We start from the raw sequence: 107482 nt of genomic DNA on the forward strand, positions 1-107482 counted from the left end.
GCGTCACGCTTCTCCTGCATGTTCATGATGAGCCTTCAGGGCTTTCAGATTAGCGGCGCTCGTCGGGGATCTGACACTCCGTGCCATCGTGCCTGGCATTTAGTTTCCTCAAACATCCGGTCGACACACACGAGCGGCGCTAGATTTCGTGTGAGGGTTCCTTGGCGATTCCTTGGCCATGTTGTCGACAGCGCGGAACGGGCGGAGCGGTGGTGCCGATGTCGAGTCCCGCACCGATCCGCTGGGACCGCCAGATCCAGCGGCGGCTCGCCCGTGGCGAGGAGTCCGCGCTGGGCGAGCTCTACGACCAGTTCGCCCCGCTCGTCCACGGCCTCGCCAGCCGCGTCCTCGCCGACCAGGCTGCCGCCGAGGAGATCACCCAGGCCGTCTTCGCCCACGTCTGGGAGCACCCCGAGAGCTTCGACCCGGCGCAGGGCTCGATGCGCTCCTGGATCGGCACGCTGACCCACCGCCGTGCCGTCGAGCGCCTGCGCCGCGAGGCGGCCGGAGCGGGCCCGGACGGGGACGAGCAGGGCGGGCCGCTGGAGCCACCCAGCGTGGAGGAGGAGGTGCTGGCCGCGGCGACCGCCGCCCGCGTCCAGTACGTCGTCTCCTCGTTGCCGCAGGCGCTGCGCGAGACGCTGCTGCTCACCTACTTCGGCGGCCGCACCTACCGGCAGGCCGCGAAGGAGCTCGGGATCGCCCCCGACACCGCGAAGCACCGGATGCGGCTCGGCCTGCAGTTGCTGGCCGGCGCGCTGTCGACGGAGCCGGCCCGGTGAGCGCGGGGACGCCTCCGGCGCCTGAAGGCGGACCGGGCGGGCTGGACGGCGCCGTCCACGAGGAGCTCCGCTCGATGCTCGGCGCCTGGGCGCTGGACGCCTGCGGCGCGGACGAGGCCGTGCGCCTGGAGGCCCACCTCGCCTCCTGCGCCGCCTGCCGCGAGGAGGCGCACCAGCTGCGCGACGCGGCGGGCTGGCTCTCCGCGGACGAGCCGCTCGACCCCGAGCCCAGCCTGCGCCGCCAGGTTCTCGACGGCTGCCTCGGCGTGCGCGAGCCGGCGTTCCGCGTGCCCGCGTACGCGGAACCGTACGTCGCGGAGAGCGCCCGGCTGGACGCGCTGCTGCGGGATCTCGGCGAGCTCGACTGGCTGGAACAGGCGACGCTGCGCTGGCACGGCGGGGCGGTTCAGCGGCGGCCGGCCGAGGTCCTCACCCACCTCACGGCGGTGGACGGGGTGCTGGCCCGCGCGCTGGGTCTGCCCGACCCCTCCGAGGGCGACGACCTGCTCGAACGCGACGCCCGCCTCCGCTCCGCGCAGACCGGGCGTCCGCCCACGACGGTCCGCGCGCTGTGGCGCGCCCAGACGCGCTCCATCGTGGAGACCGCGGCGCTGGCCGCCGAGGATGTGGCGGAACGATTCGTCGACTACGGGGCGTTCCGCATCCCGGTCGCGGACTCCTTCCTCGACCGCGCCTTCGAGTGCTGGATCCACGCGGAGGACATCGCGGAGGCGGTGGGCTACCCCTACAACCCGCCGCGCGGCGCCCACATCCGAGCCCTGATCGGGCTCGCGGTGCGGCTGCTGCCGGTTGTCTTCGGCGGGGAGCCGGGGGCGGGCCGGATGGTGAAGCTGATCATCGAGGGCCGCGGCGAGAGCGAGTGGCTCATCCCCCTGGACGACCCGGCGACACCCTGCGACACGGAGCCGTCGGCGACGGTGGCGATCGACGGCGTCGAGTTCTGCCACCTGTGCGCAGGGCACCGCGACCCCCACCGCATGCCCGTCGGCATCAAGGGCGACCGCGAGCTCGCTCGCGCGCTGCTGGCCGCGGCCCGGCTGCTGTCACGGCCCTGACGCCTTCGCTCCCGCAGGTCGTTGCACCTTCAGGGGCGCGAGGCTCCGCTCGATGAACTGCGCGCGCGAGGAAGTCACCGCAAGGCGGATGGCCCTGCTCGCCCGGGATCCGACCGCACAGGCTGGCTTGTCGCGCCCCGCGGCGGAGCCGCATATCGGCAGAGTCCCGAGCCCCTGAGGCGGCTACGCCGCCTCAGGCGAAGACGACGGTGCGGGAGCCGTTGAGGAGGACGCGGTGTTCCGCGTGCCACTTCACCGCGCGGGCGAGCGCCTGGCACTCGGCGTCGCGGCCCAGGGCCACGAGGCGTTCCGGCGTCACGTCGTGGCGGACGCGGACGACCTCCTGCTCGATGATCGGGCCCTCGTCCAGCGCCGCGGTCACGTAGTGGGCCGTCGCACCGATCAGCTTTACCCCGCGGGCGTGGGCCTGGTGGTAGGGCTTGGCGCCCTTGAAGCTCGGCAGGAAGCTGTGGTGGATGTTGATCGCCCGCCCGGCCAGGGCCTTGCAGAGGTCGTCGGAGAGGACCTGCATGTAGCGGGCGAGGACCACCAGGTCCACGGCCTCCTCCTCGACGATGCGCAGCAGCGCCGCCTCCGCCTCCGGCTTGGTGTCCGCCGTCACCGGGATGTGGTGGAACGGGACGCCGTACGAGCCGACCAGTTCCTCGAAGTCGCGGTGGTTCGAGACGACGCCCGCGATCTCCACCGGCAGCGCGCCGCTGCGGGCGCGGAACAGGAGGTCGTTGAGGCAGTGGCCGAACTTGCTGACCAGCAGCAGGACCCGCATCCGGGCGTCGCCGGAGTCGATCCGCCAGTCCATGCGGAACGCGTCGCCGGTCGCGGAGAAGCTGGCGCGCAGCTTCTCCAGGGTGACCGGGGGCTCCGCCGAGAAGTGGACGCGCATGAAGAAGAGGCCGCTGTCCGGATCGCCGAACTGCTGGCTGTCGACGATGTTGCATCCGGTGATGAACAGGTAACTGGAGACCGCGTGGACGATCCCCTGCTTGTCGGGACAGCTCAGGGTCAGGATGTACTGCTCGGCCATGCGGCAACTCTGCCACAGAGGGCCGTCGGCACGTCCCGCCGTCTCACGCTCCGGCGGTGCGGGTGAGAATGCCGAGCATGGCGAGCGAACGGGGGGCCGCGTCCGGGTCCTCGCCGTCGGCGAGGGAGAGGCGGGCGTGGGCGTCGCGGCAGGCGCGGACCGCCTCGGGCCAGGCGTGGTGCTGGAAGTACGCCGAGGCGGGCGCGTCGGGGCCGACCTGGTGCATGATCCGCAGGACCCGGAGCACGGCGGTGTCGACCGCCGTGGCCTCGGCGGAGTCGCGGAAGATCGAGCCCACGTACTTCTCCGCGGACCAGCGGTCGAGCCAGGTGTCCTCGACCAGGCGGTAGACGGCGTCGGTGACGTCGCCGTAGCCCTCGCGACCGGGCGCCCAGCACTCCTGCTGGAATCGCGGGTCGCCGAGCATGTGCAGCGCGGAACGGACCCGGGCCCGCCAGCGCCACCAGGGAAGGTCAGTGAGCGGCATGGCGCCCATCCTCCTGGAGCGGGTGCCCGTTCGAGAAGTCCTTGACGTATCGTGCGCGGCCTGCATGAGACCCGATCCTACGTTCTACGCGCGTCCTTACCTCCTGTTCACCTTGTTGTGACCCTGCGTTCCCCCTGAGTCCCCTGCCGCGTCCGGACGCGCGGCAAGGGTGAGCAACCGTACGCATTCCGTTGTGCGGGGAGGGCACGGTACTGATGAGGTCCAAGGGAGCTGATACCGCCAGGCGGTTGCGCCGCACCGGAGCGGCGCTCGCCGCGACGGCGCTGCTCGGCGGGGGGCTGAGCGGCTGCGGGGGCGACGCCAGTGCCGATCCCTCGTCACCGGTCACGGTGATGACGTGGGCGCCGATGAACGGCCAGCCGGGATCCGAGCCGGGCATGCCGGCGCTCGCCCAGGCCGTCGCGCAGTCCTTCAACGACAACGGTGGCGTCGCCGGCCACCCGCTCAAGGTGATCACCTGCAACGAGCAGAACACCGCCAACGGCGCGATCGCCTGCGCCAACCAGGCCGTCGCCGCCAAGGCCGTGGCCGTGGTCGGCTCCGCGAGCGCCTACGGCGACCAGTTCATGCCGCTGCTGGAGTCGGCGGGCATCTCCTACATCGGCGGCTCCGGGGCCTCGAACTCCGAGTTCTCCTCGCCCTACTCGTACCCGGTCAACGGCGGCTTCCAGACGCTGCTCGTCGGCAACGGCGAGCAACTGGCCGAGTCGGGCTGCCGCCGGGTCGCGATCGTGCGCCCGGACACGGCCGTCGGCGACTCGATGTACACGTTCCTCAACAACGGCCTCGCCAAGTACAACATCGTCGCGAAGGACGTCCCTGCCGCGCCCGGCCGCACCAACTACGACCAGCAGGTCGCCAAGGCGATCGGCACCGACCGGACGCACGACTGCGTGACCACCGCGCTGGACGCCGCCTCGACGCAGACCTTCATCGACGGCTGGCGTCAGGCCGCGCCCGCGCACACGCGTCTCGCGGCGCTGATGGGGAGCTTCCAGCAGTCGCTGGTCGACAGCACCGGCGGCGCCGACGGCCCGCTGGAGGGCGCGCTCGCCACCGGCTGGTACCCGCCGGACAGCAGCCCGGTCTGGAACCAGATGCACGCGGTGATCAAGAAGTACGCGTTCACGAACAACAGCATCAACCCCACCGACCCCGGGGTGGAGACCACCTGGATCGCCTACGAGGTCTTCAAGAAGGTCGTCGACGGCATCAAGGGCAGCCCCGTCACCGCTCAGACCGTCCACGCCGCCTTCGACGCGACCGGCCCGGTCAGCACCGGCGGCGTGACGCCCCCGCTGGCCTGGCAGGCCGGGAACCTGATCAGCCTCGCGGCGACCCCCCGCACGGTCAACACCGACGTCACCTTCCTGGTGGTCCAGAACGGCGAGCTCACCGAGAGCCACGCCGGCCTGGTCGACGTCTCGGGGCCGCTCACCGCCGGCAACTGAGACAGGCACCCGCCCCGCGGCGGGTGCCTGTTCCACGGCGGGGCTCAGAGCTGGGTGTAGGCCTTCGGGGAAAGGTTGTTCGCCGCGGCGATCCGGTTCCACAGTTCCGCGGCCTCGCGCTTCGCCTGCGTCGCCTCGCTGCTCGCGCCGACCGCGGAGGCGTACTCGCCGTCCTGCTTGGCGTGGTGCTTCTTCTGGCAGCCCGGGGCCGCCTGCGCGGCCCACGCCGCGTAGTGCAGGTCGGCCTGCTGGGACGCGTTCCATCCGGCGGTGAGCTTGGTGACCAGGTCCTGACCGGACGGCAGCGCGTCCACCTGGAGCTGCCCGAGCTGGGTGACCAGGTTGGCGCGGTCCTGCGCCGCCGTGGTGAGGGTCTGCTGGTCCTGCTGCAGTCCCTGGCAGTGATTGATGGCGTCGACCGCGGCGATGACCGCCTGACGGTTGCTCGCCGCCTGGTCCAGCAGCCCGCTCAGCTTCGTCGCCTGCGCGAGCTGCGCCGCCTTGTCGCCGGTGTGGTCCGCGCCGGCCGTCGCCCCGTGCTTCGCCGGGCCCTTGCCCGCCTGCGCGCCGGACCCCGAGGAGCCGCCGCTCAGCAGCGCGCCCAGACCGATGCCGACCACCGCGCAGACAGCGACCACGGCGATGCCGAGGGTCCGCATGGACGGGCGGTTGCGGTGCGGGTCCTCGTCGTAGGAGCCGTGGTCGCCGTACTGGTCGTAGCCACCCTGGTCGTAGCCGCCGCCCTGGTCGTAACGGGGCTGGTCGTAACCGGGCTGGTCGTAGCCGCCCTGCTGGTAGCCGCCGTACTGCTGGGTCTGCGGCTGGGGCTGCTGCGGGAACCCGCCCTGGGCCGGGTACGACTGCTGCATCGGCTGGGTCGCCTGCGGGTACGGCTGTGCCTGGGGCGCGGGCGGCATCGGCGGCAGGTACTGCGTCGCGGCCGCCTGGCCCTCCGACGGCTGGAGCGGGGCGCCGTACGCTGCCGTGGGCCCACCGTCCGGACGGAAGAGATCGTCCGGGGTGATCTCGTCGGGGTTGGGACGACGATGGTTCACGCGCTCTTCCTTCGGTGGGCGGCGCTCAGGACGCGGGACACGCTACCCGTTCACACCAACGGGTGACCATCCTGGGGGACCGCTCCCACCGGTCCCCCGCGTCCACGCCACCCGGCCGTCGGCCCCGGCTCAGGCGGCGGCCTCCGCCATGGCACGTGCCTGGAACTCCTGTACGGACCGCTGGTTGCGGTACGGCTCCAGCATCCGCCGGAAGTCGTCGAGGTACTCCGCGCCGCGCGCCGAACGCAGCCCGGACATCAGCTCCATCGCCCGCGCGCCGGTGTCGCAGGCCTCGTCCACCTCGCGCAGTTGGAGCTGCGCGATGGCCAGCAGGACCAGGTCGACGGCCCGACGGCGCACCCGCGACTCCGGGTGGCCGCGCAGCGCCTCCCTGGCCTGCCGGGCACTCTGCCGCGGCTGCACCAGATCGCGGTGGCAGTGCGCGAGTTCGTCGGCGAGGTAGGCGTGGTCGAAGTGGCCGATCCAGTCCGGGTCCTCCTCGGGGCGGCTGTGCTCCAACTGCTCCAGCGCCTGGCCGGCCACCGCCTCGCAGCTGCGGCTGTCGCCGAGCAGGGCGTGTCCGCGCGCCTCGGCGGCGTAGAACATCGCCATGGCCGTCGGGGTGGCCTGGCCGCGGGCGCCCTCCTGCGCGGCGCGCGCCAACTGCGCGATCTCGCGCGGGTTGCCGAGCGCGGCGGCGAGGTGGCTCATCGAGGAGGCCAGCACGTAACCGCCGTAGGCGCGGTCATCTGCGGCCTGGGACAGCCGCAGTGCCTGGATGTAGTACCGCTGGGCCAGCCCGGGCTGGCCGGTGTCGATCGCCATGTAGCCGGCCAGCTCCGTCAGCCGGGCCACCGCGCCGAAGAGCTTGCGGCCCGTCTCCTCCTTGTACGCGCCCGCGAGCAGGCCGGAGACCACGGAGTTGAGGTAGTGCACCACCACGGGCCGGACGTGGCCGCTGCCGAACCGGTGGTCGAGGTCCACCAGCATCTGCGTGGTGGCCTGCACCGCCTCGACGTCCGCGAGGCCCACACGCGGTCCGCCGGTGCGGGCGACGGAGAGGTCGGGGCCGGTGATCAGCCAGTCGCGGCTGGGCTCGACGAGCGCGGCTGCGGCGACTGACGCACCGCTGAGGAAGTCCCGGCGGCCGACGTCACTGCGCCACAGCTCGGCGACGTGCTCGACCGCGTCGGCGAGGTGCGGCGCGAACTGCAGGCCCACGCCGGAGGCGTGGCTCTTGCCGTCCGACATGCCGATCTCGTCGACGGTGACGGCGCGGCCCAGCTTGCGCCCGATGGCCTCGGCGATGACGGCCGGGGCCTGTCCGCGCGGTTGCTGGCCGCGCAGCCAGCGGGCGACCGAGGTCTTGTCGTACCGCAGGTCCAGTGCGTGCTCGGCCCCACAGAGGTTGACCCGGCGGGCCAGCCCGGCGTTGGAGCAGCCGGCCTCCTGGATCAGTGCCTGGAGCCGTTCGTTGGGCTGTCGTGCGACGAGCGGTCTGGCGGCCATGGACGTCACTGCCTCCCCTGGAGAGTCGGAGGTCGCAGGACAGGAGCATTCCCCTGATGCGTTCCGGTGATGCGTCACGAGGTGTCAAGAGCGGTCAATGGCTGGGAAAGAGCGACATTGGGCCGACTGCCGACCAGCGTAGCGAAGCATCCGGGGCACACCTACCCGCTCACCCCGGGTGCACCCCCCGTGCGCCCCCTGGCGTGCAACCGCGCGCCCCACCCCGAGCGTCCTGGACGGCGACTTTTACGGATCACCCGTAACCCCAGCTCCGCCGCCGAGTTGTGCAGCACGTGGAAGACACCCTGGGAGCCACCGAGCAGGAAGGCCGCGTCGACGCCGGAAGGGGCGCGCGGGATCTGCTGCTGCAGGCGGCGGTCACGTATGCGGAGGAGCGGCACTGGGAGGTCTCCCCCGGTGCCTGGCTGCTGGAGGGCGACGGCCCGCCGCGCTGCTCCTGCGGCGACCTCGCCTGCCCGATGCCGGGCGCACACCCCGCGACCCGCGACTGGACGCGCCGCGCGAGCTCCGGCCCCGGCGTGGTGCGGCGCTGGTGGACGGAGAATCCCCAGGCCTCGATCCTGCTGCCGACGGGCCGCTCGTTCGACGCGATCGACGTGCCGGAGGTGGCGGGCTGCCTGGCGCTGGCGCGCATGGAGCGGATGGGCCTGCAGCTCGGCCCCGTCCTCGCGACGCCGGGTGGCCCCGGGCGCGGGCGTCGGCTGGTCTTCCTGGTCCTGCCGGGCGCACTGCCCAAGCTGCCGGACATGCTCCGCCGCCTCGGCTGGGGCCCCGGCCGGCTGGACCTCGTCGGTCACGGCGAGGGCGGCTGGGTCGTCGCCCCGCCCACCCGTATCGGCCTGCTCGGCTACGCGCAGTGGGCCCGGGAGCCCACCACGCTGAACCGCTGGCTGCCGGAGGCGGCCGAGGTCATCAACCCCATCGCTTACGCCTGCGGCCGAGAGGCGCCGCTGCCCGCTCACGCGGGGCAGTAGCAGAGCCCGGCAATCCCCTGTGCCCCCGAGTCCCGCGGTGTCGCTTCCGCGGTCGACCGGGGGCACAGTCATGTCCGTGACGGTTGAGGCTACCCGCTCGAAAGTGTGGAAAAGCCCCACTTTCGAGTGACCGGGCTCAAGGATTGCGGCGTTCTGCCGAGGAAATGAATTCCTGCGTAAGCGCCGAACCCGCACGAGAGGAGCACAGGGCGCACACCAGGGGGCGCCCGGAGGGGAAGCCGGGCACGGTTCGGGGGTTCGGGGCGGGGAAGGAATATGGGGGCAGGCGAGGGGTCTCGGCGCTCGGGGAAAAGAGCCGAGACCCCTCGCCCCCTTTTTTTGCACTGCCGCCGGTTGCACCGCCAGGGGCGCGGGGAACTGCGCGAAAATCCCCCAGCCTTCGGCCGGGGGGACCCCCTCCCAGGGCGGTCAGATCCCGTGTGAGCAGGACCATCCGCCTCGGGTGGGTTGCTCGCGCCCACGCAGGGGGCACCTCCCGGCCGAAGGCTGGGGGAGGAGCCGCACGTCGGCAGAGCCCCGCGCCCCTGATGGCGCTACGCGCCTCAGGCCTTGGCGACGAAGACGTGGGCGGCGATGTCCTTGCCGAGTTCCGCGGCCTCGCCGCCGCTGCCGACGAGGACGCCGCCGGTGGACTGCGTCACGTTGACCACCGCGCCGGGCTGCACGCCCGCCCGGCGGAGGGTGTACATCAGCTGGGCGTCCGTCTGGATCGGCTCGCCGATCCTGCGGACCACGACGCTGCGGCTCTCGCCGCCGCCCACCAGCTCGTCGAGGGTGACCAGGACCTCGCCCGCGTCCGCCGGGGCCTCGCCGAGCTCCTCCAGGCCCGGGATCGGGTTGCCGTACGGCGACTGCGTGGGGTGGCGCAGCAGCTCCAGCACGCGGCGCTCCACCGCCTCGCTCATGACGTGCTCCCAACGGCACGCCTCCGCGTGCACCTGCTCCCACTCCAGGCCGATCACGTCGACCAGCAGGCACTCCGCGATGCGGTGCTTGCGCATGACGCGGACAGCCAGCTTGCGGCCCTCCGCCGTCAGCTCCAGGTGGCGGTCGCCGGCGACCGTGAGCAGGCCGTCGCGTTCCATGCGGGCGACGGTCTGGCTGACCGTGGGCCCGCTCTGCTCCAGGCGCTCCGCGATCCGCGCGCGCATGGGGACGACGCCCTCCTCCTCAAGCTCGAAGATCGTCCGCAAGTACATCTCAGTGGTATCGATCAGACCAGACATCGGACCGCGGGCTCCGTTCCTCAAATGTGCTCCGGTCGCGCTTCCGGACGCCCTCAATTCTTACGCATCGGACGGACAACCCGGGCGGGCCGTTCATCAGGCGGCCTGTGATGTTGACAGCGGGACCGCGGACCCACCACCGTGCACACACAGATCCGATCCAGTCTGCTACTCAGGGGAGCCGAAACCCGATGAGCGATCTCGCCGGTCAGTACCTCGACGCCGCCATCGCCCACCTCCAGCGGATCAAGGACGAGGAGTCCGCCGGTATCGAGGCGGCCGCCGAGGCGCTGGCCCGGACCGTCCGGGAGGGCGGCCGGATCTTCACCTTCGGCGCGGGGCACTCGTCCCTCCCGGCCCAGGACGTCGTCTACCGGGCCGGAGGCCTGGTGCTGATGAACCTGCTCGCCGTGCCGGGCGTGATCGGCGTGGACGTCGTGCCGGCGCACCTGGGCAGCGCGCTGGAGCGCGTGCCGGGGCTGGCGACGGCGACGCTGGACGCGGGTCCGGCCCGGGCCGGGGACCTGCTGTTCGTGATCTCGCTCTCCGGCCGCCAGGTGATGCCGGTCGAGCTGGCCCGGCACGCCCGCTCGCGCGGCCTGACGGTGGTCGGTGTGACCTCCCTGGCCTACCCGGCCCAGGTCACCTCGCAGCACCCGGACGGCCTCTACCTCAAGGACGTCTGCGACCTCGTGCTGGACAGCAAGATCGCCGTCGGCGACGGCGAGCTCACCGCGCCGGGCGCGCAGACCACCTTCGGCCCGGTGTCCACGCTGACGACGGTGGCGCTGATGCAGGCGGTCGTCGCGGTCGCGGTCGGCAAGCTCGCCGAGGCGGGCCTCACGCCGCCGCTGTTCCGCTCCGGCAACGTCGACGGCGGCACGGACTGGAACGCCAAGCTGATGGCAGAGCACAAGGACCGTATTTTCTACGCCTTCTGACGCAGCATCACCGCCTTACGCGGACCGCCGCGCTCCGCTCGTCGATTCAGCGCATACGTGTGCTGTGCACGGACGCTGGGCAGGTTGACACTGATTCAGGACCGGATCCGGTTCAGTCAGTTGTGGTCAGTTGCGGCGTGCGAGCGCGAGGGGGCGTCGGCCATGGTTCAGATCTCTGCCCGGGAATTCCGCGAGGACGGTCTCATCCCCGAGCCGTACTCCACCATCGACCGGGTGGCGGTGAGCGAACAGCAACGCGCCACCCGCTGGTACGGCGGCCAGATCCTCGCGCTGTTCGCGGCGTCGGCGCTGGGGATCGCGGACTGGCACGCCGACGGCCTGGACATCTCCCCGGCCCTGTCCGTCGCCGCCTTTCTCGCCGCCTTCTACTACTGGAGCCGGCTGCGGGCCAAACACCCGCAGACGCTCTGGTTCGAGAGCCGTGCCGCCGCCGAGGCGATCAAGGGGCTGGCCTGGCGCTACACGATCCGCTCGCGCCCCTTCGACGGCCCGGCCTTCTCGCCCGACGCCGACGAGCAGTTCCTCGACGAGCTGAGCGAGGTCTTCGAGATCTACCGGGGCCTCGGCGTCATCGACGCCAAGGCCAAGCCCGCGATCAGCGCCGAGATGTCCCGGCTGCGCAGCCAGGGCCTCGCCGTGCGCCGCGAGGTCTACCTGCGCGAACGGGTCCGCTCCCAGCGCGTCTGGTACGTCGGCAAGGCCGACGCCTACGACAACAAGAGCACCGTCTGGTCGATGGCCACCCTCGCCGCCATCTGCTTCGGCTTCGCCCTGGCGCTGCTCCAGATGTTCGGCGCCCTGCACTTCCACGCCCTCGGCACCTTCGCCACCCTCGGTGCCGCGATCACCGCGTGGACCCAGCTCAAGCAGTTCCGCCCGCTGGCCGCCGCGTACCGCGTCGCCGCCAAGGAGCTGGAGCAGATCGAGAACCGCCTGACCAGGCTCAATCCGGCCGAACCGGGCGCGGAGGAGCTCTGGTCCCGCCTCGCCCGCGAGGCGGAGTCGACGCTCGCCAAGGAGCAGGCCGTCTGGCGTGCCCGCAGCGACCGCAGGATCTGAGACGACATGTAGACGCGTAGAGGAGCAAGGTGACGTCCATCGAGGTCAAGGCACGGGACGGCCGGACACTCATGGCGGCGACCTGGGGCGACCCCAGGGGCGCGCCGGTCTTCCTGCTCCACGGCATGCCCGGGAGCAGGCTCGGGCAGCTGCCGCTCGAACGGATGCTGATCCGGCTGGGCGTCCGCGTCGTGACCTACGACCGCCCCGGCTACGGCCAGTCCGAGCGGCGCCCCGGACGGCTGGTGCGCGACGCCGTGGAGGACGTGGCGGCGATCGCCGACCGGCTGGAGGTGGAGCGTTTCGGCGTGGTGGGCCGCTCCGGCGGAGCGCCGCACGCGCTCGCGTGCGCGGCCCTGTTGTCGGCCCGGGTGGTCCGCACGGCCGCGCTGGTGGGCCTCGCCCCCCGGGACGCCGAGGGGCTCGACTGGTACCAGGGCATGACGCCCTCGAACATCGCCGCGTTCCGCGCGGGCGAGCAGGGCCTGCACCGCGTCGGCCCGCTGCTCGCGGCCCGCCTGGTGGACATGCGCGACCAGCCGCAGCGGATGCTGGAGGCGCTGCGCCACGAACTGCCGCCCGCGGACCTCTCCGTGATCGCCGACGCGGGCCTGCGCTCAACGCTGTCGCGCAACTACGCGGAGGCGCTGCGCGCCGGGGTCGGCGGCTGGGTCGACGACCTGCTGGCCTTCCTCCAGCCGTGGGGGTTCGACGTGGCGGACATCCGCGGGCCGGTGGACATCTGGCACGGCGAGGACGACGTCTTCTCCCCGGTGGACCACTCGATCTGGCTGGCGCGGCACATTCCGCACGCCAATCTGGTGCTGGAGAGCCGGGCCGCGCACTTCGAGGCGTGGCGCCTGCTGGCCGACATCCTGTGCCGCATCGCCCTCAAGCAGCCCATCCGCCCAGGCCTCGCCGACCCGGCCTGAGTCAGTTGCACTACCCAGGGGCGCGGGGAACTGCGCGAGCAACCACCCGGGGCGGATGGCCCTGTTCGATGAGGACCATCCGCACGCCGGTGGCTCGTCGCGCAGTTCCCCGCGCCCCTGGTGGTGCAACCACAGGTGGGAGCGGAAGCCTCAGGCGGGGACGAGTTCGAGGTCGCGGCCCATGCGGCGCCAGGCGCGGGCGTGGTAGACGGTCGGGTGGGTGTCGCCGAGCTGGGCGACCAGCTGCTCGATCGCGCGGGAGCGCAGGTCCACCGCCTCCGTCTCGCGGCCGCGGTCCCGCAGGGTGATGGCCAGGTTGCTCTGGCAGACCAGCGCGTCCGGGTGCTTCTCCCCGTAGCGGGTCGCCAGACCCTCCAGCGCCTGCCGGCCCAGCTCCTCGGCCTTCGCCAACTCGCCTGACTCCCCGTAGGAGTTGGCGAGGTTGAGCATCGCGCACAGGGTGAACGGGTGCTCCGCGCCCAGCTGCGCGGTCAGCAGGTCCAGGGTGTTGGTGCCCAGGGCCACCGCCTCCCGCAGCTGCTGCGGCTGGCCCAGGTCGCGCAGGTAGATGGTGAGGTTGTTGGCGCAGATCAGGGTGAACGGGTGCTCCCGGCCGACGCTCTGCCGGTAGGACCGCAGCACCTCCTCCGCCATGTCTCGGGCCAGCTCCTTGTCGCCGGCCGCCGAGTGCTCCGCGGCGAGGTTCAGCGCGCAGGAGAGCGCGTCCGGCACCTCGGCGCCGTAGCGCTCCAGGTAGCGGTTGTAGGTGTCCATGGTGAGCCGCCGCGCCTCGCTCTGCTCCCCGGCCCGGCGTAGCGACACCGCGAGGCTCATCGTGTACCGCAGCGAGGCCAGGTCGGGCACCGGGACGGAGTACTCGTCACGGAACTCGTTCAGCAGGGTGATGGAGCGCCCGAAGTTGCCCAGCGCGCGCTCGTCCTCGGCCATCGACGCCTTCGAGACCAGGGTGTACGGGTGGGTGACGCCCAGTGCGTCCCGGCGCAGGCGGTGGGCCTCCTCGTCGAGGATGCGGGCCGCCTCGTAGTCGCCGTTGAACCGGTAGTCGATGGCCAGGTTGTGGGCGACGTTGAGGGTGCGCCGGTCCTCCTCGCCCAGCTCCTCCTTCATCTTCAGGTACGTCTGCTGGTCACGCCGGAGCGCCTCGGGGTACCGGCCGAGCATCCGCAGGTCGGCGGCGAGGGAGCCGGCGGTCATCAGGGTGAGCGGGTGGTCGGCCCGCATCACCCGCGCCTGCCGGTCGAAGGTGTCCTGGTCCATCGCCAGGCACTCCTGGAACAGGCCCTTGCTGCGCAGCACGCTGGCGAGCTGGAAGCGCAGTTGCAGGGTCTGCCGGTCGTCCTCGCCCAGCTTCTCGGTCCAGGTGCTGTCCAGGCGTCGGCCCAGGCTCTCGGCGCGGTCCAGGTCACCGCGCTTCCACAGGTAGCGGACGCGGTCGATGAGCAGCTGCCGGGTGTCGGCCTCGTCGCAGTTCTCCGCGTTCGAGGGTCCCAGGTGCGGCCAGATCAGCTCGAAGGCGGGCCAGTTCTCCGGGTCGTCGGTGTCGCCGATGTTGGGGCGGGCGCCGACCAGCACGCGGTGGACCTCGTGGACCAGGTCCTCGTTCTCCTCGGGGCTCAGCTGGGCCCTGATCACCGCCTGGACCATCCGGTGCACCTGGAAGGTGCGGTTGCTGTTGTCGACCTTGGCCAGCCCGTACCGGCCGACCGCCCGGATCACCTGGCCCATCATGTTCTTGTCGCGCAGCTCCTCGTCGAAGGGGAGCAGTGCCTTCATCATCTGGTCGGTGTAGAAGACGCTGAGGGCGATCGAGTCCGGCGCGAGGAAGGCGCACATCTGGAGCAGTCTGACCGCAGCGGGCATCTGCTCGCGCAGCCGGGAGATGGAGACGTTCCAGGTCGCCCCGAAGGTGCTCGGGTAGTCGTCGGGGCGGGTGACCGCGAGCGCGTCGACGGCCGCCTCCCGCAGCTGGTCCACATAGGTGGCGACGGGGACGCCGGTGGTCTCCAGCCAGGCGGAGGCGATCTCCACGGCCAGCGGCAGGTCACCGACGGCCTCGGCGACCATGGCGGCCTCCTGCGCGGACAGCGCGGGGGCGCGGCGGCACAGGTGCTCGATGCTCTCCTCCCGCCGGAAGACGTCGACCTCCAACGCCTCCGCGTGGTTGTTCCAGGACTGGTTGCGTGAGGTGACCAGGACGTCGCCGGAGCCGCCGGGGAAGAACTGCACGATCTGCGACGGGTCGTCGGCGTTGTCGAAGATCAGCAGCCAGCGCCTGGCCTTCGGGTGGGTGCCCACCCGCAGCGTCTCCTTGACCAGTTCGGCGTTCTCGTTCGCGTTCTCGCCGACGCGCAGCTCCAGGCGGCGGCCCAACTCGGTGAGGGAGACGGCGACCTGCTCGGGCTGTTCCGCCTCGATCCACCAGACCAGGTCGTAGTCGGCCATGAAGCGGTGCGCGTACTCCAGCGCGACCTGGGTCTTGCCGACGCCGCCGAGGCCGTAGAGGGTCTGCGGGGTCGGCAGCACCACGGTGGAGCGGCGGTCGCGGTGCCGGCCGCGCAACTGGTCGCGGAGCCGGTCCAGCACGGCGGCGCGGCCGGTGAAGGAGGGATTGCGCAGGCGCAGGTTCCAGATGGCCGGCCGCCGGCCGGGAAAACGCGGGCCCTCGCCGGGGACGATGTCGCTGAGGCCCGGGTCGGGCAGACCGACGGTCCGCAGCAGTACCGAGCGGGCCGAGTCCTCCTCCAGCCGGAACAGCTCGACGGAGTTGCCGCCCAGGGAGGTGACCGAACGGGTGTCGCTGACCCGGACGGTGATCACGTCGGGCTGCTCCTGCGTGCGCTCGCCGACCAGCAGGTCCCGGGCCAGCCGGGACTGGACAGCGCGGGCGTAGGCCTGGCTCCAGACCGCCACGGTGCGGGTGACCGACTCGCGGATGCGGTCCTCGCCGCGCGGCAGCGAACCGAGCTCCCGCGGCATGACCCGCAGTCCGGCGCGGGTGAGCACCCACTCGATCCACTCCGCCCACATCCGGTCCTCGGAGGCGTAGGAGAGGATCACGTCCTCGCGCGCGGTGGGCCGGGGCCTGGTGAACAGCTCGGTGTAGTGGAGCCGGACGTCCTCGTCCATCGGCGGCAGCGCGCTGACCCGGTTGAAGGTGACCGAGGTGACCAGGCGTTCGCAGGCGGAGAGCATCGAGGTCGGCGAGCCGGGCTTGTCACCGAAGGGCGCGAGGATCTCCTCGTAGGCGTAGTAGGGCTGGTAGGGGATCTCCACCGAGTCCCAGTGGTGGTCCCTGGCACTCTCGGTGAGCCCCTGCGGCAGCCCGGTGAACCGGCGCCGGGCCAGCGCCCGGCCCGCGTCGGCCTTGCTCTTCTCGCCGTCGTCGATGCGCATCGGCACCGGCAGGATACGGATGCCGCGGTTGTAGTGCCGCTCGGTGATCTTGCGGGCGATCTCGGCGGCGCCCTCGATGTTCTGGTTGCTCAGGGTGAAGCAGACGACCAGGTCGTCGGGGAGTTCGACGGTGCAGATCTCCTGGATGTCGGAGAGACCGGTCCGGCTGTCGATCAGGATGTAGTCGTACTGACGCCGCATGTCGGCGCGCAGGGCCTTGAAGAACTCCGCTCCGTGGCGGCGGCGGTAGAAGTCGTCCCAGTTGATGTTGGCGACCATGGCGCCGTAGTCGCTGTGGGCCTGGCCGGCCGGGAGGAAGTCCAGGCAGCCCTCGCCGGGGAAGCCGGACCAGTTCAGCGACAGGATGTGCGGCATCACCCGCGCCCAGTCGCCCACCGCCTCGGGGTCGAACTCCTCGCCCTCCATGGGGGCGTCGCAGTAGTCGTAGATGAGGTCGATGACGCCGGTGGACGCGTCGAGTGCGGCCTGCTCCAGGAACGGGGCGAAGAACCGGTGCAGGCCCGGTGCCTCCAGGTCCCAGTCCACGGTCAGCACCCGGTAGCCGTTGGCGGCCAGGATCCAGGCACTGTTGGCCAGCGCCATGGTGCGGCCGGTGCCCCCCTTGTAGGAGTAGAAGGTCACGACCCGACCGTCGCGTTGCCCGCGCCCGGGCAGACCCGGCTCGGTGTCGAACTCGGGCTGTGTCGCGGTCATGGAGTCCCTCCCCCACGGACGGGTGACGATTGCTCGTCCGGCTCGGTGGCAGGCGCGGAACCGTTGACCGGTTCGGGCCCTCGCTTGATGTGCTCGTCGCGCAGGTTGGGCCGGGCCGGGGGCGATCCGCCCGGCTCCGGTCCCACCGGCCGGCCCCCGTCGGGGCCGCCGTCCAGGTCCTCGAAGCCGTGCATCGCGCTCAGCGCCACGTGCGGCAGTATCCGTTCGAACTCGTCCAGGCTGGCCGTCACGTCGACGCCGCGCAGCCGCGCCCGTTGCAGGCGCTGGGCGCGCAGGTTCACGAGGGTCTGTTCGGCCAGCAGGCGCAGCTCCTCGCGGCGTGTGACGCACTCCGGGTCCTGTGGGTCCCAGGGTTCCATCAGGCCGACCCAGGCGGGGTTGTGGGCGTCGAGTCTGCGGAGCGTCTCGCGTTGCCCCGGGTCCAGCAGCGTCCAGCGGTCGAGCAGCAGCAGGAACGGGGCCTCGGGTTGCCGGCCGGCCAGCAGCTTGGCGGCCTCGTCCGCGAACGGCTCGATGGTGGTGTGGAACTCCCACTCGCGGGCCACCGCCGCGGCCCGGCGCGCGATCGGGTCGGCGGTCTGCTCCCGGAACGGCCGCCACTCGTCGGGGCCGGTGCCGTAGGCGCCCTGGGCCCGCCCCTCGGGCAGGTGCCCCAGATCGCAGGCGGCCACCGAGATGCGCAGCGTCCGGCGCCGCCCGGGTGGGGGAAAGGCCGAGTCGTACTCCTGGAAGTCCCGGCAGGCGCCGATGCGCACCCGCATCTCCTCGGACACGTCCACGATCCGCTGGGCGAGCCGGTAGACGGCCAGCTGGTAGTCGGACTGGAAGGTGCTGACCTTCAGCAGGGGCTGCATGCCCTCGGTGCGGTAGCCGTCGCCGAATGCCTGGTGGTCGAACTGGAGTGCCTTGGCGACCGGAGGCAACCGGTCCTCGGGCACCCGGACCCACTGCACCGGCACGATGGCCGTGGAGGCCGCGCCCGGTGCCACCGAGATCACCTCGCGGGAGGCGAAGGCCGCCCACTCCTGACCGCAGGCCTGGCTCTTGAAGTAGTGCACGGAGTAGAGCGGCACGAAGACGCGGCAGTGCGCGAGCATCTCGCTGATCCGCTCCGACCAGCCGTCCCCGACGTTGAGGCCGGAGTCCATGAAGCCCGGGGGCTCGGTCGCGTCCCAGCCCGACAGGTCGGTCACGGCCTCGCAGAGGTCACGGAAGAGCCGGGTCTCCCACAGGTTGGAGACACTGCGTGGGCGTCCCGCCCCGCGCGGGGAGTGCGCGTAACTCAGAAAGAAGATCGGGCGAGGGATGCCCTCGTCCCAGCCCTCCTGGTCGGTCACACTCGCACCCCCGAACGATGTTGCCGTCGTGGTAACGATGGAACCGCTCCTATTGATGCTCCGTCAACACCGTGTCGAAGAAGGTCTAGTGGACCCAGGGGCGGCTCGTCACGACGCCCTCCTCGAGCAAACGGACCGCGGCGTCGACCGCCGGCACGATCGGGACCAGCACCGCCTCGGCGTCCCCGACCCACCAGCGCCGCAACCGGGGGGCGAGCTCGCGCTCGACATGCTCGCCCAAGGCCGCGAAGTGGCCCTCGAACAGGTCGAGGTCCTCGAAGGCGATCCACCGGCCCCGCGGCGCGCCGTCGGAGACGACCTTGGCGTGGTAGGTCTTGCGCGGCAACGTCGGCACCAGGTAGTCGGCCAGATGGAAGGGCGTGAACCTGAGCCACGGCACGCCGATCAACAGCCCGTAGCCGCCCCGGCGGTAGAGCTCGCCCAGCGGGGAGTCCGGGCCGAGGTGCTGCTCGACCGGATGCCGGCGGGTGATCTCCTCGGCGTCCTCGCCGAGCGCGGCGAAGGAGGTCTGCGGATGGCTGCTGCGGCACGCCCGCGGATCGCGGCGCAGCAGTTCGGACAGGATGCCGACGCCGGGCGAGGCGGGGGTGCGGACGGGGTCGAACGGCGGCAGCGCCGCGTCGTAGGCCGCCCGCTCGTCGTCGCCCATGCCGGTGGTGGCCCCGACGTAGGCGGGCGAGGTGCGGGAGTTCTCCGGCGTCGCGGTGTAGCCGACCAGGGTGCCGAACCCGTCCAGCCGCTCCACGAGCGCGTCGAGCAGCGCGCCGGGGCCGGGCCCGCCCAGGGCGCCGCGGCGGACCCGCGAGTAGGACGCCTGCACCAGCACGGTGGCGTCCCTGGGCAGGCCGAGGTTCTTCAGATCCGCGCGGAACCCGGCCCGGAGCCGGTCGGCCTCCCGGCCCTCGCCGTCGCGGGCCGCACCGCCGTGGCTCCTGCCATCGTGCTGACGCATGGTCAGTCCCCTACCAGAACAGGCGTCTCCGCCCTCGCCCCCGCCTCCGTCAGTTCGTCGAACCAAGGGGACACGGTAGCGCGCATGGCCCCGACAAAGCGCTCCCCCTGCGGGGTCAGGCTGCCGGAATCGGCCAGGGTCACCACCGCGGCATGGGTGTGCCGCAGCCAGTGCTCGTACTCGGACCTGGCGTGGGCGACGGCCTCCGGAGCCGCTCCCGCCTCGGTCAGCTCCCGCTCGCGCACCCGCCAGTACTCGACCACGGCGATGTGGGCGTAGGTGCCCTGGAACAGCCCCTCGAACGGCCGGGGGTCGGGCCGCCACGGGGCACGGTAGGTGCGGACGTCGTGCCGGTCGAACAGGTCGTCCACGTCGAAGATCGCACCGAGCTTGACGTGCTGGAACTCGTGCACCAGCAGCAGGGCCAGGTACTCGGGCGTCTCCGGCAGGGCGACCCCGACGTTGCCGAAGGCGTCCCGGGCGGCGCCGCTGACGGCGCTTCCGGCCTCTCCCGGTCGCAGCGGGGTGACCGTGCCGAGCCCCACGCGCAGACCGTCCGCGTACGCGGGCATCCGGTGCCGGATCCAGGACCAGGCACCCTCCAGCCGCTCGCGCCAGAGCTCGGCGTCCTTGGCCGGGAGCCGCTCCGCCGCCTCCCAGTTGTGCTGGAGCCGACGCGGGTCGAGGTCCTCGACGTTGATCCGCCAGGCCTCGCCGGGCGAGGCCTCGTGCAGGGTCCAGCCGCGCAGCGGCTGCCAGGCGGGCTGCCGCTCGGGGGCTCGCAGCTCCACCCGCAGGGGCGCGAGGCCTGCGCCGGCCTCGACCGTGAAGCCCGCCGCGTCGCCGCGCAGCGTCACCGCCGCCGCCCCGGCGAGGCTCTCGGGGAGGCCGAGCACCCCCAGCGTCGGCAACAGCAGCCGGCCGGCGCGCACCGGGACGGCGAGCTCCACTGCCACTGCGGCCAGCACCGCCGCGGCGGCGGCGAGTTCGGCCACCCCGCCCAGCAGCTCGTCCGCGCCCGCCGTCGCGTCGGCCCTCAGGCAGGCAAGCGCCCACGGGCGCAGGTAGGGGTGGCTCAGCACCTTGTCCAGCTCGGCGGGGGCCTCGGCGTCCAGCCGGGCGAGCACGGCCCACAGCACCTGGGCGTCGGCGCGTCCCGGCTCCAGCTGTTCGATACGGGCGGCCAGTTCGTCCAGCAGGGCGCGCCCGAGCGAGACCTGGGCGGCCCGCAGCGCGCCGACCGCCTCGGCGCCGCCGCGGCCGGTGGCGAGCTGGTCGAAAAGGGGCTGCGGCAGCAGGGCCTGCGCCGCCTCGTGCTCGTCGGCCACGCCGAAGTGCTCCTTGGTACGGACGATGAAGTGCTTCAAGTCGTCGCAGTAGACGCTGGGATGGTCGAAGGCGTCGGCCGGGTCGGGCTCCGCGCGGTAGCGGTGGGCGTAGAGGCCGCCGCCGCAGGAGGTGACCACGGGGCAGGCCCGGCACTGCGCGGACAGACCGGCCAGGCCGAGCTGGCGGCTCAGCAGGGCGGGGTGCTCGGCGGCCTTGTCGAAGGGGTCGTGCAGCACGTCGAACTCGGTGGCCGGGGCTCCGTCGTAGGCGGTCTTCAGGGAGTCGGCCTGCTCCAGGCTGCCGTCGGTCTCGACGACGAGCAGATCGGCCTTGGCGAGGCCGAGCGACTCCGTCAGGCTGTCCCCGCGGAACAGGGTGCTGAGCACGGAGTCGAAGAAGCGCACGGGCACCGGACGCCCCTGGGCGTCCCAACGCGTCATCACGGCCAGCAGCCAGTCCGCGTACGGCGTCGGCCCGGCACCCTCGGGGCGCAGCGGCGGCTCCTCCCAGGTGGCGTGCGGGAGGAGGAAGTCGATGCGGGGCGGATCCAGCGCGCGGAGCGCGTCGTAGACGGCCACCGGGTCGTTGCGCACGTCGATGGTGCAGAGCAGGCCCGCGAAGAGCGGACGCCAGCGAGGCGTCTTCAGCAGCTCGACGGCCCGGACCACCTTGGCGAAGCTGCTGCGGCCGTTGCGGTAGCGGCGGTGCAGGTCGTTCGCGGCCTGGTCGCCGTCCAGGGAGATACCGACCTTGATGTCATAGGCCCGGAAGAGCTCCAGGTGGCGTTCGTTCAACGTCACGCCGTTGGTGTGGATCCGCAGATCCAGGGCGCAGACGCCCTCCAGGGCGGCGGTCAGCTCCTTGGCCGCCAAGGCGAGCCGATCGACCCCCGCGAGCAGGGGCTCTCCCCCGTGAAGCACCACGTGGACGGCCGGTAGCCGGTGGGTTCGCGCGTGATCGGCGATCCGCTCCGCCGTGGCACGAACGATCTCGTCGGACGGCGTCATGGGTCGCCGCACCCAACTGGTGTCCGCGTGCTCGTAGACGTAGCAATGATCACAAGCGAGGTCGCACCTGCTGTGCATCTTGATCACGAACTGTGAGAAGGATGCACCGGTGTCCACGATGTCCATGTGCCCGAGAGCCCGAGCCTCCGTCAGATGGATGAGCAGAAGGCTGCGACATCCAGCTTGGCGATGCCGTTGTCAGGCAGGGCCCGGCTGATCAGATGCGCCGGGGCGACGGCATCACGACGGGACAGCTGGAGCGGACGGGCCGCGCTGTCGGAGGATTCGGGCGCGGCGGCCTCGGACGGCTCGGGCGCGAGGTGAGTGTTCACAGGGACCCCTCGGGGTGTGAGTGGAGGACCTCGCCCAATGCGGCTCGGGCGCGCTGACCTGCGTGAACCGCCATTTCAGCCGCTCAAACCTTCTTCAGGCGATTATTGTGCTCAAGCTACAGCACCAGGCGACCCTCTGCGCGTTGATCGGCGACATCAGAAAATGCCGTCGCGAAGGAATAGCCAGCTCACGCGGCCGAGGCCGGAAAATCGTTACAGAGGCGAAACATCCGAACGGGCTACGGCTCGCACGCGTGTCACCAGGACCTCCAGCACCGTTGACACTGCGTGCTCCTGACGCCCCGCCAGGACGGACCCCGCACCTTCACTCTAACGGCCGAACAGACTTGCGGCACGTCTAAGGACAAAGTCGCTCGACCCGCCAGCCGGTGGGCGCGGTGGGGTCGGCGTCGTACCGCAGACGGTCGTGCAGACGATTCTCGCGACCCTGCCAGAATTCGACGGATTCCGGGGCGACACGGAAGCCTCCCCAGAATGGCGGAACGGGAACACCCTCCCCTTCCGGATAGCGCGTGGCGAGATCCGCGTAACGCTGCTCCAGCTCCACGCGGGAGGCCACCGGGCGGGACTGCTCACTGGCCCAGGCACCGAGCTGCGAGCCGTGCGGACGGGAGCGGAAGTACCCGGCGGTCTCGTCGCGGCCGACGCGGACCGCGGTGCCGGTGACGATCACCTGGCGGGCGATCGGGTGCCACGGGAAGAGCAGCGCGATGTGCGGGTTGCCGGCGAGGTCGCGGCCCTTGCGGGAGTCGTAGTTGGTGTAGAAGACGAAGCCGCGCTCGTCGTAGCCCTTCAGCAGCACCGTGCGCAGGCTCGGCCGGCCGGACTCGTCCACCGTGGAGACGACCATGGCGTTCGGCTCGTCGAGCCCGGCGTGCTGCGCGTCGACGAACCAGCGGGTGAACTGCTGGACCGGGTCCGCCGCGAGCTCCGCCTCCAGCAGGCCCGCCGCCCGGTACTGGCGGCGCATGTCCGCCGGGTCGACGTGGCCGAGCGGCGCGAGGGGGCCGTGGTCCGGCGCGAGGGGGGCATCCGATGCATGCACCCCGCCATCATCCCAGGCGGGGCCGGACGGCTTGGCTGAACAGACCGGGAAGATCGCTCGACGGCATGGATTCTCTCGACATCGAGAGAGTATCGTTGCCGAGCTCCGTCGACGAAGCCGGAGGCAGCAGGTGAATACGACGCGTGTGCAGGGCATCACCGTCGTGGGATCTGGCGCGATGCACCCAGTGCCTGACACTCTGACACTGCGTGCCACGCCCACCCGCACCGCACCTGCCGCGCGACCGCGCGGCCACAAAACCAGAGACGACTTGGCCACACCACCAAGCCTTCCGTCGATCCGACCGGTCACGACAGACCGGTCCGAGCAGATCAGAGGAGCCGCCTGATGTCCGACTTCGTACCCGGGCTCGAAGGAGTCGTTGCGTTCGAGACGGAGATCGCCGAACCCGACAAGGAGGGCGGCTCCCTCCGCTACCGCGGTGTCGACATCGAGGAGCTGGTCGGCCACATCTCCTTCGGCAACACCTGGGGCCTGCTGGTCGACGGCAAGTTCAACCCCGGCCTGCCGCCGGCCGAGCCGTTCCCGATCCCGGTCCACTCCGGCGACATCCGCGTCGACGTCCAGTCCGCCCTGGCGATGCTCGCGCCGGTGTGGGGCCTGCGTCCGCTCCTCGACATCAGCGCCGAGCAGGCCCGCGACGACCTCGCCCGCGCCGCGGTGATGGCCCTCTCCTACGTGGCGCAGTCGGCCCGTGGCCAGGGCCTGCCGATGGTCCCGCAGAGCGAGATCGACAAGGCCGAGACCATCGTCGAGCGCTTCATGATCCGCTGGCGCGGCGAGCCGGACCCGAAGCACGTCAAGGCCGTCGACGCGTACTGGACCTCCGCGGCCGAGCACGGCATGAACGCCTCCACGTTCACCGCCCGCGTCATCGCCTCCACCGGCGCGGACGTGGCCGCGGCGCTCTCCGGCGCCGTCGGCGCCATGTCCGGCCCGCTGCACGGCGGCGCGCCCTCCCGCGTGCTCGGCATGATCGAGGACATCGAGCGGACCGGCGACGCGGTCGCCTACGTCAAGAACGCCCTCGACAAGGGCGAGCGCCTGATGGGCTTCGGCCACCGCGTCTACCGCGCCGAGGACCCGCGCGCCCGCGTGCTGCGCCGCACGGCGCAGGAGCTGGACGCTCCGCGCTTCGAGGTCGCCGCGGCGCTGGAGAAGGCCGCCCTGGAGGAGCTGCACGCGCGTCGCCCCGACCGCGTCCTGGCCACCAACGTGGAGTTCTGGGCCGCCATCGTCCTGGACTTCGCCGAGGTCCCGGCGCACATGTTCACCTCGATGTTCACCTGCGCCCGCACGGCCGGCTGGTCCGCGCACATCCTGGAGCAGAAGCGCACGGGCCGCCTGGTCCGCCCCTCCGCCCGCTACATCGGCCCGGGCACCCGCAGCGTCCGCGACATCGAGGGCTACGCGTCCATCGGGCACTGACCCCTTCAGGGGCGCGAGGCCCTGCTCGATGAACCGCGTGTGCGACAAGTCACCCCGTGTGGTGAGTCGCCGCACGCGCAGGGCCATCCGCACGCCGGTGGTTGCTCGCGCACAGCCCCGCGCCCCCGAGGTGCCGCCACTTCAGGCGGCAACCACCGCGACCGCCCGCGCCCACGCGCCGAAGGCGCGAATCGGCACAGCCCCGCGCCCCCGAGGTGCTGCAAGTGATCCATCTCAGCCAACGGACCCGTGGATTCACGCAAGGTCGCAGCCGATAGGCTTCCGCCGTGGCTGATATCCAGATCCCCGCTGACATCCGGCCCGCTGACGGCCGTTTCGGCGCAGGTCCGTCCAAGGTCCGGCCGGAGGCGCTCAGCGCCCTTGCCGCGACCGGTAGCTCCCTGCTCGGTACCTCCCACCGCCAGGCCCCGGTCAAGAACCTGGTCAAGCGCGTGCGCGAGGGCATCGGCAGCCTCTTCTCGCTGCCGGAGGGCTACGAGGTCGTCCTCGGCAACGGCGGCTCCACCGCGTTCTGGGACATCGCCGCCTTCGGGCTGGTCGAGAACAAGTCCCAGCACCTCAACTTCGGCGAGTTCTCCTCCAAGTTCGCGGGAAGCGTCAAGGCCGCCCCGTGGCTGGCCGAGCCCACCGTGATCAAGTCCGAGCCGGGCACGCACCCGCTGCCGCAGGCCGAGGCCGGGGTCGACGTCTACGCGCTGACCCACAACGAGACCTCGACCGGTGTCGCCATGCCGATCCGCCGGGTCGCGGGCGCCGACGAGGGCGCGCTCGTGCTGGTGGACGCCACCTCCGGCGCCGGCGGTCTGCCGGTGGACATCACCGAGTCGGACGTCTACTACTTCGCGCCGCAGAAGAGCTTCGCCTCCGAGGGCGGCCTGTGGATCGCGGTCTTCTCCCCCGCCGCGCTGGAGCGCGCCGCGCGCATCGCCGCGTCCGGCCGTTACATCCCGCCGTTCTTCGACCTGCCGACGGCCATCGACAACTCGTCGAAGGACCAGACGTACAACACCCCGTCCATCTCCACGCTGTTCCTGCTCGCGGACCAGCTGGACTGGATGAACGACAACGGCGGTCTGGCCTTCACCACCGGCCGCACCGCGGACTCCTCCTCGCGCCTGTACACCTGGGCCGAGAAGTCGTCCTACGCGAACCCGTTCGTCGCCAACCCGGCCGAGCGCTCGCAGGTCATCGGCACGATCGACTTCGACGACTCGATCGACGCCGCCGCGATCGCCAAGGCGCTGCGCGCCAACGGCATCGTGGACACCGAGCCCTACCGCAAGCTGGGCCGCAACCAGCTGCGCGTCGCGATGTTCCCGGCGATCGACCCGGCCGACGTCGAGGCGCTGACGGCCTGCATCGACCACGTGATCGAGAAGCTGTAGCCACCACGCGCACACGGAAGGGGCGGGCCACAAGGCCCGCCCCTTCACGCGTTCAGCGCGTCACGTGTGGGCGACCGGCAGCGGCAGGCTGAGGCCCAGACCGGCGACGGTCTGGGTGACCACGGCCAGCAGGTCGGTGACGACGGCCGTCAGTGCCGCGGTGACCTTGCCGGGATCGGGCGGAACCGTCGTCAGCGCTGCCACCAGGGCCGTGAGGTCCCCCTGGAGCTTCGTCAGCGCGTCGCCCAGCGGGTTCGGGACCGGCAGCGGCGGCAGCCCGTGCGGGGCGGGCTTGCCGGTGACGGGCAGCGGCGGAGCGGGCAGGGAGGACTTCAGGTCGGTGATGGCACTGGTGAGCTGGGTCAGCAGACCCTGGACCGCCGAGGTGTCCGGCGGAGTCTTCCCAGCGGCCGCGGTGAGCTGGCCGATGAGGTCCTGGACGACCCCCAGCTTGCCGAGCACGGACAGGGCGGTGGTGGGGTCGGCAGCGGGGATCAGCCCGTGATGGCCCACGCTCTGGTGGGCCTGCGTACCGACGGGCTGCGGTGCGGCCTCCGCGGTCGCCACCAGGCCACTGCCCGCCAGGACGGCGGCCAGGGTGGCACCTGCGATCACGGAGTGGACGCGCTTGAGACGCATGAGCGTGACTTCCCTCGTTCAAATCGGGATTGGTCGGACTCGCTCAAGTTCACCCCGACCGTCACTCTCGGCAACGCGGGAGATCCAAACGGTTATCACCCACATGCCTACCGCAAGGCGGCACCGATCACGACAGCGATCAGGAGCAGCACCAATGCGGCGGTGACGACGCGGGTTCGGGTCTTGGGATCCACGCGTTCAGCCTATCCCCCGGTCGAACCCGCTCAGCGTCCGGTGGACCGGCGGACGACCAGCCGCGTCGGCAGCGGCGCCGGGTCCGCGACGGCCTCGCCCGCGCCCAGCGCGGCGAGCAGGCGCACCCCCGCCGCGCCCAGACGCTCGCCGGGCAGGTCGACGGTGGTGAGCGCGGGCGCGAACAGCGGCGCGGCCACGATGTTGTCGATGCCGACGACGGAGAGGTCCTCGGGGATGCGCAGGCCCAGCTCGGCGGCCACGTGGTAGACCCCGGCGGCGACCACGTCGTCGTCGCAGACGACGGCGCGGGGGCGGCCCTCGGCGGCGGCGAGGAGGGACCGTGCCGCCTCCCTGGCGGCCTCCAGGCCGCCGTTGACGGAGACGCCGACCTCCACGACCTCCGCGCCCGCCGCGGCCGCCTCGAAGCCCGCCTGGCGGGCCCGGAAGGTGTGCGCGGACTCGATCGACCGCAGGTGGCCGAGCCGCCGGTGCCCGAGCTCGCGCAGGTGCGTGACGGCGGCGGCCATCCCGGCGCCGACGTCGAGCTGCTGGGTGCGGCGGCGGGCGTGTCCCGCGCCGAGCGCCGGGTCGGCGTCGAGGAAGACGACGGGCACGTCGTCGGGCAGGTCGCCGCCGAGCTGGCTGTCGTCGGGCGAGCAGATCAGCAGGCCGTCGTACTGGCCGCCGCGCGCGGCGCGGGCCAGCACGGCGTGGTCCCACGCGGAGGAGACGACGACGGAGAGACCGCCGCCCTCGGCCTCCGCCTGCGCGCCGGCCAGGACGCGGGCGAAGAACGGGCCGAGGATGTTCGGCACCGCCAGCAGCAGCATGCCGGTCCGGCCCAGCCGCAGCTGGCGGCCGGCCGCCTGCGGCGCGTAGCCGAGCTCGGTGGCGGCGGCGAGGACGCGTTCCCTGGTGGCCTCGGAGACGCGGTGCAGCGTGGAGCCGGAGCCGGAGAAGACCAGCGAGACGGTGGCCTGGGACACCCCGGCGCGCTCGGCGACGTCACGCCCGGTGGGACGGCGGTTCACCCGCGGGGTTCCGGGGTTACTTCTGGGCGCGGGCCGCGTCGTCCAGCGCGTCCTCGGCGGCGTTCTGCGCGGCGATGCGGCCGCTCATGCTCTGCTTGTCCGCCCTGCGGCGGGCGATCCCGCCGGTGATCTGCTCGGACACGGCGTCACGCTGCTTGCTCAGGATCACGAAGCTGATCGGCGCGGAGACGAGCGCGGCGATCATCAGCAGCAGGAAGACGCCGGAGGCGCCGGCCGTCACCGGGATCACCTTGACGTGGGCGAGCACCAGGGCGATCAGGAAGCAGGCCAGGAAGATGCTGGCGCGCATCGCGCTGTAGCGGAGGGTGGCGTGCGACTTGGTGCTCACGACGCGGATTCTCTTTCCCTACGGGGTTCCCTACGGGGAGGGCAATACCCCACAAGTGAAGCACGCGCCCCGGCGCGATCTTCACAGGGCTGTGGACAACGCGAGAAGGACCGCGTCAGCGCAGGTCGAGCCACATGAGGATGTCGTCGCGGTCGTCGCCGGGGCCGACCCGGATCGCGCCCGGCAGCCGGCCGACCTCCTTGTAGCCGCAGCGGGCGTAGAAGTGCTCCAGGCCGATGCCGCCCCGGCAGTCCAGCGACAGGGCGGAAAGGCCCCAGCCGCGGGCCAGCCGCTCCGCCTCCGCGAGCAGGGCGAGACCGTCGCCCCGGCCCTGGAAGTCGGGGTGCAGCATGACCCGGGCCAGGCCCCGCCAGTGGGCCTTGAGGCCGAAGCGGTTGTCGACGACGAAGAGCGCACCGGCCAGGCGGCCGCTCTCCACGTCGTGCGCGACGAGCAGGCGGTCGGCGCCGTCGCCCAGACCCGCGAAGGCGGCGAGCGCGGTCGGCCGGACGTCGTCCCGGCTCACCGGCGGCACGAATCCGATCGCGCCGCCGGCGTTGCTGGCGTCCGTCCAGACGCCGACGATCTCCTCGACGAGGCCGGGCGTGACCTCCGGATCGAGCGTGAAGCGCAGTGCCATGGAGCGGGCCGTCCTTAGAACCGCATCGGCTGCGGCGCCTCGCGGCGGGCGGCGTCCGGCCCCGGGTACTCGTTGATGATCTCGTAGCGGGTGTTCCGCTCGACCGGGCGGAAGCCCGCGTCGCGGATCAGGTCGAGCAGGTCGTCGCGGGTCAGCTTGTTCGGCGTGCCGAAGCCGTCCGCGTCGTGGGTGATCTTGTACTCGACGACCGAGCCGTCCATGTCGTCCGCGCCGTGGTTGAGCATCAGCTGGGCACCGGCCAGGCCGTGCATCACCCAGAAGACCTTGACGTGCGGCACGTTGTCGAAGAGCAGCCGGGAGACGGCGAAGGTCTTGATCATGTCCGCGCCGGTCGCCATGGTGGTGCGCGCCTGGAGCGTGTTGCGGATCTTGCCGTCTCGCGAGTCGTGGAAGTCGTGCTGGTAGCGCAGCGGGATGAAGACCTGGAAGCCGCCGGTCTCGTCCTGCAGCTCGCGCAGCCGCAGCACGTGGTCCACGCGGTGACGCGGCTCCTCGATGTGGCCGTAGAGCATCGTCGCCGGCGTCTTGAGGCCCTTGCTGTGCGCCAGGCGGTGGATGCGCGACCAGTCCTCCCAGTGGGTGTCGTGGTCGACGATGTGCTGCCGCACCTCCCAGTCGAAGATCTCGGCGCCACCGCCGGTCAGCGACTCCAGGCCGGCGTCGATCAGCTCGTCGAGGATCTCGTCGGCGGACAGGCCCGAGATCTTCTCGAAGTGGTGGATCTCGGTGGCGGTGAAGGCCTTCAGCCCGACGGTCGGCAGCGCCTCCTTCAGCGCCCGCAGCGAACGCGGGTAGTAGCGCCAGGGAAGGGTGGGGTGCAGGCCGTTGACGATGTGCAGCTCGGTGAGCTGGTCGGTCTCCATCGCCTTGGCGAGCTTGACCGCCTCCTCGATGCGCATCGTGTAGGCGTCCTTCTCGCCCGGCTTGCGCTGGAACGAGCAGTACGCGCAGGAGGCGGTGCAGACGTTGGTCATGTTCAGGTGGCGGTTGACGTTGAAGTGGACGACGTCGCCGTTCTTCTGCGTCCGAACGTGGTGGGCCAGCCCACCGAGCCACGCGAGGTCGTCGGTCTCGTAGAGCGCGATCCCGTCCTCACGGGTGAGCCGCTCCCCGGCGTAGACCTTCGCCTCCAGCTCGCGCTTCAGCCCTGCGTCCATCCGAGTTCCGCCTCCATCAGCGACCTGACAAATCCGTACGAGCCTACGCCCTGGGCAGATGCGGACCATCGTCAGGGGCGCGGGGAACCGCGCATGAAGCCACCCACCCACGTAGCGCGCCGAACGGGCGGGCCATCCGCACGCCGGTGGTTCTCGCGCGGTTCCCCGCGCCCCTGAGAGGCGGCTACGCCGCCAGCAGCTTTCCGAGGAGCGCAGGCTCCAGGTTGCCGCCGCTGAGGACCGCCGCGAAGCGCGAGCCCGGCAGGGCGTCGGCGTGGAAGAGGTAGGCAGCCGTCGTCACCGCGCCCGAGGGCTCCGCCACCAGGCGGCCCCTGCGGGCCAGGACGGCGACCGCCTCGGCGATCTCCTCCTCGGAGACGGTGATGATGTCGTCCACGTAGGCCTGCACGTGCTCCCACGGCAGCACGCCGAGCGAGGTCGTACGCAGGCCGTCCGCGATCGTGCGGTAGGTGTCCGAGTGGGGCCAGACGCGCCGTTCGCCGGCGCGGAAGCTGTCCGCCGCGTCGCCCGCCAGGGCGGGTTCGACGCCGATGACCCGCACGCCCGGCATCGTCAGCTTGAGCGCCGTCGCCACGCCGCTGATCAGCCCGCCGCCGCTGACCGGCACCAGGACGGTCTGGAGGTCCAGGTCCAGCATCGCGGCGTCGTCGGCGATCTCCAGGCCCGTCGTGCCCTGGCCCGCGATGATGTAGGGGTCGTCGTAGGGCGGCACCCAGACGTAGCCGTGGCGCTCTACCAGCTCCGCGGGGAGGTCGTCCCGCTGCGTCATGTCGACGAGGATCACCTCGGCGCCGAAGGAGCGGGTGTTCTCGACCTTCACCTCGGGTGAGGTGTCGGGCATGACGATGACGGCCTTGATGCCGAGCCGGCGCGCCGCGTAGGCCACCGCCTGGGCGTGGTTGCCGCTGGACTGCGCCACCACGCCGCGCGCCCGCTCCTCGTCCGTCAGCGCCGCCAGCCGGTTGTAGGCGCCGCGGATCTTGAACGCGCCGGTGGGTTGCAGGTTCTCCGGCTTCAGGTGCAGCGAACGCCCGGGGCGGTCGGCCCAGGGGCAGGGCAGCAGCGGGGTGCGCACCGCGACCCCGGCGATCCGTCGCTGCGCCTCGCGCAGCTCGTCCAGTGTCACCAGGGCCATGCGCGCATCACGCCTTTCGCGTCGCGTCCGTGAACTCGGTGTCGGGCAGTTCCACCGCGCGGTTCTCCCACTTGGTGGAGAGGACCACGGTGGTGCGGGTCCGGGCGACGCCCTTGGTGCCGGAAAGCCGCTTCACGATGGATTCGAGGCCGTCCACGTCGGGGACGCGGACCTTGAGCATGTAGGAGTCGTCGCCCGCGATGAACCAGCAGTCCTCGACGTCGGGCAGGTCGCGCAGCCGGGAGGCGACGTCGTCGTGGTCGGCGGCGTCGGTCAGCTGGAGGCCGATCAGGGCGGTGACGCCGAGGCCGAGCGAGGCGGGGTTGACCGTGGCGCGGTAGCCGGTGATGACGCCCGCCTGTTCGAGGCGGTTGATCCGGTCGGTCACGCTGGGGCCGGACAAGCCGACGAGCCGTCCCAGCTCGGCGTACGAGGCGCGACCGTTTTCACGCAGCGCCTGGATGAGCTGCCTGTCCACCGCATCCATGAGGAAAAACCTGGCCTTCCAATCGTTGGGGAACCTGCCGACAGTATCCGGATTCCAAAACTCCAGGCCGACGCGGCCCCCTGTTCGCAAAGAAGATACTCCGACGAGGTGACCCGCATCACGTCGAGCTCACGTCGAGGGGGCTCCTCCGCCCAGTTCACCCGCCCAGCGGTGGTAGAGCCGGTGCTCGACCTTGACGGAGTCGAGCACACGCCCGGCCACGAAATCCACGAGCTGCTGGACGCTGGCCGAGCCGGCGTAGAACCCCGGGGAGGCGGGGATCACCACGGCGCCCTGGCCGTCCAGGTCCGCGAGTTGACGCAGAGTCACCCCACTGAGCGGGGTCTCCCGCACGCAGAGCGCGAGCGGACGCCGCTCCTTGAGCGTGACGCTCGCCGCCCGCTGGAGCAGGTCCTTGCTGAGGCCGATCGCGATGCCCGCGACGGCTGCCGCACTGCACGGCACCACGATCATCCCTCTGGCGGGATACGACCCGCTCGACGGCCCGGCGGCGAAGTCCCCGGCCGTCCAGTACCGCACGTCCTCCAGCTCGAACGGCTCGGGCTTCCCCCGGTCCAGCGGCCGCTCCAGCCACTCCCGCAGGTCCTCGCGCCAGTACGCGTCCCGGAACGGGATGCCGGTCTCGTCGATCAACGTCAGCCGCGCCGCCCGGCTCACCACGACGTCGACGGCCTCGCCTGCCCCCAGCAACCCGCGTATCACCGCCGCCGCGTACGGCGTCCCCGACGCTCCCGACACCCCCACGACCCACGGCTCACGCTTCACGTCTTCGACCCTAACGGGCCCGGCCTGTCAGTCGTGCACGAGGCGGAAGCCGGTGCGGCGGCCGAGGGTGGCGAAGGACGGGGCGAGCAGGAACAGGGCCGCGTCGAGAAGGTCCGGGCGGTTCGGGCCGGCGAAGGTCGGGACCAGGCCGACCGCGCTGATCAGGGCCTCGACGGCGGGGGCGTCCGCAGCGTCGTCGACGGTGTAGAAGAGGTTGCCGGGGACGCCGTCCCAGCGGGGGTTGGCGAAGGTCTCCCATGCCTGGTTGTTGAAGGCGCGGGCGTAGCGGGCCGTCGGGGCCAGGCGGGCGACGAGGTCGGCGCTGTGCAGGACCGGGCCGGGGAAGCGGTTGGTGGCGTCGATCAGGAGCTTGCCCGCGAGGGCGGCCGCGTGGTCGGTCAGGAACGTCTCGACGTCGCCTGCCGGGATGGCGAGCAGGACGGTGTCCGCCGCCACGACAGCCTCGGCGACCGTGGTGACCTTGGCGTCGGTGTCGCCCGAGGCGCCGGACGTGGCCGGGTGACGGGAGCCGAAGACGACGGCGTGGCCCGCCTTGGCGAAGGCACGGCCCAGCGTGCCGCCGATGTTGCCGGTGCCGATCACCGCAATGGTCCCGCTCATGACGAAGCCCTCCTGTTGAAGATCAACCTTGGGCAGATCAGCAGCGGGAGGGCCGTCGGAAATTCCTAGAGGGTCAGACCCCGCAGCAGCAGGTCCAGCAGGGCGAAGCAGAACAGCGAGATCCCGACGAACCCGTTCACCTGGAAGAAGGCCCGGTTGAGCCGGGACAGGTCGCCCGGTTTCACGATCGAGTGCTCGTAGACGAAGGCCACCGCGACGACCGCGAGGCCCATCCAGAACGCCCAGCCTGCCGCCGTCAGCCAGGCGTACCAGCCGAGCAGCAGCATGGTGGCCCCGTGCGCCGCGCGGGCACCGTAGAGGGCCTTGTCGACGCCGAAGCGGGCCGGGACCGAGCGGACGCCGTCCGCGCGGTCGGCCATCACGTCCTGGCAGGCGAAGATCAGGTCGAAGCCGCCGATCCAGACGCCGACGGCCAGGCCCAGCACGCAGGCCTCCCAGGACCAGGTGCCGGTGACCGCGATCCACGCCCCGATCGGGCCCATGGACTGCGCCAGGCCCAGGATCGCGTGCGGGAAGTCGGTGAACCGCTTGCCGTAGGGGTAGACGACCATCGGGATCACCGCGATGGGCGCCAGCGCCAGGCAGAGCGGGTTGAGCAGCGCGGCCGCGGCGAGGAAGACGACCAGCGCGAGCGCCGAGCCGGTGTAGGCCGTGCGCAGCGAGACCGCGCCGGTCACCAGCTCGCGCCCGGCCGTGCGCGGGTTCCGCGCGTCGATCTCGCGGTCGATGATGCGGTTCGCGGCCATGGCGAAGGTCCGCAGGCCGACCATGCAGAGGGTGACCAGCAGCAGCTGGGTCCAGTGCACGCGCCCGTCGTGCAGGAACATCGCGGTCAGTGCGGCGATGTAGGCGAAGGGCAACGCGAAGACCGAGTGCTCGATCATCACCAGGCGCAGGAACGCCTTCGTCCTGCCGATCTCGGCAGTGGCGACAGCCGTCGTCATGAGAGCCCGTACTCCTTCCAGCGCGTGTCCACGAGCGCGGCCGTGGCCGGGTCCGACAGGACCATCTCGGGCCAGCCGCCGTCGCGGGTGTAGCCCTCCTCCGGCAGCTTGCGGGTCGCGTCGATGCCCGCCTTGCCGCCCCAGAACTGCTGGTAGGAGGCGTGGTCGAGGTGGTCGACCGGCCCTTCCACGACCGACAGGTCCCGGCTGTAGTCCACGTTGCCCAGCGCCCGCCAGGCGACCTCGTGGTAGTCGTGCACGTCGCAGTCGGAGTCCACCACGATGATCAGCTTGGTCAGCGACATCATGTGGGCGCCCCAGATCGCGTGCATGACCTTCTGCGCGTGCTTGGGGTACTTCTTGTCGATCGAGACGATCACGCAGTTGTGGAAGCCGCCGGCCTCGGGCAGGTCGTAGTCGACGATGTCCGGGACGATCACCTTGAGCAGCGGCAGGAAGAACCGCTCGGTGAACTTGCCCAGCGGCCCGTCCTCCGTCGGCGGGCGGCCCACCACGATGGACTGCAGGATCGGGCGGCGGCGCATCGTCACGCAGTCGATGGTCAGCGCCGGGAACGGCTCCTGCGGGGTGTAGAAGCCGGTGTGGTCGCCGAACGGGCCCTCGGGCAGCATCACGTCCGGGTCCAGCCAGCCCTCCAGCACCACCTCGGCGTCGGCCGGCACCTGGAGCGGGACGGTCTTGCAGTCCACCATCGGGACCCGCGCGCCGCCGACGAAGCCCGCGAACAGGTACTCGTCGATGTCGCCCGGCAGCGGCGCGGTCGCCGCGTAGGTGACGGCCGGCGGGCAGCCGAAGGCGATCGCGACGGGCAGCTTCTCGCCCCGCTTGGCAGCGACCGCGGCGTGGTTGCGGCTGTCCTTGTGGATCTGCCAGTGCATGCCGATGGTGCGCTTGTCGTGACGCTGCAAGCGGTAGAGGCCGAGGTTGCGGATGCCGGTGTCCGGGTCCTTGGTGTGGGTCAGGCCCAGGTTGAAGAAGGACCCGCCGTCCTGCGGCCAGGTGAACAGCGCCGGCAGCTGCATCAGGTCGACGTCGTCGCCGGTGAGCACGACCTCCTGGACCTTGGCCTCGCCCGGCTTCACCTTCTTCGGCGGGACGTGCGTCATCCCGGCCAGTTTGCCGAAGGCCTCGCGCACGCCGGTGAAGCCGTGCGGCAGCTCCGGCTTCAGCAGCCCGGCGATCTTCTCGCCGATTTCGTCGGCGGACTTGAGCCCCAGCGACTTGGCCAGCCGGCGCTCGGTGCCGAAGACGTTCATGGCCAGCGGCATCGCCGAGCCACGCACGTTCTCGAAGAGCAGCGCCGGGCCCTTGGCCTTCTGCACCCGGTCGACGATCTCCCCGACCTCCAGGTACGGGTCCACCTCCGCCGTGATCCGCTTGAGGTCGCCCTCGCGCTCCAGCGCTCGGAGGAAGGACCGTAGATCGTCGTAAGCCATAGCGCTCAGTATCCGTCACCGCTGTGCGATCACTGATTGCGGGGGCGGGCGTAAACCCTTTGTTTCGTGCATTTACAGGGGTCGGCGCGGCCTCGACACTGCCGGGCATGACCACCACGCAGGGCGCCGGACCCGGTGCCGTCACGGAAGCCATCACCGCCTACGGGGACCACGTCCTCGCCGTCGAACCCACCGGCGCCGAGCCCGTTCCCGCCTCCGCACGCCACGGCCGTCCGCTGGGCCTGCTGTGGACCTGGACCTCCCCCAACATGGAGTTCGCCACCGTCTTCGTCGGCGTGCTCGGCGTCGGCGTCTTCGGCCTCGGCTTCTGGTCGGCCGCCCTGGCCATCCTGCTCGGCACCGGGCTCGGCTCGGTCGCGCACGGCTTCCTGGGCCTGTCCGGTCCCCGGTTCGGCGTGCCGCAGATGGTCGCCGGACGCACCGCCTTCGGCTTCCGCGGCAACGCGCTCCCGGCCGGGCTGAACGCGCTGACCGCCGGAATCGGCTGGTTCGCCGTGAACAGCGTCAGCGCCGCGTACGCGCTCGGCACGCTGACGGGCTGGCCGGTGCTGCTCTGCCTGTTCCTGGTGGCCGTGCTGCAGGTGGCCATCGCCTTCCTCGGCCACAACTTCATCCACACGGCGGAGAAGTACACCTTCCCCGCGTTGACGGTGGTCTTCGTGGTCGCCGCGGCGGTCCTGCTGGGCAAGGCGCACCTCGGCGCGGCGAACGGCGCGCACGCGTTCCCCGGCGCCTTCCTGCTGACGGCGGGCGCGGCCTTCGGCTACGCCGCCGGCTGGACGCCCTACGGCTCCGACTACACCCGCTACCTGCCCGCCTCGACGCCGAAGTGGCAGGTCGCGCTCTGGCCCGCCGTCGGCGTCTTCTGGTCCTGCGTCTTCCTGGAGATCGTCGGCGCGGCCTCGGTGACCATCGCCGTGCCGTCCGGGCTGTCCCCCACCGCCGCCTTCGTCCACCCGCTGCCCGGCTGGCTCGGCGACCTGACGCTGCTGGCGATCGCGGTGGGCGGCGTGGCCGCGAACGCGCTGAACATCTACTCGGGCGCGCTGTCCTTCGTCGCGATGGGCATCCGGCTCCCGGCCGCGGTGCGGCGGGCGACGGTCGCGCTCGTCTTCGGCGTCGCCGGGACGGCGGTCGCCTGGTCGGGCCTGCACGACTCGGGCGCGAAGTACACCGACTTCCTGCTGGTCATCACCTACTGGATCGGCCCGTGGCTGGCCGTGGTCTTCCTGGACCGCTGGTTCCGGCGCGGGCAGAGCGACGCCGAGGTCGCGGCGGACCTCTCGGACGAACGCTTCGCCCGGTGGTCCGGGCCGATCGCGATGGCCGTCGGGACGGGGCTGGGGGTCTGGCTCTTCTCGAACCAGACCGAGTACACCGGACTGATCGCCCGGCAGGTCCCGCAGATCGGCGACATCGCCTTCCTGGCCGGGTTCCTGATCGCGGGTCTGGTCTACGCGGCACTCCGGGCGGTTCCGGGCCTGCGGACGGTTGGCACGGAGGGCGCCGAGGCATCGTAAGCACATGGTTTCCCCGGACTACCCCTACCTGCTCTCCGTCGCCCTCGGCGAGGCCCGGCGCGGCCTCGCCGAGGGCGGCATCCCCATCGGCGCGGCCCTGTTCGGTCCCGACGGCGAGCTGCTCGGCTCCGGCCACAACCGCCGGGTCCAGGACGGCGACCCCTCCATGCACGCCGAGACCGCCGCGTTCCGCGCGGCGGGCCGGCTGCGCGGCTACGGCCGCACCACCATGGTGACGACGCTCTCCCCCTGCTGGTACTGCTCGGGCCTGGTCCGGCAGTTCGGCATCGGCCGGGTCGTCGTCGGCGAGGCGGCCACCTTCCACGGCGGCCACGACTGGCTCGCCGAGCACGGCGTGGAGATCGTCCTGCTCGACGACCCCGAGTGCGTGCGGATGATGACGGACTTCATCCGCGAGCACCCCGACCTGTGGAACGAGGACATCGGCGCATGATCCCCACGATCGATCTGGACCCCTGGCTGACCGGGACCCCCGCGCAGCAGGCCACGACGGCGGCGGCGGTGGACGCGGCCCTGCGCGAGGCGGGCTTCCTGCTGGTCACCGGACACGGCGTCAGCTCCGCCGAGCGGCGCACGGTCCGGGAGGCGGCCCGGGAGTTCTTCGCCCTGCCGGCACCGGTGAAGCAGCGGTACTGCGTCAGCGTCGGCGGCCGCGGCTGGCTGGCCCAGGGCGCCGAGGCCAACGCCTACGCGGAGGGCACGCCCTCCCCGCCCGACCTGAAGGAGTCCTGGACGGTGGGCGCGGACGCCCCGGTCGGCGACGCCGCGATCGACGCGTTCTGGTTCCAGCCGAACCGGTGGCCCTCGGCGGAGGCACCGGCGCTCCAGTCGGTCGTCGAGCCGTACCTGGCCCGGATGCGGGCCCTGTCGGACGAGATCCTGCGCCTGCTCGGCGCGGCGCTCGGGCAGGGCCCGTCGTTCTTCACCGACCATACCCGGCACCCGACCTACACGCTGAACATCAACTGGTACCCCGGCGTCTCGGTGGTCGGCGCGCCGGAACCGGGCCAGTTCCGCATCGGCCCGCACACGGATTTCGGCACCGTCACGCTGCTGGACCGCGAGCCCGGCCTCGGCGGTCTCCAGATCGACATCCCGGGCGAGGGCTGGGTCGACGCCCCGTTCGTCCCGGACGCGCTGACGGTCAACATCGGCGACCTGATGGCGCGCTGGACCGGCGACCGGTGGCGCAGCGGCCGCCACCGGGTCCTCCCACCGCCGGCGGACGCGCCGGAGGAGGACCTGATGTCGCTGGTGTTCTTCTACGAGTGCGATCCCCACACCCGCGTGTCACCGGTGGCGGGGCCGGTCGCGTACGAGGCCGTGGATTCGTCCGAGTATCTACGGTCGAAACTGGAAGCGATCAGCATGTAGCTGCACTACCCAGGGACGCGGGGAACTGCGCGAGAACCGCCTGCGTGCGGATGGCCCTGCGCATGGGGGACCATCTGCCATCAGTGGCTTGTCGCGCAGTTCCCCGCGCCCCTGGAGTGCAACCCAAGGTCAGCTGTGGCCGAGCTCCTCGGCCGGGGTGCTCTCCTCGACGGAGCCGCCGGAGCGGTCCGGGTGGAGCGGGAGGGGCTCCAGGGAGAACTCGTCCAGGACCGGCTCCGCCGGAGCCGTCGGGGCGGGCATGACCGCCGCCTCGGAGTGGGCGCCGCATCCGTAGGCGAGAGAGATGATGCGGCCGTCCGCCGGGCTGAACTCGTTGCTGCAGACGCCGAAGGCCTGACTGAGCGAACCGCCCAGCGGGACCATGAAGCCGCACGAGACGCACGCCGCCGGCGCCGCCTGCGCCATCGGCGAGTGCGCGCCGAACTCCTTCTCCCAGCGGTCCGCGGCGATGTTGAGGCCGAGTCGGCTCAGCACCCGGGCGCGGCCCATGCCCAGCTCGTCCGCCACGGACGCGATCTGCGCGCGCTCGTTGTCCGGTGCGAACGCGACGGCCGCGCCGGACGGCTCGATCGCGACGTCCTCGCCGGCGATGCCGGACAGGCGGTCCTCCGCCAGCGCCGAGTTCGGCGCCGGCTCGTCCTCGCCGGAGTAGCCGGGCTCCAGGCGCAGGTCGTCGGCCTCGGTGGGGAGCAGGTCGCCGGGGCCGAGGTCGCCGGGGCGCAGGCGCTCGCTCCACGGCACCCACTCCGGCGCGATCAGCGCGTCCTGCCCGGGCAGCAGCACCGTTTCGTCCAGGGTGACCTGCTTGGCACGGGCCGCGCGGGTCACCGTGACCGCCCAGCGCCAGCCGCGGTAGGCCTTCTCGGTGGTGGCGAAGTAGTGGGTGACCACGCGGTCGCCCTCGACGTCCAGACCGAGGTGCTCACCGACGGCGGCCACACCGACGGCCTCGACCGCCGCGTGCCGGGCGAACTCCACGGCCTCAGCGCACACGCGGTCAGGGGTACGGCTTCGCGTCGTCGTCGCAGCACTCATCACGGACTGATTCTCTCCCAACCTCGTCGCGGCCCCAACCACGCCCTCGGAGCACCCGCCCGTCGTGCGCGCTGCGCACGGTAGCGGTGCGACTTCCTATTCTTGCCGAACGCCTGCTCCGCTGTCCCGCGTGGACGCGGAACCCGCCGCCGAAACTACCGCTCCTCGCGTTCCTTGTCGGGCACCATGGGAGATATGGCCGAGCCTGAAGCGGGAATGGCCCGGCGTGCGGCGTCCGCTGTGCACCGGTTCTCCTCGTCTGCCGCGCTGCGCACCGGCAACGCCGCGAACGCGACGGGGCGGCGGATCAGGAAGGCGACCTCCGCGGAGGGCGCGGGCGAGTCCGGCCTGGCCAAGCTGATCGAACTGCACGCGGTGAACTCCGCCGGCGACATGATGATCACCGTCGCGCTGGCGTCCACGATCTTCTTCTCCGTACCGACGCACGAGGCACGCGGGCGTGTCGCCCTCTACCTGCTGATCACGATGGCGCCGTTCGTCCTGCTGGCCCCGGTGATCGGGCCGCTGCTGGACCGGATCCCGAGCGGGCGGCGGGCCGCCATGGCGGGCAGCATGCTGGTCCGGGCCGCGCTGGCCTGGATGATGGCCGGCTCGATCGCCGGGGGCGGGCTGCAGATCTACCCGGAGGCGCTGGGCGTGCTGGTCGCGTCCAAGGCCTACGGGGTGATCCGCAGCGTCGTCGTGCCACGGCTGCGACCACCGCAGCTGCCGCTGGTGAAGGCGAACTCGCGGGTGTCGCTGGCCGGACTGCTCTCCACGGGTGTGGCGGCGGGGGTGGGCGGTCTGCTGCACCTGATCGGGCCGGACTGGCCGCTGCGCGGCGCGTTCCTGATCTACGTGGTCGGCGCGGGACTCTCGTTCGCGCTGCCGCACAAGGTGGACGTGGCCAGGGGGGAGGAACGGGCACTCCTCCACGCCGAGGACCCCCGGCAGGCCCGGCCCCATGCGGACGTCCCGGCGTATGCCCCGATGGACGGGGACGTCCCGACGGAGGCCGGACAGGTGGGAGCCGCACAGGACGCGGCCGGACAGGATGGGGCCGGACAGGATGGGGCCGGACCGGACGCGGCCAAGGTCGGGCTGCGGACCGTCGGGCCCGGGGTGGTCCTCGCGCTGGGCGCGGAGGGCGCGCTGCGCGTCCTGTTCGGGTTCCTCACCTTCTTCCTCGCGTTCCTGGTCCGCGAGCACCCGCTCGCCGGGCTGCCCGCGACGGCCTCGCTGGGCCTGATCGCCGCCGCGCTCGGCATCGGGAACACCCTCGGCACCGTGGTCGGCGCATGGCTGCGCACCCGCGGCCCTGAGACGCTCGTCACGTTGATGCTCGCGCTGGCGTTCGGCTCCGCGCTGGCCGCCGCGATCGCCTACAGCGCGCTCACCGTCGTCATCCTCGCCTTCGTCTCGGGCTTCGCCCAGTGCATGGGCAAGGTCGCCCTGGACGCGCTGATCCAGCGCGACGTGCCGGAGGCCGTCCGGACCTCGGCGTTCGCCCGTTCGGAGACGGTGGTCCAGTTGACCTGGGTGCTCGGCGGCGGCCTCGGGATCGTGCTGCCGCTGGTCGGCGAGGTCGGTATGGCCACGGCCTCCGCGCTGATGGCGGTCGCGCTGCTGTGGGCCGTCCGGGCGCGTACGACACTCCACGTGCAGCACGCGACGGCCGCCCCCGACGTGGCGTGATCGTCGCGGGACGGTAGCCTCAGCACCATGAGTCTCAACCGCGGTGTCGCCGCCCTCGGAGCCGTCGCCGTCGTTGGCGCCGCGACGCTCGCCGTCACCCTTCCGATCGCGAACCACTACGCGCCGTCGAAGCCGATGGTGCAGGTGACCTCCGGTTCGAACTGGGTGCAGTTCGCGCCGCTGTGCTGGAACAAGGGCGACGCGCTCACCACGAAGCAGATCGCCACCTGCGTCAGCGACCTGACCAAGGCCGGGCAGAAGCCGACCAAGGACACCCCCACGGTCGAGGTCGCCGCGAACGGCACCTTCATGATCAACACCAACGAGGACATCGCCAAGCACGGCTGGTCCGCGCAGGTGCCCGGTCAGCAGGGCGCTGTCGGCCTGGTCTCCCGGACCACCGACCAGCAGGCCGGCAACATCCCGATCGCGCAGGCGCTGCAGGCCTCGCAGACCGGCAGCACCCAGGTCACGGTCATCGAGGGCTCCACCGACGGCAAGACCGTCTACGGCGTCTGGGCGTTCCAGGTGAAGCAGAAGGGCGTCTGATCCTTCCCCGCCTCCTCGTCGTCACCGCCGTCGCTGCCGAAGCGGCGGCGGTGCTGCGTGGCGCCTCCGGATCCCCGGCCCTGCCGCACGCCTTCGTCGCCGAGCCGAGGACGCTGCCCGGCGGCTACGAGCTGACCGCCGTGGGCCCGCTCGACGTGGTGGTCGCCGGCGTCGGCCCGGCCGCGGCGGCCGCCGCCACGGCGACGGCCCTGGCCCTGGCCCTCGCCCCAGCGCCCTACGACCTCGTCGTCTCCTCCGGCATCGCGGGCGGCTTCGCCCCCGTCGCACCGGTGGGCTGCGCCGTCATCGCCGAGGCCATCGTCGCGGCGGATCTCGGGGCGCAGACACCCGACGGCTTCGCGGACGTCACCGCACTGGGCTTCGGCCGGGTCCGGCACGCCTGCACCGGCACCGACACGGTGGCCCGCACCCTGCGCGGCGCGGGCATCCCGGCCGCGGTCGGCCCGGTCCTGACGGTCTCCACCGTCACCGGCAGCGCGGAGCGCGCGGCGGAGCTGCTGGGGCGTCACCCCGGCGCCGTCGCGGAGGCCATGGAGGGCTTCGGTGTCGCCGAGGCAGCGGCCGGACACGCCCTGCCGGTGCTGGAGCTGCGCACCGTCTCCAACCCCGTCGGCCCGCGCGACCGCGCCGCCTGGCGCATCGGCGACGCGCTGGGCGCCCTGGCGGCCGTCTACGAGAAACTGCCGTACGCGACACTGGTCGGGTGACTTCTTCCTCCGCCGCCTCCCCGGCCCTGACGATCGCCTACTCGCCCTGCCCGAACGACACCTTCGTCTTCCACGCCTGGGCCCACGGCCTGGTCGCGGGGGCGGTGCCGCCCGAGGTCACCTTCGCCGACATCGACATCACCAACGGCCTGGCCGAGCGCGGTGAGCTGGACGTCCTGAAGATCTCCTACGGGCAGCTGCCGTGGGTCCTCGACGAGTACGCCCTGCTGCCCTGCGGCGGCGCGCTGGGCCGCGGCTGCGGCCCCCTCGTGCTCACCGGTCCGGACGCCTCCCCCGACGCCGCCGCGCTGCGCGGCGGCACCGTGGCCGTCCCGAGCGAGCGCTCGACCGCCTACCTGCTGTTCCGCATCTGGGCGGCGCAGGCCGTCCCCGGCGGCCTCGGCGAGATCGTGGTGATGCCCTTCCACGAGATCATGCCCGCGGTGCGCGACGGCAAGGTCGACGCGGGCCTGGTCATCCACGAGGCGCGCTTCACGTACCAGAACTACGGCCTGCGCTGCCTGGCCGACATGGGCGAGGCGTGGGAGTCCACGACGGGCCTCCCGATCCCGCTCGGCGCGATCGTCGCCCGCCGCGCCCTCGGCGCGGAGCGCCTGGCGTCCCTGGCGGACGCGATCCGCGCGAGCGTCCGCCGGGCGTGGGCGGAGCCCACGCTCTCGCGCGACTACGTGATGGCCCACGCCCAGGAGATGGACCCCTCGGTGGCGGACCAGCACATCGGCCTGTACGTGAACGAGTTCACCGAGGACCTCGGCGACGCCGGCTACGCCGCGGTTCGGGGCCTCCTCCAGCGCGCAGCGGCCGAGGGGCTGACCCCGGCGGTCCCGGACGAGCTGCTCACCTTCCCCGGCCGAGTCGCACGACCCGGGGGCGCGGGGCTCCGCTGACTCGCGGCTCCGTGGGCGCGACAACCCCCAGCCTTCGGCCGGGAGATGCCCCCGCTGACGTGCGGATGGTCCCGGGCGCGCAGGGCCATCCGCGCAGGGGGTTTCTCGCGCCCATGCAGGGGCCACCTCCCGGCCGAAGGCTGGGGGAGGAGCCGCATATCGGCAGGGCCCCGCGCCCCTCAGGTGAGTGCGACTACACGTCCAGCTGGTCGGCGACGTGGTGCAGCAGCGTGGCGATGCGCTTGCCGACCGGCTTGTCCGGGTAGCGGCCCTTCTGGAGGCCCGGGATGATCTGTTCCAGGACCGTCGTCAGGTCCTGCACCATCGCGGCCAGCTCGTCCGGCTTCTTGCGGGCCGCCGCCGCCAGTGAGGGGGCCTCGTCGAGGAGGGTCACCGTCAACGCCTGGTCTCCCCGGTGGCCCGCGACCACGCCGAACTCGACCCGCTGGCCCGGCTTCAACGACTCCACGCCCACAGGCAGGGCCTTGGAGTGCACGAACACGTCGCCGCCGTCGTCGCGCGAGAGGAAGCCGAAGCCCTTCTCAGAGTTGAACCACTTCACTTTGCCCGTAGGCATGGGGAGACCTCGTCGGTAGTCGTTTCGGAGTGTGTCGTACGGGGCGCGGCATCCCCCGGCGACCGGTGGTGACCGCTGGGCGCCGCAGGTGAACTAGCGCCGCGCCATTGTTCCAGGTCGGCGCCGAAATGATCGACCCGATTGCTCCGCCGGAGGAACCGGCGCCGGTCGCCGTCGACGTGTTGTCGGCGTGGGGGACATGGCGCACCTCCTCCTCGGTCGGGTCGCATCGCAGCGATGCCGCTGCGCGCACGCACGGTCCCCGTGCGTGACGTGCATACCCGGCCGGAGTGCCCGGCTAACCCCGGGCGGGAGGCGCACCTGCGCGGACCCGTTAGCGTGGAGGGCGTGAACGCTGACTCCACCCTCCGTCCCGGCACCGTCCGTCCCGGCACCCCGACCGCGCCGGGCGACGGGCTGGTCCGCATCGGGGCGATCCTGTTCGCCCTCGGCGCGGTCGCGACCATCGCCACCGTGCTGCCGCTCTTCCTCGGGCTGCACCGGCTGCCGAGCGCGGCCTACTTCGTCTGCATGGTGATGCCTCTGGGCTTCGCCGTCGCCCTGGCCGGGCTGTTCCGCTCGGCCCGTGCGCAGCGACGCCAGGCCCCCGCCGAGTAACGCGGAGGGCTCAGCCCTCGCGCAGGTAGCTGTCGAGCCAGGCCGGGAACGCGGTCAGGTCGGTGAGGACCACGCCCGCGCCCGCCGCACGCAGGCCCGCCTCGTCGTAGGGGCCGGTGGTGACGGCCACCGGAAAGGCGTCCGCCGCCCGCGCGCCCTCGACGTCGCCGAGGTGGTCGCCGACGTAGACCCGCACACCCTCGGCGCGCATCGCCTCCGCCTTGCCGGCGCCGAAGACGTCCCCGTGCAGCGCGTCCACCCGCATGTCCAGCGCGGCCAGGTTGAGCTTGGCGTTGGGCGTGTACTTGCCCGTCACCACCACCGTCCGGCCGCCCGCCGCGCGGACGGCGGCCAGCGCCGCCATCGCGCCGGGCAGCGCCGTGACCCCGGCGACGCCGTGCTCGGCGTAGATCGCCCGGTAGCGGTTCGCCATGACCGGCACCTCGTCGGCCGGGAACCAGTTCGCCATCTCGATCTCCACCGGCGGTCCGAGCCGGGAGACCACCAGGTCACTGTCGATCGGCGTGCCCGTCTCCGCCGCGAGCAGGTCGTAGGCACGGGCGATCCCCGCGCGGGAGTCGATCAGGGTCATGTCGAGGTCGAACCCGACGGCCAGCGGAGGGAGCGGCGTCAACGGTGTCATGGTGTTCACCCTATTCGGCGAGGCCGTAGGCGATACTGCGAGATCAGACAGATGATCTGATACCGGGACAAGAGCCACGGGAGGCCGGATGCCGCGCCCCTACTCGCGCAGAGCCCTGCTGGGCGCGCTCGGCGCCCTGGGAGCCGGGGCCGTGCTGGGCGGCTGCAAGGGCGACAACGGTGTCCCGCCGAACTCCGGATCGGCCACCAGCGCCGGCGCGGGCGCCGCCGGCACAGTCGGCTCCGGGAGCGCCGAGGCGGTGGCCGCCGCCTCGGGGACAGCATCGGGCTCCGGGACCGCGGGGTCGTCGGGGTCGCCTGGGTCATCGGGGACACCCAGCGCCACCCCCTCGCCGACCAGGACCGTCCAGGCGGCGACCGGCAAGGTCCAGGTACCGGCCTCGCCGAGCCGGGTCGTCGTGCTGGGGACGGCCGAGCTGGACTCCGCGCTCACCCTCGGCGTCACCCCTGTCGGCGCGGCCCGCGCCGCCCTCGACAGCGGCCTGTCGGACTACTTCCCCGCCGCGTGGCTCACCCCGGTCGCGCAGGTCGGCGTCGTCGGCGCGCCCGACCTCGCGGCGATCGAGCGACTGGAACCGGATCTGATCCTCTCCAGCCGTAGCACGGACGGCTCCCGGTACGCGCAGTTGTCGGCGATCGCGCCGACCGTCCTCACCGAGACGACCGGGGCCTCCTGGAAGGAGGACTTCCAGTTGCACGCGCAGGCGCTGAACACCCAGTCCGTGGCGGACGCGATCACCGCCTCCTACCAGGACCACGTCCGCGAGGTCACCGCCGCACTGGGCGGCTCCGGCACCACCCGCAAGCAGCAGATCAGCCTGGTCCGCTTCGTCCAGGGCGAGGACCCCCGGGTGATCGCCGCGAAGAGCTTCCTCGGCGTGCTGCTGGCCGACGTCCAGCTGGGCCGCCCGTCGGCGCAGAACGGGAACACGGCGGAGGTGGTGATCCCGGCGGAGTCGAAGCTCGGCGAGGCGGACGGCAGCACGATCTTCTACGCCACCTACGGCGACCCGGCCAAGGCCCACACGAACGAGGTGCTGACCAGTCCCGAGTGGAAGGACCTCGGGGCGGTCAAGGCCCGTCACGCCTACGCCGTCGACGACCAGCTCTGGTTCCAGGGCGTCGGCTACTTCGGGGCCGACCTGATCCTCGGTCAACTGAGGCGCTACTTGGGCGGGTAGCGACCGATACGCGGCAAGAGTCTTGTGATGGACGTCACTCGGTAACACCATGGCTCCATGCCGACGACGAGAACGCAGCAGCAGCGGGACCACCAGGAACACGGGTCGCCACGCGAGCGGGAGCGCGCGGCGGCGCGGAAGACGTTCATCGCGGAGGGCTTCGACCTGGTCGCCGAGACCTACGGGACCGCCGACGAAGCCGACGCCGCGTTCTTCCGTTCCAACGGCGTCCGTCTGGTGCAGCACGCAGGCGTGCGGCCCGGTGACCGCGTCCTCGATCTCGGCTGCGGCCGCGGCGCGGTCCTCTTCGCCGCCGCGGAGGCCGTCGGCCCCGACGGCTACGTCGCCGGACTCGACCTCTCCCCCGGCATGGCCCACGCCACCGCCGCGGACATCGCCCGCCAGGGCCTGCGCAACGTCACCGCCCGCGTCGGCGACGCCGAGGACCCCGGCTTCCCCGCCGGCTCCTTCGAGGCCGTGCTGGCCGGGCTGATGATGTTCATCACCCCCGATCCGGCGGCGGTGCTGCACGCGGCCCACCACATCCTCGTCCCCGGCGGCCGGTTCGCGATGTCCAGCTGGGGGCCCGTCTCCGACCCGCGCTGGACGCGCCCCCTGGACGCGGCCCTCGCCTACCTCGAGGAGCCGCTCCCCGCGTCCTCCCCGCGCCAGGGCGCGCGCGGCGGGCACCCGGCGTTCGACACCCCCGAGTCCATTGCGGAGCTGCTCCGCGCGTGCGGGTTCGGGCAGGTGCGGACGGTGGCGGAGACCTCCGTGCACGTGATCGAGAGCGGGGACGCCTGGTGGCGCTCCCAGTGGTCGACGGGACGCCGCGCCTGGCTGGAGAAGATCCCCCACGCACGCCGGGACGCCGCGAAGTCCGCGGCCCTGACCGCACTGGACGAACTCCGCGACCCGGACGGCGTCCTCCGCTCCGAGACCCACCTGCGGTTCACCGTGGCATGCCGGGAAGCTGCAACCCCGTAGGAGCGCGAGGCTCGGCTGATGTGCGGCTCCTCCCCCGGTCTTCGGCCGGGAGGTGCCCCTGAGGTGCCCCCTGCGTGGGCGCGAGCACCCACCGGCGTGCGGACGGCCCTGCGCGCCCCGGACCATCCGTCGTGGGAGGGGTCCCCCCGGCCGGAGGCTGGGGGATTGTCGCGCACGCAGTTCACCGGGCAAGCCCCGCGCCCCTGGACCGTGCAACGTGCCCCCAGCGGCTAACGCCGCGTGATGCGCCAGGCCAGGAACGCCGCCGAAAGGCCCGCGGAGGCGCGGAGCCAGAAAGCGAAGGCGTTGTGGGTCGCGGCAGCGAACTGCGCGTTGGTCAGGGCCGGGTGACCGGACGTGTGGCCCCGGCTGTAGAGCCAGAAACCGCAGGCCGCGCCCAGCAGGCCGGGGATCCAGAGCGAGGCGAACCTGCCGACGCCCCGGCCGAGCCTGCGGCTGCCGTAGGCGAAGAGCCAGCCCAGGACCGCCAGGTACCAGAGCCCGGTGACCGCGCCGGCGGCCAGCACCAGCGTGGCCAGCGACTCGACGAACGGCATCGGCGCGCGCGGCGCCTGCGCGACCGGCACGGGCGCCGCGGCCCCCGCCCCGGGGGCCGCCGGCTGCGCGCCGAGCAGGCGCCGGAGCAGGCCGGGGCTGGGCTGCGGGATCGCCTCCGGCGGCGACCCGGGCTGCTGCCCGGGGGTCTCCCCGGGCAGGCCACCGGGCAAGCCGACCGGGCGGCCGGTCAGCGGGTGGATCACCGAGCCGTCGTAGGTCGGCGACTCGCGGTCGAAGGCGCCGGACCAGCCGGGGGGTTGGACCATGCGCACACCACCCGCGCCCGGGTGGACGACACCCTCCACCTCGCCGGTCCACCACGGGACGCCGGTCGTGAGGGTCTGGTTCGCCTCCGGGTTGATGTACTCCACCCGGCCCTCGACCCCCGGGGGTTGTCCCTGCGCCGGGATCGAGGGCGTCGCGTCGGCATACGGCCGGGACGGCACCGACTGCACCGACGGCGCGACGGGCCCGGACGACGCCCCCTGCCGGGGCACGGACGGGCCGGACGTGGCCCAGCGCCCGCCACCGGAGGCGCGGCCGACCACCTCGTCCGGCGTACCTAGCCCGGCGAGGATCTTGCGGACGGAGTTGACCTCCGCGCGGGTCGAGGACGGTGAGGACGCAGCGCGCTGGGAGTCGATGCTCTGGCGCAGCTCGTTGACCAGACGGGCGCGCTGCGCAGCCGTCAGCCCGCCCGACTGGCCGGCGAGGTCGCCCACGCGGCTCAGGTAGTCGTAGACCAGTTGCTCGCTCTCGATCCCCATGGTGCTCCCGCCCTCCCCACCGACCCACCCGCCGGCGTCAGCGTAGTGCCGTGGGTACGTCGTGCGGGTCTCCCGGGCCTACCCGGAACGGCCGTCCGCTACTCCCGTGCCCGCCGCGTGCGCATCGCGTGCCCGCCCGTGTCCGTCCCGTCCCGCGGCAGGAGCCGTCGCGCGGCGCAACAAGTAACCTGAGTCGGATGAGCACCGGGAGAACCGAGGATGTCAGCGGCGTCCGCACGCTGCCCCGCACCCTCGCCGAGGACCTGCGCGGGCGGGACGACGCCGCGCTGGCCGCGCTGCTGCGCGCGCGGCCCGATCTCGTGCATCCCGTGCCGGCCGACCTGAGCCAGCTGGCGACCCGCAGTTCCACCCGGGCCAGCGTGATCCGCGCGCTGGAGCGGCTGGACCGGTTCACCCTCCAGGTCGCGGAGGCGCTCTCCGTCGCCGCCGACCCGTGCGGGCCAAAGGAGCTGCGCGCGCTGCTCGGTGCGGACCAGGACCCCGAGGTGGACGCCGCGTTCGCCCCCGCCGTGGCGGCGCTGCGCGACGCCGCGCTGGTCTGGGGCGACCAGGAACGGCTGCGTCTGGTGCGCACCGCCCGGGACGTGCTGGCGCCGGCGGGCGGGCAGCCCGGGCCGACCGGCCTCGGCCCCCTCTACGCCGACGCGGGCGCGGGACTGTCTCCGGCCCGCCTGCAGGAGATCCTGGCGGACGCGGGCCTGCGCAGCACCCACGACCAGGTGAGCGCGCTGGCGGCGCTCAGTGCCCTCTTCGCCGACCGCGAGCGGGCGGACGCCCTGCTCGCGCGGGCGCCCGAAGGAGCGCGCGGCATCCTGGCCAAGCTGACCTGGGGGCCGCCGTTCGGCGCCACACCGCCGCGCGCGGTCCGGGCGGAGGACGCGCGCACTCCGGTCGACTGGCTCCAGGCCTGCGGCCTGCTGCTCCCGGCGGGCCGCGACGCGGTGGTGCTCCCGCGCGAGGTGGCGCTGTACCTGCGCGGGGGGCTGGCGCACCGTCAGGTCGAGCCGGTCGCACCTCAGGTGACTGCGGCGCGGACCGTCGAGCCCGAGCAGGCCGACCGGGCCGCCGCCGCGCAGGCCTTCACTGCCGTGCGGACGGTGGAGGAGGCCATGGACCTGTGGAGTACCGAGGCACCCACCGTGCTGCGTGCCGGTGGCCTCGGCGTCCGCGATCTGCGCCGCGCGGCGCAAGCCCTCGACCTGCCCGAGCCCGCCACCGCATTCTGGCTCGAACTCGCCTACGGGGCAGGGTTGGTGGCCCCGGACGGCGAGGTCGACGAGCACTGGGCGCCCACCCCCGCCTACGACGAGTGGCTGCGCCGACCCGTCACGGAGCGCTGGCTGCTGCTGGCCCGCACCTGGGTCGCCGCGACCCGCGTCGCCGCCCTCGTGGGCACCAAGGACACCAAGGACAAAGTGCTGCCGGCACTCGGCGGCGGGCTGGACCGGGCCCTCGCCCCGGAGCTGCGCCGCGACGTGCTGCGCCTGCTCGCCGAGCTGCCGTCCGGCGGCGCCGGTGACGTCGGCTCGCTGACCGCCCGGATCGCCTGGCAGCTCCCGCTGCGCGGCGGCGACCTGCGCGACCAGCTGGTCGCCTGGACGGTGGCGGAAGCGGAGGACCTCGGCCTCACCGGCCGTGGCGTGCTCGCCCGGTTCACCGTGCCGCTGCTCGACAATGACGACGCGTCGGCGATCGCCCGGCTCGCCCCGCTGCTGCCGGAGCCGCTGGACCAGGTGATCCTCCAGCCCGACCTCACCGCGATCGCCCCGGGCCCCCTGCGCACCCCGCTCGCGCAGACCCTCGCCGTGGCGGCGGACGTGGAGTCCAAGGGCGGCGCGACCGTCTACCGCTTCACCCCCGACTCGGTGCGCCGCGCGCTCGACGCCGGCCGCAGTGCGGCCGAGCTGCACGCCTTCCTCGCCGAGCACTCCAGCACTCCGGTGCCGCAGCCGCTGACCTACCTCGTCGACGACGTGGCCCGCCGCCACGGCCGGCTGCGGGTCGGCGCCGCCTCGGCGTACCTGCGGTGCGACGACGACGCCCTGCTGGACGAGCTGCTCGCCGACCGCCGCGCGGCGCAGCTGCGCCTGCGACGGCTCGCCCCGACCGTCCTGGCGGCGCAGGCCGATCCGGCGACGGTGCTCACCCAGCTGCGGACCATGGGGTACGCCCCGGCGGCGGAGACCGCCGAGGGCGACGTCCTGATCACCCGCCCGGATGCCCGCCGCACACCCCCGCGCACGCCCCCGGCCCCCGTCCCGGACGGCCCACCACCGGTGACGCCGGGGCTGCTCACCGCCGCCGTCAAGGCGATCCGCGCGGGCGACCGCGCCGCCACCGTCACCCACCGCGCCCCCACCCCGGGCCCGCTCCCCCGCACCCCCGCGGCGGAGACCCTGGCCACCCTCCAGACGGCCGTCCTCACCGGCGACGCGGTCTGGATCGGCTACGTCAACGCGGACGGCGCGGCCAGCCAGCGCGTCATCGAACCGGTCCGGGTGGAGGGCGGTTTCGTCACCGCGTTCGACCAGGTCCACGAGGAGGTCCGCACCTTCTCGCTCCATCGCATCACCGGCGTCGCGGAGCTCGCCGACGACGAGGCGTAGAGCGGCCGCGACCTGGAAGAACGGTTCCCTCTCGCCTTCCCGATCGACATCGACCTCACCGCCCTCGATCAGCTCTGACCCACCCCGGCGGCGAACAGCGCCCGCGCCGCCGCGGCGATCTCCTCGGGAGCGTCCTCCGGGAGGAGATGGCCGCCCGGGAGGATACGGACGGTGAGCGAGTCGGCGTGGTACTCCAGACCCCGCAGCAGGTGTGGGGGGACCACCGGATCCGAGGCGCCGCCCAGGAGCAGAGTGGGGACGGTGAAGCGGGGGCCCGGGTCACGGCGCAGGCGGCGCAGGCGGGGAATGTCGTGGAGAACGAACTGCCAGTAGTGCTGCTGTCCCGCGCGGGCATGTGCGGGCTCGCGGGTCACGTCGACGAAGGCGGCAAGGTCCGCGTCCGTCCACGGGGTGGTGGACCAATGGCGCAACAAGTACCGGGTGACGCCCGGGAGTCTGCGCAGCACGAGCGGGCCGAGCAGCGGGTACTCCCACAGCGCCGTGTGCCAGAAGCGCCAGGCATTGCGCGGCAGCGAGGCCGAACCCGGCCACGGCGGGGTCATGTTGAGGGCGACGAAGGCGCTGACGCGCTCCGGATGGTCGGCGCAGAGCCGGAAACCGACGCCCGCCCCGAAGCCGTGCGCGATCAGCCGGACGCGCGGCAGACCGAGCGCGTCGAGCACCGCGAGCAGGTCGGACACGAGTGTGCTCGTGTCGTAGCCGGAGACCGGCGCCGCGGAACGACCAGTGCCGCGCGGGTCGAACGCGATCACGTGGTAGCCCTCCGCGAGCAGCGGGATGATCGCACGCCAGGTGTGGGCATGGAGCGGGAACGCGGCGAGCAGCAGCACCGGCTCCCCGGAGCCCGCCTCCGTGAGGTGGAAGGTCGTGCCGTTGGCGTCGATCTCGCGGTGACGGAGGGAGGAGGTGACGGTGTCGGACATGGCTGTCTCCACAGGGTGTCAGGGACGGAACTGAGCGGCGAAACGCTCGACCGCGCCGTGGTGCAGAAACGGGTGGAACACGCGGTCGACCAGACGGACACCGGGAATCCGCAGGCCGCCGAAGAAGCCGAACCGGGTGACATCGTGCCCCTCGGCGGTGGCGGCCAGGCCGCCGACCAGGAAGCGGCTCTGCATCACGCAGGACTGCTCGCGGTGCACGATGTCGAAGCGGGCGCGCAGGCCGAAGGGGCTGCGGGCCAGGGCCTCGACCGGTCGGCCGGTGACGTCCGAGGAGGTGACAGTGAAGCTGCGGATGTCGTTGATCAGCAGCGGCATCTGCCGCTCCAGGTCGGTGGCGACGGTCCACACCTCGTCGACCGAGGCGTCGATGACGAGCTCGCCGTACGTCGTGCCGGGCGTCGCTGCGGCCAGGACGCGGAGGCGGCGTACCGGATCCAGCTCGGCGACCGGCCAGGCGGCCCCGCCGGTGTGGTCGTTCATGCTTCCCACTCCTTCCGAAAGCGGCGCCGGGCCCGGAAGAGGCGCGTGCGCACGGTCGGTTCCGGCACTCCCAACAGGGCGCTGACGGCGTGTTCGTCGAGGCCCTCCAGGTCGCGCAGGACCAGGACGGCACGGTGGTGCGGCGACAGGCGGGCCAGGACGTCCTGGACGTCCGCAGCCAGCTGCGGATCGCCGGACGCCGGCACGTCGGCCAGCTCCGCCGGCAGATCGCGGGCGGCGGCGCGGGCCACCCGCACGGCCTCCCGCACGGCGATGGCCCGTACCCAACCGAAGAGGGCCGCCGGCTCCTTCAGCTGACGCAGGTTCCGGAAGACGGCGATCAGCGCCTCCTGGGTGGCGTCCGGACCGTCGGCCAGGGCGATGGGACCGCAGAGCCGGGCGACGTAGGGCGTGAGCCGGTCCAGCAGCTGGTCGGTCGCCAGCCGGTCTCCACGCTGCGCCGAGCGGACGAGCGGACCGAGGTCGTCACGCCGCGCGGTGGTCGTCGGCGGAGGCGCGGGGGACGTCGGGGTCACCGTGGTCACCGTTCGTCGAGCCGGGCGAGGAAGGGCGTGAGCGTGGTCAGCACCGTACTGCGGGCCGGTGCCGCCCAGAGCGTGTCGAGGTGGGTCATCGCGTCGTTCTGCGCGAAGGTGGCGGCCGGGATACGGGAGTTGGCCACGACCCAACGGGCGGCGGTGTTCACCGTGCCACGGGTGAGCCCGGACGCGAACGAGTACAGCGGCACGTCGATCTGGCGCGCGTGCCACAGCCGCAGCCCGAGCAGGGCCGTGACCGGCGTCGGGCGGAACGGGTCGGCCGCCTCCAGGTCGAGGGAGAGCCGGTTGGGCCAGTACCACTCCAGCGGGCCGGGGACGGGCCCGGCCAGCGCGCGGGCAGCGGAGGCCGTGGGGGTGTAGGCCGGATTGATGCTCATGTCGGGGACGAGCGGATGGCTTGCCAGCAGCCAGGTGACCAGCCCCGCGTTGGTGACCGGACCGGTCGGGCGCAGCAGCGCGGGCAGCCGCGGCGCGAGCGTCGAGGGCGCGTCGGGGGCGGCCACGGCATAGGCGCCCGCGAGCTGCCGCAGGATCGGCAGCGTCTCGGTACGGCCGGCGACGGCGGCCAGCGACTCGTCGAAGACGGCCCCGCCGGCGATCTGCCGCTGCCAGGCCGTGGCCTGGTCGACGGTGAGCCGGTACCGGTCGTCCTCCCCCGCGAAGGCGTCGTGCACGCCGCCGTCCAGGTCCACCAGACCGGCGAGGTCGCGATAGCCGGGCCTGCCGTCGAAATCCCAGGCGGCGTAGGCCAGGGCCGTCGTGGCCCCCCAGGAGTGACCGCCCAGCACGACCTGGCGGCGCCCGTGGTTCCGTGCGGCCAGCACGACCTGCCGCAGGTCGTCCAGCTCCACGGCCAGCCCCCACTGCCCGACGTAGGCGGCCGTCTGCGGGGTCTGCGCACGGTAGCGCCCGCCGAGGTAGTACTCCGCCGCGGCGGCGGGCCCGGAGCGGAAACCGCCGAGGTCGGCGAGATCCTGCTCGCGTCGGTCGACCGCCCACACCTGCGTGTCCGGCAGCCGGGCCACCAGCTCCTCCGCCAGCGCCCGGAAGTCGTTGGCAGCGCCGAACTGCCCCGGCACCAGCACCACGACCTGCCGCGCCTGCGGGCGACCCACCTCCAGCACGTGCACCCGCTGGACGGCCGCAGGCCCGGCGGCGCGGGCGCCCGCCATCGAGACGTACGCCTCGTGCACGGCCCCTCGGTCTGGTGCGGCAGCCGCCGCATCCGTGGCAGCGGCTGGGCCGACGCCCGGCAGAACCAGCGCGCCGGCCAGCGCGGCGGCCGGGACGGCCACCCGCAGCGTCGACGTCAGCCCCCTCGAAGCCAGCCTTTTCAGAGCATGCATCGCTCCCCCTCAGCCCTTGATCAGCTCTTGATCAGCTCGTGATCCGCTCTTGAGATCAGCCCTTGTCGGGTCTCTCGTGGAAAAGGAGGAGCCGTATCAGCCCGGCGTTCCCAGTGACCCGCATCACACCCCTCTTCCGGCCGCGCTTTCCGGTCCGGCGCGCGATGCGGGACACTTGGGGTTTGGCCATCGCCCGGTACCGGAGGAGACACGACGTGCACGACGGGCCGCTGATCGTTCAGTCCGACAAGACCCTGCTCCTGGAGACCGGGCACACCGCCGCGGACGAGTGCCGCCGTGCCATCGCGCCGTTCGCCGAGCTGGAGCGCGCGCCGGAGCACGTGCACACCTACCGGGTGACCCCGCTGGGCCTGTGGAACGCGCGTGCCGCCGGGCACGACGCCGAGCAGGTGGTGGACGCGCTGGTGCGGTTCTCGCGCTATCCCGTGCCCAACGCGCTGCTGGTCGACATCGCCGGCACCATGGACCGCTACGGCCGCCTGAAGCTGGCCAAGGACCCGGTCCACGGGCTGGTGCTGACCGCGACCGACCGCCCCGTCCTCGAGGAGGTGCTGCGGTCGAAGAAGATCATCCCGCTGGTGGGCCAGCGCCTCGACCCGGACACCGTGCTGGTGCACCCCTCCGAGCGCGGCCAGATCAAGCAGGTGCTGCTGAAGCTCGGCTGGCCGGCCGAGGACACCGCCGGCTACGTGGACGGCGAGGCGCACCCGATCGACCTCGCGCAGGACGGCTGGCAGCTGCGCCCGTACCAGGAGCAGGCCGCCGAGGGCTTCTGGCACGGCGGCTCCGGCGTCGTGGTGCTGCCCTGCGGCGCGGGCAAGACCCTGGTCGGCGCGGCCGCGATGGCCAAGGCCAAGGCGACCACGCTGATCCTGGTCACCAACACCGTCTCCGCCCGCCAGTGGAAGCACGAGCTGGTCAAGCGCACCTCGCTGACCGAGGACGAGATCGGCGAGTACAGCGGCGCCCGCAAGGAGATCCGCCCGGTCACCATCGCCACCTACCAGGTGATGACGACCAAGCGGAAGGGCGTCTACCCGCACCTGGAGCTGTTCGACTCCCGCGACTGGGGCCTGATCGTCTACGACGAGGTGCACCTGCTGCCCGCGCCGGTCTTCAAGTTCACCGCCGACCTGCAGGCCCGCCGCCGCCTCGGCCTCACCGCGACGCTGGTGCGCGAGGACGGGCGCGAGGGCGACGTGTTCTCCCTCATCGGCCCCAAGCGCTTCGACGCCCCCTGGAAGGAGATCGAGGCGCAGGGCTACATCGCCCCCGCGGACTGCTGCGAGGTGCGGGTCACCCTGACCGACCACGAGCGGCTCGCCTACGCGACGGCGGAGCCGGAGGAGCGGTACCGGTTCTGCGCCACGACGGCGACCAAGCGCCGCGTCACGCAGGCGCTGGTGGAGAAGCACCGGGGCACGCCCACCCTGGTCATCGGCCAGTACATCGACCAGCTCGACGAGCTGGGCGAGGCGCTGGACGCACCGGTGATCAAGGGCGAGACGACCAACGCGCAGCGCGAGAAGCTCTTCGACGCGTTCCGTGAGGGCGAGATCAGCGTGCTGGTGGTCTCCAAGGTCGCCAACTTCTCCATCGACCTGCCCGAGGCGACGGTGGCGATCCAGGTCTCCGGGACCTTCGGGTCGCGCCAGGAGGAGGCCCAGCGGCTGGGCCGGGTGCTGCGTCCCAAGGCGGACGGGCACATGGCGCACTTCTACTCGGTCGTGGCCCGGGACACCATCGACCAGGACTTCGCCGCGCACCGGCAGCGGTTCCTGGCCGAGCAGGGCTACTCCTACCGGATCGTCGACGCGGACGACATCCTCTGAAGTCCTCGGTGAATCCGCCTTGGGGGCGCTGAATCGTCGCTGCTACGATCAGCCGCCCCCGAGCGGGGGCATCGCAGACAGGGGGACCACAACTCCATGCGTCGTATCCGAAGAGCCCTCGCCGCCGCGGCCGCCCTCACGCCGCTCCTCCTCGCCGGTGTGAGCACCCCGGCCTCGGCCGCGAGCAGCTCGCTCACCGTCAACACCCTGGGCCGCAGCGGCGCGAAGGTCGCCACGTCGGGCCAGGTGACGAACCTGACGACCGGCCAGTTCTACCAGTTCACCAGCGGCCAGGCGCTGACGCTGCCCGCCGGCCGGTACGGCGTCGTCGTCGACATCTGGAACTCCAAGGACCAGACGGACACCCTGGGCTCGCAGCTCGTCACCGTCTCGGGCCGCACCACGACCACGATCGACGCCCGCAAGGGCCGCCCGCTCTCCGTCCGGCTCGACCACGCCCCGGCGAACGCCCAGGAGAGCTACTACGCCCAGCTGTGCATCGGGTCCAACCCGATGGGCGCCCAGGCGTGGGGCTGGCCGGGCGAGTTCTACGTCATCCCGAACAGCTCCTCCCAGGTGCACCTCGGTTACATGGCCTCGTGGGACCAGCCGATGACGGCCGCGGACGTCTACTCCGTCAGCGGGCAGACCAACGGCGTCCCGAGCACCCCCACGGTGACCTTCAAGACCGCGTCGCTCGCGAGCGTGCGGGTCCAGGCGAAGCGCGGGCCCGAGGGCAGCTCGGACGTCGACTTCTCCCTCCAGCCGCTGAGCACGAAGAACCCGTGCCAGAACCGGCTGTTCCACGAGTTCTACCGCGGCACCCCGCCGTTCACGATGACCGCGCACGTCTCCGCCGGCACCTGGGCGGTCCGCTCGGACGAGACGGACGACGCCACCAACGCCGACTTCGGCGGCATGGAGGCGGACCGGCAGTTCGCGGCCGGCGGCCACTACGCGCAGGGCCTGTACGCCAACACCTGGGGCCCGGTGGGGTCGCAGCCGTCCACCTGGTACGGGCGGCTGGACTTCCAGCCGAGCATGTTCACGGACCCGACCGTGGCCTACAGCAACGAGGCGGCGGCGAAGTACACCGGCACGCTGGTCGAGGGCGGCAAGGTCGTCTCCTCGCACAGCTGGACGGACATGGGCCCGGTGCCCGGCAGCTGGGAGCCGCACGTCAGCTCCAGGGGCTGGTACACGGTGAACATCGCGGCCCAGCGCTACTACCCCGGGATCCACTACCCGGCCGGCATGCTGTCGACGGCGTCGACGGTCAGCGTGCGCTACTACATCAACCCCGCGGTCAACGCCTACGCGCCGGCCTACCTGACGAGCTTCGACCCGCAGGGGCTCGGCATGGACGACCAGGCCGCTCCGAAGAGCAGCACGCGGGTGGGGCTCTGGCTGGACCACCAGGGCGGTGACCAGTCGATCGCCGACCACCGGGGTACGGTCAGCTCGGTCAAGGTGTGGGCGTCGTTCAACGGCGGCGTCACCTGGCAGCCGGTCGCCGTCACGCACACGGGTGGCACGTGGGCGGCGCTGGTGCCCAACGCGGCCTCCGGAGCGGTCTCGCTCCGCTCGACGGTCAACGACACCGACGGCAGCAGCGCGACCACCACGGTCTACCGCGCCTACGCCATCGGCTGAGGCTAGGGCTGAGGCTAGGGCTCTCGTCGAGCCCGGTCAGTCGGCCTTCCGGACGAGATCGTCCGGAAGGCCGTCGTGGCCGAGGACGACGACGGAGAAGGCCGTGGTGGCCAGGATGCCGACGCCGCGCGCACAGGCCGCGATCGGATTGCGGGACTTGCGCGCCGCCTTGGTGGCACCACGGGCGACGACGGGACGGTGAGTGGTTCGGGGACGGGGGTCGATGTGTGCGGTAGCCATGTCTCAAAGCTAGATTTCGGGCGCCCGTGAATCGTCAGCCCAACGGCCGAATCCGCAGGGCCCACGGTGTCATCCCCCAGAGGGACACGGTCTCGTCCACACGTCAGGGTTACCCCTGATATCCACGCAGTAAATAAACGGTTCGCCCGCCGGTCGTTCGTGGGTATATGGTGTCCGGTCTGCCGCCTCCCCGGCACGCACGTGGGGAGGCTCCGCCCGGACGGAAACCGGGTGGTTCTCAAATTCCATCGCAGACTTTTGAGACCGCTGCGCGCCGGACCCCCGGCGCCCCGCAGCCGGGAAGGCTCCTTCGTGCTTGCGCACAGCACAGCTTCCGACACCCCGTCCAACCCGCTCGACCGCGAGCGCGCCCACCTGACCTCCTCCCGCGGCGCGCTGCGCGCCATGCGCGAGGACGTCGAGGCGCTGGACATCCGCAACGTCACCGGCAACTGGGTGAACGCCGCGATCCTGGCCCGCGAGATCGACGACCGGATCAAGGCCTTGGCCGACCTCGCGGACACCCCCCTCTTCTTCGGCCGCCTCGACTTCCTGCACGCACCCGGCGCGGACGTCGCCGAGGGCGGCGAGGGCGAGCGGTTCTACATCGGCCGCCGCCACGTCCACGACGCCGACGGCGACCCGATGGTCATCGACTGGCGTGCGCCCGTCTCGCAGACCTTCTACCGGGCCAGCAAGAAGGACCCGATGGACATCGGGCTGCGCCGCCGCTTCGGTTACACCGGTGGCGATTTGACCGCCTACGAGGACGAGCACCTGACCGATCCGGAGGAGACGACCGGAACGAGCGCCCTCCTCGCCGCGGAGATCGAGCGGCCGCGCGTCGGCCCGATGCGCGACATCGTCGCCACCATCCAGCCCGAGCAGGACGAGATCGTCCGGGCCGACGTGCACGGCACCGTCTGCGTCCAGGGAGCACCCGGCACCGGGAAGACGGCCGTCGGCCTGCACCGTGTCGCCTACCTGCTCTATGCCCACCGCGAGCGGCTGGCCCGCACCGGCACCCTGGTCATCGGCCCGAACCGTTCCTTCCTCCACTACATCGAGCAGGTCCTGCCCGCGCTGGGCGAGTTGGACGTGGCCCAGGCCACCGTCGAGGAGCTCGTCGCCCACGTCCCGCTGCGCGGCACGGACACCGCGCACGCGGCGCGGATCAAGGGCGACGCCCGGATGGCGGAGGTGCTGCGGCGGGCCGTCCGCTCCGGCATCACGCTGCCGACGGAGGGCTGCGTCGTGGTCCGCGGCTCGCGCCGCTGGCGCGTCGCCTCCTACGAACTGGAGGAGATCGTCCGGGAGCTGATGGACCGTGACATCCGCTACGGCGCGGCCCAGGCCGCGCTCCCGCAGCGGATCGCGCACGCCGTACTGGTGAAGATGGAGCAGGGCGGCGAGGCCCCCGACGACCGCGTCCAGGACGCGGTCGCCCGCACGCCCGCCGTGAAGGCGACGGCGAAGGCCCTGTGGCCGCCGGTCGATCCGGCCAAGCTCGTGCTGCGGCTGCTCTCCGACGCGGAGTTCCTGGCGCAGTGCGCAGAGGGTCTGCTGACGGAGGAGGAGCAGGCCGCCGTGCTCTGGCCCAAGCCCGGCCGCGGCGTCAAGACGGCCCCGTGGACCCCGGCCGACGCGGTGCTGGTCGACGAGGCGCACGACCTGGTGGAGCGGACGGCGTCGCTGGGCCACGTCGTGCTCGACGAGGCGCAGGACCTCTCCCCCATGCAGTACCGCGCCGTCGGCCGCAGGTGCACGACGGGCTCCGCGACGGTGCTGGGCGACATCGCCCAGGGCACGACGCCGTGGTCCACGGACTCCTGGGCCAGCGCGCTGCACCATCTGGGCAAGCCGGGTTCCCGGGTCGAGGAGCTGACCATCGGCTTCCGCGTGCCCGGCGAGGTCATCGACTACGCGTCGCGCCTGCTGCCCGAGATCGCCCCCGACCTGGCGCCGGCGACGTCGATCCGCACGGCGGAGAACACGCTCGTCATCCGGCGCGTCGACGGGACGCCCTCCCCGGAGGACGCGCACGCGCTGGACGCCGCGTCCGCGCTGGCCCCGGCAACGCCGCCCGCCCTGACGGACGCCGTCGTAGCGGCGGTGCGGGCGTCCCTGCGGCACGAGGGCTCGATCGGCCTGATCGCCGCGGACGCGCGGATTCCCGCGCTGGGCGCGGCGCTCACGGCCGCAGGCCTGCCCTATCTCGACCCCGGTACCGAGACGAACGCCGAGAGCCGCCTCACGCTCGTCCCGGCCTCGCTCGCCAAGGGTCTGGAGTACGACTACGTCGTACTGGACGAGCCGGCCGCGATCGTCGACGGCGAGGCGGACCTCCGCACGGGCCTGCGCCGCCTCTACGTCTGCCTCACCCGTGCCGTCTCGGGCCTCGACGTCCTCCACGCCCGGCCGCTGCCGACGGCCCTCGGATAGTTGCACCCACCTCAGGGGCGCGGGTCTTCTGCGCCATGGGCCAGCTGCACCGTCAAGGGGCGCGGGGCTCTGCTGATGTGCGGCTCCTGGTGCCCCTTGCGTGGGCGTGACAATCCCCCAGCCTTCGGCTGGGAGGTGCCCCGGAAGCGCCCCGGAGGTGCCCCTTGCGTGGGCGCGACAATCCCCCCAGCCTTCGGCCGGGAAGTGCCCCCTCCGACGAGCGGTTGGTCCGGGGCGCGCAGGGCCACCGGCACGCCGGTGGCTGCTCGCATCCACGCAGCGAAGCCGCATATCGGCGCAGCCCACCGCCCCTGGGTGAGGCGGCTACGCGGCGACGGACTCGGTGTCGAGGAGGCGACGCCAGTGCTGGACGAGGCCCGTGTCGAGCGGGCTGTCCCAGCCCGCGGTGCGGACCATCGTGCCGACGTGGAAGCCGTCGATCCCGGCCGCGCGCAGGCGCGGGACGTGCTCGGTCTTGAGGCCACCGCCGACAAGGATGCGGGGGTGGTAACCCGGTGCGCCGGACCGCGCGGCCTCGTGGGTGAGGACGTCCATGCCGGAGGCGACGCCCGCCGCGCTGCCCGCCGTGAGGACGGTGTCCAGGCCGGGGAGGCCGTCGATCGCGGCGCGGACCCCCTCGCGGGACGCCGCGTTGTCCAGCGCCCGGTGGAAGGTCCAGCTGCAGCCGGGGATGGCCTCCAGCACGGTCCGCACCGCCGCAAGGTCCACCTCGCCCTCGGGGGTGAGGAAGCCGAGGACGAACTCGTCCGCACCCTCCGCGCGCAGTGCCTGCGCCTTGGCGCAGAGCGCCTCGAGGTCACGGACGAGGAAGCCGTTGCCGTCGCGCAGCATCACCCGGAGCGGAACGTGGACGGCCGCCCTGATCCGGGCGAACCCGGCGAGGTCGGGAGTGAGGCCGTCGGCCGCCATCTCGGTGCAGAGTTCCAGACGGTCGGCTCCGCCCGCCGCTGCCGCGACGGCGTCCTCCGCGGATGTCGCGATGACCTCGAAGATCGCCCGATCGCTCATGTGCAGCCTCTCTGCTCCGCTCCCATGCCTGCTCCGGGCCTGCCGGGAGGCCGCCCCGCCTCCACAGAAAGGCCACAACAGGTCTAGTCCAATGTAGACACCCTAGCCGTTGACGCGACGCGGCGACAGCGACGAAGGACCCTGCTTCGGGGCCGTTCCGACAGCGCGCCGGGCGTCGTCCGTACCACAATGGCCCTATGCCCGAGCCGTCGCATCCCGACCGAACCATCGTCGAAGCCCTGCTCGCCCGCTGGACCGCGCTCTTCGCGGCGCCCGAGGCGGAGCCCTACGGGGAGCAGCTGCTGCGGCGCTGGTCGGAGCCCCAGCGCAAGTACCACACGATGCGGCACCTGACCGCGACACTGCAGGTCGTTGACCGCCTGGCGGGCCACGCCGACGACGCCGACCTGGTGCGGCTGGCCGCCTGGTTCCACGACGCCGTGTACGCGCCCGACCGCACCGAGAACGAGGAGCGCAGCGCCCGTCTCGCCGAGCGGGTCCTGCCCGAGCTGGGCGTCTCGGACGAGGCGATCGCGGAGGTGGCCCGCCTGGTGCGGCTCACCGCCGGTCACGATCCCGCCCCCGGCGACCGCAACGGCGAGGTCCTGTGCGACGCCGACCTGGCCATCCTCGGCGCGCCGCCGGAGATCTACGCCCGCTACGCGGCCGCCGTCCGCGAGGAGTACGCCTTCGTGCCCGAGGACGACTTCCGCACGGGCCGTGCGGCGGTGCTGGAGGGGTTGCTGGCCAAGAAGCCGTCCCTCTACCGGACGCAGCCGGCCCAGACGACCTTCGGTCCGCGCGCGGATGCGAACCTCCGTTCCGAGTTGGCACGGTTGCGCGATAAGGTGCCGCCCGTTACGTGAGTCCCTTGGGCTGCCGGGTGGGGTGCATGGATATCGAGGCCGAGTTCGAGTACCAGCACGGGGAGCGGCGTGCCCGCTGGTTGCGGACGGCCGCCTGGATCCCCGCCTTCTGGATCGCGGTGGGTCTGGCCGGCCTCGTCGTCGCCTTCGGGGCCAAGGGCATGACCACGGCGCACCTCACGCTGCTCGCGCTCTCGGCCCTGCTCGTCGGCACGCACGTGCAGGCGGTCGTGCGGCGGGTGCGGCTGCTCTCCTCCGGGGAGCCGCTGTCGCTGCGCTTCACCGAGGCCGGGCTCTCCTGGCGCAACCAGTTCGTCTCGCACCAGGTCCGCTGGCCGGCGGTGCGCCGGGTCCGGCGCGACCACGGCTGGCTGATTTTCGAGGGCACCCGCAGCGTCGGCAACGTCTCGTTCCCGATGCGGGCGCTGAGCGAGGTACAGCTGGAGCAGCTGACGGCCTGGCTCACCGCGCAGCGGTTGATGCGCTAGGGCTCGGCCGACCGGCGCTTGCGCCGGCGCAGACCGGCGGACGTGAGCCGGACGACGATCTCGCGGCTGCGGACCGGCGTCGCGCCCAGCTCCAGCGCCTGCGCGTAGAGGCGCTCCGGCACGTCGTAGTGGTCGCCGTCGAAGCCCCGCTCCGGCACGCCGAGTCGCCGCGCGAAGGCGTGCAGCTCGTCGTAGGAGACGTCGGAGACCAGGTGCGACCAGAGCCGGCCGTGCCCCGGCCAGCTCGGCGGGTCGATCAGGATCACGACGCGAGCTCGCCGACGGCGGCGACGACGCGACCCTCCTTGCCGCAGACCCAGTGCGGGTCCGGGCCGAGCTCCGGCTCGGCGCTCAGCGCGTGCGGGTCCCCGTCGGCCGCGCAGTCCTGGCACAACGGCCAGCGCCCCCAGCCCTCCAGCAGCCCGTCCTGGACGTCCTGGGCGATGAGCCCGAGCACGTACTCGACCCCGTCCGGCCACTGCTCCACCCACCACCGCCGCTTCGCGATCGCGTCCTCCAGCAGCGAGACGACGGCGGCGTCCGCGACGTCCCGCGCGGTCAGGTCCCGCAGCAGCGCGCTCCGCGCGCCGTGCAGGGCGGACTCCAGTGCTTTCTCCATGGGCTCCATTTTCTCGCACGGACCAGTCGCACCGCCTCGCACCGCCCCTGAAGGCGCAGCCTCCGGCGGCTCGAGCGACCACCACCCGGGACGGACGGCCCAGCTCGTCCGGCGCGCGCGTGGCTGGGTGGCCTGTCGCGCCCACGCGGCAGAGCCCGCGCCCCTGGATGGTGCAACACAAGGAAGGCGGCCACCCGACCCTCTCGGGTCGGCTGGCCGCCTTGAAGAACTCGTGATCCGTCAGCGGGAAGCTGGGGATCAGAAGTCCATGTCACCGCCCGGCATGCCGCCGCCGGCGGCCGCAGCGGCCTTCTCCGGCTTGTCGGCGATGACGGCCTCGGTGGTGAGGAAGAGCGCGGCGATGGAGGCCGCGTTCTGCAGCGCGGAACGCGTGACCTTGGCCGGGTCGATGATGCCCGCGGCGATGAGGTCGACGTACTCGTTGGTGGCGGCGTTCAGACCGTGACCGGCGGGGAGGTTGCGGACCTTCTCCACCACGACACCGCCCTCGAGGCCGGCGTTGGTCGCGATCTGCTTGATCGGGGCCTCGAGCGACACGCGCACGATGTTGGCACCGGTCGCCTCGTCACCCTCGAGCTCGAGCTTCTCGAACGCGACACCGGCCTGAAGCAGGGCCACGCCACCACCGGCGACGATGCCCTCCTCGACGGCGGCCTTCGCGTTGCGAACGGCGTCCTCGATGCGGTGCTTGCGCTCCTTGAGCTCGACCTCGGTGGCCGCGCCCGCCTTGATGACGGCGACGCCACCGGCCAGCTTGGCCAGGCGCTCCTGCAGCTTCTCGCGGTCGTAGTCCGAGTCGCTGTTCTCGATCTCGGCACGGATCTGCGCCACGCGGCCCGCGACCTGGTCGCTCTCGCCGGAGCCGTCCACGATGGTGGTCTCGTCCTTGGTGACGACGACCTTGCGCGCGCGGCCCAGCAGCTCCAGACCGGCGTTCTCCAGCTTGAGGCCGACCTCCTCGGAGATGACCTGGCCACCCGTGAGGATGGCGATGTCGCCGAGCATGGCCTTGCGGCGGTCACCGAAGCCCGGGGCCTTGACGGCGACGGACTTGAAGGTGCCGCGGATCTTGTTGACGACCAGGGTGGAGAGCGCCTCGCCCTCGACGTCCTCGGCGATGATCAGCAGCGGCTTGCCGGACTGCATGACCTTCTCGAGCAGCGGGAGCAGGTCCTTGATCGAGCCGATCTTGGAGTTGGCGATGAGGATGTAGGGGTCCTCGAAGACCGTCTCCATGCGCTCCAGGTCGGTGGCGAAGTACGCCGAGATGAAGCCCTTGTCGAAGCGCATACCCTCGGTGAGCTCCAGCTCCAGACCGAAGGTCTGGGACTCCTCGACGGTGATGACGCCTTCCTTGCCGACCTTGTCCATGGCCTCGGCGATGAGCTCGCCGATCTGGGTGTCGGCGGCCGAGATGGAGGCGGTGGCAGCGATCTGCTCCTTGGTCTCCACCTCCTTGGCCTGCGCCAGCAGCTGGGCGGAGACGGCCTCGACGGCCTTCTCGATGCCGCGCTTGAGGGCCATCGGGTTGGCGCCGGCGGCGACGTTGCGCAGACCCTCGCGAACGAGCGCCTGGGCCAGCACGGTGGCGGTGGTGGTGCCGTCACCCGCGACGTCGTCGGTCTTCTTGGCGACCTCCTTGACGAGCTCGGCGCCGATCTTCTCGTACGGGTCCTCGAGCTCGATCTCCTTGGCGATGGAGACACCGTCGTTGGTGATCGTGGGGGCGCCCCACTTCTTCTCCAGAACGACGTTGCGGCCCTTGGGGCCCAGCGTGACCTTGACAGCGTCGGCGAGCTGGTTCATGCCGCGCTCGAGGCCGCGACGAGCCTCCTCGTCGAACGCAATGATCTTGGCCATGGAAGTGGTCCTCCTGGACAGCTGGCTGCTTCTGGACCGCGCTGGCGCCCGCGACGGACGACCTCGGCCACGACGGTTCCTTACCGCCGCCACCGGGGTCTCACCGACCCGGCCCGTTGTCACTCTCTACCTCAGAGTGCTAACGCCAATGATTAGCACTCGACCCCCTTGAGTGCAAGCAGCTCCGCGAAGCCGGGGACGGGAAGGGACGCCTCCGGCGGGGGGAAGGGGACGAAGGGGCAGGCAGACGCGCGGGAATGACGAAGGACCCCTGCCCGCGTGCGGGGAGGGGTCCTTCGGAAGACCTGCGTGGATGCATCGTTTCGTCTGGAACGAGCTCTGCGGGTCCTGATCAGTCAGCGATCGCTGCCGATGTCAGCCGGTGGTGGTGCCTCAGCCGATGACCTTGACCATGTCGGCCTGCGGGCCCTTCTGGCCCTGCGAGATCTCGAACTCCACCCGCTGGCCCTCTTCGAGCGACCGGTACCCGTCCATCTGGATCGCGCTGTAGTGGACGAACACGTCCGCACCACCGTCGACCGCGATGAAGCCGTACCCCTTCTCCGCGTTGAACCACTTGACGGTGCCCTGAGCCATTCCAAACTCCCCTATTACTGGCCCTTTCACGGTCCGCACACCGCGGACCGGGCCGGACTCTGACGCTGCGGAGTTGCAGTGCCGGTGCTCGGCCGACGCTGAATGTATCCACTCCGATGCCCTGAGCAACAGAGCATTCGAAGGCCAATTCTCACGGGGAGTAATCAGACATAAGCGGCGCGCGGCGGCTAAGGGGAGCAATTCGGGCCGGGCATATCGGACGATTCACGACAGATCCCCGGGCGAAAAAGAACACGTCAACCGTCTCACGGGACGGGACAGGAGCACTCTACTCCTCTTAAACCTCCGGAAATGACAGGAGCCCGGCCACCCCCGTAAGGGGTGGCCGGGCTTTCGCACCTGACCGGTCAGTAGGGTTCAGCAACCACCGGCGACGGCGGGGATGACCGAGACGCTCGCGCCGTCCGGGGTGGACGTCTCCAGGCCCTCGGCGAAACGCACGTCGTCGTCGTTGACGTAGATGTTGACGAAGCGGCGCAGCTTGCCGTTGTCGTCCAGGAGGCGGGCGGAGATGCCCGTGTGGTTGGCCTCCAGGTCCTTGATGACCTCGGCCAGGGTGGCGCCCTCGGCGCTCACCTCCGCATTGCCGCCCGTGTAGGTGCGCAGGATGGTGGGGATGCGGACGGTGACGCTCATGCGAGGCCTGCCTCTCGGAACGAGTCAAGGGTGGGGCGGATGACGGCGGTCGGGCGGGCGGCGTCCGCCACGGCCTCCAGGGTCTTCAGGCCGTCGCCGGTGTTGAGCACGACGGTCTCGGCGGCCGGGTCGAGCACGCCGTTCTCGATCAACTTGCGCAGCACGCCCACGGTCACGCCACCCGCCGTCTCGGCGAAGATGCCCTCGGTGCGGGCCAGCAGCCGGATCGCGTCGACGACCTGCTCGTCGTTGACGTCCTCGACCGCGCCGCCGGTGCGCCGGGCGATGTCGAGCACGTAGATGCCGTCGGCCGGGTTGCCGATGGCCAGCGACTTGGCGATGGTGTCGGGCTTCTGCGGGCGGACCACGTCGTGGCCGGCCTTGAAGGCGGCGGAGACCGGGGAGCAGCCCTCGGCCTGGGCGCCGAAGATCTTGTAGGGCTTGTCCTCGACCAGGCCGAGGGCGATCAGCTCCTTGAGACCCTTGTCGATCTTCGTCAGCTGGGAGCCGGAGGCGATCGGGATGACCAGCTGGTCCGGGATGCGCCAGCCGAGCTGCTCACAGATCTCGTAGGCCAGCGTCTTGGATCCCTCGCCGTAGTAGGGGCGCAGGTTCACGTTGACGAAGCCCCAGCCCTCGCCGGCCGGGTCGCCGATCAGCTCGGAGCAGAAGCGGTTCACGTCGTCGTAGTTGCCGTCGATGCCGACGACGTCGCCGCCGTAGACCGCGGCCATGACGACCTTGCCGGCCTCCAGGTCGTGCGGGATGAAGACGCAGGCGCGCAGCCCCGTGCGGGCGGCGGCGGCCGTGACGGCGCCGGCCAGGTTGCCCGTGGAGGAGCAGGAGAGCGTGGTGAAGCCGAAGGTGCGGGCCGCCTCGACGGCGATGGCCACGACCCGGTCCTTGAAGGAGTGGGTCGGGTTGCCGGAGTCGTCCTTGACGTAGAGGGAGCCGGTGACGCCCAGCTCACGGGCCAGGTTGTTCGCCTTGACCAGCTTGGTCAGGCCCGGGTTCAGGCTCGGGCGCTCGGCGACGTCCGGCGAGACCGGCAGCAGCGGCGCGTAGCGCCAGATGTTGTTCGGGCCGTTCTCGATCTGCTTGCGCAGGCCCTCCGGGTCACCGGCCGGGAGTTCGTAGGCGACCTCCAGCGGGCCGAAGCACTCGGCGCAGGCGAAGTCGGGGGCGAGGGGGGTGCGTGCTCCGCACTCGCGACAGGACAGGGCCACGGCGGGGCCGAAGGCGTCGGGTGCGATGGTGCGGCTGTCGGAAGCCATGATGGCGAGAACCTCTCTCCTCATCTTCCCCGAGGCGCGTTTCGCCGCGGGACGGAATTGGCACCTTCCCGGCCGGGCTCACGTGGTCGGACGCGAACCGCTTGGCAGGGGGGTTGCCGGGACTTCAACGGGCCGTTCCCTCAGTCCCTCTGGATGAGCGCTATGGCGCCGCGCTTCCGCGCGCGTCGCGTTTGTTCCGAGGCAGACCCCAATGTGCGATGACCACACCTCGTCCTCAAGACTGTAACCGAAGCACCACCGAGCGCCGACTACCGTCCGAGACGCGAGACGGTCACCGCCACCCGCCCACCGCCTACCCGTGAAGAGGGAGCCCCGTGCTGGACCAGGTCGAGGAATGGCTGCGCCACCGGTCCTGGAGCGCCGCCGACCGACCCCTGCCCGACCTGCTGGAGGCCAAGCGCCGCGGCGGGGTGACCGTCAGCGTGGTCCTGCCCGCTCTGGACGAGGAGGAGACGGTCGGCGAGATCGTCACGGCCATCCGCCGCGACCTGGTCGAGGCCGTGCCGCTGGTGGACGAGCTGGTCGTGGTCGACTCCGGCTCGGTGGACCGCACCGCTCACGAGGCCGCGGCGGCGGGCGCGCGGGTGGTGCACCGGGACGAGATCCTGCCGCGGCTGCCCACCGAGCCCGGAAAGGGCGAGGTGCTGTGGCGGTCCCTGCTGGCCACCACCGGCGACGTGGTCTGCTTCATCGACTCCGACCTGCGGGCCTTCGACTCCGCCTTCGTCTCCGGCATCGTCGGCCCGCTGCTGACCGAGCCGGACGTGGCCTTCGTCAAGGCGATGTACGACCGGCCCTTCGACACCGAGTCCGGCTCCATACCGGCCGGCGGCGGCCGCGTCACCGAGCTGGTCGCCCGGCCGCTGCTCAACCTGCACTGGCCGCTGCTGGCCGGCTTCGTCCAGCCGCTCGGCGGCGAGTACGCGGCGCGGCGCACGCTGCTGGAACGGCTGCCGTTCCCCACCGGCTACGGCGTCGAGCTCGGCCTGCTGGTGGACGCGCTCGGTCTGGTCGGCCTCGACGCGCTGGCCCAGGTCGACGTGGGCGTGCGGCACCATCGGCACCAGGACGCGCAGGCGCTCGGCCGGATGGCGGCCACCATCTACCGCACCGCGCTGGAGCGGCTGAAGACGCCCGAGGAGACGGTGCGCTCCGAGCTCGTGCAGTTCACCCGCACGGAGGCCGGCTTCACCCCGAGCAGCACCGAGGTCGCCACGGTGGAGCGCCCGCCGATGGCGTCCGTCCCCGAGTACCGCGCGCGGCCGGGGGCCGTGGCGCGGGAGGTTTGCCCGCATCCCTGAGAGGCAAGGGTGAGAGATATGGCTTCGACCACCGCGCCCGTCGTTCTCGCGTCCAACCGTGGCCCCGTGTCGTTCACCCTCGGTGACGACGGCACGCTGACGCCACGCCGTGGCGGCGGCGGGCTGGTCTCCGGCCTGTCCGCGATCGGCAGCGAGCAGCGGAGCGTCTGGGTCTGCGCCGCGCTCTCGGACGGCGACCGGGCAGCCGCCCGTCAGGGCCTGACCGAGCCCGACGTGCGGATGCTGGACATCGACGCGGAGACCTTCGCCCACGCGTACAACGGCATCGCCAACTCGACCCTCTGGTTCGTCCACCACCTCCTGTACGACACACCGACGCGGCCCGCCTTCGACGCGCGGTTCCGCGACGAGTGGGCCTCCTACGAGGCGTACAACCGCGCCTTCGCCGACGCGCTGGCGGAGAGCGCCGAGCCGGGAGCGGCGGTACTCGTCCAGGACTACCACCTGTCACTGACACCTCGGCTGCTCCGGGAACTGCGCCCGGACGTGCGGATCGCGCACTTCTCGCACACCCCCTGGGCGCCGCCGGACTACTACCGGCTGCTGCCCGACGACGTGGCCCGCCAGGTACTGGAGGGCATCCTCGGCGCGGACCGGGCCGGGTTCCTGACCGAGCGGTGGGCGCGGGCCTTCGCCGACTGCTGCCGCGAGGTGCTGGGGGCCACGGTCTCTCCCGATCTGGTGGTCACGCACAACGGCCGCGCGACGCGGCTGGGCGTGCACGGGCTCGGCGCGGACGCCGAGTTCCTGCGTGACCGGGCGCACCAGCCGGACGTGGACGCGCGACTGGACGCGCTGCGCGAGGCCGTCGGCGACCGCCGCACGATCGTCCGGGTGGACCGGACCGAGCTCAGCAAGAACATCGTGCGCGGGCTGCTGGCCTACCGGCACCTGCTGCGGACGCGGAGCGAGTGGCTGAACCGGGTCGTGCACATCGCGTTCGCCTACCCCTCACGGGAGGACCTGCCGGAGTACCGGGCGTACACGGCGGCGGTGCTGCGCACCGCGCAGGAGATCAACGACGAGTTCGGCACCCCGAGCTGGCAGCCGGTCATCCTGCACGTCAACGACGACTTCCCGCGCTCGCTGGCGGCCTACCGGCTGGCCGACGTGGCGCTGGTGAACCCGATCCGGGACGGCATGAACCTCGTCGCCAAGGAGGTCCCCGTCGTCTCGGACGCGGGCGTCGCGCTGGTGCTGTCCCGTGAGGCGGGCGCGCACGCGGAGCTCGGCGAGGACGCCCTGACGGTCAACCCCTACGACGTGATCCAGACGGCGGAGGCGCTGCACACCGCCCTGACCATGCCGCAGGAGGAGCGGGCCGCCCGCACCAAGCGCCTGGCGGAGGCGAGCACGGCGCTCCCGCCGACCGCGTGGTTCCTGGAGCAGTACCACGCGCTGACGGAGGGTGCCGGGTGATCAGCCCGCGCTCCGCTCAGCCCGCGCAGGAGTAGGTGAAGCTGCCGGACTCGGTGAGGGCCGGGTGGTCCTGGATCTGCAGGGTCGCGCGGCCCGCGAAGGTCCCCGGACCGGTGAGCGTCCAGATCAGCGGCAGCTGCACCTGCCGGGTGCCGGCCGCGACTGTCTCGGTGAGCAGCCCGCTGTCCGTGCCGTCGCTGCGGAGCCAGCGGTAGTGGAAGGTGCCGCCGGAGCCGTCGGTGGTGACGGTCGCGGTGATGGTCGCCTTGCCGCCGCAGGTCACCGCGGCCGGGGTGACCTGCACGGACGCGGCGGTGAGCTTGATCGCCGCAGGCGCGAGGAGACCGTACAGCCACCAGGCCAGCAGCCCGAGGAACAGCAGCAGCACGGGCACCCAGAAGAGCCAGCTGCGCCTCTTCCGCTCCTCCGGCTCCGCCTCGGGGGTGACCTCGCCCTTCCACACGGCGATCGTCCGCGCGGTCTTGGGGTCGGGCACTCCCGGCCCGAACCGGATCAGCCCGGGATCGGGCGCGGGGGCGGCCTCTGCCGCGGCCTCCGGCGCGGGTGCGGGTGCGGGTGCGGGCGCCGACGCGGGTGCCGACGCGGGTGCCGGCGCGGGCGGGGGCACCTGGGCGCCGAGCGACAGCTGCACGGTCGGCGTGTGGGTCGGCACGGGCGGGGTGGCCTGCGGCGGCTCGACGGGGAACACCAACGTGGGCGCGGGAGCCGGCGGCTCCGACCCACGCGGCAGCCGCACCGTCGGAATCCCCTCCGGCTCCCCGGCCAGCCGCACCGTCGGCACGACATCCGGATCCCCGGCCTGCCCGGGCACCACCGGCCGCCCGAGCCGCACCGTCCCCGACTCCTCGGGCACGGCGATCCGCGGGTCGGGCCGCAGTTGCTTCGTCCCCTCGTCGGCGGGCACGGCGTCCTCGGGACCCTGCTGCGTGTTCATGTCTCGAGCCAACTTTCTGCCGCGCGCAGCGGTCAGCCGAAGCAGCCGTTCGGCTGGTAGGTGAGGGTGACCGCGGTGCTGTCGGGCATGACGTAGCCGCCGGGCGTGGGCGATTCCGTGACCACCTGGCCGAAGGGAATCGTGTAGCTCCAGCACTTGGTGGCCATCACCGCGCTCACCTGGCTGAAGCCGATCGCGTTCAGGCGCTTCACCGCGCTGCTGTAGTCGACACCGACCTCGCTCGGCAACTGCCGACAGGTCGAGGACGTAGCCACGAGCGCGATGCCGGCCGAGCGCGCCACGGTGCTGCCGCCGGTCGGATCCTGCGAGTGCACCGAGAAGTCACCGTTCGCGGCGCCCGCACAGTCGTAGGTGACGCTGATGTTCCCGCGCGCGAAGCCCGCCGCCACGAGCTTGGTCTCGGCGGGGCCGGGCAGCAGGCCCAGGACCGAAGGCACGTGGATCGTCGTGGGTGGGGCCTTGGTCGGGCTGGTGGTCGGGGACGCCGACGGGCTGCTGCTCGGGGATGCCGAGGGGCTGGCGCTCGCGCTCGGGGAGGCGGAGGGGGACGCCGACGGGCTGGCCGATGGCGACGCGGACGGGCTCGTCGAGGCCGAGGCCGAGGCCGAGGCCGAGGCCGAGGCCGAGGCCGACGGGGAGACGGAGACCGGGCCGGTCGGGGTGATGGAGGTGATGGCGATCGGGGTGGGGCCGCCCGTGACGTGGGGGATGTGGCGGCCGCTGCCGGCGACGGCGACGCCGCCGAGCGCGCCGACGAGGATGACGCCGGTGCCCGCGCCGACGAGGACCTTGCGCGGGACGCGCGGGACGCGGCGGCGGCCGGGGCCGAGGGTGGTGCTGGCCAGGGCCGTCGTGCCGCTGGTGGGCGCGCCGCCCGCCGAGGGGAACATCAGCGGGAGCAGCGCCGCGACAGCGGCGAGGCGCTTGCGGCCACGCTCCTCCCACTGCGGGCCGTACGCCGCACCCGCGACCGCCTCCAGCTCCGCGACGAACGCCGCCGCGCTGTCGGGCCGGTCGGTCGCGTGCTTGGCCAGGCCGCGCCGGATCAGCGGGCGGACCGCCTCGGGGGCGAGCTCGTCGGGGATCGGGGCGGTGGTGTGCTGCACCACCAGCTCGGCGAAGGTCACCCCGGGGTACGGGCGTGAGCCCGTCAGGCACTCGAAGAACGTGGCCGTCGCCGCGTAGACGTCCGCGGCGGGCGACGCGGGGTCGCCGGTCCACTGCTCGGGGGCCATGTAGGGCGGGGTGCCGGCGATGCCGCCCGCGTCCCCGGCCTTCACGGCGATGCCGAAGTCAACGAGTTTGGACGACCCGTCCGCCGCGACCAGCACGTTCTCCGGCTTGTAGTCGCGGTGCACCACGCCCAGCGCGTGCGCCGCGGCCAGGCCCAGCAGGGAGCCCTTCAGGACGACCAGCGCCGCCTCCGGCCCGGTCGCGCCGGCCTGCCGCAGCAGCGCCCGCAGGGCGATGCCGTCGACGAGCTCCATGGCGATGGCCGCGCCCTGCGGGCCCTCGACGTACTCGTAGAGCCGGACCACGTAGGGGGTGTCGAGGTCGCCCAGCAGCCGGGCCTCCTCACGGAACTCGGTGAGGAAGTCCGGATCGGCCCGGAGCTCGTCGCCGAGGTACTTGATGGCGACCGGTGTGCCGGTCGCCTCGTGCAGCGCGAGGACCACACGTCCACTCGCGCCCGAACCCAGCTCCCGGGTGTGCCGATACCCCGGAACGATCCACTCCATGACAACCCGCCCCCTCAGCGGTGAAAATAGCGCCGAACCGGGCGGATCGCAGCTTCCGTGACAGCACGGTTACCGCCTAGGAGCGCAACGCTTATGCTCCGCATACAGCCTGACGACAGTCGGCGCCGATCCCCGCGTCCACGGCGACCCGTGCGCGGGAGCCGGTTAGGGTCGTGCCATGGGTACCCCTGAGGCCGCACCGTCCCCTGAAGGCATCCCCACCCCCCGCACCGAGGCGGGCCTCACCGGGCTGGCGGCGCTGCGCGCCGAGCCGGGGCGGGCCGTCGTCGCGCTGGACTTCGACGGCACCCTGGCGCCGATCGTCGCCGACCCGGACGCCGCCCGCGCGCACCCCGCCGTCGTCCCCGCGCTGCGGCGCCTCGCGCCGCTGCTGGACGCGGTGGTCGTGGTGACCGGGCGTCCGGCGGGGCTCGCCGCCGAGTACGGCGGGTTCGTGGGCGTGCCGGGGCTCGAGCACCTGACGATCCTCGGGCACTACGGCGCCGAGCGCTGGGACGCGACCACCGGGGAGGTCCACGCGCCCGACGCGCACCCGGGCGTGGCCGCGCTCCGGGCCGAGCTGCCGCGCGCGCTGGAGCGGGCGGGCGCGGCGGCGGGCACCTGGATCGAGGACAAGGGCCGCGCCCTCGCCGTCCACACCCGGCGCGCCGAAGACCCGGACGGCGCGCTCACCGCGCTGGACGCGCCGCTGCGGGCGCTGGCCGCTCGGCACGGGCTGGCGGTCGAGCCGGGGCGGATGGTGCTGGAGCTGCGTCCACCGGGTGTGGACAAGGGCGCGGCGCTGACAGCGTTCCTGGACGAGCGGAAGGCCGGCGCCGTCCTCTACGTCGGCGACGACCTGGGCGACGTGGCCGCGTACGACGCCGTCGAGGACCTGCGCGCGCTGGGGCGCCCGGGCGTCCTCTGCTACAGCGCGCCGACGACGGGCGAGCCGCCGCTGGCCGCGCTCGCGGAGCGCGCCGATCTGGTCGTGCCGGGACCGCCAGGCGTGGCCGCGCTGCTGGACGCGCTCAGCGCCGCGCTCGCTTCTCGTCCCTGACCCGGCGCAGACGGTTGACCAGCACGGGCTGGAAGGCGAGCGCGGCCTCCCGGTCGAGCAGGGCGTTGAGCAGCTGGGTGTAGCGGGTGGGCGAGAGGTCGAGCTCCTCGCGGATCGCGGCGTCCTTGGCCCCACGGGTGCGCCACGGGCGCGCCTCGAAGGCCAGCACGGCGCGCTCGCGCGGCGTCAGCTCGTCCACGCTCGCTCCTTTCCGGACATCTGGCCGACCATACGACTTGTCATTCTGCCGCGTCCCTCTGACGCAATCTGTCACCCCCACCGCTGACCTGCACGGTCTACCGTCGGAGCCATGACCAGTTTCGCCGTGCACATCCCCGACGCCGAGCTCGAGCCCGACCCGCTCGACCCCAGCCAGATCGTCTCGGGCACGCCCGAGGTCTCGGGCAAGGTCCTGTGGGAGTCGGAGGACGGCAAGCAGATCCGCGGCATCTGGCAGATCACGCCGGGCGTCGTCACCGACACCGAGGCCAACGAGCTCTTCGTGGTCGTCTCCGGCCGCGCCACCATCGCGGTGGCGGGCGGCGCCACCTTCGACGTGGGCCCGGGCGACGCCTGCGTCCTGCGCGAGGGCGACGAGACCACCTGGACCGTCCACGAGACGCTGCGCAAGGCGTACCACATCACCCTGCCGTAGCACCCTGCCGTAGCGACCAAGGCAAACGAAGGGGGCGCCCGGCTTGAGCCGGGCGCCCCCTGCTGTTGCGTCGCCACGGCTCAGTAGAGCTGGACGCCCTTCCAGCCGGTCCTGGCCAGGAGCAGCGGCTTACCGAAGCCCTTCTTGCCGAGGCCGGGAATGAACACCAGGCCACCCGTGGTCGTGGTCGCCCACAGGTCGGCCTTGCCGTCACCGTTCGCGTCGCCGTCGGAGGTGATGTCGACGAGGTTGGAGACGTCGTAGCCCTTGGCGAAGACGACCGGGGCCTTGAACGTGCCGTCGCCGTTGCCGGCGTAGAGCTTCAGCACCTTGCCGTCGCGGACCAGCAGGTCCGGCTTGCCGTCGCCGCTGAAGTCCTGGACGCCGACGAGCTGGGTGTTCTTGTCGGCCACGCCGAGCGTCACCGCGGGACGGACGGAGAACTCCGTGGCGCCGTAGTACTGGATCTGACCACCGCGCACGACGACGAAGCCCGCCGTGCCCTTCCCGGCGACGTTCATGGCGCCGGTGAGCTGCGTGACGTTGGACCAGTCGTTGCCGTCCGGGGAGTAGAGGCAGCACGACTCGGGCCCGAAGTCGCCGATCCCGTCTCCGCCCAGACTCATGATGCGGCCGTTGGCAAGGGCGAGCAGGCCGTTGTTGGCACTGCCGTCGACGATGCCGACCCGTGCGTAGAGGGTGGTCGAGACGTCGACCCGGGCCCAGCGGGTCTGGCCCAGGCGTCCGTTGCCCTTGCCCGCGTCGTGGCGCATGACCGTGCCGAGCCGGCTGAGCAGGTCGGTCTTCCCGTCACCGGTGATGTCACCGAGCTTGTCGACGGGGCCCCAAGCGGTCTGGATCCGCAGATCCGTCGACACCTGCGACGGCTGCCCGTCGGCGCCGACCGCCACCACGGTCAGGTCGTTGAACGGCGACTGCAGCGGCCGCACGTTGATCCTCGCGCTGCCGTCCGCGCCGGCGGCGACCCAGGAGTTGTCGCACGGCCGGCCGACCTGCGGGACACCGAGCGTGCCGTCCAGCACGTAGCAGTAGCCCGCGATGTGGCTGCCCTTGGGCACGCTGAGGGCCACCGTGCGCCAGACCCGGCGGGGCGGCGGGGTGGTGTCCTTGACGTACTTGTCGGCCAGCACCGCGGTCGCGGTCGGCGGCGGTGCGGTCCTGGACGCCGCCGGCGCGGCCTGCGCGGACACCGAGGCGGCGGCGAGCACAGCGGCCGTAGCCGTCAACGCGGCGGCACCACGGGTGATTCGACGCGAAACGCGCCGAATTTTCCCATCATTCATGAATTCCCCCACGAAGTATTTCCCGTTGCAGCCCGCGAGAATAGCGAAAGGACGGCTGTTCGGGCGAACAGCCGTCCTTTTCCCACGTTTCGGGCTACTTCACCGACCCGGCCGTCAGGCCGGAGGCGACCTTGCCCTCGATCAGGGCGAACAGGATGATCACCGGGATCGTGGCGATCACGGAGGCGGCGAAGAGGTGCTGCCAGTCCGTGGCGTACTCGCCGACGAAGTTGGAGATCTTGACGGTCAGGGTGCGCGGACCGGCCTGGGTGGTCAGGGTGAGGGCGACGATGAACTCGTTCCAGGCCGCGATGAAGGTGAAGATCAGCGCAGTGACGATGCCCGGGGAGGCCAGCGGCAGGATGACGCGGAACATCGCGCCGATACGCGAGCAGCCGTCGACGATCGCCGCCTCCTCGATCTCCTTCGGGATCGCGGAGAAGTAGGCGTTCAGGATCCACACCGCGAAGGCCATGTTGAAGCCCGCGTTGACCAGGATCAGCGACCAGATCGAGTCGATCATGTTGAACTGGACGAACTGCTGGTAGATGCCGACGATCATCGCGGTCGGCTGGAACATCTGGGTGATCAGCACCAGCAGCAGGAAGATCCCCTTGCCGCGGAAGTTGCGGCGCGCCGTGTAGTACGCGGCCGGGATCGCGACCAGCAGGACCAGGGCCGTGGAGCCGAAGGCGATCTCCAGGCTGGTGCCGAGGTTGGTGCCGAGGCCGGTCGACCAGATGTCGGTGAAGCTGGACAGCGTCGGGTGCGCCGGGAAGAGGTTGCGGTCGTGCAGCTCGTTGCCCGGGCGGATCGCGGTGACCACCATCTCCAGGTACGGGAGAAGGAAGACCACGCCGATCAGGTAGGCGCCGCCGGCCAGGGCGACGGTGCGCAGCGGGGGGAGCCGGCGCGGGGGGCGGGCCTTGGCGGCGGGGGCGGCCGGGGTCGCGGGGGCGGTCAGGGTGGTCATCTCAGTCCTCCGCGGAGTTCCACCGGGACGCCCGCAGGAAGAGCAGGACGACCACGATGATGAAGCCGAAGTTGACCACGGACATCGCCGCAGCCTCGCCGATGCTGGTCTGCTGGGTGTTGTACATGAACAGCGTCGTGGTGGAGGTCTGGTTGCCCGGACCGCCGCCCGTCATCTCGTAGATGATCGGGAACGAGTTGAAGACGTTCATGATGTTGATGAGCGCGGCCACCAGCAGGGCCGGGCGCAGCAGCGGCAGGGTGATCGACCAGTAGGTGCGCACCGCCCCCGCGCCGTCCAGTCGGCAGGCCTCGTAGACGTCCTCGGGGACCGCCTGGAGACCGGCCAGCAGCGCGTAGGTGGTGAACGGCACCGAGACGAAGATCGCGACCACGATCTCCCAGATGAACGCCGGGGTCTGCTGGGAGAGCCAGTTGACGCTGTTGTAGTCCTTCATGAAGCCCAGGTCGTGCATCAGCACCAGGATCGTGCCGTTGCTCGGGTTGAGCATCCACTTGAAGACGATGGAGGTCATCACGACCGAGGCGGCCCACGGCGCGATCAGCATCCACCGGGCGAACTTGCGCCCCGGGAACTGCTTGTTGAACATCTGGGCCACGCCCAGCGAGATGAGGATGGTGAGGCCGACCACGGCGACCACCCAGATGACGGTGCGCATCAGCACCCCGGGCAGGTCCGGCTCGTCGAACAGCCGGGTGAAGTTGCCCCAGCCCGCGCTGCCCTGGTCGAAGCCCATGGAGTCGAAGTGCTGACGTGAGGTCAGGAACATCGAGACCACCGGCCAGATCACCACGAAGAGGATGAGGCCGGTCGCGGGCATGAGCCACGGCAGGGGGGCGAGCGCGCGCAGCACGCGTCGGCCGCCGCCGACGGGCCGGACGCGGGCGCGCGGCCCCGCGTCGTCGCTCCCGGGTGCCGGCTCCAGCAGGCCGGCCTGGGTCGATTGCGTCATGGTCTGCTCCATCGCGTACGCGCCGCGAGGCCGGCCGGCGGGGGCACCCGCCGGCCGGCTCTCCCGGCTGTGCGTTCTTGGCCGATCTGGGCCGGGCGGATTACTGGTTGCTGGTGGCGAACGTCTGCAGGCTGCCCAGGACCGAGGACGCGTTGTCGGACGCGGCGGTGCCGAGGGTCTGCTTGAGCTTGGCCAGCACCGTGTTCCAGTTGGTGTTGGACGGGTAGACCACGGAGTTCGGGACGTTCTGCAGGAAGCCGGCCGCGACCGGGTCCTTGGCGGAGAGCGCCGCGGAGGCCGAGGTGGTGGCGGGCAGCAGGTCGTACTCCTGGTCGAAGGAGATCTGGTTCGCGTCGGAGTAGACGAAGTCCAGGAACTGCTTGATCTGGTCGGCGTGGCCGGCCTGCTTGAAGGCGACGACGTCGTCGTGCACGCCCAGGGTCTGGGTGAGCGGGGCGCTCTTGCCCGGCATCGGGACCACGCCGTAGTCGGAGGTGGTCAGCTTGCCGTTCTTGACGATGTCGGGGATCAGCGCGCCGGAGCCGCCGACCATGCCGACCTGGCCCGCCGAGAAGGCGTCCCACATCTGCTGGCGGTTGGTGCTGGCCGGGCCGGGCTCGGTGGCACCGGACTTGATCAGCGTGTTCAGGAAGTTGAACGTCTCGATGTTGGCCGGCTGGTTGATCGCGTACTTGCCGGTCGAGTCGACGTAGCCACCGCCGTTGCCGAGCATCCACAGGTAGGACTCGCCCTGGGCCTCCTCGGGACCCAGCGGCAGGCCGTAGCCGATGTTGCCGCCGCCCAGCGCCTTGATCTTGGTGGCGTCGGCCTGGATGTCGGCCCAGGTCTTCGGCGGGTTGGCGATCTTGGCGGCCGCGAACAGCTTCTTGTTGTAGAACAGGCCGCGGGCGCTGGTGGTGAACGGGGCGCCGTAGGCGGTGCCGTCGGTGCCGTCCTCCTGCTTGGCGAAGACCGGGATCAGGTTGCTGACGGTGTTGGCCGACATGACGTCGGTCAGCTTGTACAGCAGGCCGTCGGCCGCGAACTGCTGGGGCGCGTCGCCCTCGAGGATGTCCGGGTACTGCTTGTCCTGGATCATCGTGGCGACCTGGGCCCAGTTGGTCCAGGCGATGGTCTGCACCTGCACGGTGATGTTCGGGTGGCTCTTGTGGAACGTGTCCGCGAGGCCCTGCCAGTAGGACTGGGTGCTGTTCGAGGTGCCGGCGGTGCCGTAGTCGGCGGCCAGCAGCTTGATGGTGACGTTGCCACCAGTGGAACCGGAGCCGGAGCCGGTGGAGGAGCTGCTGCACGCCGAGAGCGACAGAGCACCGGCGACACCGATTGCTGTGAGGGCAAGCAAACGACGCTTCAAGAAAACCAACCGCCTTCGCAAAGTTTGGAGGACGTGAGGAGGGAGGTCGGCGGAGGTGGGGGCACCGCCGGCCGGCCGAGTGGACCCTGCCGTCCCGGTGTGACGGTCAGTCTGGCCAGCTCCCGCTCAAGAGGTCTACACCATTTACCGAAAAGCTGGTTGTCGTTGCATCCTGCGCAACGACAATTCGGACAACAATTGAGAAACTTCGCCGATCGTCGAGAACTTTCCCCCCACCAGGTCTCCCTCAGTGACCATGGGGGAAGTTCTTCGAATTGTTTTCCCGAAGGATCTTGCCTAATCAGCCCCACTCTCACCTGCGCTTCTACTTGGTCTAGACCACAAAGGTCCACACCACTGCATGTGCGCAGGTCAGGGACCACAACCAGCTTTGGCTACGCTGCGTAACCGAACATGGCAAATCGGGTACTCTATGACATAGTGCCCGGTCACCACCGCCGGGTTTGGTCATGGACCAGACCAATCTGCAAACTGGACTAGACCTCTGCCGCTCGAACGAGGGAGACTGCTGCGTCGTGAAGCACGTCATCGCTCTCGATGTCGGCGGGACCGGCATGAAAGCCGCGCTGGTCGCCCCCGACGGCACGCTCCTCCACGAGGACCGCCGCCCCACCGGCCGCGAGCACGGCACCTCCGCCGTGGTCGCCGGAATCCTGGACTTCGCCGCCGAACTGCGCGACGAGGGACAGCGGCGCTTCGGCGAGACCGCCCAGGCGGCCGGCGTCGTGGTACCCGGCACCATCGACGAGGCCGAGGGGGTCGCGGTCTTCTCCGCCAACCTCGGCTGGCGCGACCTGCCCATGCGCAAGCTGCTCGGCGAACGGCTGGGCGTCCCTGTCGCGCTCGGCCACGACGTGCGCACCGGCGCACTCGCCGAGGGCCGGCTCGGCGCCGGACGCGGGGTCTCCCGCTTCCTCTTCGTCGCACTGGGCACCGGCATCGCCGGCGGCATCGGCATCGACGGGAGGATCGAGGCCGGCTTCCACGGCAACGGCGGCGAGATCGGCCACGTCATGGTGCGCCCCGACGGGGTGCCCTGCGGTTGCGGTGCGCGCGGCTGTCTGGAGACCATCGCCTCCGCGTCCGCCGTCGGCCGCGCCTGGGCCACCGCCTCCAACGACCCCACCGCCACCGCCGCCGACTGCGCCCGCGCCGTCGCCACCGGCGACCCGCGCGCCGTCGGGGTCTGGACCGAGGCGCTCTCCGCGCTCGCCGACGGCCTGGTCATGGCACACACGCTGCTGGACACCGGCACCGTCATCATCGGCGGCGGCCTGGCCGAGGCCGGCGACACCCTGTTCGCACCCCTGCGGGTCGCGGTCACCGAACGTCTCTCGTTCCAGATGCCGCCCGCGCTCGTACCGGCGATGCTCAAAGACACCGCCGCATGCCTGGGCGCGGGACTCCTCGCCTGGGACCTGCTCTCACTGGAGGTGACCGCGTGAGCAACGCGGAGCGCACTGTGCTGACCGGGGCCAGGCTCGTCCTGCCCACCGGCGTCGTCGAGAACGGGAAGATCGCCGTCGAGAACGGCGTGATCACCGAGATCGCCGCGCCGGTCACTCCCCCGGACGGTGCAGCACCCGCCCTCGACCTCACCGGCTACACCGTCGTCCCCGGGTTCGTGGACATGCACGTCCACGGCGGCGGTGGGGAGTCCTACCACTCCGGCACCGCCGAGCAGGTGATCAAGGCCGCGCGCACGCACCTCGGGCACGGCACCACCACGACCATCGCCTCCACCGTCACCGGCGAGATCGACGACCTGTGCCGCCAGGCGTCGATGCTGAGCGAGCTGGTCGAGGACGGCGTGCTGGCCGGGATCCACTTCGAGGGCCCGTTCATCAGCATCAACCGCTGCGGCGCCCACGAGCCGGACCTGCTGCGCGACCCGGATCCGGCGGTGGTCCGCAAGCTCGTCGACGCCTCGCGCGGCGCGGCGCGGATGGTCACCCTGGCCCCCGAGCTGGAGGGCGGCATCGAGTCGATCCGGATGCTGACCGAGCGCGGCGTGATCGCCGCGATCGGCCACACCGACGCGTCCTACGACAAGACGCTGGCCGGTGTCGACGCGGGCGCGACCGTGGCGACGCACCTGTTCAACGCCATGCCGGGCCTCGCGCACCGGGCCCCCGGCCCGATCGCGGCGCTGCTGGAGGACGAGCGGGTCACCGTCGAGCTGATCGGCGACGGCGTGCACCTGCACCCCGCCGTGGTCGACCTCGCCTTCCGCGGCGCGGGCGCCTCGCGCGTCGCGCTGGTGACGGACGCGATGGACGCGGCCGGCTTCGGCGACGGCGACTACATGCTCGGCCCGCTGGCGGTTAAGGTCCGCGACGGCGTCGCCCGCCTCGCCGAGGGCGGGTCCATCGCGGGCTCGACGCTGACCCTGGACGTCGCGTTCAAGCGCGCGGTGACGGTCAACGGCCTGCCGCTGGACACCGTCAGCCGGATGCTCTCGTTCAACCCCGCACGGCAGCTTGGCCTTTCCGACAAGCTGGGCTCGCTGGAGACCGGCAAGCGGGCGGACCTGGTGGTCCTGGACGCGTCCTACGACGTCGTCGCGGTCATGCGCGAGGGCCGCTGGGCGGTGGGCGCGGACAAGCTCAAGGACCGCGTCCCGGTCACGAACTGACGCCCGGACAACGACTGCGGCCCGCGCCCCTTCGAGGGGGCGCGGGCCGCTTCGTTCACTGAACGCGCGTCAGGACCAGGGACGCGTCGTCGTGCTCTGGTTCAACGCCATCTGGTCGACGTTCACGCCGGGCTGGCCCGGGATGTCCGCGAGGCCGATGGAGTTGGCGCCGGCCTTGAGCGTGACGTTGACGTACGAGCTGTACCAGGCCTTGCCCCAGTCGTTCTCGTGGTTCCAGTTGGAGAAGCGGATCGGGTAGGAGGTCACGCTGCCGTTCACGACCACGTTGGTCCGCGCGTCCGCTCCGGCGTTCGCGTAGTGCACCCAGAGCACGTAGGAGCCGTCCGCCGGGACGGTGACCTGCCAGGTGACGCTCTGCCCCGCGCCGGTCAGCGGCACGAACTTGCCGCCCGCCGCCTGCGCGCCGGGGTGGTCGCTCTGCGGGGCGGCACCCCCCGCGAGCTGCGCCGTGGCCGCGTCTGCGGGGCCGGGCAGCGCCGCCGAGGCGGAGGGGGGCGCGGAGGCCGACGAGCTGTCACTCGCGCCCGCGCTGGCCGAGGTGGAGGAGCCTGCGGCCGAGTTGGTCTTGCCGGTGCCGCCGTTGAACAGCGCCATGCCGATGCCGATCGCGACGGCGGCCACCACGGCCACCGCGCCGATCATCACGCCGCGCGAGCTGCCGCCGCCGGAGCCCCCCGCCGCGCGGGACGCGGCGCGGCCGCCGCCGGCCGGCGGCTGGGCCTGCTGCGGGACGCCGTACTGCTGCGTCTGCTGGGCCTGCTGGCCGTAGCCGTTCTGCTGGCCGTAGGCGGGCTGCTGAGCCTGCTGTCCGTAACCGGGCTGCTGGCCGTAGGAGTTCTGCTGGCCGTACTGGCGCCCGCCGACCTGGGTGGCCTGCTGGTACGAGGTGCGCGGCACACCGGGCATCGGCTGCGTGGGTGCGGCACCGCCCTCGGCGCCGTCCGAGCCGTTCTCGGCCCGGTACAGGTACGCGAACGGGTCGTCGTCCTCGGGCACGCCGTTGTTCTCGGCTGTCATCGAGTTCTCAACTCCCGAGTCGTGATCCGTGGATATACGTGCATGGTCGGCTCTCGCGCCCGGAGTACCGCACCACAGGCACGCGTATCCACCGCACACTACCCCGACCGGGTGACACGACGGTAAGGACGGAGTGCAGGAGGACCCGGTTCCACTAGCCTACGGCGGCCTGCGGTCAGCCCGCGCGACGGTGTGAACGGCCGCCACCACCGGCGCGGGCGCGCTTCTCGACGTACATGAGTTCGTCGGCGGTGTGGACTACCTCGTCGGTGCTCATGCCGCAAGCGGCCCAGCCGATGCCTATGCTCACGCCGACCCGCAGCGTGCGGTTCTCCCAGCGGATCGGCGGGGCGATCGCCGTGCGCAGCCGGTCCGCGAGGTCCTTGGCGCGGGCGCGGTCGACGCCGTCGGCCAGGACGACGAACTCGTCGCCGCCCATCCGGGCCACCGTGTCGCCCTCGCGCACCGCGTGCTGGAGACGGCGGGCCACCTCGATCAGCGTCGCGTCGCCCGCCGCGTGACCGTGACGGTCGTTGATGCCCTTGAAGCCGTTGAGGTCGCAGAAGAGCACCGCCAGGGCCCGGCCGCCGGCGGTCGTGCCCGCCTCGTCCGGCGGGACGGCGTGGACGTGCTCGAAGCCGGCCGCGTCCGCGGCCGCCGGGTGGCCGTAGGGGTGGCCCCGGCCCGCGTCGCCGCCCGGGCCGCCCGTGAGCGCCCCGGCCAGGCCGCCGTGGTCCGCGAAACCCCCGTGGTCGGCGTAGCGCTCGTCCGACCAGCCCAGCTCGGCGGCGGCACCGGGCAGCTCGTACGGGTCGTACCCGCCGAAGCCGCCGAGGCCGCCGGGACGCTGCGCGACGGCCGGGAGCGCGCCCGGGTGATCGCACAGGCGCATCCGCAGCCGGGCCTTGAGCTCGGCGGCGTTGGGCAGGCCGGTCAGCGCGTCGTGGCTGGCCCGGTGGGCGAGCTGGAGCTCGTGGCGCTTGCGGTCCTCGATGTCCTCGACGTGGGTGAGCAGGTACGTCGCCCCCTCGACCGCGTCGGAGATCACCGAGTTGCGCAGGTTGACCCAGAGCCAACCGCCGTCGCGGCGGGCCACTCGCACCTCGGCGCGGCCGTTCTCGGTGGCGATGCCGCGCAGCCGCCCGGCGTCCTCCGGGTGCACCAGCTCAGCGAAGGAGTGCCGGTGCAGCGAGGATCTGGAACGGCCGAGCAGCCGGCACAGGGCGTCGTTGACGCGCGTCAGCCGCCCGCGGGACTCCCCGTGCAACTCGGTGATGGCCATGCCGCTGGGCGCGTACTCGAAGGCCTGCCGGTAGCTCTCCTCGCTGGCGCCGAGCGCCTGCTGCTCGCGCTCCAGGCGGATCAGCGCCCGCTGCATCTCCGCGCGCAGCCGCGCGTTGCCGATCGCGATGCCCGCCTGCTGGGAGAACATCTCCAGCGCCTCGCGGGTCCAGGGCCCCGGGCGGCGGCCGTTGCGCGGCCGGTCGACGGAGAGCACGCCGAGCAGCTCACCGCCGAAGCTGTACATCGGGGCGAGCAGCATGTCGTCGGGGTGCCAGGCACCCTCCGTCACGTAGCCCACGCCACCGCCCCACAGGGGGATGTCGACGGGCCTGGCCCAGCCGCGCTCCTGCGGCAGGAAGACCAGGCTCCCCCAGGTGTCGCCGGCGTTGAGCAGCCGCGTCCAGGACTCGCGGGAGCCGATCTGCCCGAGCAGGCTGTTGATGCCCTCGTCGGCCTCGCCCTCGACGCCGACCTCCCAGACGGCGGCGACGACGAGATCCCCGTCCGGCCGGACCATGTTGACCACGGCGGTGTCGAAGCCGAGCCCGGTGACCGCTCCCTCGACCACGGCCTGGAGGGTGCCGGCGAGGCTGCGGGCGGCGTTGAGGTCGGCGATGACGCGGTGGAGGGTGCGCAGGGTCGCGAGACGGACGTAGGGCTCCGGCTCGGTGTCCATCGCCTTGCCTCCCTCCCTCGACCGGCCCGCGTGCAGATGGTCGGACTGCCAGACAAACTGAATCACAGGGTGCACACCGATCGACACTCTGGGTCAGCAAATCGATGCCACTTGTGACTCAACTCACACGCCTGACGTGTGTAATCCTTGATCGAACCGGAGCGCTTCCTGTTCCCCACCCGCAACGTGAGCAATCAGACGCCCGTCCTAAGCCCATGGTCCGATGCGAGCCGGGGGCGAGCGCAGATAGCGTGCCTTACGTGTACGACGCCGCAGCCACCGCCATGACCTCCGTCTCCGCCGCCACCGACGCGCTGGGCGGCCCTGAGGCCTCCCCGGAGGAGTTCCGGGCCGCCCTGGGCCAGCTCGCCTCCGGCGTGGTCCTGGTGACCGCCCATGACCCCGAGGAGGGCCCACGCGGCGAGGACATCGGCATGACCGCGACGGCGTTCCTCTCCGTCTCGCTCGAACCCCCCATGGTCCTGGTCTCCGTCCGCGAGGACTCCCGGATGGAGGAGATCCTCTCCCGCGTCGACCGCTTCGCGGTCTCCGTCCTCGCCGCGGACCAGCGCACCACCGCTGCGCGCTTCGCGATGAAGGGCCGCGTCAGCGACCGCCTGCTGTTCGCCGAGGTGCCGCACACCCGCGGCGCGGCGAGCGGGGCCCCGCTGGTCACGGGCGCGCTGGCCACGGTCGAGTGCCGCACGGTGGACCGCATACCCGCCGGCGACCACATCCTCGTGCTGGGGCACGTCCTCCAGGCCCGCGTCGGCACCCCGACGGGCGGCCCTCTCGTGTACTTCCGCGGCCAGTACCGGCACTTGGGCTAGCTTCCGCTCCCGCAGGCAGTCGCACCAGGCCAGGGCCGCGGGGCTCTGCCGATGTGCGGCTCCGCCCCCAGCCTTCGGCCGGGGGATTGTCGCGCCCCGCGGCGGAGCCGCTGATCAGCGCAGCCCCGCCCGCTGACGGCCGCGCCGTCAGAAGTCGCGGACGTTGCCGCGGGTGCGCTTGCGATCGGCGGTGCGGCGTTTGTTCTCCAGGCGACGCTCGATCATGCCCCGGCTGGGCTTCGTCGCGCGGCGGGCACGCGGCGGGGGTGCGACCGCCTCCGCGAGGATCGCGGACATGCGGACCGCCGCCGCCTCGCGGTTGCGCCACTGCGAGCGGTGCTCCGAGGCCCGGACGACGAGGACGCCGTCCACGAGCCGGCCGGCGAGGTTGCCGAGGGCGCGCTCGCGCCAGACCGGCGGGAGCGCGGCGCTCGCGGCCAGTGGGTAGCGCAGCTCGACCTGGCTGTCGCTGGTGTTGACGTGCTGGCCGCCGGGGCCGGAGGACCGGGAGAAGCGCCACTGCAGCTCGGCGTCGGGTACGACGACGCCCCGGACGCTGACGGCTACAGGGTTCACAGACATGGGACCCATGATCCCGCTGCCCGCCACCTGCGCGCGAGGGGTTTAATCAAGGGGTGATCGAGCTCGGCTACTCCCTCTCCCCCCGTTTCCCCGACCCGCCGCAGACGGACTACGCGACCGCGCCCGCGCGCTCGCTGCGGCACGACCTGTTCTGCGGGGACGTGTTCGTCGAGGGCGAGGGCGGCCTGGACCTCTCCACCCGGTGGGGGTGGGTGCCGGTGCTGGACTTCGCCTGGGCGCTGTGCGACATCGTCGAGGAGCTCGACAGGGTGCTGCCGGGCCTGCGCATGCCCCGCGCCGAGCTGGACTTCACCGAGTCCACCGACCTGCTGCGCTTCTCCCGGCGCGGCGACTGGGTCGAGCTGCGCGCGGAGTGGATCCGCGACGAGCGGCCGCTGGTCGTGGACCACGCCGAACTGCGCCGTGAGTCGCGGGACTTCCTCCAGGACCTGCTCGCCGACCTGGTCGACCTGCACGACGACCTGGACCACAACCTCACCTTCTGGGAGCTGAAGTCCCGTTACCCGCGGGTGCCATGAGCGTGCTGCGCCCCAGCACCACCAGGTACGCGGTGGGCCGGGCCAGCTCCTCGAAGCCGAGCCGGTCGTAGAAGGCGCGGGCGCCGTGGTTGGCCGCGCCCATGCCGAGGTGGACCCGCGGCACGCCGCGCTCGCGCAGCGCGGCGAGGAGGGTGCGCATCAGCTCCCGGCCCAGGCCCTGCCCCTGGGCCTTCGGCAGCAGGTCGATGTGCAGGTGCGCGGGGTAGGCGTCGAGGCCGGGGACGAGCATCGCCTCCGGGTGGCGCAGCTCGTGACCGCGGCCGTCGCCGTCGTCGGGGTAGCGGTCGACCACGCCGGGGAGCCACTCGGCGAGGTACCGGGCGACGAAGCGCGGGGTGTCGGCGGTGCCCAGCACGTAGCCGAGCGCCCGGTCCTCCCCCTCCGGGTCCGCCACGACGTAGGCCAGTCCGGGCTCCTGGGCCAGGTAGGGGCCGACGAAGATGTCGGGCAGGATGCGCGGATCGGGGTACGACGAGCTCGCGTCCGCACCGTTGTCGCCGGTGCGGACGCAGATCTCGTACAGGTCCTCCCGGTCGCCCGGGCGGTACGGGCGGATGCTCAGCGGCATCCGTCCAGGCTAGCCCAGCTTGGTCCAGACGGGGTTGGTGACCAGAACCCTGAGCTCCTCGATGCTGAGGACCGGCTGGGCCCGGTCGGCCGCCGCGCCCTGGCGCGGGGCGTTGAACTCCATGGCCACCACCCGCTCACCGCTCGGACGCAGCAGGTCGACGACCCACTGGACCGCACCGGAGCCGCCCTTCTCCGCCGGCTCCTGCCGGACGGCGAGCCTGCTGCCGTCCGGCAGCACGGTCGCTCCGGAGTACAGCTGGGAGATGAGGGAGGGATCGTTCGGGTCGAAGTGCTGCACGTTGACGCCGATCAGGCCGACACCAAAGTGGCCGTCGGCCAGTTGCTCCTGGGCGTAGCCGTCCTCGGTGTCGGCGTGCAGACCGCGGACACTGCGCGGCAGCAGCATGTTGATGGTCTTCACGATGGTGGCCCCGTCCGGGCCGTAGCCACCGGGAGCGCGGACCGGCTTCGGCACCGGGAGCGCGGCGAGCAGCGGCTGCCAGGCCGTGCTGGTGACGAGGGTCCTGAGCTGGCCGGCGGAGAGCGGCGGCGTGGCCCGGGTGACCGGGGAGCCCTTCTCCGCCGCGGAGTTCCACTCGTCCACGTCGATCTGGGAGCCGTCGGCCTTGATCAGGGTGGCGTGCCAGTCCTTGGTGCCGGTGCCCTTGGCCGGGTACTCGTAGCCCTGGTCGATCAGGAGACGTCCGCCGCCGGGCAGCCGGTAGGTGTGGCAGACGTCGTTCGGCGTGTACGCGGGGTTGGCGCAGCCGGGCTGGTTCGTCGCGTTCGGCGGGTTGTGCGTCAGTTCCACCTCGATCTGCGAGGCGCCGTGGCCGTCGTCGTACACGAGCGCGGCGTTCGGGGCGAGGAGCTGGCCCCCCGGCAGGTACCAGCGGCCCGAGGCGTCAGTGATCTTCGCACCGCCGGGCAGCAGCCGCTTCAGCGTGTCGATCATCTGCGCGGACCGGTCCGGTCCGGCGGCCGGCTTGGCGTGGGCGGTCAGCGACATCGACGGCCTTGCCGCCGGCCCGGCGACACCGTCGGCCTTGGCGGTGCTGAGCAGGGACGGCACCAGCGCGCCGCCGACGGCGACGAGGGCGAGGGCCGCGGAGCCGCCCACGACGGCGGTGTTGCGGCGACGACGGCGCTTGCGGCCGTCCGCCACACCGCCGTTGACGAGGCCGGTGAGGTCGCGGGGGGCGAGTTCCTCGCCTGTCTCGCGCAGCGAGCGCGCGAGCCGGTCTTCAAACATCTCTTGCCACCAATCCGAGTCGAGGTCACGAGCGGGCGAGGTCGGGGAGGGCGTCGCCGAGGACGGACCGGAGCCGGTCCAGGGCGCGCGAGGTCTGCGTCCGGACGGCGCCGTTGCTGCTGCGCAGAACCCGAGCGGTCTCCTCGACGCTGCGGTCCTCCCAGAACCGCAGCACCAGCACCGCCCGGTCGCGCGGGCCGAGCCGGGCCAGCGCGTCGAGCAGGGTGAGCCGCAGGGTGGCGTCCTGCTCGCCGACCACCGCGTCCGGCAGCCGCCCGGTGGGCTGCTCGGCGCTGCTGCGTCTGCGGCGGTGAGTGAGGAAGACCCGCACCAGGACCGTGTGCGCGTAGGCGACGGGATTGTCCGCCCTGGCCACCCGGCGCCAGTGCACGTACATCCGGCCGAGCGTCTCCTGGACGAGGTCCTCCGCGAGGTGCGGATCGCCCGAACTGAGCAGCGCCGCCGACCGGTACAGCGCGCCTGTCCGGGCGGTGGCGAAGTCCAGGTAGTCGCTCTCGTCCGCCGCCTTCATCCGCGCCCCCGCTCTCTCGGCATCCCCTACGCCTCTTCGACGCGGTGAGGCCCGCGGGACGTTACAGGGACGCGAAAAGCCCCCCACCCTTTCGGGCGGAGGGCTGTGGTGGGGCTTCGCGAAGATCCGGACCGATCAGTCGTTGGGCCGCAGCTGCTCGGGGTTGAGCAGCGCGAACGCGGTGGCCCCGTCGGTGGCCTCACGCAGGAAGTCGGCGTGACCGGCGTGGCGGCCGATCTCCTCGACCAGGTGCAGCATGATCCAACGGGCGGAGCGGCGGGCGCCCTTGGGGTTCCACGGACGGTCCGGGAGCGGGACGGTGACCTCCATGTCCGGCAGGCCGCTGATGACCTCGGTGGTCTCGGCGGCGACCTCGTCCCAGAGCTTGAGGTAGTCGTCGATCTCCTCGCCGTCGAGAAGCCGGAACGAGTCGGCCCAGGTCTCCATGTTCCGCTCGACGAGCGGTTCGCGACCGGCCAGGATCACCCTGGTCCAGTGGCTCTCCGTCTCGGCGAGGTGCTTGACGATGCCGCCGAGGGTGAGCTCGCTCACCGTGGGACGAGCGGTCAGCTGCTCACGGCTCAGCCCGCCGACCGCCCGGCGGACGGCGGCGCGCTGCGCCTCGACGAAGTTGAGCAGGGCTTCGCGCTCGTCGTGCTCGGCGTTGACGACAGTCGGCATGGGGACCACCTCGGCTTTCTCGTTCCTTGCGTGGTCCCCACCCTAGGCAGCAACTAGGACAGTAGCTGTCCTCCTTCCCCTGCTTGTCAGCCGAACGGGTGGGTCACCACCGTCAGCGTGGTGGTGGCAGCCGGCTGAGGAAGACCTCGAAGGCGGTGGGCTCGACCCGGGTGACGCCGGTGAACGGGAAGTCCATCTCCTTGACCAGCAGGAGCGAGACCACCACCAGCGCGGTGAGCGTCAGCACCATCAGGCCGTGGGCGACGGTGTTGGACAGCCCGAACAGGTAGGTGAACCCGACCGTCAGCAGGCCACCGGCGATGAGGGCGACCCACAGGATCGGCGGCACCGAGTCGTCGACCTCGGTGAGCCGCGCCCGCCGCTCGGAGGCCAGGTCCTCGACGTGGGTCACGGCGTGCTCGAAGAGCACCTGCTGCCGCGCGTCGGCCGGGGTGAAGCCGAGCACCTCCGAGCGCATCGCGTAGACGAGCTGCGTCGCCTGCGGACTGCTCCTGTGCTGGGACATCAGCGGCCACTCCGTGTCCTGCACGGTCCTGGCGTACTCCAGTGTGTTGTGCTCCAGTTGCGAACCCATCGGGAGGGGCAGCTCCCGCGAGATCCAGTAGACGCCGGCCAGGGCGTCGGCCTCCTTGAAGGTGGTCTGCCGCGCGGAGTCGAGGTTCTGCCACACGGCGATGACGACGAAGGCCAGCAGCACCGCGTACATCACCCCGACCGCCGCGAAGATGAACCCCGCCACGTCGTTGTGCGACTCCCGCTTCCGGTGTGGGACGAAGTGCTGCAACAGCCAGAGCGCGAGCGCGCAGACCAGGAGCGTGCCGAGCAGGATGAAGACGTCGCTCCAGCTCACGAGTGCGTTCCGCCGCTCAGTCGCGCGGCCGGGCGACCTCGACGTTCTCCAGCACCCCGAGCGCGTCGGGGATCAGCACGGCGCAGGAGTAGTAGGCGCTGACCAGGTACTGGATCACCGCCCGCTCGTTGATGCCCATGAACCGGACCGAGAGGCTGGGCTCGTACTCGTCGGGCAGCCCCGTCTGGTGCAGGCCGACGACGCCCTGTTCGTTCTCCCCGGTACGCATGACCAGGATCGAGCTGGTGTGCCCGCCGTTCACCGGGATCTTGTTGCACGGGAAGATCGGTACTCCGCGCCAGGCCGGGATCCGGTTGCCGGCGACCTCCACCGACTCGGGATAGAGCCCGCGCCGGTTGCACTCGCGCCCGAAGGCGGCGATGGCGCGCGGGTGGGCCAGGAAGAACTTGTTGCCGCGGCGCCGGGAGAGCAGCTCGTCCATGTCGTCCGGGGTGGGCGGGCCGCCGTGGGTGTGGACGCGCTGCTCGTAGTCGGCGTTGGGCAGCAGCCCGAACTCCGGGTTGTTGATCATCTCGTACTCCTGGCGTTCGCGCAGGGCCTCGATGGTCAGCTTGAGCTGCTGCTCGATCTGGTTCATGGGCTGGTTGTAGAGGTCGGCGACGCGCGAGTGCACCTGGAGCACGGTCTGCGCGACGCTCAACTCGTACTCACGGGGGGCGAGTTCGTAGTCGACGAAGGTCCCCGGAAGCTCCGGCTCGCCGTCGTGCCCGGCGGCCAGCTCGATGGCGGCCTGCCCGTGCGAGTCCTGCGCGGCGGCGCCGGAGGCCGAGAAGGCCTCCACCTGGGCGCGGAGTTCGGGCGAGCGGGCGAGCAGGTCGGTGAAGGCCTGGCGCGGGAGGGTGAGCAGGGTGCCGGCGGTGGCCGCCTTCACCGTGTACTCCCACAGCGCGTCCTCGCCCAGCAGGGCCTCGTCGCCGAAGTGGTCGCCGTTGGCGAGCACGCCGAGGACGGCGTGGCTGTCGCCGAACTTGCCGGCGCCGATCTTGTTGACCTTGCCGTGCGCGATCACCATCACGTGGTCGACGACCTCGCCGTACTCGGCGATGACCTCGCCCGGCTGGAAGTCCCGCTGCGAGAAGCGGTTCGCCAGCTCGGCGAGCAGCGCGTCGCCCTCGAAGCCGCGCATCAAGGGCAGTTCGACGAGGCTCGGCGGCACGATCCGGGTCTCCGCCCCGGTCTGCGCGAAGCTCACCCGCCCACGGCCGGTGGCGTAGCTGAGCCGGCGGTTCACCCGGTAGGTACCGCCGGACACCTCCACCCACGGCAGCATGCGCAGCAGCCACCGGGAGGTGATGCCCTGCATCTGCGGGGGCGTCTTGGTGGTCGTGGCGAGGTTCTTGGCCGCCGCGGTGTTGAGCGCGGACTGCGCGCTCTGAGCGGCGGAGCTGTCTGACGTGGCGTCAATACCAGCGTCGACGGACATGTTCGGGGCCCTCCCCTGGGAGCGGATCGACGTCTCCAGAGTGGGGGGTGGCGCGGCACCGGGGTATTCCCCGAACGAGCGGGAATGGCATGGACATTGACGGGGTACGGCGGGCACTTGTTCGGCAGGACGGATCAGTTGCACTCCCCCAGGGGCGCGAGGAACTGCGCGAGAAACCCCCCTGTGCGGATGGCCCTGCGCGTTGGGGAGTACCTGCTCATCGGTGGCTTGTCGCGCAGTTCCTCGCGCCCCTGAGGTGGTGCAACCGCGCGCGGGAGCGAACCCGAGCGCTACAGGGCGGCAAGCAGGTGCGGCCAGGCGGTGGAGTCGGGGTCGATGACGGCGAAGTGGCCGGCGTCCGGGACCTCGATCAGCTGGACCTCGTCGCCCGACTCGCGCGCGGTGCGCGCGTAGGCGCGGGACATGGTCGGGGGGACGGAGTCGTCGTCCGCGCCGTGGATGAGGGTCGTCGGAAGGCCCAGCGGCAACAGCGCCGCCGGATCGCAGTCCGCGTACCGGGAGCCGAAGGCGTCCACGCTCCCGCCCATCATGGCGCGGGCCGCGCCCCCGCCCAGGTCCCACTCGTCACTGAGGCGCAACGACGCGCAGCCCGCGAGCGAGACCACCGCGTCCGGGTGGGACTCCGACCGCCACGGCGACCCCGCCGGCAGGCGGCGCCGCGCCGCCGCCCACAGCGCCAGGTGACCGCCGGCCGAGTGGCCCACGTAGACCGTGCGCGTGGGCCGCAGGCCCTGCGCCGCGGTCATCATCGGCAGGGCCTCCGCACAGACCGCGACGTCGTCGAAGATCTCCGGCCAGCCCGGCGTCCGCCGGTACTCGGGCACGGCGACCAGGAAGCCCTGCGCCGCCAGCGCCTCGGCGAGCGGCGCGGTGTGGTGCCGGTCCCACCGGGGGCGCCAGAAGCCGCCGTGGAAGAGCACCACCATCGTCTTGCCCTCGCCGCCGGGGCCACCCGTCCCGCGCGGGAACAGGAAGTCCACCACCTGCTCCGGGTGGCCGCCGTACGTGTTCGTGTGGTCGGCCCGCAGGCGCAGCTCGCCCAACGCGTCCTCGTCCAGCACCTCAGGTTCCCCCTCTACACCGGCTCGACCGGCCGCCACCGCAGCGGGGTCGACAGGATCATCGTGCTCGACGGCGTCCCGTACTCGGCGAGCCGGTCGATCACGCTCTCGAACTCCGCCATGGTGGCGACCGCCACCATCAGCACGCAACACGCGCCGCCGGTGACGCGATGCAACTGCAACACCTCCGGCCACGCGGCGACCGCCGGGTCCCGCAGGACGCAGCGCGGGCCGTAGCACTGGACCTGGACCAGCGCGGTGACCACGCGCCCGATCCGGCTGAGGTCCACCTCGGCGTGGTAGCCGGCCAGCACCCCCGCCGCCTCCAGGCGGCGGACCCGCTCCGCCACCGCCGGGGCGGAGAGGTTCACCCGTCGCGAGAGCTCGTTGAAGGACAGTCGCGCGTCCGCCTGGAGCTCTGCCAGCAGGCGCCGGTCCACCGCGTCCAGCACGCCCCTCACCTCACACTTTTCATTCGTTAAGCCGATCGGCTGATCGCCTTTCCCAGACTAAGCCGACCGGCCGCCGGACAGCTCGTCGCCCATTCTGCGAACGGCTCTCGCGCAGCAGAATGAATCTGCCCCACCGCGCCTGGAGGACACCCATGCCTGCGACGCCCGCACCCACCCTCGGCGAACTCGGCGAGACGACGGCCACACCCAAGGTCGACTTCGCCGCCGCGACCACCCCCTATGCCGCCTACGCGGGAATCGACACCCTGCACGGCTTGCTGAACCCGCTCAGCAAGGAGCCGGCCGAGACCACCTTCATCGTCGCCACGCAGGTGATGGAGCTGCTGTTCGGCCTGGTCCGGCACGAGTGGACCCGCGCCCAGCAGGCCCTGCGCGCCGACGACCTCCCGGCGGCGACCGCCGCGCTGCGGCGCGGCCTGGACGCGCAGGGCGTGCTCGTCGACTCCTGGGAGCTGCTCGCCTCGATGACGCCGGTGGAGTTCGCCTCCTTCCGGCCGGTCCTCGGCGAGGCCAGCGGCTTCCAGTCGTACACGTTCCTGCACCTTGAATTCATGATCGGCAACAAGCACGAGCGGCTGCTGCGCCTGTACGCGGGCAGCCCCGAGGTCCACGCCGACCTGCGCCGCACGCTGGAGGCCCCGAGCCTGTACGACGACGCGGTGGCGTTCATGGAGCGGCGCGGCATCGACGTCTCCTCCCCCGTGGCCGCCTGGCTCTCGGTCTATGCCGACCCCAAGCAGCGCGACCTGTGCGAGCTCGCGGAACTGCTGATGGACGTCGCCGAGCGGGTCACCCGATGGCGCCAGCGCCACCTGGCCTCGGTCAAGCGCTGCATGGGCGCCAAGCCCGGCACCGGCGGCTCCAGCGGCCTGAGCTGGCTGCGCCACGCGGCCGAGCAGGACGTCTTCCCGGACCTGTGGGCTGTGAGGGATGCCCTGTGAGCACGCAGCCGGAACGGAGCCGGGACGGAGTGCGACCCGACAGCCCTGTGAGCGGGCCGACGCGTGCGGACGCGCTCGCGCTCGACGCCGTCGACCCGCTGACCGGGTTCCGGGAGCGGTTCACGCTCCCCAAGGACGTGCTCTACCTCGACGGCAACTCCCTCGGCGCGCTCCCCGCGCACACCCCGGAGCGTCTGCGGCGGATGGTCGAGGAGGAGTGGGGCCAGGGCCTGATCCGCAGCTGGAACGAGGCCGGCTGGTACGACCTCCCGCGCGGTCTCGGCAACCGCCTCGCCCCGCTGGTCGGCGCGGCCCCGGACCAGGTCGTGGTCTGCGACTCCACCTCGGTGAACCTGTTCAAGGTCCTCAGCGCCGCGCTGCGGCTGCGTCCCGGGCGCGGGACGGTCGTCAGCGAGCTGGGCAGCTTCCCGACGGACCTCTACATGACGGAGGGCCTCGCCCCCGCCCGCCGCCTGCTGATCGGCCGCGACGGCGACGCCCTGGAGGACCTGCTCGGCGAGGACACCGCCGTGGTGCTCCTCTCCCACGTCGACTACCGCACGGGCCGGCTCCAGGACATGGCGGCGGTCACCGCGCGGGTGCAGGCCGCAGGCGCGCTGATGGTCTGGGACCTGTGCCACTCGGTCGGCGCGCTCCCGGTCGAACTGGACGCCTGCGGGGCCGACTTCGCTGTCGGCTGCGGCTACAAGTACCTCAACGGCGGCCCGGGCGCTCCCGCGTTCCTCTACGCGGCCACCCGGCACCTCACCGACGCGCGGCAGCCGCTCAGCGGCTGGTTCGGCCACGCGGCGCCGTTCGCCATGTCGCCGGACTACCGTCCGGCGGACGGCGTCGGCCGCTTTCTGACCGGCACTCCGCCGCTGCTGAGCCTCGCCGGCCTGGACGCGTCGCTGGACGTCTGGGAGGACGTCGACCTCGCGTCGGTGCGGGCGAAGAGCCTCAGCCTGACCTCGTTCTTCCTGCGGCTGACGGACGCGCTCGGCCTGGAGACGGTCACCCCGCGCGCGGAGGCGGAACGCGGCAGCCAGATCTCCCTGCGACACGAGTCCGCGTACGCGGTGGTCCAGGCGCTGATCGCCCGCGGCGTGATCGGCGACTTCCGGGAGCCGGACATCATGCGGTTCGGCTTCACGCCGCTCTACGTCTCCCACACGGACGTCTGGGACGCGGCGGAGGCGCTGCGACAGGTCCTCGACACCCGCGAGTGGGCTGACGCCCGATTCGCCGCCAGGGCTTCCGTTACCTGAGACAGCCGGTTGCACTCTCCAGGGGCGCGAGGAACTGCGCGAGCAACCACCCTGTGCGGATGGCCCTGCTCAGTGAGGACCATCTGCTCATCGGTGGCTTGTCGCGCCCACGCAGGGGGCACCTCCCGGCCGAAGGCTGGGGGAGGAGCCGCAAATCAGCAGAGCCTCGCGCCCCCGGATAGTGCAACGTCCCCCGTCAGCACCGTGTGCATGAGACGCCACTGTCATAACCCCGCGCCCGCTGTCACAATGCGGGCATGCACACCCGTACCCCCCGCTCCAGCCTCGGGCTGACCCTCGCGCTCGTCAGCGCGTTCGCCTTCGGTGGTTCGGGGGTCGCCGCGAAACCGCTGATCGAGGCGGGGCTGAGCCCGCAGCAGGTGGTGTGGGTGCGGATGGCCGGCGCCGCAGCCGTGCTGCTGCCGGTGACGGTGCGGCACCGGCGCCTGCTGCGGACGCAGCCCTGGCTGCTGGTCGGCTTCGGACTGCTCGGGGTGGCCCTGGTCCAGGTGTCGTACTTCTTCGCGATCTCCCGGGTGCCCGTCGCGATCGCGATGCTGCTGGAGTACCTCGGGCCGACCCTGCTCCTCGGCTACCTGCGCTTCGTCCAGCGCCGGCCGATCACCCGCTCGGCGGCCCTCGGCGCGCTGACGGCGACCCTGGGGCTCGCGCTCGTCGTCGAGGTGTGGACCGGCCTCGGCGGGCTCGACCCTGTGGGGGTCCTGTTCGGGCTGGGCGCCGCCGTCTCCCAGGTCGGCTACTTCGTGATCTCCGAGAAGGCGGGTCGCTCCGCCGCCTCTGCGGACCCCGCCCAGCGGATCGATCCGGTCGCCCTCAGCGGCTTCGGCCTGCTGATCGGCGCGCTCGTGGTGACGCCGCTGGCGCAGCCGTGGTCACTGCCCTGGCACGTGCTGGGCGGCGAGGCCACGATGGGCTCGCGGCACGTGCCCGCGTTCGTGCTCGCGCTGTGGATGGTGCTGGTGTCGACCGTCCTGGCCTACCTGACCGGTGTCGCCTCCGTCAGCCGGCTCTCGGCGCCGGTCGCCTCCGTCGTCGCCTTCCTGGAGGCGATCTGGGCGACCGTGCTGTCGTGGTTCCTGCTCGGCGAGCACCTCGCCGCGCCGCAGCTGGTCGGTGGCGCGCTGGTGCTGGTGGGGGCGTTCGTCGCGCAGACGAGCCGGCCGGCCGAGAGCGCCACCCTGATCGCCGCCGAGAGCGCGCCCGCGCGCGAGGTCGGGCAGGCCGCGTCCCGCTGACGGACGCCCCGACGTGCGGGACCGCGCGCGGGCGCGCATCGTGTTGCCATGAGCGCGATGCAGATGACGAACAACAGCAACAACGCGAGCTTCCGCCCCAACGTCCGGCTGCTCGCGATGGGCGCCGCGATGACCGGTGTGGGCGCGATGGTGGTCGCCACCGGAGCCGCGATGGTCGGCCTCTCCCTGGCCGTGGCGGGACGCCGCTGGGTCCAGAGCTGGGAGACCCCGCCGACGGAGATGGCCCAGCGCACCTTCGCACAGGCCCGCGTGGCCTCGCAGGCCGGCATGGACGCCTGGCGCGGCGCGGGCCCGTCGATGAACTGACGGACGGCACATGACACCACGCGACACCACGCAACACCACGCAGCCCCGCGGCACCGCCGCGGGGCTGCTGCGTCCCCTGCACCGGAAGGGCTTGCGCGGGAGTCTGCAACGACGTAATCATGATTACAACGGCAGCGACCACGCGCGGAGGAGCACCCTCGTGAGCGAGAAGCACAGCCCGTCCATCCTCGAATGGGCCGGCGGCCCGGAGGCGCTGGAGCGGCTCACCACCACCTTCTACGGCCACGTCCGCAAGGACCCGCTGCTGGCGCCGGTCTTCGCCGGGATGGACGCCGAACATCCGCAGCACGTCGCCCTCTGGCTGGCGGAGGTCTTCGGCGGGTCGCAGGACCCGCGTCGCTACACCGAGGAGCGCGGCGGACACCCGCACATGGCCCGGCAGCACCTGGGGCGCGGGATCACCGAGGAGCAGCGGCGCCGCTGGGTCGCCCTGCTGCTGGACTCCGCGGACGAGATCGGCCTGCCGACGGACCCGGAGTTCCGGGCGGTGTTCGTCTACTACATCGAGTGGGGCAGCCGGATGGCGCTGATCTACTCCGGCGAGAACCCGCCACCGATCGACGCGGCCGAGGTGCCGCGCTGGTCCTGGAACCAGACCCCGCCCTGGATCCCGTCGTCCTGAGCGTCGCCTACGTCGGCTCGGCGACGGAGAGCAGGTAGGCGGCGTACTCGTCCAGCGCGGTCGCCGCGGCGGCGTCGTCGCGGTCGATGAGCCACTGGAGCGTCAGGCCGTCGAGGACGGCGAGGCCGTAGCGGGCGAGGGTGGGCAGCGGGACCGTCCAGGCGAAGCCGCCCAGCCGGGCCATCGTGGCCAGGGACTCGCCGTTGACGGCGAGGTAGCGGGCGTACTGGTGCCGGGCCACCTCGGCCAGGCCCGGCTGGCGCAGCGCGTACTGGGTGAGCTCGTAGGTGAGCAGGTGCTCCTCCGGCGTCGCCCGGATCCTGGCCCAGTAGGCCCGCAGCGCGTCGTGGACGACGTCCGCGACCGGCGCGCCCTCGACGGCCGCCGCGACGGCAGGCGCGATCGCGCCCTGCATGATGCGCTCGACGACGCTGTGCAGCAGCTCCTCCTTGGAGCGGAAGCAGTAGTGGAACGCCCCGAGCGGCAGCCCGGCCTCCGCGACGATCGCCCGGGTGGTCGCCTTGGCGACGCCGTCGCGGATCATGACCTTCAGCGCCGCCTCGATCAGCTCCTCGCGGCGCTCGTCGGCGGATCGGCGGACCATGCGGAACTCCAGGTGCTGGTGGATGTGGGAGGCGTTCGGGGCACGCTACCCCGGCGCTGCCGGCAAGCCGTGCCGCCTACGGGAAGGCGTGGCCCTCGCCCTACAGGAAGGCGTAGCCCTCGCCCCGGTAGGTCGGCGCCTCGCCGACGATCCGGTCGCCCTCGACCAGGTGCAGCCGGTCCACGCGCTCGCACAGCTCACCGGCCTTGGCGTGGCGGAACCAGACCCGGTCGCCCAGGCGCAGCTCGTCCGCCGCCGCCCCGACCAGCGGCGTCTGCACCTCGCCCGCGCCCTCGGTGCCGACCAGCTTCAGGCCCTGCGGCCAGACCGGCGTCGGCAGCCGGTCGGCACCGGCCGGACCCGAGGCGACCCAGCCGCCGCCGAGGACGGTGACGTGGTGCGGCGCCGGACGTCGGACCACCGTCAGCGCGAAGTAGGCGGCGGGCAGCGGGCTGAAGGCCCGGTAGTGGTCGAACAGACGCGGCGCGTACAGGCCGGAACCCGCTCCCAGCTCGGTGACGGCGGACTCGGACGAGGTCGACTCCAGGCTGCCGGTGCCGCCGCCGTTGACGAACTCCAGCGGCGCGACCTCCTGGACCGCGCGGACCGCGGCCGCGCGGCGGATGCGCAGCTCCTGCCGGGACATGCGCTGCACCAGCCGGACTCCCGCGCGCATCAGCGGCGAGCCGGGCTGGTTGTCGGCGAGCCCGGCGATCTGACCCTCGTAGGACATGACGCCGACCAGCTTCAGGCGCGGTCGGGCGACGACGGCGCGGGCCAGCGCGCCGGCGGCCTCCGGGTCGTGCATCGGGGAGCGGCGCATGCCGAGGTGGACGCGGCCGCCGAGCAGGCGCAGCGAGGCGTCGAGGTCGAGACAGACGCGCAGCCGGGGGCCGCCGCCGGGGACGGACGCGGCGACGGCCGCGATCAGGTCGAGGTGCTCGACGGAGTCGGCCATGACGGCGATCCGCGCGGCGGCGCTCTCGTCCGCGGCGAGCTCGCGCAGGGTGGCGGCGTCGGCGCAGGGGTAGGCGACGAGGATGTCGCCGAGGGACTCGTCCGTGGTGCGGGCCAGCCAGAGCGCCTCGGGCAGGGTGAACGCCATGATCCCGTGGTAGCCGGGGGTGCGCAGCACGTCCTCGATCAGGGCGCGGCAGCGCAGCGACTTGCTGGCCAGCCGGATCGGCTTGCCGCCCGCGCGGGCGGCCATCTTCTCCGCGTTGGCACGCAGCGCGCCGAGGTCGACGACGGCGAACGGCGGGCGCAGTTCGGCGGTCGCCGCCTGGAGCTGGGCGAACGAGGCGGGAGCAGGGGTCTTCACGGTGCTCTCGGTGGTCATCGACAGGCCTCTCGCTGGACGGCTGGAGCCGGCGCTCGAACCGCAGCGTTACTTGTTCACTTGTCCAAGTCAAGACTCTTGGACTCTTGACTTGGACAAGTGAACAAGTTCAGTCTTCGGTGCCATGACGAACGCGTGGCGCAACTGGGCAGGGAACGAGCAGGCGCACCCGGTGCGGGTGGCGCGGCCGGCCGACGCGGGCGAGGTGGCGGCCGAGGTCGCCGCCGCCGTCCGGGACGGGCACGGGGTCAAGGCGGTCGGCGCCGGGCACTCGTTCAGCCCCACCGCCGTCGCGCCCGGCGTGCAGTTGCAGCTGGACCGGATGAACCAGCTGATCTCGGTGGACAACGAGACCGGGCTGGTCACCGTCGGCGCGGGCATGCCGCTGTGGCAGCTGAACCCGCTGCTGGCCGAGCACGGCCTGGCCATGCAGATCCTCGGCGACATCGACCGGCAGACCATCTCCGGCGCGATCTCCACCGGCACGCACGGTTCCAGCACCCGCTTCGGCGGCATCGCGACACAGGTGCGCGCGCTCGAACTCGTCCTCGCCGACGGCTCGGTGATCGAGTGCAGCCCCGCCGACCACCCCGAGCTCTTCGCCGCCGCGCGGGTCGGCCTCGGTGCGCTCGGCGTGATCACCAAGGTGACCCTGCAGTGCGTCCCGCTCTTCGCGCTGCACGCGCAGGACACCCAGCGGCCGGTCGCCGAGGTCCTCGAGCACGCGCAGGAGCTCGCGGACGAGCACGACCACTTCGAGTTCTTCTGGTTCCCGCACAGCGAGGTCGCGCTGACGCGCCGGTTCACCCGGCTCCCGGCGACCGTCCCGCTCACGCCCGTCGGGGCGTTCAGCGCACGCCTGGACGAGGCCCTGAACGGCCCCGGCTTCGAGGCGCTGTGCCGGATCGGCACGCGGTTCCCGTCCACGATCCGCCCGATCGCGCGCTTCGCCGCGAAGGCGATGTCGGCACGCGAGTGGACCGACCTGTCGTACCGGATCTTCGCCTCGTCGCGGCCGGTGCGGTTCCTGGAGGGCGAGTTCGCGATCCCCCGCGAGCACGCGGTGGACGCGCTGCGGGAGATCCGGCAGTGGGTCGACCGCAACGACGAGCGTGTCTCGTTCCCGCTGGAGGTCCGGTTCGTGGCCGCGGACGACATCTGGCTCTCGACCGCGCAGGGGCGGGAGAACTGCTACATCGCCTTCCACCAGTACCACCGGATGCCGTATCAGAAGTACTTCCAGGCCTGCCAGGACATCCTCGGCAGCTACGGCGGCCGCCCGCACTGGGGCAAGATGCACGACCTCGACGCGGCGGCGCTGCGCCCGCGCTACGAGCACTTCGACTCCTTCGTCGCGATGCGCGACAAGCTCGACCCGACGGGCCTGTTCGCCAACCCGTACCTGGACCGCGTCCTGGGCAGGGCGCCGCAGGCGCGTTAGGGGCGCGAGGAACTGCCGATATCGGCTTCTCCCCCAGCCTTCGGCCGGGAGGTACCCCGGAGGTGCCCCTGAGTGGGCGCGAGCAACCCACTCCAGGCGGATGGCCGTGTCCGCTCGGGATCCCAAGGTCCGCGGGAGGGGGTCCCCCGGCCGGAGGCTGGGGATTGTCGCGCACTCAGTTCGTCGAGCAGAGCCCCGCGCCCCCGGAGAGTGCGGCTTCCTGCGGCAGCGACCAGCTGGGATAGTGCAATTCCGCCCGCCCTCAGGAGGATTGCACGTGAGTAGCGACCCGCTCTTTCCTGCGCTTGCCCGTGGTGGGACCGCGCCCGCGGTCCGGTTCGGGGAGCGGGAGCTCGACTACGCGCGGCTGCGCCGCGCGGTGCTGGCCACCGCCGCCCGGATCGGCGACGCGCGGCGGGTCGCCCTGTGGGCGACTCCGACGCTGGAGACCGCGGTGGGCGCGCTCGCGGCCCTCGCCGCGGGCGCGGAACTCGTGCCGCTGAACCCGAGGAGCGGCGAGCGGGAGCTCGCCCACGTGCTGGGCGACAGCGCGCCGGAGCTCGTGCTCGCCGCGGAGGAGGTCGAGCTCGCGGGCCTGCCGGTCGTCCGACCCGACGTCAGCGGCGACGGCCCGGAGCGGGATTGGCCGAGTGAGCCGGACGACGAGGCCACCGCTCTGATCATCTACACCTCCGGGACCACCGGCCCGCCGAAGGGCGCGGTGATCCCGCGCCGCGCCGTGCGGGCGACGCTGGACGCGCTCGCGCAGGCGTGGGCGTGGACGGAGGACGACGTGCTCGTGCACGCGCTGCCGCTGTTTCACGTGCACGGGCTGGTCCTCGGCGTGCTGGGGCCGGTGCGGCGCGGCGGCGCCCTGCGGCACCTCGGGCGGTTCTCGACCGCCGGCGTGCGGGACGAGCTGGCGGGCGGGGCGACGATGCTGTTCGGCGTGCCGACGATGTACCACCGGCTGGCCCAGGACGTCGGCGACGACCCGGCACTGGCGAAGGCGCTGGCCGGGGCGCGGCTGCTGGTCTCCGGCTCGGCCGCGCTGGCCCCCCGGGACCACCGGGCGATCGAGGCGGCCACCGGGCGGCAGGTGATCGAGCGCTACGGCATGACGGAGACGCTGATGAGCACGGCCGTCCGCCCGGACGCCGCGCACCGGCCCGGCACCGTGGGCACCCCGCTCGCCGGCGTGGAGCTGCGGCTCGTCGACGAAGCCGGCCTGCCCTTCGACCACCGCGACGGCGAGAGCGTCGGCGAGATCCAGGTGCGGGGGGCGAACCTGTTCGCCGGCTACCTGGGCCGTCCGGAGGCGACGGCCGAGGCCTTCGCCGCGGAGGGCTGGTTCCGCACCGGCGACATGGCCGTGCTGGACCCGGACGGCGCAGTGCGGATCGTCGGCCGAAAGTCCACGGACCTGATCAAGAGCGGCGGCTACAAGATCGGCGCGGGCGAGATCGAGAACGTGCTGCAGGAGCACCCCGCCGTCGCCGAGGCGGCGGTCACCGGCGAGCCCGACCCGGATCTGGGCGAGCGGATCGTCGCCTGGATCGTCCCCGCGGACCCGGGAGCGCCGCCGACTCTCGACACGCTGGCCGACCACGTCGCCGCCCGCCTCGCGCCGCACAAGCGCCCGCGCGAGGTCCGTCACCTCGCGGCGCTGCCGCGCAACGACATGGGCAAGGTGATGAAGCGCTCGCTGGGCGCCGCCTGAGTCCACCCGCGTCCACCTGACGCCGCATCACGCGAGCCGCCGGCGCCGCACCCGAACAGGGTGCGGCGCCGGCGGTTTTCTCATGGACCGGGGGTCGGACAGGGCCGTCCGAGGGACGACGCACCCCCACGGGGACCGTCCGGGCTTACTCCGATGGAGCGGATCACGAACCCGTTTCGCGACCTCCTCCATACCACTGCTGACCTGCGGAATCCATGCCTGACACGCCGTGAGGCGACGCCCCGTCAGGCGGATCTTTCGACATGCATCGGGACGTAAAGGCATTTCTTATGAATTTCAGACAGGGACGTCGGCGGACCCTCCGCCCTCCCCCTCAACGAAAGGTCCACCATGCGCACCATCTCCACCCTTGCCGGCTCGGCGATCGTCGCGGCCGGCCTGCTGTTCGCCACCCCGGCCCACGCCGCGACGGGCTGGGACCACGACGGTTGCAAGCGCGCCGTCTGGAAGGCGAACAAGGCCGAGGACGCGTTCGAGAAGGCACTGGCGGACTACAAGAAGCAGATCAAGCACGGCGGTCACCCCGGCAAGGCCGAGCGGGAGAACCTGGAGAAGCTTCGCAACCGTGCCAACCTGCTCGCCTCGGACGCCGCGCGTGACTGCCCGGTCAGCCCGGTCGGCCCGATGAAGACCGGTGTCGGCTCCACCAGCAACGGCTCGAACACGGCCGAGCTCGCGGGCGGCTCCGCGCTGATCGCCCTCGCGGGTGTCGGCGGCGGCGTGCTGGTCAAGCGCCGCCGGGCGGCCGGCCGCGCCTGAGCCCCGCCTTCCCTGACGGCCCCGTGTGCGCGTCGCGGCTCCGGCCGCGCCCGCACCCGGGGCCGGGCCCTTTGGCCCCCCGGGCCACCGGCCCACACCAGCCGACCACGCACCAGCCCACCCCGCACCACACGATCCCGCATTCCCGCCGTTCGCCCGTCCGGAGACCCGCGTGAGCACCGTCGACAGCCCGCCGCCCAGCCGCCACCACCCCGCCGTCCTGATCGCGCTCCTCGCGGTCATCGCCCTGCTGGGCGCAGCCCTGGTCATCCACGGGCGCCAGCACTTCGCCCCACCCCCGCAGCCGGCGGCCGCGCAGGGGCTCGCGCCGGGCTCGGCCGCCGCCACGCCGAGCGCGAGCGCCTCCCCCCAGGTGGCGCCCCTTCCGCCGTCGGTGCCGATCCGCGTCAAGATCCCCGTGATCGGTGTCGACGCGCCGCTGACCGGGCTCTCCCTGCTTCCGGGCGGCCAGCTGGCCGCGCCGCCGGAGGCCGACCGCAACCTGGCCGGCTGGTACCAGGCGGGCATCACCCCCGGCGAGACCGGCACCGCCGTCATCGCCGGCCACGTCGACAACGAGCAGGGACCGGCCGTCTTCTACAACCTGGGCGCCCTGAAGAAGGGCTGGACCATCGACGTGGTGCGCACGGACCGCACCACCGCCGTCTTCACCATCGACGCCGTCCAGGCCTTCTCCGCCCAGGACTTCCCCACCCAGCAGGTCTACGGCCAGGCCACCCGCCCCGAACTGCGCCTGATCACCTGCGGCGCCGGGTTCGACAAGGCCACCCAGCACTACCTCGGCAACGTCGTCGTCTTCGCCCACCTGACGTCCTCGACGCACCAGTAGCGCGGACGCCGGGTCAGAGCAGCCCGAGCTCGCTCGCGCGCATGCCCGCCTGGAAACGGCTCTTGGCGTTGAGGTGCTCCATCAGCTTGGCCGTGATGCGGCGGGTCGTGCGCAGGGAGACTCCGAGGCGGACGGCCACCGCCTCGTCGGTCAGGCCCTGGGCGAGCAGCCGCAGCACCTCGCGCTCCTGCCGGCCGAGCTCCTCCTCGGAAGCGGGCACCTGCTCGCCGAGCGGGGTCCCGGTGGCCCACAGGTTGTCGAAGAGCGCGCACAGACCGGCGACCGTGCCGGGACCGCGCAGCAGCACGGCGCCCTCCTCGCTGCGCTCGGGGTTGGCCGGGACGAGCGCGCACTCGCGGTCGGTGATGATCATCCGCAGCGGGAGAGCCGCCACCGTCCGCGTCTGTCCGCCGCGTCCGCTCAGCCAGTTCGCGTACGCGACGCTCGGCGCGTGGGCGCGCACGCTGTCGACATAGAGGGTGCGCATCCGGACGCCCCGGTCGAGCAGGGCCTCGTCCAGCGGTCGGCTGGCGTTGAGGTTGTCCTCCGTCTGGGCGCCGCCCGGGCACAGTGCCAGCAACTCCTCGCGCACGTGCGCGGTCAGGTCCGCGAGCCGCTCACGGACCGCGTCCACGCTGCCCAGGTGCTCGACGTGCGGATGGGCCCGGTTGGTGTGCAGGTGGGCGTACCACCCGTCCTCGGCGGGCTGGCAGTAGGCGGCCGACAGCAACCCGCCCCGCCCGGAATGTCGTGCGTCCACGGTGCGCCGGGTACGCTTTCCCGTCGCTGTCGCTGTGCACACGGGGGAGGAAGCGGGAGTTGGCCACCGCCAGAGCTGAGTCGGGTATGCCCGCGCCGTCCGGGGAGGACGCCGAGTGGACGGCCCTGCTGGAGGATGTGGCCCGCAGTGGCCGCCGCCTGCGGCGCGAGGAGCTGGACGCACTGCGCGACCACGGCGACCGCGCCGCCGAGGAGGGCCGCGGGCTCGCCGAGCTGATCGATGACCGGCTCGCCGTCACCGGCAAGGTCTGGGAGGGCCGGACCCTCGACGTGGCCTCGTTGTCCGCGCTGCGCGCCGGAGTGGCGGCGCTCGCCGCCGGACACGGCCGCGCCTACCGCGAGCGGCTGCGCCGCGAGGAGGCGGGACGGCGCGAGTTCGTCGCGGACCTGCTGAGCAGCCGCAGCGACCTGGGCCGGCTGGCCGAGCACGCCGAGCGGTTCGGCATCAACCTGGCCTGCGCGCACGTCGTCGCGGTGGCCGCGGGTGACGGCTACGACCTGGACGACCCGCTGGTGCGGGCTCTGGAACGGCAACTGCTGGGCCGCTTCGGCGAGCAGGAGGTGCTGCTCGCGGTCAAACACGGACGGCTGGTCTGCATCGTGCCGTCCGGCCCCGGGGAGGACGCGGCGGTCAAGGCCTTCGCCGAGCTGACCCAGGGGCGACGGGTCGTCATCGGCCGCCCGCACAGCGGGCCCGGCGGCGTCGTCCACTCCTACGAGGAGGCGCGCTCCGCCCTGGAGCAGGCCGACCAGCTCGGCCTGCCGGACCGGCTGCTGCACGCCGCCGACCTGCTGGTGCTGCCGGTGCTGCTGCGCGACCGCGAGGCCCTGGAGCAGCTGGTGCGCAGCGTGCTGGGCCCGCTGAGCAAGGCGCGCGGCGGTGCCCAGCCGCTGCTGGAGACGCTGACCGCCTACGCCGAGTCCCGCTACGTCACGGCCGAGGCGGCGCGCCGCCTCGGCCTGAGTGTGCGGGCGCTGGCCTACCGGATCGCCCACATCGTCCGGCTCACCGGCCTCGACCCGGACGACGCGCTGCAGCGCTACACCCTGGAGACCGCCGTGTTCGGCGCAAGGCTGCTGGGCTGGCCGGACGCGCCCTCGGAGGCGTAACCGTTCAGGCCGTTCAGGCCGTTCAGGCCGTTCAGGCCGTTCAGGCCGTTCAGGCCGTTCAGGCCGTTCAGGCCGTTCAGGCCGTTCAGGCCGTTCAGGCCGTT

The 107482-nt window shown here is 72.2% G+C and carries 103 protein-coding genes and 1 riboswitch (1 of these 104 only partly in view); of the genes, 43 read left to right on the plus strand and 60 right to left on the minus strand.

Annotated features, from left to right (window positions below; all coding sequences use genetic code 11):
- Positions 1 to 26, minus strand: partial view of an STAS domain-containing protein gene (locus tag ABH931_RS08675; RefSeq protein ID WP_370111510.1) — the beginning only. The gene continues 373 nt to the left of window position 1, outside the view; 26 of the gene's 399 nt are visible here — the first part of the coding sequence; its start codon is at positions 24 to 26; its stop codon lies off the left edge, out of view.
- Positions 27 to 218: 192 nt separating this feature from the next.
- Here ABH931_RS08675 and ABH931_RS08680 point away from each other — a divergent pair, with 192 nt between their 5' ends.
- A complete protein-coding gene (locus tag ABH931_RS08680) occupies positions 219 to 782 on the plus strand; it encodes a sigma-70 family RNA polymerase sigma factor (protein ID WP_370111512.1) in 564 nt (187 codons plus the stop codon).
- Positions 779 to 1858, plus strand: a complete 1080-nt coding sequence (locus ABH931_RS08685; protein WP_370111514.1) for a maleylpyruvate isomerase family mycothiol-dependent enzyme — start codon at positions 779 to 781, stop codon at positions 1856 to 1858. Before ABH931_RS08680 ends, ABH931_RS08685 begins: the two co-directional genes overlap by 4 nt.
- 193 nt (positions 1859 to 2051) lie before the next feature.
- Here ABH931_RS08685 and purU read toward each other — a convergent pair whose 3' ends face one another.
- Together purU and ABH931_RS08695 are read right to left on the minus strand one after the other, a co-directional pair.
- A complete protein-coding gene (gene purU, locus ABH931_RS08690) occupies positions 2052 to 2903 on the minus strand; it encodes a formyltetrahydrofolate deformylase (protein ID WP_370111516.1) in 852 nt (283 codons plus the stop codon).
- A gap of 43 nt (positions 2904 to 2946) precedes the next feature.
- Positions 2947 to 3399 (minus strand): hypothetical protein, encoded by a 453-nt coding sequence (locus ABH931_RS08695; protein WP_370111518.1) that lies wholly within the window; start codon positions 3397 to 3399, stop codon positions 2947 to 2949.
- 239 nt (positions 3400 to 3638) lie between these two features.
- Here ABH931_RS08695 and ABH931_RS08700 point away from each other — a divergent pair, with 239 nt between their 5' ends.
- The gene (locus tag ABH931_RS08700; protein WP_370111520.1) at positions 3639 to 4862 is read left to right on the plus strand and encodes an ABC transporter substrate-binding protein; all 1224 of its coding nucleotides are present in this window, start codon (positions 3639 to 3641) and stop codon (positions 4860 to 4862) included.
- Between the two features lie 44 nt (positions 4863 to 4906).
- On the opposite strand, the gene ABH931_RS08705 is transcribed toward ABH931_RS08700, so the two are convergent.
- Positions 4907 to 5917 (minus strand): hypothetical protein, encoded by a 1011-nt coding sequence (locus ABH931_RS08705; protein ID WP_370111522.1) that lies wholly within the window; start codon positions 5915 to 5917, stop codon positions 4907 to 4909.
- Positions 5918 to 6046: 129 nt separating this feature from the next.
- Complete coding sequence (locus ABH931_RS08710; protein WP_370111524.1) at positions 6047 to 7426, minus strand: transcriptional regulator; 1380 nt, start codon at positions 7424 to 7426, stop codon at positions 6047 to 6049.
- Positions 7427 to 7710: 284 nt separating this feature from the next.
- Between ABH931_RS08710 and ABH931_RS08715 the strand changes: the two genes are divergently transcribed.
- On the plus strand, positions 7711 to 8421 hold the full coding sequence (locus tag ABH931_RS08715) for a bifunctional DNA primase/polymerase (RefSeq protein WP_370111525.1): 711 nt from the start codon (positions 7711 to 7713) through the stop codon (positions 8419 to 8421).
- 563 nt (positions 8422 to 8984) lie between these two features.
- Here ABH931_RS08715 and ABH931_RS08720 read toward each other — a convergent pair.
- The gene (locus ABH931_RS08720; protein WP_370111527.1) at positions 8985 to 9668 is read right to left on the minus strand and encodes a metal-dependent transcriptional regulator; all 684 of its coding nucleotides are present in this window, start codon (positions 9666 to 9668) and stop codon (positions 8985 to 8987) included.
- 191 nt (positions 9669 to 9859) lie between these two features.
- Between ABH931_RS08720 and ABH931_RS08725 the strand changes: the two genes are divergently transcribed.
- The 3 genes from ABH931_RS08725 (at position 9860) to ABH931_RS08735 (ending at position 12621) form a co-directional block, all read left to right on the plus strand.
- Positions 9860 to 10609: a sugar isomerase domain-containing protein gene (locus tag ABH931_RS08725; RefSeq protein ID WP_370111528.1), complete on the plus strand. Its 750-nt coding sequence runs from the start codon at positions 9860 to 9862 to the stop codon at positions 10607 to 10609.
- 162 nt (positions 10610 to 10771) lie between these two features.
- The gene (locus ABH931_RS08730; RefSeq protein WP_370111530.1) at positions 10772 to 11689 is read left to right on the plus strand and encodes a DUF4231 domain-containing protein; all 918 of its coding nucleotides are present in this window, start codon (positions 10772 to 10774) and stop codon (positions 11687 to 11689) included.
- 29 nt (positions 11690 to 11718) lie between these two features.
- Entirely contained in the window at positions 11719 to 12621 is a 903-nt protein-coding gene (locus tag ABH931_RS08735) for an alpha/beta fold hydrolase (protein WP_370111532.1), read from the plus strand.
- Positions 12622 to 12771: 150 nt separating this feature from the next.
- Here the strand turns inward: ABH931_RS08735 and fxsT are convergent, their stop codons facing one another.
- From fxsT to pdxH, 6 genes are all read right to left on the minus strand, one after another.
- Entirely contained in the window at positions 12772 to 16749 is a 3978-nt protein-coding gene (fxsT, locus tag ABH931_RS08740; RefSeq protein WP_370111533.1) for an FxSxx-COOH system tetratricopeptide repeat protein, read from the minus strand.
- Positions 16746 to 18107 (minus strand): TIR-like protein FxsC, encoded by a 1362-nt coding sequence (locus tag ABH931_RS08745; RefSeq protein ID WP_370111534.1) that lies wholly within the window; start codon positions 18105 to 18107, stop codon positions 16746 to 16748. The genes fxsT and ABH931_RS08745 overlap by 4 nt, the downstream gene beginning before the upstream one ends.
- Positions 18108 to 18192: 85 nt before the next feature.
- On the minus strand, positions 18193 to 19080 hold the full coding sequence (locus ABH931_RS08750) for an aminoglycoside N(3)-acetyltransferase (RefSeq protein ID WP_370111535.1): 888 nt from the start codon (positions 19078 to 19080) through the stop codon (positions 18193 to 18195).
- 2 nt (positions 19081 to 19082) lie between these two features.
- Positions 19083 to 21542: an FxsB family cyclophane-forming radical SAM/SPASM peptide maturase gene (locus ABH931_RS08755; RefSeq protein WP_370111537.1), complete on the minus strand. Its 2460-nt coding sequence runs from the start codon at positions 21540 to 21542 to the stop codon at positions 19083 to 19085.
- Positions 21543 to 21565: 23 nt separating this feature from the next.
- Positions 21566 to 21748 (minus strand): FXSXX-COOH family cyclophane-modified RiPP peptide SjiA, encoded by a 183-nt coding sequence (gene sjiA, locus ABH931_RS08760; RefSeq protein WP_370111539.1) that lies wholly within the window; start codon positions 21746 to 21748, stop codon positions 21566 to 21568.
- A 358-nt stretch (positions 21749 to 22106) separates the two neighbouring features.
- Positions 22107 to 22739: a pyridoxamine 5'-phosphate oxidase gene (pdxH, locus tag ABH931_RS08765; protein WP_370111685.1), complete on the minus strand. Its 633-nt coding sequence runs from the start codon at positions 22737 to 22739 to the stop codon at positions 22107 to 22109.
- A 423-nt stretch (positions 22740 to 23162) separates the two neighbouring features.
- Here pdxH and ABH931_RS08770 point away from each other — a divergent pair, with 423 nt between their 5' ends.
- Together ABH931_RS08770 and serC are read left to right on the plus strand one after the other, a co-directional pair.
- Entirely contained in the window at positions 23163 to 24263 is a 1101-nt protein-coding gene (locus tag ABH931_RS08770) for a citrate synthase 2 (RefSeq protein ID WP_370111541.1), read from the plus strand.
- 287 nt (positions 24264 to 24550) lie between these two features.
- Positions 24551 to 25669: a phosphoserine transaminase gene (gene serC, locus ABH931_RS08775; protein ID WP_370111542.1), complete on the plus strand. Its 1119-nt coding sequence runs from the start codon at positions 24551 to 24553 to the stop codon at positions 25667 to 25669.
- 60 nt (positions 25670 to 25729) lie between these two features.
- Here serC and ABH931_RS08780 read toward each other — a convergent pair whose 3' ends face one another.
- The 11 genes from ABH931_RS08780 to ABH931_RS08830 all read right to left on the minus strand — a co-directional run bounded on the left by ABH931_RS08780 (position 25730) and on the right by ABH931_RS08830 (position 35173).
- Positions 25730 to 26308, minus strand: coding sequence for a hypothetical protein (locus ABH931_RS08780; protein ID WP_370111544.1), 579 nt, complete (start codon positions 26306 to 26308; stop codon positions 25730 to 25732).
- A 224-nt stretch (positions 26309 to 26532) separates the two neighbouring features.
- Positions 26533 to 27534, minus strand: a complete 1002-nt coding sequence (locus tag ABH931_RS08785; protein ID WP_370111546.1) for a LacI family DNA-binding transcriptional regulator — start codon at positions 27532 to 27534, stop codon at positions 26533 to 26535.
- Positions 27535 to 27550: 16 nt separating this feature from the next.
- A complete protein-coding gene (locus ABH931_RS08790) occupies positions 27551 to 27883 on the minus strand; it encodes a DUF4229 domain-containing protein (protein ID WP_370111548.1) in 333 nt (110 codons plus the stop codon).
- Between the two features lie 115 nt (positions 27884 to 27998).
- Positions 27999 to 28523 (minus strand): N-acetyltransferase family protein, encoded by a 525-nt coding sequence (locus ABH931_RS08795; RefSeq protein WP_370111549.1) that lies wholly within the window; start codon positions 28521 to 28523, stop codon positions 27999 to 28001.
- 14 nt (positions 28524 to 28537) lie between these two features.
- A complete protein-coding gene (mqnE, locus tag ABH931_RS08800; protein ID WP_370111551.1) occupies positions 28538 to 29701 on the minus strand; it encodes an aminofutalosine synthase MqnE in 1164 nt (387 codons plus the stop codon).
- Between the two features lie 184 nt (positions 29702 to 29885).
- On the minus strand, positions 29886 to 30857 hold the full coding sequence (locus tag ABH931_RS08805; RefSeq protein WP_370111553.1) for a threonine/serine dehydratase: 972 nt from the start codon (positions 30855 to 30857) through the stop codon (positions 29886 to 29888).
- A 7-nt stretch (positions 30858 to 30864) separates the two neighbouring features.
- Positions 30865 to 31344, minus strand: coding sequence for an Lrp/AsnC family transcriptional regulator (locus tag ABH931_RS08810; RefSeq protein WP_042453628.1), 480 nt, complete (start codon positions 31342 to 31344; stop codon positions 30865 to 30867).
- Between the two features lie 129 nt (positions 31345 to 31473).
- Positions 31474 to 32130: a UbiX family flavin prenyltransferase gene (locus ABH931_RS08815; RefSeq protein WP_370111555.1), complete on the minus strand. Its 657-nt coding sequence runs from the start codon at positions 32128 to 32130 to the stop codon at positions 31474 to 31476.
- 27 nt (positions 32131 to 32157) lie between these two features.
- Positions 32158 to 32751, minus strand: a complete 594-nt coding sequence (locus ABH931_RS08820) for an NADPH-dependent F420 reductase (protein ID WP_370111557.1) — start codon at positions 32749 to 32751, stop codon at positions 32158 to 32160.
- A gap of 65 nt (positions 32752 to 32816) precedes the next feature.
- Positions 32817 to 33716 (minus strand): menaquinone biosynthesis prenyltransferase MqnP, encoded by a 900-nt coding sequence (mqnP, locus tag ABH931_RS08825; protein WP_370111558.1) that lies wholly within the window; start codon positions 33714 to 33716, stop codon positions 32817 to 32819.
- Positions 33713 to 35173: a menaquinone biosynthesis decarboxylase gene (locus tag ABH931_RS08830; RefSeq protein ID WP_370111560.1), complete on the minus strand. Its 1461-nt coding sequence runs from the start codon at positions 35171 to 35173 to the stop codon at positions 33713 to 33715. The genes mqnP and ABH931_RS08830 overlap by 4 nt, the downstream gene beginning before the upstream one ends.
- A 107-nt stretch (positions 35174 to 35280) precedes the next feature.
- On the opposite strand from ABH931_RS08830, the gene ABH931_RS08835 reads away from it, so the two are divergent.
- Genes ABH931_RS08835 through ABH931_RS08845 form a run of 3 tightly spaced genes read left to right on the plus strand, consistent with a single transcriptional unit; the run spans position 35281 to position 38109 of the window.
- Positions 35281 to 36714, plus strand: a complete 1434-nt coding sequence (locus ABH931_RS08835) for a cytosine permease (protein WP_370111562.1) — start codon at positions 35281 to 35283, stop codon at positions 36712 to 36714.
- A 4-nt stretch (positions 36715 to 36718) separates the two neighbouring features.
- On the plus strand, positions 36719 to 37168 hold the full coding sequence (locus ABH931_RS08840) for a nucleoside deaminase (protein ID WP_370111564.1): 450 nt from the start codon (positions 36719 to 36721) through the stop codon (positions 37166 to 37168).
- The gene (locus ABH931_RS08845; protein ID WP_370111565.1) at positions 37165 to 38109 is read left to right on the plus strand and encodes an isopenicillin N synthase family dioxygenase; all 945 of its coding nucleotides are present in this window, start codon (positions 37165 to 37167) and stop codon (positions 38107 to 38109) included. The genes ABH931_RS08840 and ABH931_RS08845 overlap by 4 nt, the downstream gene beginning before the upstream one ends.
- A gap of 129 nt (positions 38110 to 38238) precedes the next feature.
- On the opposite strand, the gene ABH931_RS08850 is transcribed toward ABH931_RS08845, so the two are convergent.
- Positions 38239 to 39165: a DUF3027 domain-containing protein gene (locus tag ABH931_RS08850; protein ID WP_370111567.1), complete on the minus strand. Its 927-nt coding sequence runs from the start codon at positions 39163 to 39165 to the stop codon at positions 38239 to 38241.
- A 186-nt stretch (positions 39166 to 39351) separates the two neighbouring features.
- On the opposite strand from ABH931_RS08850, the gene ABH931_RS08855 reads away from it, so the two are divergent.
- The 4 genes from ABH931_RS08855 to ABH931_RS08870 are packed head-to-tail and all read left to right on the plus strand — an operon-like array spanning position 39352 to position 43045.
- Positions 39352 to 40860, plus strand: coding sequence for an MFS transporter (locus ABH931_RS08855; RefSeq protein WP_370111569.1), 1509 nt, complete (start codon positions 39352 to 39354; stop codon positions 40858 to 40860).
- A gap of 27 nt (positions 40861 to 40887) precedes the next feature.
- Positions 40888 to 41409: a hypothetical protein gene (locus ABH931_RS08860; protein ID WP_370111571.1), complete on the plus strand. Its 522-nt coding sequence runs from the start codon at positions 40888 to 40890 to the stop codon at positions 41407 to 41409.
- Positions 41409 to 42137, plus strand: coding sequence for a futalosine hydrolase (locus tag ABH931_RS08865; RefSeq protein WP_370111687.1), 729 nt, complete (start codon positions 41409 to 41411; stop codon positions 42135 to 42137). The genes ABH931_RS08860 and ABH931_RS08865 overlap by 1 nt, the downstream gene beginning before the upstream one ends.
- A complete protein-coding gene (locus ABH931_RS08870) occupies positions 42134 to 43045 on the plus strand; it encodes a 1,4-dihydroxy-6-naphthoate synthase (RefSeq protein WP_370111572.1) in 912 nt (303 codons plus the stop codon). The genes ABH931_RS08865 and ABH931_RS08870 overlap by 4 nt, the downstream gene beginning before the upstream one ends.
- Before the next feature lie 193 nt (positions 43046 to 43238).
- Here ABH931_RS08870 and ABH931_RS08875 read toward each other — a convergent pair whose 3' ends face one another.
- Entirely contained in the window at positions 43239 to 43622 is a 384-nt protein-coding gene (locus tag ABH931_RS08875) for a cold-shock protein (protein WP_370111574.1), read from the minus strand.
- Between the two features lie 348 nt (positions 43623 to 43970).
- Between ABH931_RS08875 and ABH931_RS08880 the strand changes: the two genes are divergently transcribed.
- Complete coding sequence (locus ABH931_RS08880) at positions 43971 to 44240, plus strand: hypothetical protein (protein WP_370111576.1); 270 nt, start codon at positions 43971 to 43973, stop codon at positions 44238 to 44240.
- A gap of 10 nt (positions 44241 to 44250) precedes the next feature.
- Here the strand turns inward: ABH931_RS08880 and ABH931_RS08885 are convergent, their stop codons facing one another.
- Positions 44251 to 44883 (minus strand): HAD family hydrolase, encoded by a 633-nt coding sequence (locus ABH931_RS08885; protein WP_370111577.1) that lies wholly within the window; start codon positions 44881 to 44883, stop codon positions 44251 to 44253.
- A gap of 88 nt (positions 44884 to 44971) precedes the next feature.
- On the opposite strand from ABH931_RS08885, the gene ABH931_RS08890 reads away from it, so the two are divergent.
- Both ABH931_RS08890 and ABH931_RS08895 read left to right on the plus strand, forming a co-directional pair.
- Entirely contained in the window at positions 44972 to 46084 is a 1113-nt protein-coding gene (locus tag ABH931_RS08890; protein WP_370111579.1) for an ABC transporter substrate-binding protein, read from the plus strand.
- A 57-nt stretch (positions 46085 to 46141) separates the two neighbouring features.
- Entirely contained in the window at positions 46142 to 47071 is a 930-nt protein-coding gene (locus tag ABH931_RS08895) for a class I SAM-dependent methyltransferase (RefSeq protein WP_370111580.1), read from the plus strand.
- Positions 47072 to 47301: 230 nt separating this feature from the next.
- Here ABH931_RS08895 and ABH931_RS08900 read toward each other — a convergent pair whose 3' ends face one another.
- A complete protein-coding gene (locus ABH931_RS08900) occupies positions 47302 to 48396 on the minus strand; it encodes a hypothetical protein (protein WP_370111581.1) in 1095 nt (364 codons plus the stop codon).
- A 197-nt stretch (positions 48397 to 48593) separates the two neighbouring features.
- Between ABH931_RS08900 and ABH931_RS08905 the strand changes: the two genes are divergently transcribed.
- Positions 48594 to 51023 carry a helicase-associated domain-containing protein gene (locus tag ABH931_RS08905; protein WP_370111582.1) on the plus strand — a complete coding sequence of 810 codons (2430 nt, stop codon included), beginning with the start codon at positions 48594 to 48596 and terminating at the stop codon, positions 51021 to 51023.
- A gap of 68 nt (positions 51024 to 51091) precedes the next feature.
- On the opposite strand, the gene ABH931_RS08910 is transcribed toward ABH931_RS08905, so the two are convergent.
- The 4 genes from ABH931_RS08910 to ABH931_RS08925 are packed head-to-tail and all read right to left on the minus strand — an operon-like array spanning position 51092 to position 54374.
- Complete coding sequence (locus ABH931_RS08910) at positions 51092 to 51967, minus strand: alpha/beta fold hydrolase (RefSeq protein WP_370111584.1); 876 nt, start codon at positions 51965 to 51967, stop codon at positions 51092 to 51094.
- Positions 51968 to 51985: 18 nt separating this feature from the next.
- Entirely contained in the window at positions 51986 to 52468 is a 483-nt protein-coding gene (locus ABH931_RS08915) for a hypothetical protein (RefSeq protein WP_370111586.1), read from the minus strand.
- Positions 52465 to 53004 carry an RNA polymerase sigma factor gene (locus ABH931_RS08920; RefSeq protein ID WP_370111587.1) on the minus strand — a complete coding sequence of 180 codons (540 nt, stop codon included), beginning with the start codon at positions 53002 to 53004 and terminating at the stop codon, positions 52465 to 52467. Before ABH931_RS08920 ends, ABH931_RS08915 begins: the two co-directional genes overlap by 4 nt.
- Before the next feature lie 5 nt (positions 53005 to 53009).
- Complete coding sequence (locus ABH931_RS08925) at positions 53010 to 54374, minus strand: alpha/beta hydrolase (protein WP_370111589.1); 1365 nt, start codon at positions 54372 to 54374, stop codon at positions 53010 to 53012.
- 215 nt (positions 54375 to 54589) lie between these two features.
- On the opposite strand from ABH931_RS08925, the gene ABH931_RS08930 reads away from it, so the two are divergent.
- Together ABH931_RS08930 and ABH931_RS08935 are read left to right on the plus strand one after the other, a co-directional pair.
- Positions 54590 to 56227, plus strand: a complete 1638-nt coding sequence (locus ABH931_RS08930) for a DNA repair helicase XPB (RefSeq protein ID WP_370111591.1) — start codon at positions 54590 to 54592, stop codon at positions 56225 to 56227.
- Between the two features lie 96 nt (positions 56228 to 56323).
- Positions 56324 to 57880, plus strand: a complete 1557-nt coding sequence (locus ABH931_RS08935; protein ID WP_370111593.1) for a hypothetical protein — start codon at positions 56324 to 56326, stop codon at positions 57878 to 57880.
- A 36-nt stretch (positions 57881 to 57916) separates the two neighbouring features.
- Here the strand turns inward: ABH931_RS08935 and ABH931_RS08940 are convergent, their stop codons facing one another.
- A complete protein-coding gene (locus tag ABH931_RS08940; RefSeq protein WP_370111594.1) occupies positions 57917 to 58120 on the minus strand; it encodes a hypothetical protein in 204 nt (67 codons plus the stop codon).
- A gap of 405 nt (positions 58121 to 58525) precedes the next feature.
- Between ABH931_RS08940 and ABH931_RS08945 the strand changes: the two genes are divergently transcribed.
- Entirely contained in the window at positions 58526 to 60562 is a 2037-nt protein-coding gene (locus ABH931_RS08945; protein ID WP_370111688.1) for an AAA family ATPase, read from the plus strand.
- A gap of 324 nt (positions 60563 to 60886) precedes the next feature.
- On the opposite strand, the gene ABH931_RS08950 is transcribed toward ABH931_RS08945, so the two are convergent.
- The gene (locus ABH931_RS08950) at positions 60887 to 61591 is read right to left on the minus strand and encodes a copper homeostasis protein CutC (RefSeq protein WP_370111596.1); all 705 of its coding nucleotides are present in this window, start codon (positions 61589 to 61591) and stop codon (positions 60887 to 60889) included.
- A gap of 197 nt (positions 61592 to 61788) precedes the next feature.
- Between ABH931_RS08950 and ABH931_RS08955 the strand changes: the two genes are divergently transcribed.
- Positions 61789 to 62457: a hypothetical protein gene (locus ABH931_RS08955; RefSeq protein ID WP_370111597.1), complete on the plus strand. Its 669-nt coding sequence runs from the start codon at positions 61789 to 61791 to the stop codon at positions 62455 to 62457.
- Between the two features lie 26 nt (positions 62458 to 62483).
- Positions 62484 to 62945, plus strand: coding sequence for a YcxB family protein (locus ABH931_RS08960; protein ID WP_370111599.1), 462 nt, complete (start codon positions 62484 to 62486; stop codon positions 62943 to 62945).
- On the opposite strand, the gene ABH931_RS08965 is transcribed toward ABH931_RS08960, so the two are convergent.
- The 6 genes from ABH931_RS08965 to thrC form a co-directional block, all read right to left on the minus strand.
- On the minus strand, positions 62942 to 63211 hold the full coding sequence (locus ABH931_RS08965; protein WP_370111601.1) for a DUF4031 domain-containing protein: 270 nt from the start codon (positions 63209 to 63211) through the stop codon (positions 62942 to 62944). The two genes, ABH931_RS08960 and ABH931_RS08965, sit on opposite strands and share 4 nt — an antisense overlap.
- Positions 63208 to 63573: a hypothetical protein gene (locus ABH931_RS08970; protein ID WP_370111602.1), complete on the minus strand. Its 366-nt coding sequence runs from the start codon at positions 63571 to 63573 to the stop codon at positions 63208 to 63210. The genes ABH931_RS08965 and ABH931_RS08970 overlap by 4 nt, the downstream gene beginning before the upstream one ends.
- Before the next feature lie 249 nt (positions 63574 to 63822).
- The gene (groL, locus tag ABH931_RS08975) at positions 63823 to 65445 is read right to left on the minus strand and encodes a chaperonin GroEL (protein WP_370111604.1); all 1623 of its coding nucleotides are present in this window, start codon (positions 65443 to 65445) and stop codon (positions 63823 to 63825) included.
- A 393-nt stretch (positions 65446 to 65838) separates the two neighbouring features.
- Complete coding sequence (locus ABH931_RS08980; protein ID WP_042364928.1) at positions 65839 to 66042, minus strand: cold-shock protein; 204 nt, start codon at positions 66040 to 66042, stop codon at positions 65839 to 65841.
- Positions 66043 to 66420: 378 nt separating this feature from the next.
- A complete protein-coding gene (locus tag ABH931_RS08985; protein WP_370111605.1) occupies positions 66421 to 66699 on the minus strand; it encodes a MoaD/ThiS family protein in 279 nt (92 codons plus the stop codon).
- Positions 66696 to 67973, minus strand: a complete 1278-nt coding sequence (gene thrC / locus ABH931_RS08990; RefSeq protein ID WP_370111607.1) for a threonine synthase — start codon at positions 67971 to 67973, stop codon at positions 66696 to 66698. Before thrC ends, ABH931_RS08985 begins: the two co-directional genes overlap by 4 nt.
- A 17-nt stretch (positions 67974 to 67990) precedes the next feature.
- A riboswitch (SAM riboswitch) is annotated at positions 67991 to 68133 on the minus strand.
- Between the two features lie 175 nt (positions 68134 to 68308).
- Here thrC and ABH931_RS08995 point away from each other — a divergent pair.
- Together ABH931_RS08995 and ABH931_RS09000 are read left to right on the plus strand one after the other, a co-directional pair.
- A complete protein-coding gene (locus ABH931_RS08995; protein WP_370111609.1) occupies positions 68309 to 69295 on the plus strand; it encodes a glucosyl-3-phosphoglycerate synthase in 987 nt (328 codons plus the stop codon).
- A gap of 18 nt (positions 69296 to 69313) precedes the next feature.
- Positions 69314 to 70735, plus strand: coding sequence for a trehalose-6-phosphate synthase (locus tag ABH931_RS09000; protein WP_370111611.1), 1422 nt, complete (start codon positions 69314 to 69316; stop codon positions 70733 to 70735).
- Positions 70736 to 70751: 16 nt separating this feature from the next.
- On the opposite strand, the gene ABH931_RS09005 is transcribed toward ABH931_RS09000, so the two are convergent.
- Positions 70752 to 71690 (minus strand): hypothetical protein, encoded by a 939-nt coding sequence (locus ABH931_RS09005; protein ID WP_370111613.1) that lies wholly within the window; start codon positions 71688 to 71690, stop codon positions 70752 to 70754.
- Positions 71691 to 71722: 32 nt separating this feature from the next.
- The gene (locus ABH931_RS09010) at positions 71723 to 73450 is read right to left on the minus strand and encodes a protein kinase (protein WP_370111615.1); all 1728 of its coding nucleotides are present in this window, start codon (positions 73448 to 73450) and stop codon (positions 71723 to 71725) included.
- A 178-nt stretch (positions 73451 to 73628) separates the two neighbouring features.
- Between ABH931_RS09010 and otsB the strand changes: the two genes are divergently transcribed.
- Positions 73629 to 74510, plus strand: a complete 882-nt coding sequence (gene otsB / locus ABH931_RS09015) for a trehalose-phosphatase (protein ID WP_370111617.1) — start codon at positions 73629 to 73631, stop codon at positions 74508 to 74510.
- Here the strand turns inward: otsB and ABH931_RS09020 are convergent.
- Positions 74482 to 74709 (minus strand): DUF3263 domain-containing protein, encoded by a 228-nt coding sequence (locus ABH931_RS09020; protein ID WP_370111619.1) that lies wholly within the window; start codon positions 74707 to 74709, stop codon positions 74482 to 74484. The genes otsB and ABH931_RS09020 overlap by 29 nt on opposite strands.
- 111 nt (positions 74710 to 74820) lie before the next feature.
- Between ABH931_RS09020 and ABH931_RS09025 the strand changes: the two genes are divergently transcribed.
- Positions 74821 to 75165 (plus strand): cupin domain-containing protein, encoded by a 345-nt coding sequence (locus tag ABH931_RS09025; RefSeq protein ID WP_370111621.1) that lies wholly within the window; start codon positions 74821 to 74823, stop codon positions 75163 to 75165.
- A gap of 80 nt (positions 75166 to 75245) precedes the next feature.
- Here the strand turns inward: ABH931_RS09025 and ABH931_RS09030 are convergent, their stop codons facing one another.
- The 4 genes from ABH931_RS09030 to ABH931_RS09045 form a co-directional block, all read right to left on the minus strand.
- A complete protein-coding gene (locus ABH931_RS09030; protein ID WP_370111623.1) occupies positions 75246 to 76412 on the minus strand; it encodes an FG-GAP repeat domain-containing protein in 1167 nt (388 codons plus the stop codon).
- 151 nt (positions 76413 to 76563) lie between these two features.
- On the minus strand, positions 76564 to 77442 hold the full coding sequence (locus ABH931_RS09035) for a carbohydrate ABC transporter permease (RefSeq protein WP_370111625.1): 879 nt from the start codon (positions 77440 to 77442) through the stop codon (positions 76564 to 76566).
- 1 nt (position 77443) lies between these two features.
- Positions 77444 to 78415 (minus strand): carbohydrate ABC transporter permease, encoded by a 972-nt coding sequence (locus ABH931_RS09040; RefSeq protein ID WP_370111626.1) that lies wholly within the window; start codon positions 78413 to 78415, stop codon positions 77444 to 77446.
- 100 nt (positions 78416 to 78515) lie between these two features.
- Complete coding sequence (locus ABH931_RS09045) at positions 78516 to 79787, minus strand: extracellular solute-binding protein (protein ID WP_370111628.1); 1272 nt, start codon at positions 79785 to 79787, stop codon at positions 78516 to 78518.
- A 536-nt stretch (positions 79788 to 80323) separates the two neighbouring features.
- Here ABH931_RS09045 and ABH931_RS09050 point away from each other — a divergent pair.
- Positions 80324 to 81253 (plus strand): ROK family protein, encoded by a 930-nt coding sequence (locus ABH931_RS09050; protein ID WP_370111630.1) that lies wholly within the window; start codon positions 80324 to 80326, stop codon positions 81251 to 81253.
- Entirely contained in the window at positions 81196 to 82443 is a 1248-nt protein-coding gene (gene nagA, locus ABH931_RS09055) for an N-acetylglucosamine-6-phosphate deacetylase (protein ID WP_370111632.1), read from the plus strand. Before ABH931_RS09050 ends, nagA begins: the two co-directional genes overlap by 58 nt.
- 69 nt (positions 82444 to 82512) lie before the next feature.
- On the opposite strand, the gene ABH931_RS09060 is transcribed toward nagA, so the two are convergent.
- Together ABH931_RS09060 and ABH931_RS09065 are read right to left on the minus strand one after the other, a co-directional pair.
- Positions 82513 to 83481, minus strand: coding sequence for a CBM35 domain-containing protein (locus ABH931_RS09060; RefSeq protein ID WP_370111634.1), 969 nt, complete (start codon positions 83479 to 83481; stop codon positions 82513 to 82515).
- 175 nt (positions 83482 to 83656) lie between these two features.
- Positions 83657 to 85441, minus strand: a complete 1785-nt coding sequence (locus tag ABH931_RS09065; RefSeq protein ID WP_370111636.1) for a diguanylate cyclase domain-containing protein — start codon at positions 85439 to 85441, stop codon at positions 83657 to 83659.
- Between the two features lie 284 nt (positions 85442 to 85725).
- Here ABH931_RS09065 and ABH931_RS09070 point away from each other — a divergent pair, with 284 nt between their 5' ends.
- A complete protein-coding gene (locus ABH931_RS09070) occupies positions 85726 to 86271 on the plus strand; it encodes a flavin reductase family protein (protein ID WP_370111690.1) in 546 nt (181 codons plus the stop codon).
- Between the two features lie 147 nt (positions 86272 to 86418).
- Here the strand turns inward: ABH931_RS09070 and arfB are convergent, their stop codons facing one another.
- The gene (arfB, locus tag ABH931_RS09075; protein WP_370111638.1) at positions 86419 to 86862 is read right to left on the minus strand and encodes an alternative ribosome rescue aminoacyl-tRNA hydrolase ArfB; all 444 of its coding nucleotides are present in this window, start codon (positions 86860 to 86862) and stop codon (positions 86419 to 86421) included.
- Positions 86863 to 86906: 44 nt separating this feature from the next.
- On the opposite strand from arfB, the gene ABH931_RS09080 reads away from it, so the two are divergent.
- The gene (locus tag ABH931_RS09080) at positions 86907 to 87392 is read left to right on the plus strand and encodes a hypothetical protein (RefSeq protein WP_370111639.1); all 486 of its coding nucleotides are present in this window, start codon (positions 86907 to 86909) and stop codon (positions 87390 to 87392) included.
- On the opposite strand, the gene ABH931_RS09085 is transcribed toward ABH931_RS09080, so the two are convergent.
- The 8 genes from ABH931_RS09085 to ABH931_RS09120 form a co-directional block, all read right to left on the minus strand.
- Positions 87349 to 87981: a GNAT family N-acetyltransferase gene (locus ABH931_RS09085; protein WP_370111640.1), complete on the minus strand. Its 633-nt coding sequence runs from the start codon at positions 87979 to 87981 to the stop codon at positions 87349 to 87351. The genes ABH931_RS09080 and ABH931_RS09085 overlap by 44 nt on opposite strands.
- A gap of 9 nt (positions 87982 to 87990) precedes the next feature.
- A complete protein-coding gene (locus ABH931_RS09090; RefSeq protein WP_370111642.1) occupies positions 87991 to 89235 on the minus strand; it encodes a hypothetical protein in 1245 nt (414 codons plus the stop codon).
- Between the two features lie 25 nt (positions 89236 to 89260).
- Entirely contained in the window at positions 89261 to 89767 is a 507-nt protein-coding gene (locus ABH931_RS09095) for a SigE family RNA polymerase sigma factor (RefSeq protein WP_370111644.1), read from the minus strand.
- Between the two features lie 135 nt (positions 89768 to 89902).
- Positions 89903 to 90448 carry a DinB family protein gene (locus ABH931_RS09100; protein WP_370111646.1) on the minus strand — a complete coding sequence of 182 codons (546 nt, stop codon included), beginning with the start codon at positions 90446 to 90448 and terminating at the stop codon, positions 89903 to 89905.
- A 112-nt stretch (positions 90449 to 90560) separates the two neighbouring features.
- Positions 90561 to 91319 (minus strand): hypothetical protein, encoded by a 759-nt coding sequence (locus ABH931_RS09105; protein WP_370111648.1) that lies wholly within the window; start codon positions 91317 to 91319, stop codon positions 90561 to 90563.
- Between the two features lie 16 nt (positions 91320 to 91335).
- Positions 91336 to 92763: a family 2B encapsulin nanocompartment shell protein gene (locus tag ABH931_RS09110; protein ID WP_370111650.1), complete on the minus strand. Its 1428-nt coding sequence runs from the start codon at positions 92761 to 92763 to the stop codon at positions 91336 to 91338.
- 290 nt (positions 92764 to 93053) lie between these two features.
- On the minus strand, positions 93054 to 93845 hold the full coding sequence (locus ABH931_RS09115) for an alpha/beta hydrolase (RefSeq protein WP_370111652.1): 792 nt from the start codon (positions 93843 to 93845) through the stop codon (positions 93054 to 93056).
- 14 nt (positions 93846 to 93859) lie between these two features.
- On the minus strand, positions 93860 to 94297 hold the full coding sequence (locus ABH931_RS09120; protein ID WP_370111653.1) for an Lrp/AsnC family transcriptional regulator: 438 nt from the start codon (positions 94295 to 94297) through the stop codon (positions 93860 to 93862).
- Positions 94298 to 94449: 152 nt separating this feature from the next.
- On the opposite strand from ABH931_RS09120, the gene ABH931_RS09125 reads away from it, so the two are divergent.
- The 5 genes from ABH931_RS09125 (at position 94450) to ABH931_RS09145 (ending at position 98754) form a co-directional block, all read left to right on the plus strand.
- Entirely contained in the window at positions 94450 to 95259 is an 810-nt protein-coding gene (locus tag ABH931_RS09125; RefSeq protein WP_370111654.1) for a tryptophan 2,3-dioxygenase, read from the plus strand.
- Positions 95260 to 95288: 29 nt separating this feature from the next.
- Positions 95289 to 96527 carry a kynureninase gene (gene kynU, locus ABH931_RS09130; protein ID WP_370111691.1) on the plus strand — a complete coding sequence of 413 codons (1239 nt, stop codon included), beginning with the start codon at positions 95289 to 95291 and terminating at the stop codon, positions 96525 to 96527.
- A gap of 257 nt (positions 96528 to 96784) precedes the next feature.
- Entirely contained in the window at positions 96785 to 97783 is a 999-nt protein-coding gene (locus ABH931_RS09135; RefSeq protein WP_370111656.1) for a DMT family transporter, read from the plus strand.
- Positions 97784 to 97831: 48 nt separating this feature from the next.
- Entirely contained in the window at positions 97832 to 98110 is a 279-nt protein-coding gene (locus ABH931_RS09140) for a hypothetical protein (protein WP_370111657.1), read from the plus strand.
- 161 nt (positions 98111 to 98271) lie between these two features.
- Entirely contained in the window at positions 98272 to 98754 is a 483-nt protein-coding gene (locus tag ABH931_RS09145; protein ID WP_370111659.1) for a group II truncated hemoglobin, read from the plus strand.
- A gap of 7 nt (positions 98755 to 98761) precedes the next feature.
- On the opposite strand, the gene ABH931_RS09150 is transcribed toward ABH931_RS09145, so the two are convergent.
- Positions 98762 to 99358, minus strand: coding sequence for a TetR/AcrR family transcriptional regulator (locus ABH931_RS09150; RefSeq protein ID WP_370111661.1), 597 nt, complete (start codon positions 99356 to 99358; stop codon positions 98762 to 98764).
- A 100-nt stretch (positions 99359 to 99458) separates the two neighbouring features.
- The gene (locus ABH931_RS09155; protein WP_370111662.1) at positions 99459 to 100697 is read right to left on the minus strand and encodes an amino acid deaminase/aldolase; all 1239 of its coding nucleotides are present in this window, start codon (positions 100695 to 100697) and stop codon (positions 99459 to 99461) included.
- A 124-nt stretch (positions 100698 to 100821) separates the two neighbouring features.
- On the opposite strand from ABH931_RS09155, the gene ABH931_RS09160 reads away from it, so the two are divergent.
- The 4 genes from ABH931_RS09160 (at position 100822) to ABH931_RS09175 (ending at position 105488) form a co-directional block, all read left to right on the plus strand.
- Complete coding sequence (locus tag ABH931_RS09160; protein ID WP_370111664.1) at positions 100822 to 102138, plus strand: D-arabinono-1,4-lactone oxidase; 1317 nt, start codon at positions 100822 to 100824, stop codon at positions 102136 to 102138.
- A 277-nt stretch (positions 102139 to 102415) separates the two neighbouring features.
- Positions 102416 to 103858 (plus strand): acyl-CoA synthetase, encoded by a 1443-nt coding sequence (locus tag ABH931_RS09165; RefSeq protein ID WP_370111665.1) that lies wholly within the window; start codon positions 102416 to 102418, stop codon positions 103856 to 103858.
- A 351-nt stretch (positions 103859 to 104209) separates the two neighbouring features.
- Entirely contained in the window at positions 104210 to 104638 is a 429-nt protein-coding gene (locus ABH931_RS09170; RefSeq protein WP_370111666.1) for a hypothetical protein, read from the plus strand.
- A 172-nt stretch (positions 104639 to 104810) separates the two neighbouring features.
- Positions 104811 to 105488 carry a class F sortase gene (locus tag ABH931_RS09175; protein ID WP_370111667.1) on the plus strand — a complete coding sequence of 226 codons (678 nt, stop codon included), beginning with the start codon at positions 104811 to 104813 and terminating at the stop codon, positions 105486 to 105488.
- A 13-nt stretch (positions 105489 to 105501) separates the two neighbouring features.
- On the opposite strand, the gene ABH931_RS09180 is transcribed toward ABH931_RS09175, so the two are convergent.
- Positions 105502 to 106248: a LuxR C-terminal-related transcriptional regulator gene (locus ABH931_RS09180; RefSeq protein WP_370111668.1), complete on the minus strand. Its 747-nt coding sequence runs from the start codon at positions 106246 to 106248 to the stop codon at positions 105502 to 105504.
- Positions 106249 to 106334: 86 nt separating this feature from the next.
- On the opposite strand from ABH931_RS09180, the gene ABH931_RS09185 reads away from it, so the two are divergent.
- The gene (locus ABH931_RS09185) at positions 106335 to 107378 is read left to right on the plus strand and encodes a PucR family transcriptional regulator (RefSeq protein ID WP_370111692.1); all 1044 of its coding nucleotides are present in this window, start codon (positions 106335 to 106337) and stop codon (positions 107376 to 107378) included.
- The last annotated feature ends 104 nt before the right edge of the window (positions 107379 to 107482 follow it).

Origin of the sequence: Streptacidiphilus sp. MAP12-33, assembly GCF_041261265.1 — a bacterium.
Lineage (GTDB): Bacteria > Actinomycetota > Actinomycetes > Streptomycetales > Streptomycetaceae > Streptacidiphilus.

Excerpts from the sequence above, each read along its gene's own strand:
- ABH931_RS08680 (WP_370111512.1), top strand. The coding sequence starts at position 219 with ATGTCGAGTCCCGCACCGATCCGCTGGGACCGCCAGATCCAGCGGCGG.
- purU (WP_370111516.1), bottom strand. The coding sequence starts at position 2,903 with ATGGCCGAGCAGTACATCCTGACCCTGAGCTGTCCCGACAAGCAGGGG.
- ABH931_RS08695 (WP_370111518.1), bottom strand. The coding sequence starts at position 3,399 with ATGGGCGCCATGCCGCTCACTGACCTTCCCTGGTGGCGCTGGCGGGCC.
- ABH931_RS08710 (WP_370111524.1), bottom strand. The coding sequence starts at position 7,426 with ATGGCCGCCAGACCGCTCGTCGCACGACAGCCCAACGAACGGCTCCAG.
- ABH931_RS08720 (WP_370111527.1), bottom strand. The coding sequence starts at position 9,668 with ATGTCTGGTCTGATCGATACCACTGAGATGTACTTGCGGACGATCTTC.
- ABH931_RS08725 (WP_370111528.1), top strand. The coding sequence starts at position 9,860 with ATGAGCGATCTCGCCGGTCAGTACCTCGACGCCGCCATCGCCCACCTC.
- ABH931_RS08730 (WP_370111530.1), top strand. The coding sequence starts at position 10,772 with ATGGTTCAGATCTCTGCCCGGGAATTCCGCGAGGACGGTCTCATCCCC.
- fxsT (WP_370111533.1), bottom strand. The coding sequence starts at position 16,749 with ATGACCGCGACACAGCCCGAGTTCGACACCGAGCCGGGTCTGCCCGGG.
- ABH931_RS08750 (WP_370111535.1), bottom strand. The coding sequence starts at position 19,080 with ATGCGTCAGCACGATGGCAGGAGCCACGGCGGTGCGGCCCGCGACGGC.
- ABH931_RS08755 (WP_370111537.1), bottom strand. The coding sequence starts at position 21,542 with ATGGACATCGTGGACACCGGTGCATCCTTCTCACAGTTCGTGATCAAG.
- pdxH (WP_370111685.1), bottom strand. The coding sequence starts at position 22,739 with ATGCGCCGCCAGTACCGGGCGGCGGGCCTGCTGGAGGCGGAGCTCGCG.
- ABH931_RS08770 (WP_370111541.1), top strand. The coding sequence starts at position 23,163 with ATGTCCGACTTCGTACCCGGGCTCGAAGGAGTCGTTGCGTTCGAGACG.
- ABH931_RS08780 (WP_370111544.1), bottom strand. The coding sequence starts at position 26,308 with ATGCGTCTCAAGCGCGTCCACTCCGTGATCGCAGGTGCCACCCTGGCC.
- ABH931_RS08795 (WP_370111549.1), bottom strand. The coding sequence starts at position 28,523 with ATGGCACTGCGCTTCACGCTCGATCCGGAGGTCACGCCCGGCCTCGTC.
- mqnE (WP_370111551.1), bottom strand. The coding sequence starts at position 29,701 with ATGGACGCAGGGCTGAAGCGCGAGCTGGAGGCGAAGGTCTACGCCGGG.
- ABH931_RS08805 (WP_370111553.1), bottom strand. The coding sequence starts at position 30,857 with ATGGCCCTGGTGACACTGGACGAGCTGCGCGAGGCGCAGCGACGGATC.
- ABH931_RS08810 (WP_042453628.1), bottom strand. The coding sequence starts at position 31,344 with ATGGATGCGGTGGACAGGCAGCTCATCCAGGCGCTGCGTGAAAACGGT.
- ABH931_RS08820 (WP_370111557.1), bottom strand. The coding sequence starts at position 32,751 with ATGAGCGGGACCATTGCGGTGATCGGCACCGGCAACATCGGCGGCACG.
- mqnP (WP_370111558.1), bottom strand. The coding sequence starts at position 33,716 with ATGACGACGGCTGTCGCCACTGCCGAGATCGGCAGGACGAAGGCGTTC.
- ABH931_RS08830 (WP_370111560.1), bottom strand. The coding sequence starts at position 35,173 with ATGGCTTACGACGATCTACGGTCCTTCCTCCGAGCGCTGGAGCGCGAG.
- ABH931_RS08835 (WP_370111562.1), top strand. The coding sequence starts at position 35,281 with ATGACCACCACGCAGGGCGCCGGACCCGGTGCCGTCACGGAAGCCATC.
- ABH931_RS08840 (WP_370111564.1), top strand. The coding sequence starts at position 36,719 with ATGGTTTCCCCGGACTACCCCTACCTGCTCTCCGTCGCCCTCGGCGAG.
- ABH931_RS08845 (WP_370111565.1), top strand. The coding sequence starts at position 37,165 with ATGATCCCCACGATCGATCTGGACCCCTGGCTGACCGGGACCCCCGCG.
- ABH931_RS08850 (WP_370111567.1), bottom strand. The coding sequence starts at position 39,165 with ATGAGTGCTGCGACGACGACGCGAAGCCGTACCCCTGACCGCGTGTGC.
- ABH931_RS08855 (WP_370111569.1), top strand. The coding sequence starts at position 39,352 with ATGGGAGATATGGCCGAGCCTGAAGCGGGAATGGCCCGGCGTGCGGCG.
- ABH931_RS08860 (WP_370111571.1), top strand. The coding sequence starts at position 40,888 with ATGAGTCTCAACCGCGGTGTCGCCGCCCTCGGAGCCGTCGCCGTCGTT.
- ABH931_RS08875 (WP_370111574.1), bottom strand. The coding sequence starts at position 43,622 with ATGCCTACGGGCAAAGTGAAGTGGTTCAACTCTGAGAAGGGCTTCGGC.
- ABH931_RS08885 (WP_370111577.1), bottom strand. The coding sequence starts at position 44,883 with ATGACACCGTTGACGCCGCTCCCTCCGCTGGCCGTCGGGTTCGACCTC.
- ABH931_RS08890 (WP_370111579.1), top strand. The coding sequence starts at position 44,972 with ATGCCGCGCCCCTACTCGCGCAGAGCCCTGCTGGGCGCGCTCGGCGCC.
- ABH931_RS08895 (WP_370111580.1), top strand. The coding sequence starts at position 46,142 with ATGCCGACGACGAGAACGCAGCAGCAGCGGGACCACCAGGAACACGGG.
- ABH931_RS08900 (WP_370111581.1), bottom strand. The coding sequence starts at position 48,396 with ATGGGGATCGAGAGCGAGCAACTGGTCTACGACTACCTGAGCCGCGTG.
- ABH931_RS08905 (WP_370111582.1), top strand. The coding sequence starts at position 48,594 with ATGAGCACCGGGAGAACCGAGGATGTCAGCGGCGTCCGCACGCTGCCC.
- ABH931_RS08910 (WP_370111584.1), bottom strand. The coding sequence starts at position 51,967 with ATGTCCGACACCGTCACCTCCTCCCTCCGTCACCGCGAGATCGACGCC.
- ABH931_RS08915 (WP_370111586.1), bottom strand. The coding sequence starts at position 52,468 with ATGAACGACCACACCGGCGGGGCCGCCTGGCCGGTCGCCGAGCTGGAT.
- ABH931_RS08925 (WP_370111589.1), bottom strand. The coding sequence starts at position 54,374 with ATGCATGCTCTGAAAAGGCTGGCTTCGAGGGGGCTGACGTCGACGCTG.
- ABH931_RS08935 (WP_370111593.1), top strand. The coding sequence starts at position 56,324 with ATGCGTCGTATCCGAAGAGCCCTCGCCGCCGCGGCCGCCCTCACGCCG.
- ABH931_RS08940 (WP_370111594.1), bottom strand. The coding sequence starts at position 58,120 with ATGGCTACCGCACACATCGACCCCCGTCCCCGAACCACTCACCGTCCC.
- ABH931_RS08945 (WP_370111688.1), top strand. The coding sequence starts at position 58,526 with ATGCGCGAGGACGTCGAGGCGCTGGACATCCGCAACGTCACCGGCAAC.
- ABH931_RS08950 (WP_370111596.1), bottom strand. The coding sequence starts at position 61,591 with ATGAGCGATCGGGCGATCTTCGAGGTCATCGCGACATCCGCGGAGGAC.
- ABH931_RS08955 (WP_370111597.1), top strand. The coding sequence starts at position 61,789 with ATGCCCGAGCCGTCGCATCCCGACCGAACCATCGTCGAAGCCCTGCTC.
- ABH931_RS08960 (WP_370111599.1), top strand. The coding sequence starts at position 62,484 with ATGGATATCGAGGCCGAGTTCGAGTACCAGCACGGGGAGCGGCGTGCC.
- ABH931_RS08970 (WP_370111602.1), bottom strand. The coding sequence starts at position 63,573 with ATGGAGCCCATGGAGAAAGCACTGGAGTCCGCCCTGCACGGCGCGCGG.
- groL (WP_370111604.1), bottom strand. The coding sequence starts at position 65,445 with ATGGCCAAGATCATTGCGTTCGACGAGGAGGCTCGTCGCGGCCTCGAG.
- ABH931_RS08980 (WP_042364928.1), bottom strand. The coding sequence starts at position 66,042 with ATGGCTCAGGGCACCGTCAAGTGGTTCAACGCGGAGAAGGGGTACGGC.
- ABH931_RS08985 (WP_370111605.1), bottom strand. The coding sequence starts at position 66,699 with ATGAGCGTCACCGTCCGCATCCCCACCATCCTGCGCACCTACACGGGC.
- thrC (WP_370111607.1), bottom strand. The coding sequence starts at position 67,973 with ATGGCTTCCGACAGCCGCACCATCGCACCCGACGCCTTCGGCCCCGCC.
- ABH931_RS09000 (WP_370111611.1), top strand. The coding sequence starts at position 69,314 with ATGGCTTCGACCACCGCGCCCGTCGTTCTCGCGTCCAACCGTGGCCCC.
- ABH931_RS09005 (WP_370111613.1), bottom strand. The coding sequence starts at position 71,690 with ATGAACACGCAGCAGGGTCCCGAGGACGCCGTGCCCGCCGACGAGGGG.
- ABH931_RS09010 (WP_370111615.1), bottom strand. The coding sequence starts at position 73,450 with ATGGAGTGGATCGTTCCGGGGTATCGGCACACCCGGGAGCTGGGTTCG.
- otsB (WP_370111617.1), top strand. The coding sequence starts at position 73,629 with ATGGGTACCCCTGAGGCCGCACCGTCCCCTGAAGGCATCCCCACCCCC.
- ABH931_RS09025 (WP_370111621.1), top strand. The coding sequence starts at position 74,821 with ATGACCAGTTTCGCCGTGCACATCCCCGACGCCGAGCTCGAGCCCGAC.
- ABH931_RS09035 (WP_370111625.1), bottom strand. The coding sequence starts at position 77,442 with ATGACCACCCTGACCGCCCCCGCGACCCCGGCCGCCCCCGCCGCCAAG.
- ABH931_RS09040 (WP_370111626.1), bottom strand. The coding sequence starts at position 78,415 with ATGACGCAATCGACCCAGGCCGGCCTGCTGGAGCCGGCACCCGGGAGC.
- nagA (WP_370111632.1), top strand. The coding sequence starts at position 81,196 with ATGCCTGGGCGCGGGACTCCTCGCCTGGGACCTGCTCTCACTGGAGGT.
- ABH931_RS09060 (WP_370111634.1), bottom strand. The coding sequence starts at position 83,481 with ATGACAGCCGAGAACAACGGCGTGCCCGAGGACGACGACCCGTTCGCG.
- ABH931_RS09065 (WP_370111636.1), bottom strand. The coding sequence starts at position 85,441 with ATGGACACCGAGCCGGAGCCCTACGTCCGTCTCGCGACCCTGCGCACC.
- ABH931_RS09070 (WP_370111690.1), top strand. The coding sequence starts at position 85,726 with ATGACCTCCGTCTCCGCCGCCACCGACGCGCTGGGCGGCCCTGAGGCC.
- arfB (WP_370111638.1), bottom strand. The coding sequence starts at position 86,862 with ATGGGTCCCATGTCTGTGAACCCTGTAGCCGTCAGCGTCCGGGGCGTC.
- ABH931_RS09085 (WP_370111640.1), bottom strand. The coding sequence starts at position 87,981 with ATGCCGCTGAGCATCCGCCCGTACCGCCCGGGCGACCGGGAGGACCTG.
- ABH931_RS09090 (WP_370111642.1), bottom strand. The coding sequence starts at position 89,235 with ATGTTTGAAGACCGGCTCGCGCGCTCGCTGCGCGAGACAGGCGAGGAA.
- ABH931_RS09095 (WP_370111644.1), bottom strand. The coding sequence starts at position 89,767 with ATGAAGGCGGCGGACGAGAGCGACTACCTGGACTTCGCCACCGCCCGG.
- ABH931_RS09100 (WP_370111646.1), bottom strand. The coding sequence starts at position 90,448 with ATGCCGACTGTCGTCAACGCCGAGCACGACGAGCGCGAAGCCCTGCTC.
- ABH931_RS09110 (WP_370111650.1), bottom strand. The coding sequence starts at position 92,763 with ATGTCCGTCGACGCTGGTATTGACGCCACGTCAGACAGCTCCGCCGCT.
- ABH931_RS09125 (WP_370111654.1), top strand. The coding sequence starts at position 94,450 with ATGCCTGCGACGCCCGCACCCACCCTCGGCGAACTCGGCGAGACGACG.
- ABH931_RS09135 (WP_370111656.1), top strand. The coding sequence starts at position 96,785 with ATGCACACCCGTACCCCCCGCTCCAGCCTCGGGCTGACCCTCGCGCTC.
- ABH931_RS09140 (WP_370111657.1), top strand. The coding sequence starts at position 97,832 with ATGAGCGCGATGCAGATGACGAACAACAGCAACAACGCGAGCTTCCGC.
- ABH931_RS09150 (WP_370111661.1), bottom strand. The coding sequence starts at position 99,358 with ATGGTCCGCCGATCCGCCGACGAGCGCCGCGAGGAGCTGATCGAGGCG.
- ABH931_RS09155 (WP_370111662.1), bottom strand. The coding sequence starts at position 100,697 with ATGACCACCGAGAGCACCGTGAAGACCCCTGCTCCCGCCTCGTTCGCC.
- ABH931_RS09160 (WP_370111664.1), top strand. The coding sequence starts at position 100,822 with ATGACGAACGCGTGGCGCAACTGGGCAGGGAACGAGCAGGCGCACCCG.
- ABH931_RS09170 (WP_370111666.1), top strand. The coding sequence starts at position 104,210 with ATGCGCACCATCTCCACCCTTGCCGGCTCGGCGATCGTCGCGGCCGGC.
- ABH931_RS09185 (WP_370111692.1), top strand. The coding sequence starts at position 106,335 with ATGCCCGCGCCGTCCGGGGAGGACGCCGAGTGGACGGCCCTGCTGGAG.